Raw genomic sequence first — 112,342 nt, 5'->3', positions numbered from 1 at the left:
ACCAGCATCCGGTACTTTTCCGCGGGAGAATTCCAGAATAGGATAGTTGTTTCGTGTTGCAGATGTCAGGATATATCCGGAATAAAGGCCATCCACAGAGACATCAAACAAGTAGGCAGTCTTGTGATCATTCAGGTCATAATACACCGTTGACGGCTGTAATGTTCCGGTTACCCATTCTTTGTAATCCCCGGACATTGTTGCTACCGATTGCATATGCATTTCTGCGATGTGTTGGGCAGTGGCCTGGTCGACATCATTTTCATTTTCCACCGCGCTCACGCACGGTACTACCGCCATCCCCGCCAGCAGCAATGCCAGCAGGACGACGCCAATTTTAGATAGATTCATTTTTTCTTCAACTCCTTTACATTTTTACAGAGTCTCCGCTCGCCGGCACGGGAAAATCTTCATAAGGAGTGAAGACAATCTTCTCATGCCTACGGGCGGGACCGGGTTCAACACAGGTTTGTGGCTTGGCGAACCCGTCCTTCACTTTTCGTGGAACAAACCCCGGCCGTCCACACTGAGCGATTTATAATTTTGATATATATGATTTCTCTCACAATCAGCTACACGTTCGAAAATACGAAAGGTGCCCGGGAAGAAAAGGAAAATGAAATGAGCAGGGATTGGCCGGAAGAGATCTCTCCCGGCGTAAGTAAAAACCCGCGCGGGGAAATTCGTCTCTTTTTACCTTACCGTTCTGTTTTTCATTCTTTGCAGGGTTTCCGGCCGCCCCCTTTTCCCACACCCCGGCAACGGCCCCCGGGCAGCACCCCCGCGCCGGCACCGGGCAGCACAAAGCCGTTTGCCCGGGTGTGCCAATGCCCAGCCCTCGCTGCTGATGTGGGGCAGACTCCCTGTTCGGACATGAGATGCCGGCAGAATCTAAAAAAGTATTCGATCACACCGAGGAAGTCGGGAGCAGGGCAATCCCGTTCCGGAGTGTCCCTGCAATCGGCGATGCCGTATCGGCAAGCTCTTCGGTTGTCAGGGTCACGATGTCGAGCGGCACCCGGAATTTTTTAATCGTGTTTAATTCTGCGTCCCGGGTCAGGAGCGCCCTGTCGAAAATATCCCGGCCCGCGAAATCATCGGATATGATTGCAAGGTCGATGTCGCTGCCCGGTCGTGTCAGGCCTGTACTCGAAGAGCCAAACAGAATAATACTATCGATATGGATCCCGCTCTCACGGATTATTTTACTGAAATAGTTCACCGCTTCGAGGACCTTTGCATCAACCATGTAAGAATCTCCCGCGTATCCGCAAGCAGTTTTCGGGTCTTTTCTGTTGTATATTGTTCAAGAACCTTTTCAAGGTTATGGGGATAGCGTCCCGTGACCCCGGTCCTGTTTATGACAAACAACGAGTCCAGGTATGGCTGCGGCAGTTCGAGTCCAAGGAGTTCAACAAGATAGACAAGATTATGTGTTTTGTCCGGTTCACTGTCGAATTTCTCTGCACAAAGAGCCTTGAGGGCTTTTTCCAGTGCCAGGTGGCAGAAAAAAACCGCCGGGGGATACCTGCCGGAAGAAACGAGCGATTCTGCAGTGCCGAGATCATACTGTGCCTGCCGGAACCATTCCCCGGGATCAACCGTCATGGGGCAATCCACTTCTCCTTGTTTATCGTTTCCCATGGACCCTGATGAATATTGTTGTCGCGGGCGGACGGGATCTATTTTCCTGGAAACCGATGATATTTCTGAAAAATATCTGGTTCGGAATTCTTCGCTCTCATTCCCCTCTCCCCCGCCCTGGACAACACCTTCTTCCCATCACACCCGGGCAGCACCCCCGCCGGCACCGGCCAGCACAAAGCCATTCGGCCGGGTAGGACGATGCCCAGCCCACTCCCTCAACTCGTTACCCTCAGGCAACGCCCCCCATGCAGGATGAGCGGACAGTAGAATCTCGCGTACCTCACTTGAATTTTACCGACTCGGATAGTAACCGGAAAAAAAGGTTTCCAAACCCGGTAAGTCCTCACACGAGATGTGTCTGCTGTTTCCGGGAAAAAATCAGAATAACTCCGAATATCGCGACAAAGCACATGACTATCGTTAATCCGGAAGCGGATTTTGTTGTCGGTTCTAAGATGAAATCAGCGGTATTAACGTTTTGCGTAAAAGTCATCTCTTTTGTAATATTTGTATACCCGTTTTTTTCCACACTGATTTTCTGGCGGAATCCATGTGCGTTGTTGATACGATACGTACCATCGGCATCTGACTGTACGGTAACCGTTTTTGTATCATAAGGCCGGGGAAATTCCGTTCGGACTGTTGCCCCCGCTACGGGACGACCGTCCGGTGTAGTAATTTTTCCGGATATGGTAATTCTGGGTGGTAGATCAGGCACTCCGTATTCTATTGAGAAATTTCTTGTCGTAGATACCCGTCTCCCGACAGAATCCATGGCCGTGATAGTGATCTGGTTCAGACCTTTTGTAACCGGAATCGTACAGGATATAAACGATGTGTTGCCACAATCTGTCGACCCTTCATTGGAACTGACGATGACCGATTGCAATGATTCCATGTTTCTCACATAACCAATCACTGTAACACGAGGTGGTTCTGGCAAATTCAGAAAGACCTTTTTCTCCTGAGGAGCTTTAATATCGAGAATAATGACTGAATCGCCGGAGGGAATCGTTGAAGTATTCATATCCGGTTCAGCGTGGATTGCGGGAATGATCATCAATATCCCGATAAGGACAGGTAGTGCAAATTTCATGATACGAAAAATAAATAGAAAATTATGGGGAACTGTCAAATGGATCAAGTGTTCCGTCATTGTCATGGTCTCCCCAACCAATGAACCGTTTCGTTGACAGGCTTATCACGGTTTGGCCCAGATCCCGCATTACACTGGTTGTTGATACTGAACAGTTGAAATTGTTGGTATTTGTATAGAACTGTTGCATTGGATCGACTGCAAGACTACTTGCCTGCCCGCAGTAACTTTGGCCCTCATATTCATCCAGTGCCCCGTAAAGGTGCAGTGCCTCATGTTCATAGTGGTATTGTGTTGCGAAGTGCACTGCGCTGTCTGATCCCATCCACCAGTATCCTATCGCTGCTTTATCTGCATATCCCTGATCGGGACCTACCGCATAGGAACGGGTTATATCATGCGTGGCGAACATCAGCATTACCGAATCTGCACCCTGATAACTCTTGAGCGCCCGGGCCATATCATCGGTATACCTGCCGTCGCTGTTACTGTCCGTGTAGCCAAGGTTTTGCGCAGCCCGTTCCATCCATCCTGAAGAACCCCATGCATTACTGTTGTCCCCGGTATTTTGTCCGCTCACTGTGACAGAATACGTTCCTACGGAATTATCTACGCCGGCTCTTGAATCTGCCTGGCTTTCAATCTGATTTGTTCCCATCCAGGCATCGTACCAGGCATCCTCTTTGTGCGAGTCTCTCCATGCTCCCTCTTCACTGGGGATCTGGAAGTCGGTAAAGATAAGTACTGTATACAGGTATCCTGTTGCAGAAGGTGCTGACTGGGTGCTTGGACTTGCAGTAAGAACCATGGATGATTTCTGCAATGAGGAGAGTGCAGATTGGGATGGGGCCTGATAATTCTGGTAATCCAGGCGCGTTTGCTCTTTTTGGGCTTTAACAAAGATAGCCGCCTGTTCGCTCGTTATTCCAAGACCCCTTTGCAGATCCCGACTGAATTCTTCAGGATTGTTTATCTCGTAATATTTTTCCGAATCGTCCCAATATTTTTTCAGATCTCCGGCTTCCATTTTTTTGACACCGGTTTCTATCTGCTGCTGGGATAATCCCCATTCCAGTTTGTTATTCCAGAAGGTCAGAAATGTGACGGGATCTGTAAGAATAAATGCTTCCTCAGAGTGTTCTGTATGTCGTGCTTTCAGTTCGCTGAAATCAACAGATTCAGGGGCGGGAACCGTGACACCGACCATATTTGCCTTATCACTCGTGTCCGCCGCATTCACCATTGGTACTATCGCCATCCCGGCCAACAACAGTGCCAGCAGGACAAAAACTGTTTTGTGTATGTTCATTTTTCTTCAACTCCCCGCATGTTTCCATGCGCTTCGCTCGCCGGCAGGGGAAAACCTTCATAGGATCAGAAGATAATGTTCTCATGCCTACGGGCGGGACCGGGTTCAGCCGCAATTCTACCTGGGGCGAACCCGTCCTCTTCTTCTTGTGAAACAACTACCGGTTGTCCACACTGAGCGATTTATAATTTTGATATATATGATTTCTGTCCCAATCAGCTACACGTTCGAAAATACGAAAGGTGCCCGGGAAGAAAAGGAAAATGAAATGAGCAGGGATTGGCCGGAAGAGATCTCTCCCGGCGTAAGTAAAAACCTGCGCGGGGAAATTCGTCTCTTTTTACCTTACCGTTCTGTTTTTCATTCTTTGCAGGGTTTCCGGCCGCCCCCTTTTCCCACACCCCGACCGGCACCGGGCAGCACAAAGCCGTTTGCCCGGATAGGGCGATTCCTCCCCACCCCCTGTTGCACGAAAAGCGATCATAATCCTCAGGGAAATACACCGTATAATCAGGAACCTGTACGTCAGCTGCGGAACAGTATATCATGGACGAGAGCGGCAACAAGGTCGCGGTGATGCTCCCCATCCGTGAATACGAGCATCTCCGGGAAGACCTCCACGACCTCGCGATGGTTGCCGAGTGGCGGGACGAGGGCACGATCAGTCTTGCCGGGCTGAAGAAACGCGTGATGTAATCCGGAGAATCCTGGCATCCTGTTGAAAGACTATTTTGCCGGGCTTCTCTCTCTTCGTGTTTCTTCTTTCAGAATTTTTGCAATAGCTCTTTTAAGATCGGGCAGATTGTTTGTTGCATTATCCCAGAGAATCGAATATTTTATTCCGAAATAGACATGGGTAAGAACATCGCGGAATCCGGCAATCTTTTTCCAGTCCGTTCCCGGATATCGCTCTTTGAGATCCATCGGGAGATTCTTGATGGCCTCACCTATGACCTGGAAATTCCGGATAACCGCATCCCGTCTCCTCCGATCTTTTGAAAAATCCTCGAAGGTGATACCGCTTGTATCCTCCTCAATATTGGCAATTGATTCAAGGATATCGTCAAGGAACTGGAGCGTAGTTCTATGCATACACGACCTCGCCAAGTATGTAGGGTTTCAGCCGCTTTTTTATTGCACCTTTCATGACGAGATCGACTTTACGCCCGAACAGATCTTCGAGATAGAACTTGCAGTCCATATAATTGTCGAACGTTTCTTCTCCCCTTCGGAACGTGACAAGGACATCCACATCGCTCTCCGGCCGCTCTTCTCCCCGTACATATGAGCCGAATATGCCAATCGTTGCAACACCAAACCGTTTTTTTAATTCCAGTTCGTGCTGCCGGAGGAGGACGAGTGGTTCCATTGATCTCTCTGGAAGTTGTATGTCTGTCATTATTATTAATGCATTGACGGTGTGGTTACATCCGGTGCCGGCCGCCTTTTCCCTATACACTTTTTGCAACAGCCCCTCACCACATCCCGGCCAGCACCCCCGCCGGCACCGGGCAGCACAAAGCCATTCCGGCCGGAGAGGGCGAGGGCTCCCTCTCCTTGTTGATACAGGGAGTTGCCCGGCCTACTTCACAATCAGGGTAAGATTGAACCGGAGACCCCCCGGGTCCTCAGGCCTGAAGACCAGTTTTCCATTCAGAACTGAAGTCCCGGGGCTGATTGCCCGGTACCGTGCGCGGTAGTATCCGGTGTTGTTCCAGAAATCGCCGCCACTATAATAGGTGCCGTCATTCACCAGCTCTATACCACACCCGGAGACCGGGACGATCCAGCGCATGGCAAGTCCCGGGGCAAACCCGAGTGTGACCTCGACAATATCTCCCTTTTCGAGTACAATCGTCCTGTCTGAATCGCTCCGGTTTAAGGAATACCGGATCCCGGGCATCGGGTCCCGGACGGGCACGGATGTATCGACCGGGGCAATGATTTGGAGATTAGAATTACATACGGGTCCGGGATCCTGTGTTGAATCGGGTAACGGATCGGCCGGAGAACTTCTTTTTGGCTGCGGCCAGATATGATCTACTGTACCATTTGTGACATTGACATACACATGGTAAAGATCATTAGGTGTATCGATCTCAACAGCGGTTACATGAAAGATGGAATTATCAGATTCAAAATCTGTTGGGCCCGCGTAGAGAATCTTATAAGACCCATCATATGCAAGATAGGTTCTGATCCTGGTATCATTGAGTGCGATTGCTATCGCAGTGGAATTGGTATCCGCAATAACTGCCTGTGTTTCATGATCCGGTTTATCAAAGACGCATCCAGATAAAAGGCATCCTTCAATAAGAATCAGGAAAAAAAGGGTTGAAATGATTGCAGATTTCACACATTCCATGAGTAAAACTTCCATGTGCCGCTATTCATATAGTGATCCTTCAGAACATATCCATAGGGATCGCTGCTCAGGGATGTCCCCGTAGTGGGATAATCGCCCCACTGTACGGAACCTGATGTTGTATAGAGGTTCTCGTTCTGGAATGCCGGATTAATATCATCGTAATCAAACCAGTTTGTCCCCAGAGACCAGATTTCATTTGCATTATTTATTCCGGTCTGCCGGGCTTTAAGGTGACCGCTCCGAACCCAATTATTATCAATCCAAATGTTATAAATATATCCGGATGAATCTGATGAGCTCGTAACATAAATTGCATAATTTTTATACCATTCAACTTCGGCCGCTCCATGAAACTGCCATGCTCCTTCATCATTATCATAGGTGAAATAACGGGCGTAGGCATCGTTCATGGAATTCAAGACACCGGCTTCTGTCCAGTCATCCTGACCGGAGGGTGTTTTTTTACCAACATGGGTTGTAACAACATGCTGGAATGTGCCTGCTGAACTTACGAACATTGATCCCGGATTCATATATCCATTAAATCCAACAAATGTATTTTCATTGTTTACACTTTGCGTAGCTCCTCCGGCTCTTCCATCCCTCGCTATTGCAGATGACGATCTGGTCTGTGAGAATGCACCATAGGGAGAATAATCCTGCCCACGGATTTTGTTAATGATCTTTTGTTCTTCAGGTGTGGGTGCGGTTCCTTTCCAGCTTGCACCGGTTTTTGGATCCCAGCCATATCCATTCATATTTAAGAATTGTGTAATCTGATCTTCGGTGTAGCCTCCATTTTTCATGGTTTTGACCAGGTTATTAGCAGGGCTGATATAATTGTTCAGGTATGCTTCCGTTTTTGCATCAAAACGGGATGCTGTAATATTGCCGTTCTTATCAGATTTAGCTGCAATAGAATCAGGTAATGATTCCATGGCGGTTGCATTTTCAAGTATCGCCTTAATTACCGGATCATTCATAGGATCTGGTAATCCCCGATTTATTCCAACAGAGTTTACTGTTCCTGTATCTTCCGCCGCATTCACCATTGGTACTATCGCCATCCCCGCCAGCAACAGTGCCAGCAGGACAAAAACTGTTTTGTGTATGTTCATTTTTCTTCAACTCCCCGCATGTTTCCATGCGCTTCGCTCGCCGGCAGGGGAAAACCTTCATAGGATCAGAAGATAATGTTCTCATGCCTACGGGCGGGACCGGGTTCAGCCGCAATTCTACCTGGGGCGAACCCGTCCTCTTCTTCTTGTGAAACAACTACCGGTTGTCCACACTGAGCGATTTATAATTTTGATATATATGATTTCTGTCCCAATCAGCTACACGTTCGAAAATACGAATGGTGCCCGGGAAGAAAAGGAAAATGAAATGAGCAGGGATTGGCCGGAAGAGATCTCTCCCGGCGTAAGTAAAAACCTGCGCGGGGAAATTCGTCTCTTTTTACCTTACCGTTCTGTTTTTCATTCTTTGCAGGGTTTCCGGCCGCCCCTCTCCCCTCCGCGGGCAACGGCCCCCACACTCCACAACCGGCCAGCACCCCCGCCGGCACCGGGCAACACAAAACCAATCGGCCGGATATGGCGGTGCCCAGCCTGCCCCCTTCGTTCGAGACTTCACGATACCGGCCCAGCATTCCTGTCCCCCCATATCCTTATAGTACCCGGATGTCCAATTCCATATAGGAAGGAACGGCATGCCCGGACTCATCGCAAGGCCACGGAGGAAAAGCCCGGTTATAAAAAAACTGGAAGCAGCAGCTCCGGCCATCCGCAGTACGTTTGGGGTGACGCGGATCGGGATCTTCGGCTCGTTTGCCCGCGGTGAAGAGACAAAGAAGAGCGATGTTGACGTTGTCGTGGACTTTGCCGAAGGACACGCTACCCTGAAAAATTTTGTTGCCCTTGCGGAGCGACTGGAAGCCCTGTTCATGAGGAATGTGGATCTCATCACGGTCGAAGGGATTGACAAGTACATCCGGCCCCGAATTGAGGCCGAGGTGATCTGGATTGAAGGATGACAGCGTCTATCTCCGGCATATCCTTGACGAGATCGCGTTCCTGGAACGGATAGCAAAAGATCGGACCCTCAATGATCTCATCAATGACGATTATTTCAGCCACGCAGTCCGGAGTGCGATTGAAGTAATCGGCGAAGCGGCAAATAATGTCCCTGAGTCGGTAAAAGGGGAATACCCGGATCTTCCCTGGAAAGAGATGGCCGCCCTTCGCAACAGGATCATCCATGGGTATTTCCGGATCGATTATTCAATTGTCTGGGATGTCATCGTCAACGATCTTCCTGAAGTGAAACCAGCGATTTTTACAATTCTCCGGGATATGGATCAACACTCCTGAAAACCGGCAGAAATTACCGATTCAGGGTGATACTATTGTCAGGCTGGGGATCGTCTCGCAAAAAATTCCGGCCACGATTCGTTTGATCCTGCTCACCAACCCAAACGCGAACATCCTTGCGAACAAAGTTTTCCATACGATCCGTGAAAAAAATTCCGGGTTGACTCTGTAAATAATTTCAAACAACGTCCGGCAAAATTTTTCCGGCAAATCCCTGTGCTCAAAATGTTCCGACTCATCATCTCTCCTTAACGCCACGACTTCGCACCCCACAGAATCCGGTTGTTCAATCATCCAACCAACAACATATTATCAAATTATATCTTTCATTAGACAATGAAATTCACCGCACTCCCTCCCGGCTCGTTCAAGCCCAGGAGAGCGGCCCCGGTCGTTCCGGCCGCCCTTTCACTTGCAACAAAACTATCCCTTCAACGATACTTCACCGGCAGGGAGCGGGCGCATGCAGAGTTTCTTCTGGTGGGCATCCCGCATCACGCCATCGATTTTCCGGGAAGTATCGGCTGTGTAATATGCCTCACCACACTGCTCGCAGACATAAGCAGGGACATCCTTGATCACGATGACTTCACCGGCAGCATGGGTAAGAAATTCCGTTGTTCCCTTGCGGAGTTTTCCTTTACAGAAGCTGCAACGATCCGGAATCATGGTTTACCGCATCTCTCATCCGGTGATGATGAAACAATTTTCCCCGAGCGTCCGGCAATCGTCTTCTCCTGTGATTTGACCCTTCGCTCCAGTTTTACGAGATCTTCTTCCGGTGGCAGGGCTTCAGGACAGATTCCCCGTTTCAGGAGAAGGTCCCGGACGTCCTGGTTGTTCTGAACATGTTCGGTCGTGATTGGATCTTCCCCATGCATATCCTCCTTGGAGACATTGAAATTCGTGATCTCGGTTGCGAGGTTCTTGGCGGTGATAGTAACGGTCGGGAGAAAATCCGCAAGAGGCCTGCTTTGAGGAACTTCGAGGCGCTCCTTCATCGCGTGGGTGGAGTGACCGCCAAACAGGGCTTCGTCCCCTTTACTGCGGATACGGGCAAAACCCGATTCATCCACGCCCCGTTCGTAGATATTCCGGGATAATTCTTTTTCGGAATCCTTCAGGTGTTTCCTTGCTTTCAGTCGCTCGGAAAGCCGGATGTGGTCTTCGATGATCTCCTGCTTTCGGGTCTGCACTGCGAAATAACTCTGGGCAAACGCGATCTCTTCCTTACGCGGGTCCCCGTTCTGGGCGATGAGGTAACAGGCATAGCGGGTGAGCAGGAGATCTTCGATCTTCCTTTGCGATCCCGATCCGAGGAGAACCATTTTGTTGGCGTCAACGAAATGGTCTGCTACGGTATTACCTGAAGATGTACAGGACTCTTTTGCTTTTTCGATAACGTTTAAAAAATTCCTCCATTCATCGTACCCGAGAAGGCCCTGCAAATCACGGGCAAACCAGAACTCTACACCATCCTGCACGTGGACGAAATCCTTAAAATGTTTGTGAAGACGTCTGATGATGGCTGGTTTCATAGTCCCGGTCCCTGAATGAAATATTATTCTCTATCGATATATTCCAGAATACTGGCACATATATTCTGCCTGCGCAGGGTGAAACTAATCCCGCCCCCCTCAGAGATCCGCCGCAGGAGGGCCCCCATCCATCTCCTCGTGACAATGGCCCCCGTACCCCTCACCCGGCCAACACCCCCGCCGGCACCGGGCAGCACAAAGGCGTTTGCCCGGGTGTGACGGTGGCTCCCTCTCCTTGCTGATATAGGTAGGCACCCGGCCTACTTCACGATCATAGTGAGGTTGAACGTAAGCATTCCGTTTTCTTCGGGTGTGAGGACAAGTTTTCCGTTCAGGACCGATGTCCCCGGGCTGACTGCACGGTACCTGGCCCGGTAATTGCCGGTGTTGTTCCAGAAATCGCCACCAGAGGAGTACGCGCCGGCATTCAGGAGTTTAATCCCGCATCCGGACCCCTGGACGATCCAATGAAAAGGCTGGCCTGATGCATAACCGAGATTAATCTCAGCAACATCTCCCTTCTCAAGTACGATAGTCCTGCCGGATTCGCTTCTGTTAAAGGAATACCGGATCTCGGGCATCGGGTCACGGATTGGGATGGATGTATCGACCGGTACGGGAATTATTGGAGCAACATCCGGGGGACTGCACGTGGGTACAGTATCCTGCACGGAACCAGGTACCAGCAAAGTCGGTGTGGCTGGCGGAATCAGTGTTGTTATTGCGGGGGCTTCTGCTTCCGGAATGATTGGACTGCTCGTTGTCGGGAACGGGGTTTGTTCAGTCACGCAACCTCCGATAAGTGCCATGCCGATGAGGATAATCGTTAATGAGAATCTTCCCGTCATTTCGCATTCCTTACTTTGTTCACCAGATCCATGTGTAACTCATCGTCCATTGTGTTCTCTCAGGAATGGACCTTCCCGTCATCAGATATTGACCCGGTCCGACCGGTAAAGAGGTACCAGGGATTCCCCTCCAGCGCAATGATCTGCCTGAGATCGGCTGAACCCGCTGAAAGGTTGTTCTCCCCGACCAGGCCAAAGTATTCGATGAAACAATCGTCCCTGCCCGGCATGACCGCTTTTTTTATGACAAAGAAATACCCTGCCGTATCATTGCCCTCGAACGTTGTACCCTCCAATGTTGTTGGCGAGGCTTGTCTGCCCGAATATTCCCAGGACTGAATCTCGGTCGTAAGATTGAGCGCGACAGGTGTAACCTGTCCACCGGCTTTCAGGTACCTGGACAACTGCTCTTCCGATCTGTTACAATCCTCCGGATTTTCGAAATACCAGATTGCAAAAACGCGGGGCTGGTTCGTTCCCGGTTTCCGGAACACGGCATAACTCGCAGTCGCATAACCTGCAGTCTGAGTCAGGGACGGAAATTGCGGGTAGTTTCCTGAGTTCCGCTGGCTGATACAGAGATCAGGTCCCGGGGGATTCGCACGATCCGGCGAGTCGCAACGATGTCCCACGTTCCAGATAACCCCGGTGGAAAAATCCTGGTGCTGCGGCAGTCCGGGACCGATTGGGTGGATGAGGATCGCGAGAAAAAAAATGAAGAGCAGGATAAAGGGTATCGTGCCCCATATGATCCATCTTTTCAGATTTTCTGTTTCTTTCAAGGTTTTTCTCTCCTGTTCTAAGTTTGCTGTTCCGGGCCCAATCCAGAAATCGTTGTCATGGGAATATCTGTTGTCAGGAAATTGTGGTGCTCAACACCCCGGAACGCCGGGTATTATTTCCCCTTATTCACAACCCGGTGGAGAATGGAGCACACGCCCAGTGCCGTTATAACAACAACTTCCGGAAACGGGGTGGAGGTTACCGGCAGACCTGCAGGAGATGCCGTGTCCCTGACAGATTCCTGGTATGGTTTTCCTGTCGTCATGGTAAAAAAAGACATTTTTTGTCCGGTACTGATGACGAACGATCCGGTTCCGGGAACTGCTGAAATAAACCGGACCCCGCTGCCGGCCTGAACGGTTCCAAGATTCTCTCCGGTTGCAATCCTGTACAGCGTAATATTCCAATTCCCTCCCCGTGCAAGGACATCGCCGGTATCGGATACTGCAATTCTCTGGCCGGGTTCTCCGGGCAAAGAGACAATCTCCTGCATCTTCCCATCCAGAGCATAGACCCGCCCTTCGGAAGTTTCCACAACAAGCCGGGTACCGTCATCTGAAATATCCAGTGCTGTTCCGGCACCGGGAAACGATCTCTCCCCGGTCATTGTCCCCGTACGGTTGAACATCATGAGATTGCCGAAACGTCCCCCGATCACCGCAATCACGGACCCGTTTCTGCTGACAGCAACCGTGTTCTGACCCCGCGTCTGGTATTTCCCGAGGACCGAACCCGTCCCGTCAAGGAAAAACAGGTCGTACGGGCTGAGCCGCTCACCGTAATGTATCCATGAATCGTAGTTGCTGTCTCCCGCCGCAACAAGGGTACTTCCATCCGCTGATGCAGCAAAGGAAAGCACAGGGGCGTCAACAACGGTTGTCCAGCGTACCGATCCGTTCCTGTCAAGACCGATGATTCTCCCGTCTTCTGTCCCGACAACGATATCACCGGTGTTCGGTAAAACAGCGGAAGCAAGGGGCGGCTGGTATGTCACATAATCCCAGACAATCCTGCCGGACCTGTCATAGAATGTCACCTTGTTTGAGGTGGTATTGGATACGGACCCGTGACAACAGCCCGGGACCAGTTGAGTGATCACAATGCCAGTTCCATCGGGAACAGGAGTGATAGATGAAACCCAGGGGATTTTTTCAGCAGTGAGTGTTTTGTTGAAGAGAAGCGATCCGTTCCCGTCATAAACGAAAAAATCCGGACTATACGGGTAATTCAGGGAAATGAGCCGACCTTCTTCCGCGACATGCAGTACCGGGGAGAGATTGGCCGGATTATCTGAAGGAACGAGTGGGACTTCCCATGCAGGATGTAACGGGTATTCAAGCCCCATGACCGGAAATGGGGTGATCAGGAAAGCAAGGATGAAAAAAAAGAAGAATGGTGTTATTTTTCCAGGCATCATCGTTCGTCCTGTGACCGTTTAGTTTCTGATGAAAATAACTCCTTGCACCGGATTTGATCCTGACAGGAAGGTATTCCAGTTTTCCCAGTACAGGGATCCCACATTGACCGGGCCTGGATCGTAGATATACAGATACTGTGATGATGAAGACGAATACGAATACCCGGCAACAGCACGTGCGTGAAGGGACAATGATTCATAGCGGCTTGCATGCTGGGGGCGGTTTGCGCTCAGATTGCTAATAAAATCATCATACGAGAACATGCCGGTATACCTGAGTTGGGAATTCGGTTTTCCTAATCCGCCGGATGCCGTAGATAGCTGATAATAATTCGAGAGGGTTTCCTGGAGTGTGGCACCGTTACTGGGGTTTGATATTCCCATGGTACTGGCGATTCCGGATTGTGTTCGCGAATATCCATAGTATCCGGATATCATCTGGGCTGTCGCAAAAGGACACCACCCATTTGCCTGCTGAGCATAAAGGGGGAATCCGCTCAGAGTCTTGGTCGCCCCTGCTTTAACTGATAATACGGTCTGCCGGTTCATGAGGGAATCCTGTTCGGATTCGGCATTTGCAATACGGGTGCTGATATCCGACGAATGGATCCCGTTATAATAGGAGACCTGTTTTGACTCCGGAATAACTGAGAAATCATACGCGTCCAGTATCAGGGTTTTTTCCTTCGATCCCGGCGCAGAGAACCTGAATAATATCGCCATGTCGGGATAATCATAACATACCAGAGTCATTGAGTTGATTACCGTTCCCTTGTATTCTTTTTCGATGATCTCTCTGGCGTGCGTTTTGGCGGAATCCAGATCGACAGGTCCGGCGCCGGGGCCGATCGTGACAATGGCACCCCCGACAACCTTGCTCGCTGCGGCCTTGATCTCACCGATTCTTTTCCCTTTGCTCTCAACAGAGAAGAGATAGAATAGTGGTTTCCCGTTGAGGTCATAGATAATGTCTGATTTGGGATCTACGGTTGCCCCGTCCCAGTTATTGTCAAGTGCACCTCTGCTGACAAAATCTTCGACCGCAGCACGTGCAGACTGGAGAGCAGTATCCTCTGAAATAGCATTTTTATCAACAAGCGTTACTATATCCGATGCAGATGAGGCCTTATCGGCATTCACCATCGGTACCATTACCATCCCTGCCAGCAGCAACGCCTGCAGGATGACAAACGTTTTACGTATGCTCATTTGTTCTCACCTTTTTTGATAGCCTTCGCTCGCCGGCAGGGGAAAACCTTCATAGGATCAGAAGATAATGTTCTCATGCCTACGGGCGGGACCGGGTTCAGCCGCAATTCTACCTGGGGCGAACCCGTCCTCTTCTTCTTGTGAAACAACTACCGGTTGTCCACACTGAGCGATTTATAATTTTGATATATATGATTTCTCTCCCAATCAGCTACACGTTCGAAAATACGAACGGTGCCCGGGAAGAAAAGGAAAATGAAATGAGCAGGGATTGGCCGGAAGAGATCTCTCCCGGCGTAAGTAAAAACCTGCGCGGGGAAATTCGTCTCTTTTTACCTTACCGTTCTGTTTTTCCATTCTTTGCAGGGTTTCCGGCCGCCCCCTTTTCCCACACCCCGACCGGCACCGGGCAGCACAAAGCCATTCCGGCCGGGTGTGGCAATGCCCAGCCCGGACCCATGAGTGAGAGGTGAAAATCCGGCCCCGTACAGGGCTTCGTTTCCCCCCGGTAAGCACATCAGGAGGACAAAATCGCCAAAACGGAAGACTAATTCACCATTTTTTGTGAATTTCACGTCGGAGAAATGAGGACGCAAATAGCGCTTGTACAACAGCCGATTTTCCCGTCCACAGACTCCCGGAGGGCAGGATCGAACCGGCTGCATCTATTGCCCGAATACGGGCATATGCCAGATTTCACGTCGGTAAAAGAGTTTGATGGGAATGTTTTCGGGCCTACCCGGTCGAGCAGTAAAGTTTGCACCGGTCACGCCACATCAGCCTTCAGCGAAATCGCAATCAGAAGCCCTATCGCAGTTCATGCTCGTACATTCTCGATACATGCATGGAACTGCTTAGTATCGATCACATTAGCCGGTGCCTGCACCGTCTTCTGCTGAGGAAGGTCTACGGCGTAATAATGCATTCCGGCAACAATACTGCCGGCAACGGCCAGAACTGCCATGAACAGTACGAGCCGGGAAAAGAGAAGAACCTGTAATGGTTCTTCGAGTGGCCGTATTGGAGTCTGTCAGAAAACCGTGTCCCGGCAGATACCCTTATCTTTCTCCGGCCGATGATTGTTCTATGGAATCCCCTGCCCCGTCCGGGAACTCCGGCTCACCGTCCGTTCAGGCCGGTGCCCGCGTCACCGTACTGACGTTTGTTGTCCTTACCTTTGCCTTCTCATCGGTATTCTGGTACCTGACCGCGATCACCCCGCCGGTTCCGGAAAACCGGAATCTCCTGCTTGTGTGCACCATCGGCGTCATGTGGTGTCCGGCACTTGCCGCTGTCATAACCCGGCTCTGGTTCCAGCGGAACCTGAAGGGCTTTGGTATCCGGCCCGGCAAACCGGTCTGGATTCTTACGGGGGTACTCCTTCCCGTTGCTGCTGGCCTTATCATGTTCGGCCTTGCATGGATCTCGAATATTGCACCGTTCAATTCCGAAAATGCCGCCATCGTCTTCTCGCTCGCGTTTATTCCCGCGTCCCTGTACGCCATCGCGTTCAACCTGTTTGCTGCAGCCGGTGAAGAGTTCGGCTGGCGGGGCTTCCTTGTTCCCGAACTGGGCCGGTTCTCCGGATTCACCACCCTCGCGCTGATCTCCGCAGCCATCTGGACCGCGTGGCACATCCCGCTGATCCTCTTTGGTTCCTACCATGGCACCGGGCCGGCCTGGTACTCGCTGGCGGTGTTCATTCCTTCGGTCATGGGCGCCGGGATCATCCTCGCATGGCTCCGCCTGGCATCCGGGAGTGTCTGGGTTGCGATCCTCTTCCACGGGTTCTGGAATTATTTCATCCAGGTCTTCTATCCATCTCTCACGGTAACGACACCGGCCGGGTCCATGATGCTGGGCGAATTCGGGTGGTTCGTTGCGATCTTCTACGTACTGCTTGCCCTCATCTTCTGGCATTTCCGGGACCGGCTCCCGAAACTGCCCGCGGAAGGGCTCTGAACCGTACTTTTTTTCCTTTCCCCGCAAGACCGGCAGACCGGGAGGAACATATCCCGATACCAGGTTTTTTATTCTCCTGCAGGCTGTACGTATTCTCATACGGAAGTGGAAACCATGGAGAACGAAACAACCGAACCGTCTTCAAAATGCTGGTGTGACGTTGGGCACACGATGAAACATCATGCCTGCCACGGGTCCGGAGGCGCCCTGTATGCCCTGGGCTTCCTGGGCGCCCTGTACTATTACCTCACAACGGCCACGAGCTTCCTTGCAGGAGTGATCGGCGTGATAAAAGCGCTGCTCTGGCCGGCGTTCCTGGTGTACGGCGTGCTGAAATATCTCGGGATGTGAAACGGAGAACTGGCAGACCCTTGTCAGTCACGGCAGGGGGATCCGGTCTGAATGGAACGGGAGGATACTCCATGAGGACTCCTGCGGAAGAACAAGGGCTCGTCCTGCCCATCTGATTTTTTTGTCCCCCTCACTTCTCCAGGGAGATATATGGTATCAGGTTGAGGAAATCGCTTCGCAGTCCATCCAGCGTGATGCGTTCCATGAACCGCGAGGTCCGTTCCTTCTGTTTTGCATGCGTCCGGAAATATTCCAGTAACCGGTCCATCAGGTCAAGCACTTCTTCTGTTGTCAGACCCGTTGCCAGCACATCGCCGAACCGGGGCCTTGTGCCGCCGTTCCCGCCAAACAGTACCGTCCAGCCGTCCTTTGATCCCATAATCCCGATATCCCGGGTATGGCTGTCGGCGCAGCACCGGGGGCAGCCCGAGATGCCCAGTTTCAGTTTCGCCGGGAAGGGCAGTTCCCGGTATTTTGCTTCGAGAGAAAGGGCAAGGGCAAGGGAGTCCTGCGTCCCGTTTTTGCAGTGCCGTATGCCGGGGCAGGACCGGACGTACCGGACGCAGGGCCCGGTCCTTCGCACGGCATCAGGGCCCAGGTCTGCAAAAACAGCATCAAGGTCTTCCCTCTTAACCCCGATGAGGTCGAGCCGCTGGCCGGAGGTGATCTTCACAGTGCCGATGTGGTATTTCCGGGCTATCGCTGCCACACGTTCGAGAAGTTCCGGCGTGACAAGGCCGGCGGGTGATCGCACCATCACCGCATACGTGGACCCGTCCCGCTGGAGAATCGCTCCTTCCACCTGTTCTGCCATGCATAGCAATGGCGCCCCGATCTCAAAAACCCGCGTGTGCGTGCCGGATTTGACCGCTCACCCTCTCTCCCCTCAGGCACGCAACAATCCGTCAGCAGGAAAAGCGATCACCAACAAATAACGGGCATCTCCCTTCATGTACCGGGCAGTCCCAACCCCCCATTTTGAAAAATCCGTTTTATCCCCTCCCGGCGCAAACATACGTACCAATGCTCGCCCGAAAAGTCACCCCGGAACTGGTCAGCACGTGGAAGGAAACGGCAAAGACGTACCGGTCCCTGCTTCAGCCCAACAAAAAAACCGGTCCCGAGATCCTCGCGTATCTCACCGGCAAATATCCCGTGCGGGAACTGACCTCGGACGCCCTGCGCGATGTTGTCAAAGACAATATTCTCTCAAACGAGTGCCACGCACGAAAGATGCCGGCAGGGACAACTCCTGAGGTGCAGGGTTTTGTCATGGAAAATACCGGGACGGGAAAACACCTGTATGAAACCCAGGATGAGATGTTCCGGGGAAGGGCCATTATCGGTGCAGTCGAACTCTACTCCGCGTACTTCATGGTCGAGGGGAGCAGCCTCCTGTGGGACGAACTCTTCGCGTTCCGCGGGCTGGATAAAGAGGACCTGGGGAATTATTACCTGGTGGCTGAATACGTTGCATGCCGGTCACATAATGCCCTGAGGTGAAAGGCTCCTGCACGCGAGAGCAGGTCGCCTGTTTTTTCTGATCCTGTTGACCGGTTGCTGCACGGGCACTTTGCATACATCCCCCGCCCCGGATCTTCCACCCGCATTATGTGGACCGGGCGCTCTGCCCGCACCCCTTCCGCCCGCACCGGCCCTGAGGGATTCCGGGGCTGCCTCAATGAAAAGCTATCCATAAAAAAGAGGATTTCGCCAACAGGGGATACCACCTTACCCAGGTAAGTTGTCCGGAGATAAAATCACCGGACCGATCAGGAAAGAATTACAACCAGACAACAGATTGTAAAGAAAAGCCGGGGGAGAAATGATACGTTGCCCGGGCAAAAAAAGGAAATAATTTTTTAAAAAAAGATTACAGCAGGTTTCATTTCCAGAAGTCCCTGTGGGGGGCAACCAGTTCGTCTTCCAGTTCCGGAAAGGGGCCCGCCACCCGGATAGGCTTCTGCCCCGCCGCAAAGACCGTGCGGGACGGCAGGTTCATCGTGGGATTGCTCTTGCTTGCGCCGGTCAGGTTCTTCAACGTGGTTTCCGGAGCGCCATAGGCCATATTTCCGATATTGGCCCAGTAGATGTTCCCGGAGCACATAGCGCACGGTTCAAACGTCGTCACCAGGGTGCAATTCCACAGGTAATCAGGATCGTATTGCAGAGACGCCCGCCGCGAGAGCTCTGTTTCGGCATGCGAGAGACCCCCCATGTTTCCCTGTTTCATCAGCACCGTCTCGCCATCCGGCGCCACAAGCACTGCGCCAAAGGGGTGATGGCCGGCTGCCTTCGCTTCCTTGGCAACCTCATTGGCCGTCCTCAGGTGTTTCAGGATCTGCTCACGAGTAAGGGGAAAATCTTTCCCGTCTGAAAAATAATTCACGTCTTCGGATCCCGGCCCTGAGATCCCGGAAACTGTGGTTTCCACGTCGGGAACGTTCAGTGTGCCCGGATTGGCGCTCACGACCTGACCCGAAGGTCCGCTCATGCCGCTGTTGTCGTTGTCGGTTGTTTTGGTTATGCAGCCGCCAACGATGATAAACAGAACAAGGAACAGGAACACGGGCAACACGTTCATTGAGATATTCTTCATTTTGAATCTCCCATTCCGGTGTAATTTTTTAATGACGACAGATGCCGGAGTGATTGCAGCTTTGTATAGCTGAAGTCATAGGCATCCGCATATAAAATTGTTACTATGTTGATGAGAGCGATATTCCATTACCCGCCGCGTACTCATCTCCAGGGTCCGGGGCAGGGCCCCCACCCACCAGGAAATCTGCTGCACTGCAACAGCCGCTTAACCACTGCCAGAGCGGGACCGGTAAAAGGGATTGTTATTCCTTTGGCGCATGCGGCGGCAGGTTCTGCTGCGCGAGCGGGACTCCGCCCGTGCCGATCGCGTCGAGCGGATACTCCCGGACATAGACGAAAAATGCAGGCGGCGGAAGTTTTGTGATCTCCGACGCGGTCCTGGTCAGTTTCTCGATCAGTTCTGCTTTCACTTCAGGGGTTACTTTCCATAGATCAATCGTGATTACTGGCATGGTACTACCTCAGTTTTTTCATTTCCCGAAAAATTCACTAACCTCGTGCAGGTATTCCCGGATGGGAAAATGCTGCGGGCATTTCTCCTCGCACTCCCCGCACTCAACACAGCAGGATGCATACCCCGGCACGCCCCCGGCGAACGAACCATTGAGGGCCCAGAAGTACACGCCTTGTGCTTTCTCCTTTGCCTCGTAAGTGTATGCCTGGTTGTAATACATGAAGCACGAGGGAATGTCCACGCCGTTCTCGCACGGCATGCAGTACCGGCAGCCGGTGCAGGGGATCTTCACGCGGGAGGCAAACGTGTCCCGCAGTGTTTCGATAACGGCAAGATCTCCGGGCGAGAGCGAATTCGCCACGCCCTGTTCTGCAGTGGCAAGGTTCTCCCGGACCTGCTCCATCGCATTCATGCCGGAGAGCACGACCGTGACCTCCGGGTGGTTCCAGACCCAGCGGAGCCCCCATTCCGACGGCGTGCGCCGGACCGGGGCATTGATGAGATGCTGGTGGATGGCGGGGACGTCGCCGGAGAGGAGGCCGCCCCGGAGCGGTTCCATGACAACGATCCCAAGGCCCCGTTCTGCAGCGTACTTCACGCCCTGCGTGCGCCGGCCTGGAACTGCTCGTCCATGTAGTTGTACTGGACCTGGGCAAAGGTCCACTCATAGGAATCGACAATCTCTTTGAACACGGAGAACGGGTCGTGGAAGGAGAACGCCGGGTGACGGATCCGGCCGTCAGCCCGGGCACTGTCAAGGAATTCAAGGACGCCAAGCCGGGAAAGGTTCTCCCATGTCTCGGCGCCGAGCCCGTGGTGGAGATAGAAATCGATATGGTCGGTTCCGAGCCGGGCGAGCTGCTCGTCAAGGAACTTGTCCATGTCCTCCCGGCCAGTGACAAGCCAGCTCGGGAGCTTGGTGGCAATGAAGACCCGGTCGCGGTACCCACCTTCCAGCGCCTTTCCGACAACAACCTCGCTCTCCCCGTTGTGGTACGGGTAGGCCGTATCAATGTAATTGACTCCGGCGTCGATGGCCGTGCGGATCATCTGGGTCGCCTGCGGCACATCGATCTTTCCTCCGGCCTGCTGGCCTGCCTCGACCGGCAGCCGCATGCGCCCGAAACCGAGGATCGAGACATCCTCACCGGCCCGCGGGAACTTCCTGTACAGCATTCTCTCACCAATCTCCAGATTAACGAAGACTTCGCTGGACGATAAAGGGAACAGGGACAAAAATGTCAGGAAGGGGGCCGTTCATCGACCTGGATTATCGGAGGGTACCGCCTCCGGCCCTGCATCGTGATCACATTCTTTTCGCTGGCAGATAGATCTGCCCCGCGATGATGATACCCCCGGTCATTCTCACTGCAGCAGGCATAAAAACTACCGGGAAGATAGTACGGAGATCATGATGAGAAAAACCCTTGTTCTTATCCTGGCCGGCACCCTCTGTGTGATGCTGGCCGCGTCCGGCTGCACGGGCTCTGCCCCGGCCACAACGCCCTCACCTGCTGCCACGGCTGCACCCGTTGAATCCCCGGCTATCGCAACCACAACTGCCCCTCCCTCACCGGAGACCCTGCCATGGGCCGGGACATGGAATTCGACCTGGCTTGAAAAAGACGGCAACAGCACGGTTTCGATTCTGCACCTTGCTCAGGCGGGAACGGACGTGACCGGGAACTACCGTTACACCTATCCCGGCGTGGGCAATTTTACCGGGTCCCTCAACGCCACAGTACAGGGAAATACCCTGGTCGGGACCTATGCGGAAAGCGATGACGATACCGGGTTCTTCGTCTTTGAACTGTCAGAGAACAAGAGATCATTCACCGGCCGGTGGGTACACGCGGTAAACAAGAGTGAACTTGCCGGTTCAGCGCTCACGTGGAATGGGGTCCGGGAATAATTTTTGGAATTACCGGCTCCTTTTTTTTTGATTTTTTAAAAATCCAAAAAAGAGAATTCCAGACCCTGATGCGGCGATGGGCTCGTTCCGGTCACTCGTGCTCGTTGATCTGGTCTGCCAGTTCCTCATCCGCCCAGTCTTTCAGGGATGAGAGGATCGGGATGACGCTCTGCCCGCGTTCCGTCAGGGCATACTCGACCCGGGGGGGCATGCCGGGATACTCCGTGCGGGAGACCAGGCTGTCTGCTTCAAGGGCCCGGAGCTGGCGGGTGAGCATCTTCTGGGAGATCGCCGGCAGTTTCTCCTGGATAGCCCCAAACCGGAGCGGGGCGTCCTTGATCTTCCAGAGGATGTGCGGTTTCCATTTCCCGCCAATCACGTCCATTGCGGCCTCGATCGGGCAGACGTACATCCGTTTTTTTGGCATATACCGGTATTCCGGGCGCTGGCAGATTAACGGTTGCGTTTTGGTTTCACCGGTCTGGATTTTTAGAAAGGCACTGGCCATACCGGGGAAATCCTGCTCATACGGTGTTCCTCTTTTCATCTGAATGCCGGGAAAAAGGTATCTGGCTTCAGCCGAATGTTGCAATCAGGGTACGATCCTCAACGATGTTTGTTACGGTGTAGGATACCGTGGTTCCTATCGATGATCCGGTGTATACCTTTGTTCCATCCAGCGTGATGGTCCGGACCGAAACGTTTGCATTTGGAACATAATAGATGGTCTTGCTGCTTCCCCGGGGAACTATGACTTCCGCGGAATTCGCCAGTTTTGTCGGAGGAGACAGGGATCCATATCCCGATGCGGAGGGAGACCAGATCACGGTTATTGTCCGGGTACTTATCGCGGTCGGCGTGGGAGTTGTTGTAGTTGTCAGCGTGGCTGTGGTATTGGTTGTCGGGACGGAAGTAGACGTTGCCGTTGGCGAGGCTGTAGTGTTTGTTGTCTCTACTGGTGACTGGGTTGCTGTTGGGGAAGCGGTAACGCTGGAAGTGGGAACCTCGGATACCGTAGCCGTTGGCGTTGGAGTACTTGTTGATGAAGGAATCGTGGTGGTAGTGCTATTGGACACAAGAGAATAAGCTACTGTCTGGCTGGTGGTTACGTTCGACAGGGGTACCGGTATCTGGAGCGTTTTGCTGTAAATCAGCATGGTGTTTGAGGAGTCAACGATGGATACGATGGTCTGACCCCCGGGAAATTCCAGGGGTGAGGCAGGAATCCTGTTCACATCATTGGTTACCGTATATCCGGCCGAAGTTCTTGCAATATACAGGGTCATGCCGGGTTTCCAGACAAGGCCCGAAGGATCCGGCTGAGCGGTCTGGCTGCCACTGCTGGAAACAACCTGAATTGAGGCAGGACCCAGACCGGACAGCGGGAGAGCTTCTCCACCCTGGTGGGAAAGCGTGATCAGGGGACTGCCGTTCTTCTGGGAATACTGTGCATCAGCTATAAGGTACACTGTCTTCTGGACAGGCATCATAAAACCCAGAAAAAAGCCTGATAAAATTCCGGTCAGGCTGACAACAAGAGCGATCATCAGGATGACTCCCAGAAGCGCACTCACTCCGTCATCGTTTTGGCAGGAGGTGTGACCAGTATTATGGAAACGGTTTTTGTTCACGGGCATAGGGGACATCTATCCATAGTCACTTGTCTTTTCCCGCTTCCGTTCCCCCTGCGGGTGCCGTACAGGTTTCCTTCAGGGCGCATTCCCGGCAAAACGTGTACAGGGAACTGCGGTACCGGCATGTGCAGAGGATATCGGTGGACTTTTTCCGTACATTCTGGAGCCAGAGAATGCAACCGGCAAGCAGGATCCCGGACACAATGATTGCCGCGGTGACAGCAAGCACCAGTGAAGGACTGGCGGGGAAGATAAGAACAAGGAGCAGGATTAAAACAGCGGCGGCTACAGCACCAAGCGAGATGCCGATATAGAGTCCCCCGTCCATGCCAAGACGATACGAGATATGCTTCAACATGGGATACCCTTGCATCTACAAGTCTGATACCATAAATTTATGGATTAGATGAGATTTTACGTCCCTTGTTGAATAACAGGAATCCTCCGGATCTCCAGGTATTTGCCCATTAGTCGCTGTTCGCACTATCGTACCGGTTTATTGTGGTAAACGAGGGAGCGCCTCTTAATCGCAGCAACAATTGGAACTGTTATAACATACTCCGCAGGTCCGGGGACACCGGGGCTGGCGTAAGCCCTTCCCGGTTCCCGCGATGCAAAAAACCCGGCCTCCCGCAGCTATCCCGCTATATCTTTATGAAGTCGCATGCATACTGTCAATCAATGGATTACTCGTACCAGCCGCAAGAACGCCAGAGAAAACTGGCGGTCCTGATCGATGCCGACAATGCACAGGCAAGCATCATCAAGAACCTCCTGGATGAAGTTGCGAAATACGGCATCGCTTCCGTGAAACGGATCTATGGCAACTGGACAACGCCCCAGCTCCAGCCCTGGAAGGATGTCCTCCTGTCGCATTCCATCGTCCCGATCCAGCAGTTCAATTATTCTTCGGGAAAGAATGCCACGGACAGCGCGATGATCATCGATGCGATGGACCTGCTCCACGCGGGCAATGTTGACGGGTTCTGTATCGTCTCAAGCGACAGCGACTTCACCCGCCTTGCGTCCCGGATCCGCGAATCGGGCCTGATTGTGTACGGCTTTGGGGAGAAGCGGACGCCCAAACCCTTTGTCGATGCCTGCGACAAATTCATCTATACGGAAATCCTGCGGGCTGCCGATACGCCCACGACGTCGGGAGAGGCCCGGCCGGAGATCACCGGCATCAGCACCGTGAAAAACGATCCCCGGTTCCTGCGGCTGCTTCGGAGCAGTATCGAAGACTCCTCGGATGACAAAGGCTGGGCGGAGCTGGGGCTTGTCGGCAGCAACCTCCAGAAAAAGAGCCCCGAGTTCGATGCACGCAACTACGGGTTCCGGAAGTTCTTCGACCTGATCCAGTCGCTTGGGCTGTTCGAAGTCGACGAACGGCAGTCAAAGGACCAGAGCGGGAAGATCATCTATATCCGGGAAAAAGTGAAAAAAGGGCGGAAATAAGCCCCCATAATACGCTCCTCTTTTTACATTGAACGAGCCGGAATACCGGCAGGTTACGGGGAGTTTTGTCCTGATGCTCATGCAGTTGCCGGTGATTTGCACAACCATCCGCTCTTCGGTAAATCCGGACGTAACGGCATGTGCGGGTTCGTACCGGGATTGCTGAACCGGCCCTGAAGTGGATGCGAAAAAATCACTACGTTTATGAGGTCTCAAAATAAAATCCGCGTGTTCCATCATGCAGGTAAGCCGTCACTATGTTCTCATTGTGCTTGTATGCGCTGCCGTTCTCGCAGCCGGGTGCACGCAACAGGCGTCTGTCCAGCCGCAGGCTCCGACAACAGCCGGCACACCTGCAAAAACGTCCGCAACAGCAGATACCGCAACGCTCGTCCCGCAGTTCGATGCTTATGCAGAGAAGACCTTCAGCCAGAGCGGTGTCGTGGGAATGGCGGTTGCCATTGTCAGGGATGACAAGGTCATCTACCTCCGGACCTTCGGTGTAAAGAACGTCACCACGAACGAGCCGGTCGGGCCGGACACCCGGTTCCAGCTCGCGTCCATCTCCAAGTCCGTGACCGGGACCATGATCGCAGAGATGGTCGGGAACGGCGAACTTTCGTGGGACGATACGATCGTGTCAGTGAATCCTGCGTTCAGGCTCTCCGACCCGTACGTCACGCAGCACGTCACGTTCCGGGATCTCCTCTCGCACCGCTCGGGCCTGCCGGAGTACGGTGCCGACGATCTCCAGAATGACCTGAAATACTCCCGGCAGGAGATCATGGACAGGCTTCCGTACCTCGGACTCGGGGGTTTCCGCTCATCATATGCCTATTCCAATATCGGGATCACGATCGCGGGAGTGACCGCTGCGATGAAAGCGGGTAAACCCTATGAGGATCTTGTTGCCGAACGGATCTTCATCCCGGCCGGCATGTATAACACGAGCGCACGGTTCAGTGACTTTACCGCATCGCCGGACCGCGTGGAGCTGTACCCGATGCACGAGGGGACTCCGGTTGCCGGGCCGCCCGTGGACGATGACATAAACTCCCCAGCTGGTGGCGTGAGTTCCACCATCAATGACATGGTACGGTACGCCCGCTTTCAGGCAAACGGCGGGTCCCTTGACGGGAAACAGGTTGTCAATGCCAGCGCCCTTAAGGAGTCCCACACGCCACAGTTTATCAGGAGTTATTCAGGGACCGGGATGATGGGTTCCGGCATGGGCTGGAACACCTTCCTTGACGGCGGCCGCAGCCGTATCGAGAAGGATGGGATGTTCTCGCAGGGCACTGCCACGATCATCACGGTCTGGCCCGAAGAGAAGATGGCGCTCGTTGTCTTAACCAACAAATTCCCGGAAGGCAATGTCGTGGCAGGGAGCCTCAGCAATGCCTGGAACGACCTGTACTACAATGGCAGAATAGGGAAGGACTGGTATGCCGTGGCACAGCAGGAACTGCAGGCATGGTTTGACACCCATTTCCCAGAACCGGTGCAGAAACCGGTGAACCCGCAGCCTCCCCGCGACCTGAAGTATTACACCGGCTCGTACACGCAGGATTATTACGGCACGGCCAGGGTCGTGGAAGAGTCCGGTAAACTCCAGGTATACCCGCCGGGCCACAGCACGACGCCGTTTGCCCTTCTGCCGTATGACGGGGACACCTTCAGCGAAGAGATCTCGGGGATCCTCGTGAAGTTCAGCGCAGGAACCAGTGCACATGCAACCGGTGTATGGTTCACGCGCTACGAGGCGCCCGGGCGGAGCGGGGCATTTACCCGGGCCTCTGCGTAATTTTTTCGCAGCATCCGCTGGCACGAATCATGGGAACCAGAACGATCCACACGATCCTTTTTATCAAGGCATTTTTTTTAAAAATATGCTCTGGAGAAAAACTGCAAGGAATAGTATTGGATTGCGATGGAACTATGGGCGCCCGGGGTCTCCCGACTATCGCCCCGTGGAACATGATGTGCAGAGAAATCTATGGGAAACATCTTGTTCGACAGGCGGGGTCATACTCACGAATCCGGAGAGGGCCGAATTCGAATGATTTCTCCAGAGCAGGGAAAAGGGGCGAACCCCGACACAGGAAACCGGTTATCCGGCATTTTAGGAATGTTTTGGTTTGAATTCAAATCTTATGGATGATCTGAGATGACGTCGCACACCTGAAAACGGGAGGCAAAAGAAGTTACTTTTTGTGTGTCGGCTTCTCATCGTGGTGGATGAACCGGCACTTGTTGACGCACTCCCAGTGTGCCGGGTGGAATTTTCCTTCTGCATCAGCTTTCATGGTAGTGTGATACTTTTCCCCGCAGACAAGGCATTCCATCAGGCCCTCTTTCTCGTCAACAACCCGTGTTGTGTGTTTTTTGTTCCTCGTGATCGTTTATCAGTATCCGGATTAAAAATACGTATGGATTGGACATGGTCCCGTCACAGTACTGCGAGCGTGGGATATCGTTAAATGAGAACAACGATAACATCAACCATTCACACAGGGTGAACCTGATATGCCGACAAGCAAGAAACAACTGGTTAAGCTGAACAAGGCAAAGAAAGAGAAAGCAGAGGAGCTCGCAAAGCAGGCAGCTGCAGGGAGCAAGGAAGCGCAGAAGAAACTCAAGAAACTTGAGAAGAAGATCAAGTAAACCTTCTGATTTTTCGTTCTCCCTTTTTTCTCACCGGCCGGCAGTGAACCGGAAGGCCTGCTGTCCGATTGCCCCTTGTTCACAGTAAAAAAACCAGATGGCTGAGAGAAGAGTGAATGCCCGGATCCCTTACCGCCCCGTACCCTTCTTCCTCATTGCATATCTTGTCACGTGGGCCATGTGGGCCGGTGCCGCGGGGGAATGGAAGGACCGGAGGGGCTGCTGGTATTCCTCGGGCTCTGCGGGCCATTCGTTGCAACGCTCGTCATGTTCTTAAGATCAAAAAGCCCGGAACTCTGGAAGGATTACCGGGAACGGCTATTCGGCACCCAACGGATTCACTTGTGGAGAACTGCCGTTCATTCTCTTCCTGGTCCCTGCGGTGATCTGTGCTGCAATCGGGATCTCTCTTCTCTTCGGGAGATCCCCGGACCAGTTCGCGTTCCTGCTCGGGTCGCCATTTGCGACGCTGCCCGGCAGAAGCGGATCGCCGGCCGATAAATACACACCCGGTCAACCTCCGTCCGTATGAAAATAGTAGCAACCGCACTTCTCCTCATTATCGCCGTGATCGCCTGCAGGTGTGCAACCCCGGCTCCGGCAGCAGCACCGTCAGCACAACCCGCGGATGGGGCGTCCCAGGCCCCGCCGGACTTCAGGGGCACCTGGAGGGGGTCCTACCATAGGATATGAACCGGATGCAGGATTCACGAACCATGGCAACACGACGATGTCGATGATCGTTGCAGAACAGCAGGGCCGGATCTTTGCGGGGACATTTGTCTTTGGCAATGGCAACAATACCGAATCCATCTCCTTCTCCGGTGTGATCGGTCGCGATGGGAAGACTCTCACGCTCCTCCAGAAGACCGGGGGGTACAGCTTCGGCGAGATCACTTCTCCCGGTGAGATCGAACTGATCTCCGTGGATGACGGCACGCATTACACCTCATCCATCGACATGCTTAAAAAAGCCTGAGACCAGGCATCCGCTCTTTTCTTTGCGATTATGTATCCCTGACCAGGGGAATCTTACGGCAGCGCAGTGGATTCCGGCACTGAACCGGGCTCCCGTGCGCCGGAGCGATCAGGGATCCCGCGTTCATTTCCCTTCCAACGGTTCCCGGCTCCAGTCATCGTACCCGAGTCTCAGGTGCTCAATGGCAACCTCCCTGGAACCTGCATCGGGGTCCGGGAATGCCCGGTACTCGTCCACCCAGCAGTTGGAGAGATAATAGGAATACTCAACGTCTCCGTTTTCATCGCATGCCTCGATGGTGAATGGCCGCTTGTATTCCGGAAGCAGGGAGCCTTTGCCGGTTGCCGGGCCGAAACTCCGCACCATGGCGATCCACTGCGCGAACCCGAGGTCAACGGCAATGCTCCGGTCAAGGTTGATGAAATACGGCGTGCACTGACCCTCAGGCCCTATTGCGGGGGGCGGGCCGCCGCTCTGTCTCTGGCCTGCCCGCCTCATGTCCACGGGGAGTGGGGAGGCCTCCGGGAAGCCGGCAACGTACCGGCCGTTCCATTTCACCCGGAACCGGAACTTCCTGCAGAGATCGTCTTCTAACGACATGATTATCCCACGGTCGTTCCTTATCGCAGGACATAGTTATTCTTTGGATCGGGACAGGACCGCAGTGTTACGCTACCGGAGCAAGGAGGGGAATGTGGAGCAGGGTTACGAGAACCCTGCCGTCTTCTCCTGCCTGTATGTTCTGACCGCATGGGTGTAACCCGGGGTCAGGGGTATTCTTCAGCACACCCGGATTATCCTGTGGGACAGGAAACACAAGACCTGTGCTGCACCTCTTTTGTTGCTCCAGTACGCAACAGGTCGGGCCATGAGGGTTTTTTCAACCACCTGGCGTGCAACTGCGCCGGTACAGATGCAACACTCTTCCCGCTGATCAGCAGGCTTCCGAGAATGAGATGACGTGGGTCAGGCGCTCGACATTCATCGGGGTCAGGATCTTCTCACGCTGCGTGATGTATTCAATCAGCCGGTTGAGCGTGATCACATCGATATCCTTGTCGAGCTTCAGGTCGGGATGGGCACCTTTCGTGGAGACGATAACGCACCGTATCTTCGGGTTTCGCTCGTAGAACCGGTATTCGTCTTTCATGTACACCCAGAGGGCATGGGTGGCGACCTTCACCTGCCGCTTGATGTCGCCGGTCTTCAGCTCGATGTCTGCTCCAGACCAGTTCTTGGTGCCGATAAGAAAGAGCCCGGTGGGCCCGATGACAACCGGGTCAATCTGCTGGAACCGGATCTCGTCCGGTCTCTTCCACCAGTACGCGGTATCGAACCGGCGCAGGTTGACCCCGCTCATGATGTGGTATTCATCCGGCAGCGTGGAGAGGAGGGCAATCACCTGCTGTTCTGCCGTTGCCCCGATCAGGTAGGAGCGGTTCTTCTGCAGGAACGCTGCGGTTGCGGCGATGTCCCCGCTTGCGGCACTCACGGTCACGGCTTTGCCGGCAACCGCACGCTCCCGCTCCTTTTTCAGGTTCCGGATTTTCCATGTTATTCCCATGGTGGGAAGGTGTATCCTCCAGGAACTGACTAGGTTTGCCCCCCAGAACCGGATTAAGAGCCCCAGGATCACGAAGAACGATTCACTGGCTTCGATCCGCTCATTGATCTCAAGGATGCGGGTATAGACTTCCCGCGTGCGTTTTTCGACCTCTTCGTTTAGTTGTGTGTCGAGTTCCTTTTCCCGTTCGGCCAGTGCCCGGATGATCTCCTCCTGGCGTTTCTCCTCAACGATGGCGGCATCCGCAAGCAGGGCCTGGTACTCTTCAAGGAACCGGTTGATATCGTCAAGAGTAGCCAGTTTTTTTCCGTGAACCGGCCGTGTCCCGTTCAGAAGAAACCGGGTACTGCCGGAGATGCCGTGAATGCGTGCCATGATCGTCCTTGTGTATGGATGGTTTCTGGATCGGAGCCTGTAGTGCACGGCTCATATCCTGACGGCACCGGATTATATTCCGCTATCCGGTCCGTCAGACAGTTAACCAGTCCCCCTAAATGTTTGGAGATCTTCCGAATAGGTATGTGGAGATCGGTTTGTACAAAAAGGTATCGGCGATATTCGGGGGCCCTTCCAGAACACGCTGGCATTCCGGCACGGAATCCTTCCAACACAGATTATCCTATAAAGTGAAAAATACCAATAATACACCCATGAAAAAATCCCTGCTCTATCTCCATCTCGTGCTCATACTCATCACGCTGGTGCTTGTTGCCGGCTGCGCAGAGAGCCGGTCCCAACCGGTTCCGACAATACACACTGCTGCTCCGGCCAGCCCGATAATGCCGTATGTCTCAAATGAGACCCTTGTCTCGTTTGTCGACAGCGCGGTCATGTATGCAACGGTGCAGGGCACTGAGCGGGCCCTGTCTGAATTCAATGATCGTAACGGCTCGTTTGTGCAGGGGGAACTCTATATCTTCGCATACGGGTATAATGGCACGACCCTTGCCCACCCGATCAACCCGGAAGCGATCGGTAAACAACGTGACGGAGCCAACGCGGTTTTTGTGAAAGAGATGGCCGAAGTTGTCCGGAACGGGAGCGGTTTCTATCGTTACGTGTACATCAACCCCTGGGACAACGACATCATGGAGTCCAAGCTGGGATACGGCAGGCAGGTGGCTGACGACTGGTGGCTTGGTTCCGGGGCATATACCGGACCAGTCAACGCCCCTGCAACGGTACCGGAATAATCCTCCGACATAACTCCAGTTGTCTCAACGACTCCCGCATAACCAGCGCCTCGGGCCGCATTCGTACGGCTGGAATGCCCACGGGATTCTTCCCCCGCGGTGTCCGGCCTGAAATGGCAGGCGCCTTTTTAATTCTCACCCATCTATACTGGGTATGTGGCACATGTCGGCTTGCAGCCCGTACGTGCACGGATGCATCCCTATGTTCGTGATTGCGATCCTCACAATCCTCCTTGCGCTCGCGTTCACCTTTACCAACGGGTTCCAGGATGCTAGCTCAATCGCTGCTACCTTCATTGCCTCGCGTTCTGCATCGCCACGCGCCGGAATCATCCTTGTTGCAGGAATGTCTCTTCTCGGGGCGGTTTTCGGGGGGAGTGCAGTTGCCTTCACCATGGTCGGGCTCATCAGCATCCAGCCCGGGGCCGGAGAACTGATCGTCCTCTTCGTTGCACTTGTTACAGCAACGACCTGGAACATCATTACGTGGAAGTTCGGGCTTCCCTCATCCTCCACCCACTCGCTGATCGGGGGTCTTATCGGAGGGAGCATCGTTGCCGCAGGCATATCGAGCATTGCCTGGGGATTTGCCGAACTTGCCGGTCCGGAACCGGAACTTGTCGGTTTCATGAAGATCCTTGTTTTCTTTGTCCTGTCTGCCATCATAGGATTTGCAGGAAGTTTTGTATTGCACAAAACAACGGATTTCCTTATGCGCAATATGGAGCGCCGCCAGAACAGGAAGATCGTCACTCTCAACTGGTGTACAGCTGCCCTGATGGCGTTCTTCAACGGGGCAAATGATCCCCAGAAGCAGATGGGTATGATAGCGATGGTCCTTGTTGCCGCGGGTTTTGCGGCAACCCCGGAGGTACCGCTCTGGACACGGTACGCGTGTGCTGCCCTGATGGCGCTGGGGACGATCAGCGGCGGATGGCGGATCATGAATACCCTTGGGCGACGGATCTTCCGGATCGAACCGGTCCATTCGTTTGATTCGCAGTTTTTCTCTGCGGCCTCCATCGCTTTGTCAACCGTTGCCGGTGCTCCCGTCTCTTCGACACATGTGATCACCATGTCTGTCCTCGGTGTAGGAGCTGCCGATAATCCGCGGAGGGTTCAGTGGCGGGTGGGCAGGGAGATCATTATCGCTATGGCGATCACAATTCCGGTCACCATGCTCATTGCCGGCATGTTGTTCCTTTTCATCTCTCCCCTTGTTGGATCGTGATATTTGTGAAGAAACCAGAACCTGAAAGAAAAAGCACAAAGAACGGAGGCCTCTTTGCCGCACTCTTCCCGCGCGAACATGACTTTTACGCAATGCTTGATGAACAGGCGGACTGGACAGTTGTCGGTGTACGGGAGTTTGTTATCTGGCTGAACGCCCTGCCGTTGAAAAGCCCGTCGGGGCTTGAAGAGATCGAGAACGAGGTCGACCTGATGCGGCACGATATGGAGGACAAACTCATCCGGTCGTTTTCAACGCCTTTTGACCGGCAGGACATTTACAGTATCTCCCGGCAGATGGATTATATTCTCAACTTCTCCAAGGAGACTGCAAAAGAGATGGTCGCATTCTCGGTGGCGCCGGATGGACACATCCGCCGCATGGCGCTGCAGCTGCTTGAGGGAACGGAATGCATCCGGCGGGGGATCAAGGCCCTCGATTCCAATAAAGATACTGTTGAGAGTGAGATCCGCCAGGCCCGGAGGGCATACAATTCGCTGGAAGAGCAGTATATCACTGGTATGGCAGAACTCCTCCAGACTAATGATGCCATGCAGGCGATACGGACCCGGGAGGTTTACCATCATCTCCGTGACGCGGGCAGGGCCATGCGGGATACGCTTGACATCCTGCACAACGCGGTCATCGATCTTGCATAACGAAAAAACAGGGGGATTGATTATTTTTTGGCTTTCCGGATGATCGTCAGGTCGCCGAGCGTCGGCGCCATGGAACCCGGGCCTTTCTTCTCCACATCAGTGTCCGGTACATCGATGAGCCGGATCCCAAGCACCTTCTCGAGTTTCTTCCTCACCTGCTCCTCGGGGATCAGGTCGCGGTTCTCGATCTTCTGGATGAGGTGCTCCTTCTCCTTCATCTGCATGGCAAGGTCCTTCTGGGAGAGCCCCTTCTCCATGCGGGCGTTCCGGATGCGGACATTATAGTCGTCCACGATTTCGCCTTCGATAAAATCGAACATGTCCCGCTTTCGGTACGAGGAAGAGGTCACTGCCGGGGACTTCACGTTGCCCGCGGGCTTTGCGCCGGCCGGCCGGACGAGGTCCGTGCGCCTCACCTGCTGGACCTCGGTGCCGAACTTCCCGCATTTGGCACAGACCTGCAGCTCGGCACCCTCGACCCGGACAAGTTTGGGGGGACCGCGAATGGTTTCACCGCACATTTCGCACTGCATATTCTCACAAGAAAGGTTGTTTTCAGACTTTAAATGCCCTCTGAATGGATCCGGTAGAGTGACCTGACGTTTGCCTCCTCACAAACCCTTTATATGCAGTTTCCCAATATAACTAACTGAGGAACGAGATGTCCGACACCATCCACCAGTCCCCGGAGCCCCAGACTCCTGAGGAACTGTACCGGTTGTACCGCACGCTGTCCGAACAACTCCGCGAGCAGCTCGCCCAGATCGAGGGCGACAAGCATGATCTCGAGGTCCAGATGATGGAACGTGTCGGCAATCTCGAATCCCGCAACCTTGAGCTGCGCGAACAACTGAGGCAGATCGAGGCGGACAAGCGGTACATCGAGACCCAGAAGATCCGGTACGAGCGGGAAGTGCGGAAACTCAAGAGCGAGAGCGAGCAGCTGAGGAGCCCGCCCCTGATCATCGGCACGGTCACTGACATTGTAGATGCAAACCGGGTGATCGTCCGGAGCAGCGCAGGCCCGCGGTTTTTAGTGCGGAGCTCACCCTCCATCAGTGCAGACGACCTCAAGCCGGGGGTACGCTGCACGCTGAACCAGCAGTCGCTTGCGATCGTTGAACTGCTCCCGAGCTCCTTTGATGCACAGGTCTACGGTATGGAACTGGTGGACTCGCCGCAGGAGAATTACATGGACATCGGCGGGCTTGAGCAGCAGATCAACGAAATCAAGGAGGCTGTGGAACTGCCGCTGAAGCGCCCCGAACTCTTCGAGCGGATCGGCGTCGAACCACCAAAGGGGGTCCTTCTCCACGGGCCGCCCGGCACTGGTAAGACCCTGCTTGCAAAGGCCGTTGCCCATGAGACCAATGCCCATTTCATGCGGGTCGTGGGATCGGAACTGGTCCAGAAATACATCGGAGAAGGCGCACGGCTCGTCCGCGAACTCTTCGATCTTGCGAAGAAGAAGGCCCCGACTATCATCTTCATCGACGAGATCGATGCCGTGGGAGCAAGCCGGACCGAGGCAAACACCTCCGGTGATCGCGAGGTCCAGCGCACGCTGATGCAGCTCCTTGCGGGAATGGACGGCTTCGAGAACCGGGGCGATGTGAAGATCATCGGTGCGACAAACCGGATCGACATCCTCGACAAGGCGCTCCTCCGGCCCGGCCGGTTCGACCGGATCATCGAGATCCCCCTGCCTGACGAGAAGGGCCGGCTCTCCATCCTGAAAGTTCACTGCCGTTCGCTGACCGTTGATGAGGGTGTCAACCTTGCTGAAGTGGCACGGCTCACGGAGGGCAAGAACGGTGCCGACCTCCGGGCCATCTGCATGGAGGCCGGGATGTTTGCGATACGCAAGGAGCGTTCTGCCATCACGCAGGAAGACTTCCTCTCGGCCATTGAGAAGGTCGGCCTTGATTTCCACCGCGGCCTGCCCGGAACCGAAGGCGTCATGTTCGCGTAATGTGCGGGCAAACCAGGTATCCCTCTCTTTTTATGATTCCCTGAACCCGGAAGTTAGCTGAACACCCCGCGCGGTAGGGTGAATCACCCTCACCTATTTGAGGAATATATATCGCGAACGGGCGATGGTTGTGTACGGCAGTGCGGGACTCCCGGCAGGATTCTGTGCGGGAGAAGCCCGGGCTGGCAATGATACAGGAGATACCGGCATATGACCATAACAAAGACCATGAACCATTACCCGGTGATGTTCCGGGCCATTGAAGGCATCGCGCTGCTCGCCCTGATGGGCGCCTGCTTTGTACTCTGCTGGCTCCTCCGGCGTGAACCGATCGTTTAAGGGCGGGCCTCTAAAAGAGCTCGTCCTTTTCCTGTCCCTTTTTTCATCTCTTCATACGGGAACTATTCTGCCCGAAGCCGTGGTTGAATGGCAGGGATCAGGTAAGGTCATCCGGCCCGCCCACGAGTTCACCTTCTTCCACATCGTCTTCCGTACACCAGATCTCAAGCGTGTGGTCAATACCGGCATATTCCTGATGGTACTCCTCGACCGTTGAGCCTGGTGCCATCGGGACCGAACTGATGAGTTTTCCGTTTTTGAACCCGTAGAGTTTCCGGTATTTCCAGCCGGGCCCAAGGACAACGGTCCGTTCATAATAGACGTCCTGTGCCAGCTGGTGGGTGAAATAAATCCCCGGTTCCCATTCAAAGAGGGGCTCGCGCACGTAGCGGCGGATATACCACCGCAACTCTGCAACAAGCGCAAGGGCACTGCTCAATGCCGCACAGGAGATGTACACGCCGCAGGATTTCTTTTTCGGGTGGTAGAACCGCAGCGCCATGCGGCTGGTCTCCGAAGAAAAGAGAGTATGGTGGAGATCGGTGCCTTCGCGCTGGATCAGGAGGATGTTCATCCTTCTCTCCAAACTTTTTCGCCCATCGTAACGCGGGCTCAGGTGTACATCCGGTTATCGGCAACTGCCTCGTTCTTCACCTTGCGGGCAGCATCGGTGAAATCGACCATCTCGACTTTTTCTGCTTCGCGGCGGACGGCCATCATGCCGGCTTCACGGCAGATCGCTTCGAGTTCTGCGCCGGTGGCGTTCTCGGTCATACTGACAATCGTATCCATGTCCACGTTGCCAAGCTGCATCCTCCGCGAGTGGATCTTCAGGATCTGGAGCCGTGCATCCTTGTCCGGCACCGGGATCTCGATCAGGCGATCAAACCTGCCCGGGCGGAGGAGTGCCGGGTCCAGCATGTCTGCCCGGTTGGTTGCCGCCATGATGCGGACATCGCCACGGTTGTCGAAGCCGTCCATCTCGGCCAGCAACTGCATAAGCGTGCGCTGAACCTCGGCGCTGCCGCTTGTGCCGTCGTTTGTCCGCATGCTCCCGACTGCATCGATCTCATCGATGAAGACGATGGCCGGTGCGCGTTCGCGTGCCAGCTGGAAGAGTTCCCGGACGAGGCCTGCCCCCTCTCCGATGAACTTGTGGACCAGTTCGCTGCCGGACATCCTGATGAACGTTGCCTTTGCCTCATGGGCAACTGCCTTCGCAATCAGGGTCTTACCAGTGCCGGGGGCACCGAAGAGGAGGATCCCTTTGGGGGGTTCAACGCCAATCCGCTGGAAGATCTCCGGCCGGGTCAGCGGATACTCGACAGCTTCCCGGACTTCCTTGATCTCGTCAGCAAGGCCGCCGATCTGGGCATAGGATATTTCGGGAGATTCCTCGAGTTCCATCACCCGGACGCGGGAGTCGTAGATATTGCCGATAACCTTGACGATCGAGAGCGCGTTGTTGACCGCGACCTTTGCCCCGGGTTTTAAGAGCGGGCGGAGTTCTTCACCGGCCGTAGTAAGGTATTCCTGGTTGTTGCCCTGCTGGCGGAGATAGATATCCCCGTTCTCCAGGATATCGACAACCACGGCAACAAAGAGCGGCATGCGCTTGAGCTGGTTGTTTTCGCGACGGAGCTGGCCGTTCTCCTTCTGGAGATCTTCGATCTTTACCTTCAGGTCGAGCAGTGCGGCTTCGAGCTCGTTGAGCTGGATCTGGTACTTGAGCTCGCTGGAAGGGGCAGAGCTGTTAACGGCGGTCTCTTCCATATCACTCTTATATCTTCATCTTCAACCATTTATGTGGTGTGATTTTGCATATCAGCGGAAGAGGTATATCCCGTGGAAAGGCCAAAGGAAAACTGCTTGTGAGCCCGGCTCCGATCTCGTTTTTGTCCGGCGTTGACCCGAAGACCGGTGTCATCGTGGAGAAGGGCCATCCGCTCCAGGGAACGAGTATCACGGGCACGGTGCTTGCCTTCCCGTATGGCAAAGGATCGACAGTAGGCTCCTATGTCCTGTATGCCCTGAGCCGGAACGGTCATGCCCCTGCTGCCATTGTCAATACCGAGGCGGAGGCGATCATTGCAACCGGTGCTATCATCGGCGGGATCCCGATGATTGACCGGACCAGCGTCCCCCTGATTAAGCTGAAGGAGGGTGTCTCTGTCACCGTGGACGGGGACACGGGCACTATGGAGTATGACGGGGAACTCAGCGAGGCGTGACCTCGTTTTTGATCCAGCACAACTATCTTATAACTCCGGATCGCATGTTCTGGTATGCAAGGCAGATACACAGTGTTTTTCGTCCTTCTTCTCTGCACAGCGGTTCTTATTGCCGGGTGCACGGGAACAACCGGGCCCGCACAAACCTCGGGATCGCCTTCAGCCGGGGGCGCCTCAACGGGATCCAACCTCGTTCCTTCGCCAACCGATGTTGTCCCGGAGAACAACGCGGTCTCGGTCACCGTCAAGGAAAAAGAGTACAATGGGAAGATCGCGGTGGTCTTCGATGGCGGCAAAGGACAAAATCTTGTCAGTTCCATTGATGTGACGCTGTACCGGTCAGACGGAACGACCGAGACTGCAAAGATCGGGAAGAACAAAGGCGATCAGGTGGAATTTGTCGGGACCAAGGATCCGAACAATCCTGACCGCGTTGTCGTCTATGTCTCCGAGATGAACGGCCAGACCTACAAGGTCACTGATGTGATCAGCGAGTACCGCCAGCACTGACCGTGATCCAAAACCCTCTTTTTTTCTCCCGTGCCATACTCTGGTAGCCATGCAGGTCAACTGGAGGAATATCCATGCAGCAAGAAACTCCTTTGCGGTTCTCTATGCGGCCTGCGAACGGGAAGGGATTCATCTCAACCCGGTTGATGCCCCGACCGGGGACATCACGTGCTACAGCCTGACATCGATCAGTGCCGCACGCTACCAAAAGGAGATTGCTAGCGCTGATTGTATCACGATTGTCGGCGGACCGCACGTCTCGGCAGTACCCCGCGGGGTGGCCGGTTATGCCGACTATGTCGTGGTGGGCGAAGGGGAGTATACGCTCCCCCGGCTCCTCATCAGCCTTGCCCGCGGCGGCGATGGAAAGATTCCCGGTGTCATGACCGGGGACTGGTACCAGCCGGCGGATACCGCGGTCCGGCTGGATGCATTCCCTCCCTTCTCCGAGTACAAAGGGTATATCGAGATCTCGCGTGGCTGCCCGTTCTCCTGCGGCTACTGCCAGACACCCCAGATCTTCGGCCACTGCATGAGGCACCGGTCTGTTGACGAGATTGCACGGTATACAGAACGGCACTCCCAGTCAAGGTTCATCACCCCCAATGCCCTCGCGTACGGCTCGGACGGCGTTCATCCGCGGTTCGACAAGGTTGAACGGCTCCTTCGAGGCTGTCATAACCAGATATTTTTTGGAACCTTCCCGAGTGAAGTGCGCCCGGAGTTTGTCTGCACGGCATCGCTGGAACTGATCAACCGGTACTGCACGAATACCAAACTGCACTTTGGTGCCCAGTCCGGGAGCGACACGGTCCTTTCCCGGATGAAGCGGGGGCATACGGTGGCTGACGTGATCACTGCAGTCGATCTCTGCCGGGAGCACGGATTGACACCGGTCGTCGATTTCATCGTGGGCCTGCCGTTTGAGACCGATGCTGACCAGCGCGCAACGCTCGACCTGATCCGCGAGGTGGCACGGGCCGGTACCGTCCACGTCCACCGCTTTATCCCGCTGCCCGGGACATCCCTTGCCGGTTCTCCTGCGCGTCCGCTCCTGCCAGAGACCGAAAAAGTCTGCGGCGACCTCGCCTTACGGGGACACCTGACCGGTTCGTGGAATGCGGTGGAGATAAGGTTTTTACGACGCCATTCAAATGATATACCATGAAAGATGTGCTGCTAATAGCAGATCTCCATGGTCAATTCGGTAAAATTGATTCATTTCTGGAGCTTTCTCCGGAAGCGGTATTTATTGCAGGCGATATCACCAATATGGGTCCCGTTGACGCGGTCGATGACGTGCTCTCACGCATCGATGTGCCCTGTTTTGCCGTGCCCGGCAACTGCGACCCCCGTGAGATCCTCGATACACTCGAACACTCCGACACCGTGTGCATGCACGGTTCCTCGATGAACCTTGGCAAGATGACCATTGTTGGTGTCGGCGGATCGAACCCAACCCCGTTCGGTACCCCGTTCGAGATGACCGACAAGCAGATCGATGACGTCCTGAACGGCGCCATAAAGAAGATGGAAAAATCCGTCCACAATGTCCTTCTCTGCCATGCACCGCCCTACGAGACTCTTGATAAACCGGCAGGGGAGCACGTGGGAAGCCAGAGCATCCGCCGGCACATGAAGTCCTTTGACCTTGTCTGCTGTGCCCACATCCACGAGGCACGCGGGGTCATGGAGATCGATGGTGTCAAGGTCGTCAACCCCGGCCCCGCAATGGATGGGCATTGCGCCATGCTCCACTTCGGCACGGATGCCCGCGACATCAAGATCGAGCTGCTGACGGTATAGACAGCAGGTGGCGGTATTCATCCGCCAGAAAATCATCCTCTTTTCTTAAAGTTCGTCCTGTCGCTTACTTCAGCAAACAGGTTCTTCCAGGAGAATAGCATCTTCTTTATTCTGTAAACCTGTCGTAACCTAAAATACCCGATGTCTGGATGAAATATGAACGTGCTCCTGCTGCTGGTAAGATAACGCAGGGATAATAACGCAGGGAAAAACCGTTTCGTGTGCCGGATAACGTCCGTTGTTTTCGGGTCTCGTCTCTGGTGAGAACAACAACCCGTTGCAACAGGATTGGTCATGCAGGAGGACTGTTGGTCGGACCGGGAATTAGGGTCTGTTCCCTTGGGAGAAAAGCAGGACGATTGTTCCCGGTTATAGCCCGTTCTCTCGTTTTGCAAGCACCAGTTCCAGGTATGACTCCAGGATGGGCGTGCCATCGGCTCCAATCTCTCTTGCGATCTTTTCAATCAGAGCGGCCGGATTTTCGCTCTCATCCTCAGCGATGATCTCGATCTCGGCAAATGTCCCAAGTTCTTCAACCTGGTCAAGGGCGATTGAGGCACGGCCCAGCCGGTAATTCTCACGCCACTTGTTCACTTCAAGGGTCCTCTTGAAGCCGAGCCGGTCGAGCATTCTCTCGAAGGTCTCTCCGGACTCTACGGAAAAGTTCAGCTCCTCGCGGGCTTTGAGGCCGAATGATTTGATCTTGGGCCCCTTGTAGGTGACAACGGCGTGGTTGTTGGTATAGCGTACCCGTACCGCCTCATCGGTTTTACCGAAGTCACGGTGCGGGGCGTTGTAATAGATGTCATGCTCGTGCGCCTTCCCGCAGGACTCTGCACTGAGTGCGAGGATTCGCTTGCGTACTGGATCCAGGTCAGGAATTCTGACTTTCAGTTCAACTTCGAGCATGGTAGTGCCATAGTTTATCTGTCTTGATTACGACTTAATATAGTCAGGTACGCTTACCCGCTACCACCTGATAAGGTTCCTTTGGGATCTTATCCGGCTAATCAGTATACCCATCTTGAAACATTCAGGTGAACCATGGCAATAAAAGAAGGAGATTTTATCCGGCTCAGCTACACCGGCAGTGTCGGCGACAGGGTTTTTGACACGACACGCGAGGACGAAGCAAAGACCGCAGGGATTCACAGCGCAAACGCCATCTACGGGCCGGTCACGGTCTGTGTCGGACAGAAGCATGTCATTCTCGGCCTTGACGAGGAACTCGTTGGCAAGAAGACCGGTGCAGAGGGTACCGTGACCGTGCCGCCAGAAAAGGCGTTCGGCGAACGCGACATGAAGAAGATCCAGTCGTTCCCGAAGAACAAGTTCTCCGAGAAGCCCGTCCGTGGTATGCCGGTAAGGCTCGAAGAGCAGGGCGAGGGAACGGTTGTTGATGTTATCGGCAACCGGGTCATCGTGGACTTCAACGCACCTCTTGCCGGGCAGACCCTGACATACTCCTACAAGATCGAGGAGCTTGTCAAGGAACCGCTCGACCAGCTCAGGGGCCTCATCAGGCTCTATTCCGGCAGGGAAATGGAGATCGTGATGGATGGCAGCAAGGCAGTCGTCACCCTCCCGCCGGGCATCAACTATGACCGCCGGTGGCTCCTCTGGCGTGGCCGGATCATACACGAGGGGTTCGAGTTCATCAGGGGCATCTCGGAGATCGTGCTTGTCGAGAGCTACAAGAAACCCGAGAAGAAAGAAGCAAAGGCAGAAGAATAATCTTTTTTTGGGCGCTTCGCGTGCGCCACCAATGTTCATTCCTAGCCTGCAACGATTGTCCTGTATCTGTTTTTATAGGCCGGTGACCTACAGTTCTTTATGAGAACATCAGCATGGGTCATTGTCGCAGTTATCGCCATTCTTGTTGCCGGTGTCTTTTGTGCCGGCTGTTCGGATGAAGGAGCAAAGCCCGGGGATGTCACGGCCACAGCAACGGTCACCAGTGCCGGGACTACATCGGGCGCATTATATGCCGAAGGTGATATCGTCAGGAATCCCACGTCATCGCTCTCAACCGGCCTTCTCATCATCGGGTACGATGCCGCGACGGATATGTACGAACGGGCAACGATCTTTCCCTTCAGTGACGGGAGATGGGGATACCGGATAGATTCGAAGACGTCGAAGATAAGCCGTGCAAGCATCGAGAAGGTATATACAGAAAAAGTCGGAACGGCGACAGTCTCTTCAGTTCAGATAGGTGCACCTACAATAACAACAGTGCCTCCCACAACCACAAAGGCAACCACGGCGCCCACCGCAACTGAAACGACAGCGAGCACAACAGCTCCCAAGATTGACGATATTGATCCATTTATCGGGACAGCCGGAACAACGGTAAAAGTCACCGACCTGAAAGGAAGAAACTTTGTTTCAGGAGCTACCGTTCAGCTGACAAAGACCGGCGAAACATCCATTGATGCAACGGATGTCAGTGTCTCTTCCGCAACCAAGATAACCTGTAAGTTCGTCCTCCCGCTCTCGACAGAACCCGGCCAGTGGAACGTAGTTGTCACCAACCCGGACAAACAGTCGTTCACCTCGGCAAATCTGTTCACGATCTATAAGGGCACCGGTGCAACTGCTACTGCGACAGCAACGAGTACCAGCACTACTACGGCGGCAGCCACCATCACGATCTCTATGCTGACCCCATCCGACCAGTTTATCGGAGGAATTGCCACGGATCAAAAAATTGATATTACCGGAACTAACCTGAGCGCAGGCAAGAAAGCCACATTGACCCAGGGAAGTACAATAATTAACAGTAAATCTTATGATATGGTTAGTTACGATGCACGTGTCATTATGCCGATTCCTGCCGGCGCACCGACGGGATATTACAAAATCACTATCTTGGATTCAAGTAATAATGTCTTGGGATCCAAAGAGAATGCATTCCAGATATTATAGAGATCTCTCTGAACTCTTTTTTTTGGAAAATGACTTCAAACCATCTTATACCGTAACAGCGCCGCAATCCCCCCGAGCGCAATAAGCCGCTCCCCGGGCTCGAACGCAGAGGAAAGAACGACCACCGATGCCCGCATTGCCTCTGCTTTTTCAATGAGTGCCGTAACTTCTGGATCGCGGAGGAGGGTGTCGGCAATCAGGATTTGCTCGGCAGCCCCATAGCCGATCGCCTCTGCCACCTCGGCCCGGCCATAGGAAACAGCGCCATCCTGCGAGATCCGCATCAGGAGTTCGTCCATCAGTTTCACCTCACGAGAGAGCTGGAGGTCATCGATCATCTTCTCCAGTGTCCCGTTCCCGATCACGTCCTGGACTGCCCCGCGCCCGATCCGTCGGGTTTCAACAACAACGGCACGATCGGCAGCAGGATTGTTCTTACTCTTCGCGTACCGGATGAAATCGTCCTTGATAAACCCCGGTCCGGCCACGATGAGGGGTCCGGTAATCTCCGCCACTTTCACAAGAACCTGGTCGAAGAAATCCCGCCGCGATTCCGTCTCCGCCCCTTTCCCTCTCCCGGAGGTGATGGTGATGACGCTCTCGGGGCCATACTGGCGGAGCCGGAACAGTTCGGCCTCCCCCTCTTCGATGGTCAGGACGTGGATGACACCATACACCGATGCTTTCACAGCGCGTTCTATCCGTTCACGATCGAGTGATCTCCACTGCTTGATCACCGATATCTCGTAACCGGTCTCGACATTGATGGTATGAAACGCACCGGTATCCATGCCGTGCTCGATAATGCCGGTGAGCCTGAGCCGTATCCCGTGGGCGGAAAACTCGATCCGGTCAACGCGTATGCCGAGCCTGACCGGCCGTTTCTCGACTTTCTCCGGCCGGATCTTGTCGCTTGTTGTATCCACGCTCCTGAATGTCGTGGCAAAGACCAGATCGCCCGGGGCGATGATGTGCTGGAGGTGCCAGAGATCGTCAATGCTTTCGGGAAGAAGCCGGATCTCGCCATAATTATTGCGCATCTCCCCGTACTCAGCCTTCATGATGCCCCACGATATCCGATCCCCCGGGCGGGGTGAATGCCGCCACCTTCTCGGTGTTCAGGATGCCCTTGAGCGCCTTTACATCGTCCTCCGGAATCTTGCTCTTCAGGATGCGCAGTACCTTCTTTGCTACATCATTTGGTTCGAACTGGCCGGGCCGGAGTTCGACAAATGCCTTTACTTTCTGCCTGACAGCAGATGGGGGTCCACCAATGACTGCAGCATGCGGATCGAGCATCAGCCCGATACCGGTGGAGAGCGGGATGTTCCGGTAATAGGTCCGCTCCCCCCGCACAATGAAGGAGCCCCGCGAGACGAACTCGCCGGCCTCGGGCGTCTTGCTCACCTGCGAGGGAAGGGCGCTGTACACATCTGCACTGAAATGGCCGCTCCGCCATGCACCGGAATACGATGCTGCAAACCGCGCCACTTCGTCCATCCGCTCTGTCTTTCCCTTGACAAGAACAACACTGGCACCGTGGACATCGGCATGAACAAAGGTGTCACCCCCGGCCATGTACTTCTTGACCAGTTCCTCATTCTGGGTTGCGTCACGCCCTCCGAGAACAACGGCCCCGTCACTGGTGATGAACCAGCGGAAGCGGTGGTACCATTGCTTTTTTAAGGGTACGAACTCCCGCCGTTTCGTCTGCTTCTTTGTGGCAACGGTCTCCATTGCCGTGACAGCGCCGGCCTTCTTCTTCTTGAACTTCTTGATCACGTCATAGTAATGGCCGGCGTTCTGCTCCACGCTCTCGTTCACGAAGACCTTGATTCTCTTGCCGAGGTCAATCTCGACAGCCGCTTCGCCCGGGAAGAATGCCGTGATCTTCTTTGTCTCTTCAGATGGTGCCGCCCGGATCCGCTTCTCGATTTCCTGCCATGAGTGGGTTTTGCTGGCTGCGGCAAGGGTGCCGATGACCTGCGCGATGAAGGGGTAGTTCTCGTAGATGGCATTGACGACTTCTTCAGCCTGTGCAATACTCCTGTCAAACTTCTTGATCGCAGCCTGCTGGTGGCTGCGTATCCGGTCCTCTTTTGCGATCTTCGGTCGTGACGTGGCCTTCTTCTCGGCCTTGGTCATGGGGTAAAATGCTTCGAGAGCAAGAGAAAATGTCGGGTAAGCTGTTGTCTCCTCTCCCGTACGGAGATTGATGGGTTCGCAGTGCTTTGCCGCGATTATCGGAGTACGGGCTTCTTCAACTTGGCGGAAGAGTGCCTGCAGGGAGGAGAAGATCCTGGCAGGATCTGCAGTGGCGGCAGGAATGCTCTTTTCAAGACCCGCTTCTTTACAGATATATTCCGCGTACATGCCGCCGAGCATGCACCCGATGGCAAGTGCCCGGACCAGGTCCCTTTCATCCGTCTTAAGAAACGCTGCAAGGCTCTCCTCCGATGCTGTGGGATCCGGGCTGCCAAACGTGTAGGGGACGCCGGGAACAACCTCCCGGTCCTTGAACCTGTGGTGCCAGAGCGGTTTGATGATTGTCATCGTATCATCAGCGAGGATGACATTGCCGTTATCGAAGAGCTCGATGATGAGGTTGAATACCGTTGTTCCTTTGCCGATCGCAAAGATAAGGACACGCTCAAGGCCGTGCTGACGGATGGAGAGGACCTTTCCCCCCGAGAGGTGTTTTCGCAGGAGCATGGCGAAGTGGGGCGGGTTCTTTGGCGGTTCGGGAAGGTCCGCAACCAGATGGGCTCTCCGGCCGGATTCGATGAACAACAGGTATTTCGCCTTGTTTTCCCCATTGAGACGGATGCCCAGAGTCTTTGTATCGAACTGGTAAACCTTATCGATCCAGAGCGGAAGCTTCTCCTGCAACTCGCAGGTCATCGCCCTGACATCGATCCCACTCATGCCCTGTTCTGATGCCATACGCTTCTGTCGGTTACTTATTAGCTGCCGGAAGCTGATAAACGTATAATCATCCGGGAGACGGGCAAAACCAAATTACATATGGCTTGGCAAACATAGGTATACGACAACTGGTGTTGCGGGATGAGCGAAGATATTCCTGAAGAGAAGCCGGTCCAGACAAAAAAGGCGAAGACCAAGGCAGACAAGCAGGCTGAACATATCGAACGGATCAAGAGAACCCTGATTGCCTCCCTGCTGGGTATGCTTGCCGGAGTACTTGCTTATTATTTCGGGGGGACACCGAATACCTCCGGGATCCAGGCTGACGGTTTCCTCGGTTTCATGCTCATGCTTGTCTTCATCGTCCTGCAGAAACACATCTTCATGCTGATGCGGATGGATACGTCAAAACTCGGCGGAAAGGACTGGTTCTACCAGGGGTTCATGACCTTCGCCTTCTGGTTCATGACATGGACGATCCTGCTGACCTCGATTCCCCGCTAATCCCGTTTTTGTGAATAGCCATGAGAATCGCCATTGTCCACAAAGACCGCTGCCATTCCCGGAAATGCGGGACCGAGTGCATCATCTACTGCCCCCGCGTCCGGACAGGAGACGAGACAGTCATTCTTGGTGAAGACGGCAAGGCACAGGTCTCCGAGGAGCTCTGCGTTGGATGCGGTATCTGCATCAAGAAATGCCCGTTCGATGCCATCGACATTGTCAGTCTTCCTGAGGAACTCGAGCACCCGACCCACCGGTACGGGAAGAATGGGTTTGCCCTGTATGGTCTTCCGGTGCCGGTGGAAGGGAAGGTCACCGGCATCCTTGGCGCAAATGGTATCGGGAAAAGTACCGCAATCAAGATCCTCTCCGGCCAGCTCCGTCCAAACCTTGGCAATTTTGACAGCGAGGTTGCCTGGGAAGAGATCCTGAAGCGTTATACCGGAACGGAACTCTTCGACTATCTCCAGACCGTCTCAAAAAAGAGCATAAAGATCGCAACCAAGCCCCAGTACATTGATTTTATCCCGAAAGTCTTCTCTGGCACAGTGGCGGCGCTCCTGAAGACCACTGACGAGCGCGGGAGGCTTGGAGGGATCATCCCGCTCCTCAAACTGGACGCTATTCTTGACCATGACATTGCCACGCTCAGCGGCGGGGAACTCCAGCGGGTCGCCATTGCTGCCTGCCTTGCCCGGGACGCCGACCTCTACTTCCTTGATGAAATAACGCCTTTCCTCGACATCTATCAGAGGATAGCAGCAGCAAAACTGATTCGCGATCTTGCTGCAGAGCGCCCGGTCGTCATCGTGGAGCACGACCTTGCCATCCTTGATATGCTGGCCGATACTGTCCATGTCGGGTACGGTAAGCCGGCTGTCTTTGGTATCATTACCCGCCCCAAGGGTGTCCGGGTCGGGATCAACCAGTATCTCGAAGGCTTCCTTGCTGAAGAGAACGTCCGTTTCCGCGACACGCAGGTAGTCTTCGAAAAGAGGGCGCACGAGAAGGGATCAAACCGCGAGGATCTTTTCCTCATCCCGGCGATGACAAAGAAGTACGATATGTTCCAGCTGACGGCCGGTGGCGGGACGGTCCGTGCTGGTGAAGTTCTGGGCGTTGTCGGGGCAAACGGGATGGGCAAGAGTACGTTTGCCAAACTTCTTGCCGGAGTTGAGACGCCGACAACCGGCTCGGTTGAGACGACCCTTAAGATATCCTACAAGCCCCAGTATATCAAAGCCGATACTTCTGACACTGTAGAGATGTACCTGCGCCAGTGCACGAACAAGTTTGACTCGTCAATGTACCAGCACGAGATCATCGAGGCGCTGACCCTGAACCCGATCCTCCAGTCACCGGTCGATTCCCTGAGCGGCGGGGAACTCCAGCGTGTTGCTATTGCGGGCTGCCTTTCCCGCGATGCGGATCTTTACATTCTCGACGAGCCCAGTGCCCACCTTGACGTTGAGCAGCGGGTCCGGATCACCCGGATGATCAAGCGGCATGCCGAAGGGAAAGAGGTAGGGATCATGGTCATCGACCACGATATCTATGTCATCGACATGATCAGCGAGCGGATCCTGGTCTTCGATGGCGAACCCGGTGTCCAGGGCACGGCCTCCGGCCCGTTCCCGATGCGGGAGGGCATGAACCGCTTCCTGCATGAACTTGATGTCACGTTCCGGCGGGACCAGAGCGGAAGGCCGCGGATCAATAAACCCGACTCCTTCCTCGACCGCGAGCAGAAGTCACTGGGAGAATACTATTACTATTCCCAGGACGAAGATTAAATTCACCCCGGAAAATACTCCTATATTTTAATATTTTAACATGCTATTCTTGCTATATGCGGGGAGAACAGCTTTCGGATGCCATTGTCTACGATAAGCTGCACGTGCTCAAAAAAGATTTCAGCGGATATATTGAGCGCAATTCTGTAAAAGTCGACGCGAATCTCCCTGTTTTCTTCGGCTATGTTGTCTCTGCGCTTGAGAGTTCATTTCCCCATCTCGGTGATGATGACTATGATGAATTCATCGACAGCATAACGTTCAAGGTCCTGGATGCAAGCAGGAACGTCGCCGATTTCGACTATATCCGGCGCGTGAAGACAAATGCTCTCCGGTTCAAGAAGATGATGAATGCCGAACAGGGCATCAACATCGTCATCGGCTTAAAAATGGTAAAGGCCGGGGATCCTGTGCATGGGCTCGAATTTTTGAAGAACTATGCAGTCCTTGATGTAAAACTTGGCATGGCCGTTGCCCACTGCTACTACACGCTCTCGCTCCGCGAGTTCCGGAAGGATGACGAATCGCCTGCAAAGAACCTGCGGCCCGGGGAGATGGAACTCTTTGCACGGGAGATGCTTTTAAAACTCGCGAAGACCAAACCCCCCGTGAACACTCTCCGCCAGCTTGAAGTTGACGACCCCTCATTCCTGGAAAAGATCTTCTGGCAGATGATCTTCATCGGCCTGGAATGGTTCCCCGACGAGATCTGGTTTATCGAGACCGGGCTGAAAAATGCCGTTGATACCAATGATGCGGCAATGCGTAAGCGGATCCTTGAGATCGGGACCGAGCGGTTTTATACGAATATCAATATCCTCCGTCAGATGTATTACTACCATCTCGAGAACCGCGACCCTGCATCCGCAGCCGGTGTCGTGAACCAGCTGATCAAGCAGTATCCTCACGAGCTTGAACCGATCTACCTCGGGCTCAAACTCTCACTCCTCACCCAGAAAAAGATGACCTACCATGGATTCCGCAAACTGGCAGTCACGAACAACATGCCGGCACAGATCGTCAATCTCTTCGATTTCACCTTCGATCTCCTGAATCATGATCCCAAGGAGGCAATGGCCCGTATCGCGGAGTTCGAGAACGAGTTTCCCCAATTCCAGTATTATGCCCTCCCCCTGAAGTATATCGCAACGGACATTCTCTCAACGGACGAGGTGAGGAACAAAAAGGCACGCAAAGTGCTCCTTGACTCCCTTGAGAACTTCGCTCTCCTTGAATTGCAGAATAAGAAACCTGCATTACATGCAAAGTAGAATCTCATTATCTCTGAAGAATTGTGCAGGAAATCTTACCTGATCCCGCTCAAAAATGCAAGGGATTGCTGTCTTTTTTTCTAGTTGTGCCTTTTTTGTTTTCCCCGAGAAAGACCATGGAATCAGAACCGTGGCTTTAGGCCAATGCCACTGAAGAATTCCCGGAGTGACTTGATGATACTGTCAAGGAAATTACCGGGAGATGCTTTCGTCATGGACGGAGATCCACCCTCCTCCCGGAGGGTTGGGACGGCACGCTGGCAGGTGGTCTCTGCAGGGATGACTGAAGCTGCAGTGCTCGTTGTGGCAGTTATCGCGATCTGGACTTCAATGGGTGTACCTGCGTTAGACTGGTCGAGGTAGTAGCCAATATTCACCGGTGTTGAAAACCATACTCTGTTCATCTTGTCAATGTTGATAGAATGGACAATGGAATTTGTTCCGATACCCTCGAACCGGCTGAGATGGCGGAATACCCTGCCGTCTTCCCAGATGTAGATCCCGTTATCCGTTGCAAGGTAGAGTTTGCCGTCTGGCCCTGACACAAGATCATTGATGGGCGGGTTCGTAATCGCAAGATCGCTACTGGTGAGAACGGGAACGAACCCCTCATCGGAGGAATAGTGGGCTACGACAGAGTCGTTGAAGAAATAGACACCACCGGAGTAGTCCTTTTTCAGTTCATCGAGCAGTCCGTATGTGGAGTCCCTGCTGGCAATGCATTCGAATATGACCGGGTCATCCTGCGACCTGATGATCCATATCCCTTCCCGGGCGGTAGCGATGAGGGTGGCATTTGCATCGTGGTCCCAGATCATGGCATTTGCTTCGTAAAATCCGGGTCCTCCAGGAGAAAATGGCTGGAACCATGTCCAGTTCCCGTCGCGGTACCGGTGCAGGCCTGCGTTCCCGGCAGCGATCCACATCTCGTTGTGCCAGCGCTGGATATCATTAATCCTGAGACTTTTGAAGAACTCCTGGTCTCTTAAGGTGGTGTAATAGGCACCGTTGTAGATCTGGATTCCTTCAGAGTACCCGATCCAGAGGTTTCCCTTGTTGTCATACTCAATGGAAGTAATAAAATCGTCCAGCAGGCCTTCGGAAAGATTGGTAAACGTCATCCGTTTTGTTGACCAGGTGCCATCGTACCGGGATAACCCGTAAGAGGTTGCCATGAGGATATTGCCGCTGGAATTGTATTCATTGATGAGATCCATGATCTGTGTGGTGGGGATGCTGTCCGGGGCAGGTATGAACAAGGTGATGGCGTAGGGAACATCCGTACCGGTTGCCGCTGCTGCGGGGAAACCTGCAATGGCAGAAACCAGCACGAAAAAAACAACGAGCCGGAAACACCCGGTAAGGTTACAATACACCGGTAGTGCCATCAGCTCTCCGGACGTTAACCTTTCCGCCGCTTGCCGGGTGGAATGTGACGGATCGGCCGACCTTGCCGCCAACATCTTCCTTGATGAGCGGAATATTGTGTTCTTTTAAGAGAGCCCTGACTTTTTCTGCATTCCGTTCACCGATATTCAGGTTGGTGCCGAAATACTCGAACATGCATGCCCCGCCGGCCATCTTTGCGACAAGGGACCGGCTTTTGCACCCATGGGCCCCAAGTTCCTTTAACAGCAGCGGGATTGCGGTGTCTGCATACTTTCCCGGGCGGTCCTCGCGGCCGGCACTTTCGGGCAACATGATATGAACCATAGCCCCGACTTTCAGGGAATCATCGTACAACGTCAGGCCGATACAGGAACCAAGACCGATGGTCATCATCGGGAACGAACCGACACGGTATTCGCCAATACCGATCATCGCCGTTTGTCCGTTTGGGGGTACAGGGTCGGCCATGGCACACAACGCAGCTGTCAGACACCTTTCATCATATTTTCCATCATCTCAACGATCTTTTCCAGGGTCTTCGACTCCGGAAGCATGATGATGTCGCTGTCGATCTTGTGCTCCTCGCAGATCAGTTCCGTGGAGAAGAGCAGGACTTCGTTGACATCGTCGCCCATCTGGGCGATAAGCGAGGACATGGCGGCGTGTGCCATATCGAGGCTGAGTGCCGGGGGTGACGGGAGCATGATAAAACCGAGCAGCTCGGCAGTTGCATCCAGGAATGCCGAGACCATGATATTGCCAACTTCAATGAGGGCGCTCTCGTCCATCTCGTTCATGGACCGGTTCATGTCCGTGAGGCCGAGCATGGTGTTGGTGAGGCGGATCGAGGACTCCTTGGTGATGTAAAAGATGATGTAGCCCCCATGCTGGATCTCGCCCTGGAGTTCGAAAGCGACCATTGCGGCCGATTCCTCTCCCATGTACGTCCCCAGCTCTGATATGTCGATCGCCTTGATGGCCGGTACGCTCATTTCAACAGAACTTCCCAGCATCGTGGATAATGTAGTGGCTGCATGGGCAGCGCCGATATTTGCGAGTTCCTGAATTGCATCGGTTTGTACGGTAGATAATTTCATGACCTTCTCCTACACCATCGTGTTCACATCAAGCACCGGTACGACATCCCCGTCTCCAAGGATCGTGACACCGCTCACACCCCGTGTTGTACCGATAAACCGGTTTAACGGTTTGACAACGACCTCCTGTTTTCCCTCGACAACATCGACCGGGACGCAACACTTCCTCTTCTGGTACTGTACAACGATCAGGATCTCGCAGACCTTGGAAGATCCTACCATATCGTCCAGCCAGAAGATCTGGAGCACTTCGTCCCGGAGGAGAATAGCCTCGCCCTTGCCGATCCGGTGCGTGGTGTTCCGCCTGAAATTGGCTACCTCCACGATGCTGCTGATGGGGATCGCAAGCCGCTTGCCATTGATCCGTACAATCATGACATCGACAATGGCCATGGTCGGCGGCAGGAGGAGTTCAAAACGACTGCCTTTTCCAAAGGTCGACTCGACACGGATGGTCCCTTTGAGGGCTTCGATCGACTTCCTGACCACGTCGAGCCCTACGCCCCTCCCGCTGATATCAGTGATCTTATCTGCAGTTGAGAAGCCGGGCTGGAAGAGGAGCTCAATTGCCTGGTCATCGGTCAGCAGATCCGCCCCTTCCTGGGTGACAAATCCTTTCTCAACCGCCTTTTTCTTGATCTTTTCTACATTGATCCCGGCACCGTCATCGATGATCTCGATAATGACATTATCCCGGTCACGGTGTGCTGCCAGTTTGACAAACCCTTTCCGGGATTTGCCTGCTGCTTCCCTTGCCTCTGGCGATTCGATACCGTGGTTCACCGAGTTCCTGATAAGATGGAGGAGAGGATCGTTGAGCCCGTCCATGACACTGCGGTCCAGTTCGGTTTCCCCGCCTTCCATGACAAACTCGACTTCCTTGCCGTCATACTGTGCTACATCACGGACTACCCGTGGCAGGCGGTTGAAGATGTGATTTAACGGGATCATCCGGATGTTCATCATCAGGTTCTGGAGTTCCGAGACCGACCGGTCAACCATGCCGATAGCTTCGTCCATCTCCTTGATCCGGTGCTGCTCCGCGATCTGTTTGAGCCGGCCACGGTTGATCACCAGGTCCTCGACCAGGTTCATGATATGGTCAAGTTGCTGGATATCGACCCTGAGGTTCTTGATCTCGCGGCTCTTTTCGGCAGAGGAGGCCTGTTTTTTCTCCGGTTCTGCCGGCTTCTTATCCTGTTTTACGGTCTGGACCTGTGTAATCTCGACCGTTGCAATCTCCGAGCCCTGTGCAGCTGTGCGGAGTGCCTCCTCTCCGGCTTCGCTGCTGATCCGGAGGTTGACGGTCCCATCGAATTTACCCTCATCGATATCGTCTTTTGAGGGGGTTATCATGGTGATTGTCCCGAGGGCCTCCAGGTTACCGATGGCGATCATTGCCCGGACATCCTTCATCATGCAGTCGGGGGACACGATAATCCGGATATCGAATTCGGGCACGCCGTCGGGTGCAGGAGCAGATGACGATGCTGCATCTGTGTCGGCAGCGGGCGCATGGTCAGCCTGTACCGGCTTTTTCGTATCCTTGCTCTTTCCTCCACCAAGTTTCTCAAGCCACTCCTTGAGGGACTGGACCTGGTCGTCCGGGTTGAGTGAGGAGGAATCGCCACCCCCTTCAACATCGTCGATCATCTGCTCCAGCATGTCTGAGCAGGCAAGAAGGAGATTCCCGAGGTCCTGGGACATCTCCGCAGATCCACTCCGTATAAGCTGGAAGATATCCTCCATTGCATGGCAGAGGCGTTCCATGTCGGCAAAGCCCATGGAAGCAGATGCCCCTTTCAGTGTATGGATAGACCGGAAAATCTCGTCAATTGCGTCCTGGTTTGACCCCTTCTCGAGAATAAGAAGGTTCTTTACCATGTTCTCGTGGTTTTCTCTGGACTCAGCAACAAAGAGCCCGCGATACGCCTCAAATTCAGACATTGGCAGCCTCCATCTGATGTACCAGCCGTTCTATCTCGGGAGCGAGTTTTGCGAGCGGCAGTACCTTATCGACAGCATTTTTCTGGATTGCAGATCGTGCCATACCATACACCAGACAGTCTTTCTCATCACAAAGGAGGCTGGTTCCCCCGGCCTCCTTGATGGCCTGTGCGCCGGCGCCGGCATCGTTCCCCATCCCGCTCAGGATTACCGACACGATATTCTTTCCATAAACCTTCGCCGCGGATTCGAAGGTCTTGTCAACAGCAGGCCTCACGCCATGGAGGGGGGCCGTGTTCGAATGGATGATCTTTCCCAGCCGGGTCTTGTTCGCGTCCATATCGTTACTAATAATGGTGTGCACCCCGGCCTTTGAAAGCAGGATCTTGCCATTCTCAACAATATCCCCGTTCTCTGTCTCCTTCACCGGCAGGGAAGCGATCCGGTTGAACCGTTCTGCAAGCGCTGCAGTAAACCCGATAGGCATGTGCTGGGTGACAACGATGCCAGCAGGAATGTCCTGAGGGATGGCAGCGAGCAGGGTGTCGAGCATCGGGGGTCCTCCTGCAGATGATCCAATCAGGACAACATGTGATGCAGGTCCGGTAGTGGGGGAGGCCCTGTGCACCGCAGGTAACGCTGGAAGGGTAACGAGATGTTTCAGTTTCGTGACCAGTTCGTCGCCAATCACCCGGACATGAGGAATGTCCTTGGGTTTGAGCATGAAATCGTCTGCCCCGAGGCGGATAGCACGGGTTGTCATTTCAGCTCCCTCTGACGTGAGTGTGCTGAGCATCAGGATTTTCGGACGCTTGCGTTGCCTTTTAAGTTCCTCGAGTACCTGGATGCCGTTCATTTTGGGCATCTCAATATCAAGCGTCACAAGATCCGGCTCAAGATTCTGGATCTTCTCCAGGGCGTCGACACCGTTCGAGGCTGTTCCCACTACCTCAATGGTCGGATCCTTTGTCACCATATCCCGGATGACCGTGCGCATAAACACGGAATCATCAACGATCAGCAGCTTTACCATATCGTCAGGATGCCAGGACGTTCTTGACTTCTTCCAGTACTTTTGGGGCCTGGAACGGTTTTACAATATATCCTTTTGCACCGCTCTTGATGGCAAGCTTCACCATCTGTTCTTGTCCCACGGCGGTACACATGACAACGCGGGCATTGGGATCAATTGCCTTGATCCCTTTGAGCGCTTCAATACCGTTCATTTTGGGCATCACGACGTCCATGGTTACGAGATCCGGTTTCAGTTCCTTGTATTTTGCAACGGCCTCTTCCCCATCCCCTGCTTCGCCGGCGATAGTATGCCCGCCGGAGAACAGGATGTTTTTAAGAAGGGTTCTCATAAAGAGGGTATCATCCACGATCAGAATCTTTCCCATTGACGATCAAATATCTGATTAAGAGATCATTACATAAAACAGTATGGGAGCAGCGAAAAGAGAAAAAAATCAGTTTGTCTGGGATTTTGTTGCATCGGAGATATATCGGACGCCTTTTGTAGTCAGCTGGACTTCCCGCCGGATTGTTACAACTTCGGCAAGGCCCAGTTTTAAGATCTTGTCATAGATGGCATCCAGTTGTTTGTGGGGGATGTTGAGCATATTCTCGATTGCATGCGAGTCCATCCCGGAGTAGATGAGCATGGCCACCTGCTGATCGACACCGTCAAGCTCGGTGCCTTTCATGTCCATGCTCTTTGTAGTCTCTTTTAAGAAATTATACAGGACCTGAAGCGTGGAGAGCGGGCAGAGAACAAGGCTGGAGACAACTTCACCGGATTCAAGGTGATCGATCCTGACGACATCCGTGGGTTTACCCTGGACTTCCCGCTTGGTCAGTTCGATTGCAGCAACTTCGGTGACCGGGACACAGACCTGTTTTGCAGCACCGACGAACCAGATCCCGGAGTGGACGACGACGACGCTCCCTTTCTCCCACTGGGCGTCCTTTATCATCACGCCGCCCCGGATAGCCGGTGACATGAAATACGCCATCAGCCGGTAGGCGTTGCAGGAGCCTAAAATCAGTTTCTTCAGGATAGCAAGGACCTTATCAACAGAGAGGATCTTTGCAACAATCTCGGTGTCCGTTTTAGCAGTAACGATAAGGATGTTCTTCCTCTCCGCAACATCGACGACTGTCTTGTAGAGGATCTCCTTGTTGACCGGTGCCGGGATGACAATCCGGTCTTCAGCAACGCCGAGCTTGACGACAACCCAGGTATTATTATGTTCAACTTTTGCCGGGACTTCTTTCATGGGGACCTCATGGACTTGAGTGCTGATATAAAATTGCCTTATACGTTTACTGCTGTTCCGGCGTTTATTTTATTCCATCCGGTCCAGTTTTGTCCTTGTCTTTCTTTGCAGGTGCTGTACTGATCTGGTCAAACATGCCCTTGAGTTCGTCCTCGATCTGGCTTGCCGGTGCTTTGAAGTCCTTGAGTTCCCTGAGGAGACTAAGGTCCTTCTCTTTCTTGACCGTCTTGACATCGGAAGCTATGGAACTGAGAAGATCCTCATCGGTTCCACCGGCACCACTGGCAAACGAAGCCATATCGGACTGGACCCCGATCTGGTCTTCACTGAGCATATCTGCACCTGCCGGGGCATCGGATGCTATCCAGGCGGTCTTGACCGGTTCGGCACCCGCGGCTGGTGCTGCAGAAGGGGCAGGTCCGGCACTGGCTCCGGAAGGAGGAGCCTCTTCTGAGGCTGCAGCTGAAGGGAATGTTTCTCCCCCCATATCGTCATCAACATCGATATCATCGAGACTGAGGTTGTCGAGATCGCCAAATTCAGCATCAAGTCCCCCGCTCCCTTCAAGTCCGGCGAATTCATCAAGTGAACCTCCGCCAGCATCAGAAGAAGGACTGTCTTCAGCCATTGATGGAAGAGAGAGTTCAGGTGCCGGGAGGTCTGCTGCGGATCCGCTGGTGGGCCCTTCCGGTATGATCTCCTCGGGCATTTGCGGGGGGGAGTCATCGTCCAGACCGTCGAGAAGCCCGGCATCGAATTCATCGCTTGAAAGGGAGAGCAGGGTGTCATCACCCGCATCCGCAGGCAGGCCTCCCACACCCCCGGGTGACGGAAGGGATGCACTTCCCGGAGCAGCCTGCTGCATTGCAGGGACGGGTGTAGTGGTGGGCGCAGGGACTTTCTCGCTTACTGTCTTATCGAGCATCTTGTTGATATCTTCTACTTTCCGACCCCGTTTGCTCCTCTCTTTAAGTACGGTGCCAAGAGACCCGAATGAAGAGAACGCTGATTTTATCCGGGATCCAAAACCACCGGTCTTTTCCGGGATCTTTTTTGATTCTGCCTTCGCAGGTTGCGCTGGAGCAGCTGCTTTGACCGGTGGTTTCTGGCCTTTTGCCGGAGCGGATTTTTCAAAAAACTTCATCTCGTCCAAGCGTTTCAGGAACCCGGACTTTCCGGCAAGTTTAGTCCGGATCTCATCAACTGTCACGACACCGATCAGGAATGGCAGGACTATGACAAGGACGATCATCATGAACAGGAGCTGGATAAGGGTCACATCAAAGAAGATGAGGACAAGCCCGAAGGTAAGGATGGTGCAAAGCATTACTATCCTGCGGACACTTTCTTTCATGTCAGATCCCTGTCGTCCCTGAAGCTGCTCCTGCAGAAGCCATTGCCGCAAGCCCCTCGGGACTGAAGAACATTCCGACAAATATGGGGCCGACCAGCAGTACAAGGCCGGTTATAGTACAGAATATGGCGCCATAGAAATAAAACATATACCGATCCCCGCCCCCAACAAACCGTGCTGCAAAGATGTTGGACAGCGTGATGATGGTCAGGGAGATAACGACAAATGCGCCCATCTCAGCTTCGGGGAAATTGGTGAACATGCTTAAACCACCCATTGAGGAACTGAGTGAGGAACTGGCAGTTCCCCCGGCTGCTGCCTGCTCCTGGGCGAATTTTTCCATCATGCTACCTACCGATCCCGTAAGGACGACCATGATGCGGTAGAGAGCGACAAATATCCCGGCCATGGCGGCATGCATCGCTATCAGCAGGATCAGGAAACTGCGGGCGTGCATATCCTTCTTCTCCCGAAGAAGTGTTTGCTCCAGCATGGAAGCACCGACAATGGACCCGATACTGTCCGGGGGGCCGCCGAGTGTTATCGTATCGAGGTAGATATTGAGATACTTGTAGATGAGGTTGCTGCCGGACTCGCCGATGAACTTATCCCAGATCTGTTTATCGTCAAGGCCCAGGTTCATCTTGGAATAGACCGAATTCACCAGGGGTTCAAGAGCTGTGAGGGATTTCTTGTCAATGGTGTTGAGGGCATGGACTGCGGTCGTTCCCTGCCCTCCCATAACAGCACCCAGGCTTCGGACGAACGTGGAGAAATCATTGTCCCGCATGGTGATGTTGCTGTCATCGATATACCCGATAATGCCTAACGGTGCAAGCAGGATCCCGATGAGGATATAGATCATGGCGGCGCTCGCCCCGACGAGCGAGAGGAGAATGACCGCGACAATGGCAATCGGGATGATGATCCGCTCCATGGCATGGATGGTCTGCTGCTCCTTTGACTGGTGTACGGTCAGGCCATGGGCCTTGGGATCATCAGGAACAGAGGTATACATCAGAAAATTTCCCCCAACGCCAATTGCAAGGATGATGCCATACCCGGTGTATAACGTTGTCTCGAGGCCCGTGGGATTATAGATAGCGATCGAGATCATGAGTGTGACACAGATGACCGTCCCTGAAAGGAGCATGGCAATGTAGGCATCTCCCCATTTCTGGACCATCTCAAGGCCCGCCTCAACTTGGCTGCGGTAAACGCTCCGCACGGTTGATAATTCGTTCTTTAAGAAATCGTCATCAGGTACACCGGATTCGATGGCGTTGGCGTACCGGTTGAGCATACTCTGGAGCATGGGATTTTTGATTCTTTCCGCCTGGATACTGAGTGCCTCAGCGTAACTGTAACTCCATTTTTTCACGAACATGTCCACTTTTGCAATGTATTTTGCCGAGATGTACTCTTTCCGGTTAGCCGCAAAGGTGAAGATCTCGGGCCGCGATGCGTCGGCAAGGGCAAGAGAGGCCATGTACGTATTCATGAAGAGCAGGTCGGCACTCATCTTCTTGTCTTCAGTGATCTGGGATACCCGCTCCTTGATTCCCTCAATCGCATTGGCAAACGGGACCTGCTTCCCGCCCTTGACGTCATCCGGGTTCAGGCCGGCATCGGGCTCAGCCATTTCAGACACCGATTGTCAGGAGTCCCTGTTTCTTGATCTTCGTCATCATGTGGAACAGGTCCCAGAACTTGGTGTACCCTGCCTTATGAAGGCGTTCCAGGATCTTTGCCCGTTTCTCAACTTCCTGGTAGATCTCGGCTTTCCTGCTGTCCGGGATACCGAGCATGGTGGCAATTTTGTTCTCCAGTAAAAAGGAACTGCCTTTGCCGGACCAGACGAACGTATCCGATACCGGCTCCCAGGTGAACATCTGGACGAACGTGAAACCCTGTGTCTCGGGATTGTATCCTACAAGCTCGTTGATACTGATCATGCGGCGCACAAGGTTACCGTCGGGGCGTTTGACCGCGCTCTGGATGACGACAAGGTTGAGGTTGTCGACATAGGTCTTCGGGATATTGATGGGGTCCCCGCAGAGACGCTGGATCAGCTTCTCGACGGATGCAGCGTGGAACGTGCTCATCACCGGGTGGCCTGTCTGCATGGCACCGAATGCAACTGCCCCTTCGACACCACGGATCTCACCGACAAGGATCTGGTTGGGACGCTGACGGAGAGCTGCCTTCAGCAGGTCGAACATGGAGACTTCACCGCTTGCCCCACCTCCTTCGCCTTTCCCTTTTGCCAGTGCCACTTCGCGGATCCAGTTCCGGTGGGGCACGTTCAGTTCGGGCGTATCTTCGATAGTGACAATTTTGTTCTCCGGGGGAATGAAAGTGGTGATAGCATTCAGGAGCGTTGTCTTCCCGCTGGCAGTCTCACCCGATACAAAAAGAGACATCCCGTACTCAACACAGATCCAGAGGTATGCTGCAGCGATATAGTCTATACCCCCGCTCTCGACAATGTTGAGGATCGAAAGTGGTATCTCATTCACTTTACGGATGGTGAAGTTGCTCCCGTGTCGGGAGATGGCAGTACCGTACACGATGTTGATACGGGAACCATCCAGCAGGGTTGCATCGACAACCGGGTTACGATAGGTGATCGGGCGCTTGATCCGTTCTGCCATCTTTACAACGAACTCGTCCAGTTCGCTGGAGATCTTGAACTCAATAACGGATTTTAAGCCTTTGAAGATCTTGTGCTCAATGAAGATCGGGCCTACACCATCACAAGAGATATCTTCAATATAGGAGTCGGAAAGGAAGGGTTTTAAGACCCCCATATCGATCTTGTCCCGGACCAGAAGGTACTCGATGGCACGGTATTCCTGATCGGTGAGGATAACTTTCCCGTCCGGTGTCGTGGGGACCTGGAACTTCTTTTTTACCTTGCTCATTTTATCCTTTGCGGAGAAGTCCGTGTTAAGGAAGGTGGTGATCTTTGATTTGAGATCCTGCTGCCCGGGGCCTGAACCAACAAGTTGTGTGATATCTACATTCTTGGGTTTAATCACGGCAACGTTGGCCAGCATCTTCTTGATGACTTCGGCCCGTTCTTTATCGCTGATCGGATCTTCCTCAAGCCCGTCGATGAGGTCGATGAGTTTTGTCTCAATGGCCGGCATCATCTGGCTGACGCTGTGCAGGAACGATGGCTCGATCGGGATATAGTAATTCCTGACATCATCCGGATCGGGAAGAATATGAACGAATGTAGTCTCGTTGACCGGGTAGATGATGTTCGGGCTCTTCATCGAGCGGAGATCCTTTTTCAACTCCGAGAGGAAGAGCGGGATCCCGTAGGTGTTCACCGGGAAGGTATGCAGATATTCCAGAAGGTGGGGACTTGCCTTCACGTACTCCTTGGCATTTGCCGGAAGCATCTTGTAGAGTGCGCTGGACTCAATGTCCCGGTAAAAATCGATGGTCGTGTCAACCGGTTCCGGTTTGAACGGGAGGTTGACTGCAACGGAGAGCGTTCCCATATCAGACCTTCGCAAAACTCATCGGGATAACTTTCATCCCATACCCCGGGTGGACCTCGAAACTTACAAGGTTTCCGGTGGTCTTACGTGCGCCACGGACCTTGATGACCTCCATCACCATGACATACTTGTCGCCCACCAGGGCCTTCTTCATGTTCAGGTGGGCGTCGCAGATGGAGCGGATCCGCACGAGCGTGTCTTCCTCGAATGCATAGGTATGGAGGGTGACAAGGATGGTTTTTCCATGATCGACAAGTGACTTGCAGTTGGTAAAAAAGGTCAGGATGGTGTCGGTCTCTGCATATTCGGTGAACAGGGTAAGGGAATCGACAATGATGACCTGGGATTTGCTCTGCTGGATATGGGTGACGAGATGTGAAAGGATGCCCTCCATCTCCTCCTTTTTCCACTCAAATCCGACTACGTGGAGCGGGAAGACCTTGAGATAGCCCCAGGCAAAATATTCGGAGATGTCAAGACTCATGGACTCCATCTGCTTGATGAAACTCTTACTGGTGTTTTCCGTGGTAAACAGGTCAACCGAGAGTCCCTGTTTCATGGCACCCCAGATGATCTGCTGGGTAAGGACGCTCTTCCCGGTATCGTTCTCCCCCTCGATGAGAGTCAGGGATTCAAGGGGAAGACCATCAGCGATCTTCTTGTCGAGTTCGCTGTTACCGGTGGAGATAATCTGCCGGTCCTCGCCTCCCATCAGATCGGAAATGGATGCCATGGATATGTCTCCTCATGGAACATTAACATTCTTGTACGCAGAGATGCCATTACTGGTAATAACCTGTATCGATACTGGTTTTGTATCTGTAGGTAACTTTACCTCTACTTTCATGGTAACGCCCGGATCCAACTGCCGATAATGGATGTAATCATTGGTGTATGTCGTATCTGTCCATTCGTATTCGAAAAGGTCTTTCGGATCCAGGCTTTCAAGGGGATAGGAATCGTTTTTGGCATAATAATAATACCTATATCCATTGGTCTGGTCGAAGAGGATAACGTCCATATGTTGCATATCATTTATGCTCGTTGTTCCATTGTTTGATACCGTGAAGTTCATTAAACCGCCAACGGGTCCTGATATATCAGAAATATCAATCTTTGTTCCCAACCGGGCTTCCTGAAGAAGGGTAATATCCTTTTGCGCTGCCACAACGGTTTCAGCAGTTGAAAGTGTACCGCCAACAAGCAAGTATGCAACAACAACAAGGAGGAGAACTCCGACTGCCGATCCAATAATCTCTGCAACAGCCATGTTGAATCAGTCCACGGGATTGAATTCAACGGTACGGTAGACGCCGCTGGGAAGGATGAATTGGAAGTATACTGCATTATTCGGTGGAATCGTAGTATATGCAGTTACCTGAATTGTTTCACCGGGATCCCAGTAGTTATTGTTATTTGAATCATAATTCACATTTGTCCATTGACCTGAAGTGGGATTAGATGATACCCATGTCAGTCTTTGAAATTTACCGACCTCGCCACAGAAGACATCAGACCGGTTTGTGAAATCACTCATCGATATTCTTGAGCTGCCAATATTCTTCAGCCAAATATTTGCGTTAGTCCCGGATTTCTGAGCCGTATATGTCACAATCTTGAAATCAGTCCTGAGTCGCTCATCCGATTCATGAGTGGCAGAGGAAAATGTTCCGGCCATATTGTACACAACCGGGAAAACCGCATTGACGAGCACACCCGCGGCTATGACAGCAGTTATCAGGAACATAGCGGTTGTGAACGTCTCAGCCGACATTGATTATATCCTGTCCGGAAGGTTCATCCACTCTTCGTCTTTTTCCCGGTCTTTTGAGGAGGACTTTTTTTCCGGGACCGGTATACTGGACAGGTCAATCCTGTCTTCGCTTTTCATTCTTTTTCCCGTGGGAGCATCATGGCGCTGCTCCATCATGACTTCTATCATATCCCGGTCAAGGGATGTATCATTGGGGGTGAGGATCCGGTTGAGGGCATAGAGTTCGGAAACGAACTCATCCGGCCCGACTTCATGTTCCTCGCCAAGGTTAGCCGGCATCAGGCGGGAGATCTCCCGGATCTCATCGGCGGACTCCCGGGATATATATCCCATGACCCGGTAGGACTCAAGCATGATCTCAAGCCGGTCATGCCCGAATTTCTTGACCGAGTTGTGTGTCCACTTGAAGAGCTTGTACACTTTCTGAAGCCGGAGTTTCTCATTGGCGGCGGCCTGTGCTGACGTGGCAGTAACGGGTTTATGGGGTACTCCCACCTGGGAACGTAAAAGGGCAAGCATCTGCTCATCAAGCGCTTTCTTCTCATCAGTGCCTGCATGATTAGTATCCGTTTTTGCGGCTGCTTCTTTTTTCTTTTTCTCGGCTTCTTCCTTTGATTTCTCTGCCTCTATTTTTGACTGGGTTGCATCCATCTCAGACTCGCGGGCATCCAGCGCTGCCTCGCGGGCTTCAAGGGCGGATTTTTTAGCTTCTTCAGCATCTGAACCGCCTTCAGCGGTCGCGCCTGCGCTGGCTGTTCCTCCTGAACTGGCAACAATAGTAAAGGGATTCTCCATCTCGTTCATCCGCTCGCGGATGTCCATTAAGAGACGCTTGATGGATGTCTTGATCAGGTCGACCTCCCTCTCAAGGTTCTGGAGCTTGACTTCCGGATCGTCCTCGGAGGCTGCAGTGATGATGTGGTCTACCTGAGACTGGTTAACCGCCATAAACTATCCAATCGTTATATTAGATTGGTAATTAATAAAGATTCTTACAGGGAAAACAGCGATAATTGCGGTACTCGGTTCATAATAACAAAGATAGAAGGCGCTTTTCTGCAGCTTGTAATAATATATTGAGAAAATCAACAGAAATCGCAGGATTTCATAAAAAAAGAGAGATTAATAAATTGCCTGAACGTAGTTGAGTCCACCAGGAATAGTCCTTGTTATTGGAAGAACTGCACCAACTGCGGGCTGCATGTTGACAGTAATCTTTTGATTTATTTGTGCTGTCGGAGGCATACCAATACTGAGTACCCAAATTTCATTGGGCTCCAGCAGGTTATTGTTTGTGCCAAGATCATTGATCTTCTGGGAGACGCACCACCGATTATCAGCAGCATCGTGATTCGCACTCAAGATGGTGTCAGCTTCACATTCTGCGATTCCAGCAGTAGCATTGGGAATGCTTGCAATTCGCCCTCCCTTGGAATCGGAATAAGAGATAACCATTTGAGTAAGATCCATTGCTGTCCCACCAGCTGTGAGGGCAACGCTGGTATTGATAAATGTTAGACGGTTGGATGCTGGGTCAACAGCGATGCCCATAACATTACCAACAATCTCAAGACTTGAGCTGGCTTGGGCAACACCGGTGTGGACGGTGGCCTGTGCAGTCTGAGTGGTAAAGAATCCGGCACCCAGTACGACGTACGAGAACACCGCGGCCACCACAACGAATGCAATCAGAACGATTGCGGCTTCAAGGCCGGTGAATGCATCTTCAGAATACAGATTTTTCATTGTTTTCACCATCCTCAATAAACCTCATACCAGTTCGGAGTATTCAATGCTGCCGGCAGGGTCCTGGTGATTGGGAGTGAAGAACCGATCGGAGGTTTGACCTCGACAGTTACCTTGTCATTCACTTTCATTGAGGTGCTATCAAATCCCATTCCTTCAGTGCCTAAGTCGATAAGGACCATTTCCCGGGGTTCAAGAAGGTTACCAGTCTGGATTATCTTCAACCACGTAATATTTACTACGTTTGAGTCTGTTCCCTGTACAGTTTTCATCATTGCAGGTGTGCTAACCGTATATCCAATCTTGGTAATATCAACTGCATTTCCACCTGCAGCAAGCTGGAGATAGAACGTGATGTTCTTGACCGAATTGCTATCAGTATTTGCCTGAACCATAACCGGTCCCGACAGTTCAACAGCGGATGTGGCCTGGGCAACACCCGTGTGCACGGTCTCCTGCGCCTTCTGGGTTGTGAAGAACCCGGCGCCAAGTACTACATAAGAGAATACCGCCGCGACAACAACGAATGCGATCAGCACAATCGCTGCTTCAAGGCCGGTGAATCCCTCGTCATTTTGTTCAAAGGATCTCATGTTTCACCTTCGTTTCATTCGGACACTGGGATATTCCAGAGTCCATGTTTGATAAAACGTTTCAATAGTATAAATAGTTTTGCCGTTGCGCGGATCACCTTTTTCTTAATTTGTGATTTTTTTTGAAGCAATCGGGTGCAAATCCTTAGTCTTCATATGCCCTTTCCCGATAATCGGATTTTTCGTCATTAGTGATCATAAGACAACAATATCAACACAGCATGAAACGTTTTCTTCTGTTCATGAAATCAGTATTGTAAAAAAGCAGACAATTTTTTTTCCAGAATGGAGCGTACCATAAATTATGTAATGATTAACAGGAAATAAAACCGGTAAAAGCAAATTCACTCTGGCGGGTATCTGTGGATAAAAAGGACGTCTTGTATCTTGTTGCCGCGCTGGCACTTGTGTTGGTCATAGCACTGGTAATCAAGCCCGTTGTTACCGGTCAACCCCTTGAAACAGGCATTCCTTTACCTGTCACCACCCTTGAAATCACCACCATGCCCGAACATATGCCCTCTCTGATGACACCCATCATAGTAAGTTCTGTTACTACTCCGCCAACATCTGTACCCACATCATTGCCAACTTGGAACCCGGGAGCTGTACAGACGGTTGTATTTGTTGATCCCTCAACATATGGTCTCACTACAGATGAATCAGAATTGAAGGCAACACGGATCAATGTATCGTCACTTGATACGAATATGACAACCTTTGCTACGCTGGGTTCTTCGCAGGGCGCCAGCGGAACCACAAAAACCATGTATATACCGTTCCCATACTGGGAACTGGAGTATACCGTCGAGCCGGCAACGAAGCTTACCCAGAGTAAATTTGAAATTACTCCAACGGCTGGTTCCGGAATCGCACACAGCGGGATCGAAGGCTCATACTCGACGGTAAAACCCGAATTTATGATCCAAGTCATGGATGGCGATGATCCCAATCGTATTGTCAGGACAATCACCCCGCCGGGGGGAATTGACCTCGATTTATGGCTGGGAAATGAACCCGAAGGTGGTGAATATCCAACTCGCACCAGCAAATATGCGTCACAAGTCACTCCCGATGTAACACCGGTTGATCCCCGCCCGTGGACAGAGAAATTCTATGAGGGGCAGCGTAACTATTATTTCATATTCACCGCGAAAGGATTGAACTCCTATTCCATGAAGATTAAAGTGCCGAGCCGATATATCGGCCAATATTAATTCATCATCAGGAAAACTTCAACATAAATAACCAGTATCTGATAGCGTAATATTCAACAATAATGGGATGAATTTAATTTTTGAGACCGTCTTTAAAAAGAGTTAATCAAACTTTTTCTTGCCCATTGATTCGATATACATGTACTCTTTTCCCACTTCGATGGTTCCCATCTTGTCTTCCGGAATCGTGATCTCGAAGTTGGAGAAATCTTTCATGTCCATGAGCTGGGCCATGTTCCCTGCGATGGAGAGGACCTGCCCGCTCTTCCTTTCGACAACAGGCACATAGGTTTTTGCTGATACCGGTGATACAATCGAACGCTTGACACTGTCAAAGATTCCCACGGCATCGATACGTGCCTTTGCTGCACCGTGTTTTCCGGGCTTTGATGTTGCGATCCCGACGACCTTGCAGGGCTCCTCATCGATAACGATATATCTGCCTTCCTTAATCTTTCCGATTTCTGTCTGTTCCTTCATTGTTCACTCCTGATTTCCGGTTTATTAGTAAACGCGTTATTATTTTATCTCTGTTGCATTACATAAATACAGCGCAGGATTCAGGAGTATTGGGAATCGTCCTTATATGAACAGTGATTTTTTCTCTGCATGCAACCAGATGGCAGGACTGGTTGAATCAAGTATCAGCAGCCTTGTCTGTACCCATGAGGGAGGCCGGACTGTTCGTATGGGGGCTGACGGGACACCAACAAAACTGATTGATCAGGTTGCTGAAGACAGCATCATGGAGTACCTCAGAGAGAATCCTCTCTGTTCATTGCTTATCAGCGAGGAGGCGGGTAAAGTAGCCTTCGATGGCCCGGAGGGGACCCTGTTCCTGGACCCGGTTGACGGGACCTTCAATGCCGTGGCAGGCATCCCGTTTTACGCACTTTCCCTAGCCTATGCAACGGAGGGGATTGTCCGGAAAGCGTATGTCCGCAACCTTTCAAGTGGCGAAACATTTACCGCTGAGAAAGGAAAGTTCGCGCAGTGCAACGGAAAGGACATACGGGTCTCGACCGTGGCCAATCTCGATGAATGTGCCCTGAGCGTCTATGGCAGGAAGTTTGATCCCACCCGTGTGTTCCATCTCGGCCAGAAGATCCGTCGGTGGCGCCTGCTCGGGGCATCAGCGCTTGAGCTCTGTTATGTAGGGTGCGGGAGAATAGATGGGTTCATAGACCTGCGCGGGACACTTCGGGTGACCGATGCAGCTGCGGGCATGCTGGTGTGCAGTGAGGCCGGGGGAAAAGTGTCTGACATGGATGGCAGGAACCTCTCATTTCCGGAGGAAGTTACGGTGGGGCGGTGCATTGTTGCGACGAACGGTGTCCTGCACCATAAAGTGATAGAGTACCTGAGGTGAAAACAATGAAAGCCGTGATCGTTTCCCGTATTGACAATGCCGAGGCACTTGCATTTGCACGCAGCATACGGGCAACACTATCAGAAGCAAGTTGTCCGGCAGAGTTCGATCACGATACTGCAATTGCAGTAGGGGAATCAGGCCCCCGCCTTGCCGAAACTGATGCGGATATTGTCATTGTCATCGGAGGGGATGGCACGATCCTCCGGACCATCCAGCAGCTCGGCAGCCCGGTTCCCGTTCTTGGCATCAACTGGGGCGAGGTGGGATTCCTTGCTGATCTCGAAACGGCCGATGCCCTGCCGTTCCTTCGTAATCTCGTTCATGGCTTTACCGTTGAGGAACGAATGCGGATCTCGCTTGCAAAGGATGGGGTACCTCTCGGAACCGCCTTAAACGAAGCCCTGATTGTAACGACACGTCCCGCTAAGATGCTGCGGTTCTCAATCATTATTGATGGCGTTGTGGCTGAGCAGTTCAGGGCAGACGGACTTTTGGTCAGCACACCCACCGGCTCTACCGCGTATGCTATGAGTGCCGGTGGCCCGATCGTTGATCCACGGATCCAGGGATTCCTGCTCGTTCCGCTGGCACCCTATATGCTCTCGTCAAGACCCCACCTCATCAGCGAGGGAAGGCGGCTTGAGATCCGGCTCGAGAGTGCCAAGCCGGCCAAGCTGGTCCTTGACGGCCAGCAGACGATCGATCTTGGCACGTCCAGCCAGATTCACATCCAGAGATCCCCGGTTCCGGCACAATTTGTCGATGTGAAAAGGAACTTTTTCGAGAAAGTGGATAAAAAACTCCGCAATCTCTGAAAGGATCCGCGGCAATTAAAATAAAGGCTTATCATTTGCGGCGATCTACTACTGGGAAGGTGGAATAGTTGCAGGTCTCCATGAAACTCGAGATGAAGGATTCGCCAGGCCAACTGGTGGCAGCGTTAAAGCCGATCTCCGACGTTGGCGGCAATATCATCGCCGTCATCCACCAGCGTGAGCCGGATCAGGACAAAAAAACCCTGAATGTCCAGATAGTACTCGAGTTGCCGGAAGGGAGGCTGGAGAACCTCACTGCCATCCTGAAAGGACAGGGCGTCCACATCCAGCGCATTGACCGGGAACGCCTTCTGTACAAGCGTACTGTCATCATCATCGGCCACCTGATGCATACTGATCTCTCGGACACGGTCGGCCGGATTGACTCCACCGGCTATGCGGAAGTGAGCGAGCTCTCGATGAGCATGCCCGCAGTCAATGAACGATCGTCATCGCGCATCACCATCAAGGCCCTTAGTAAGAACGATATGGAGTCTGCACTGGCAATCCTCCGGAAGGTGTCGGAGCAGAAGAACCTGCTGATGATCGAGCCGCTGGAGGAGATAGCATGAAAGTCGCGCTTATTGGTCTCGGGTCTGTCGGCCGCGGCGCGGCCGAGATGATTGCAAAGAAAGACCTCGGGCTCACCATCACCGGGATCGCAGACTCAAAGAGCGGTCTCATCAATAATGCGGGTATCGATATTGTTTCCGTCCTTGCCACCAAGAAAAAGACCGGATCCTGCGGAACCCCGGGAGTCACTGCAGCGGATGTTGTGGCAAAGGCGGAGTATGATGCCCTGATAGAGGTGACCCCGACCAACGCGCTCTCGGGAGAACCTGCAACAGGATATATCCGGGCTGCACTGAACCGGAAGAAGCACGTGGTCACATCAAATAAGGGCCCGGTTGCGTTGTACTACAAGGAACTCAAAGAGCTCGCGAGAAAGAATGGTGTGGAGTTCCGGTACGAGGCAACGGTTGCCGGCGCAATCCCGATCATGCACGTGCTTGAGCACGGCCTTGCCGGAAATGAGATCCTTGCCATCTATGGAGTTCTCAACGGCACCTGCAACTTCATCCTCACCCGGATGGCTCACGAGGGGCTCACCTACGAACAGGCCCTTCTTGAGGCTCGCGAACTGGGATATGCGGAAGCCGATCCGACCTATGATGTCCAGGGAATTGATGCAGCCATCAAGCTCGTGATCCTGGCAAACACGATCTGGGGGAACGGGGTAAAACTCGATGCAGTCGACCGGACCGGGATCGATCTCCTCACTGCTGACGCGCTACAGCTTGCCGATGAACAGGGATGCACCATCCGTCTTATCGCAGAAGCGATCCCCCGTAAGAATTTACTCCGAGTCTCTCCCCGCATACTGGAAAAGAACCACCCGCTTGTTACGCAGGGGACGCTCAATGCCCTCACGCTTGAAACCGACATGGCAAAGGAGATCACCCTGATCGGACGGGGGGCGGGGTCGGTCGAGACAGCAAGCGCGATTATCGGCGACCTTCTCTTTATCCGGGATTGTCATGTCCAGCGTCCTTGAGCACCGCAGGGACTACCTGCGCCTGATGCGCCAGTTCACGCTCGACAAAGGCTTTTTTACGGTCACCGATATCCAGAAGGCTGCCGGTATCCCGAGGAGCACAGCGCAGGATTGGGTGACCCGGCTCCTCCGCGAGGGATGTGTCCTCCTCCGAGGCGAGAAACGCGGGAGGAGCCCGGCGCGGTATGCTGCCATCAGTGCAGTTCCACAAAGCACCTGCCGGCGCATCTTCACGACGGTTGATGATACTTGTGTCGAGATCTATCATGACTGCATGAGCGGAGCCTGTGCTGCGTTCTGCGGGCACCACCATGCACTTGCCGGAGGGGTGCTCACCAGTGTTGAGCGGGATGGCACCCTCCTCCGCGAATCCGGCAGTCTTGGTTCATCAGAACTATCCATCGGTCTTTTCCCGAAGTCCGCTGTCGGCGTATGCGGGATTGAACGCAAAAATGACCTTATCGTTCAGCACATACGATGCATCGGTGGCCCTGCGTACTCCCTGTCTGATATGATGGGCCGGGCGGAAGGGGTGGTGCATGTCGAATCGCAGCATAACGGGCACCTTGTTGAGGGCCGGGTCTGCACGCAGGCCCTGATGAAAGTGACAATCGGTATTGACGATACCGACAGTCATGAGGGTGGTGCAACATTCGCCCTCGCCCTGGCTCTTCTCAATCATGTTAGCAGGATCAAGGGAGTCCTCCCGATCAGCCATCATGTAGCAATGCTCAACCCTGCCGTGTTCCGGAAGACCGCCGGTAACTCAGCAAGTTTTATCGAGGTTGCGGTGCAGCCCGGACGGTACGCAGCGCTGGTTGAGAAGACGCAGAAATTCCTTGCGGATGAATCGGTGTCCGCGGAATGGGGGCTTGCCGTGCGGAAGGGACTGGTTGTTCCTGAAGGTCTCCGCGAATATGGCCGGATGGTCCGGACCCGGGTAATCCCAAGAACCATTACAGAAGCAACCGCCGAGAGTTTCGGGATCCAGCTCATCGGGGGTGAGGGCGTAATCGGTGCACTCGGGGCTGTTGCACTTACTGGTCTATCTCACGATATCCTGCTGGATCCGACCCGGAACGATTTCTGACCGGGTATTTCCTGAACGTTCCGGGAAGTTTTCTATATCATTATTATGCAGCGGCCCTTCCATGAAAACGGGGATATGCATATGTTTGCCGGGATGCGTCATGTGGGTTCCGGGGCAGGAAATATTCAACCGGAATCTGCAGTTCCCCCATGATAGTCTCGAAATCCCCGTAATTCAGGGGGTTAAGTTTGAAACATTCCGGTCTTTGGACCCGTATCGGATATACCCCATTAATGGCCAAAAAGAGGTCAGGTTTTTTATTTCTGATTTCCCGATAACCCTCGGGCCGACTAACTCCTCCTGAGTCAGGACTGTATGCGAACACGGCAGTATCGCATTCCGAACTGTTCCTGAACTTGGCGATCTGTCCGGAATGTTATCAGAAAATCGATGAATTCCTGAAAATTTACTGCCAGTTTGGAAATCCGTTTAGTATTCTAATTGCTTTGCAAATGGTTATCTATAAATACAAACATGAAAAATAAGAAGATTATACAGTGTCATGCCTTGCATAAGGCATGTTCAAAAGGTGTTTGAACGTATGGCATTTACCAAGAATGATGAAGCAGTATCACCGGTCATCGGCGTTATCCTGATGGTCGCCATCACGGTGATCCTTGCGGCAGTTATCGCCGCGTTTGTGTTCGGCATGGCCGGGAATGTGCAGAAGACCAAGGTTATTTCGACCACAGTACAGCGCACTGCAAGTGGCGTTACTGTTAAGTACATGGGCGGAGCAGATGCGAACTCGTTCACCCATGGAATTGTTACCATTGATGGTGCAACAGACTATGGCAATTCATCGGGTACGATTAATGCAAATAGCAATATCCTCGGGAACACCCTTGGATCCTTTGTCAACGCGACCACTACATCAAAACCAGCCCGGGTTATGGTTATTGGAAAGTTCAGCGACGGGTCAGACCAGATCCTCCAAGATACCAACGTATAACTCCCTATCTTTTTTTTCGCCCTTTTGGGTTGTTAAGAATATTTGTTCTCACCTATGAGTTATACTCAAATGATATATTGTGGATATTGTACGAATTTTTTCGGTAATTTTGTTAATAGCACCGTACGAACTTCCAATTTATCAGGTAAAAACACCAACAATTCTCTATGTAATCCTTCAATTCAGGCCGTTTCAGCAAGCGATGAACACATCTCTCAATATGTAATACATATCATTTCTATACTTGTCAGAAAGGACAATTATCATGGATAAGCAGCCGCGACTCAGTTTCCCATTGATTGTCCAGTGCAGCCTCTTTCTTCTCCCGGTTAATATCTATATCATCGGGGAGTGGCTTGGTGCCGGTATCCAATGGATCCTTTTCCGTTACCAGCAGACCTATCTCGGAAACAACCTTATTGTGTTTTCCAAAGACATCCTGTATGTCCAGAACGGAATCCTTACCGGAAAGAGTGCGATTTCTGCGGCGATTGCATTTGCAGCAACCTGTATCATTATCATGGCAACCGTGCTGCTTTTCATCGCACATATGGAAAACAGGGCAAAGCGGGTAAAAACTTCCGCTCTTCTTACCATATTCAGCGGGTGCCTTTTTCTGCTTTCTGACATTCTCCAGTACGGTATCTTCCTTAATGGTCCGGCAGGTTTTGTCGTTCCCATCGGCGTTCCTGTCATATTCCTTGTCGGGGCATTGGTCTATCGCACGGACATTACGGACACTCATAAGAACGAACCTGTCTCTGATAAACCCAAAGAATATGTGATATGAGGTTAAAAACCGCTCAAGCCACATTCTGTGCTAAAACGGGAAATCTGTTCAGGATTGATCGGACAGCAATCCATTTATAAAACAATGCGGAGCAATGGGTATTCCAAAAAAATGCGGGGGGACCGACCCGGAGAAGCTTAAAGCAACGCTGCAGCGGAATATCGATATCGGATTCCATCCCAAGGGGTGTAACACGATCAAATCCCTGGTAGATCATGAGTTCGGACATGCCCTCGACGATCTCTATGGGTTTAGTGACATGGATGAAGTAATAGACCGATACAAAACACTATGCAAACAGGGTCAGGATAAAGCAAAGGAGGCACTATCGGTCTATGCAATGAAAAACAAAAAGGAGTTCATTGCTGAAGCCTGGTCAGAGTATCTCAATAACCCGAATCCGCGCCCGATCGCCAAAGATATTGGTCGCATGATGGAACAAAAAATCAAGGAGTTTAAGAAAAAATGACGACAATGGACGCCCCACAATGTATCAAGTGCAAGCACTTCACAACAATTATTGATCCCCCTCGGTGCGAGGCATTCCCAGATGGAATTCCTGATGAAATCTGGGAGGGGGAATTTGATCACCGGAACCCATATCCTGGTGACCAAGGGATCACGTTCGAAGCGTCTTGATACTGCAATCCTTGCCGGGTGAAAGGCCAAGACACGACCTTATTCGCCCTCTCGGATATTTCGACTTTTCTTTATCACCTTTTTTTTGAACCTCCTGCTCATGTCAGACCTCATAGAAAAAGTTCTGGACCTGAACCACCTTCAGGCCTATGTCCTGTCGGGTGACGCTCCAAAAAAATGCGAGGAGCCGGATTCGAACCGGCGAACCCCTGCGGGAATGGACCCTAAATCCATCGCCTTTGACCTGGCTCGGCGATCCTCGCGTGTTTAATTTTCTGTATTTTACGGGTTTTGCGTGAAGTTTCTCATCTGACCCTAAATCCCGCTCCTTTGACCAGACTCGGATATCCACGCCCACGTACACTGGGAAGGGAAACCATATTATTGTGTGCCGAATGCCAAAGAGAAATCAGGCAGGAATCGATCGACAGTCATCTTCGACAGTCATCTAATACCATGTAAGGGCAGATGAAAAAAATGCCATAGTACCTCAATCGGACTATCGTTTTTACATCTCCACGCGTGTCACGACACCATGGATCCGGTCTGAAGGGAGCTTGTAGAACTGGACCATGGACGGGGAGAGTTTCTTGAGGATCGCAAATATCCGCCAGACAACGTGGACGGTGACAATGTCTTCCATGCCGTAGAAGATCGTCTTCTCGTCGATCTCCGCCTCTTTTAAGATATGGCCGATATCTGCAATCTCCATGTACCCGAGATAGATCTCGAAGATGGAGAGCCCCGGTGTCAGTTCCCGGGTGAATCCCCAGGTGACGCCGAAGGGCTGTTCTGTACGAATGATGGAGATGATAATATTGTCATCATATACGATGTTGTTCGTGAACATGATCCGGGGGATGTACTGGGGGAGCTTGCGGAAGTCCCTCGCAAAGAAGAGTGCTGACCCGGAGATCCGGTTGACTGTTTTATAAGTCTGGGTAAATTTTGGCAGGAACTCATCCAGCGGCACCGGTGAGAGGGCATCCGCGAGCCGCTTCTGGCCGTTGACATAGATCATGATGACGCAGAACGGGATGACGGCAATCAGGAGGGAGATGTACCCGCCATAGGGAATCTTGTGGAAGGTGGCGACAAGGAAGGCGAAATTGATCATCAGGATACCTGCTGCAAGGAGCGTCCTGATAATCTCTCCCCGGTGGAACATAATCATCGTGATGAGGATACCGGTGATCGCCATGTCCCCGGCAACGGCAAGACCATAAGCGAGCGTCAGGTTGTTGGAACTCCGGAAGATGAGGATAACGAAAAGGACCGCAAAGAGGAGCATCCAGTTCATGACATCAATATAGATCTGCGACCTGAGCTGGGGTGAGGTGTATTCGATCCGGAGCAGCGGCATGATGCGGGTGGTGATGCCCTGGTACACGATAGAGAAGATTCCGGAGATCATGGCCTGGGATGCGATGACCGTTGCTGCGATACTGAGGATCAGAAACGGGATGTACACGATCTGCAGGTTCGCAAACACCATCTCGAAGAGGATATTCTTTGCTTCCGGATGGGTCATGGCAAACGCACCCTGCCCCAGGTAGTTCAGGGCAAGGGCGATGAAGACGAAGTACCATGCCCTGATGATCGGTTCCCGGCCAAGGTGGCCCATATCGGCAAACAAGGCCTCGCTTCCGGTTGCACAGAGAATGACCGAGGAGAGAATGAGGAATCCTTCAAGACCGTGGTTCAAAACGTAACTGATTCCCAGGAGCGGATTTAATGCGAGAAGGACAGACGGGGAAGAGATGAGTGCCATGAGGCCAAAGCCGGCAAGGGCGATGAACCAGAGAAGCATCACCGGGCCGAATGTCCAGGCAACCCTCTCGGTGCCCCGGGACTGGAACGAGAAGAGACAGATGGCGATGACACCGGCAATGATCATCAGCCAGGTCTGGGGTGTTGCCTCAAAGCCCGGGATCAACAGGATGCCCTCGACCGCGGAGAGAATGCTGATGGCCGGCGTGATGACGCCGTCCCCGATAAAAAGCGAGATCCCGATGATGGCAAGAAGGGTCACAAATGCCACCTGGTTGCCGGACTTCAGGAGCGGGAGGAGCGTCTCCTTCAGCACGATCGTGCCGCCCTCGCCTTTCTTCCCGAGGTGCATGGCAAGGTAGGTGTATTCGACCGTGACAAGGATGGTGAGTGTCCAGATGATCAGGGAGAGGATCCCCATCACGTTCTCCGGGGTCGGGGGAATTAAGAGGAAGATCGCGGTCAGGGCATAGATCGGGCTTGTGCCGATATCACCGAATACCAGCCCCATCGATTTGACGATATCGGGCATGGCAAAAGAGTCCCCGGACATGCTTCAATACGTCTCATCAGGTTCAGGGATAATCCTTTCTCTTTTAAGGGAACTATGGGGATCCTGGTCCAGGTTCCCGTATTTCAGGAAAGCCTTCAATCGCATGGATGCCGTTCTTCACGATTCCCCGGGCACATCCTTTGCGCCCTGCTCTTTCTTGTCCTGCACGTACATCCGGTAGCTCGTAATGAGGAGGACGACAATGACCGGGCCAAGAACGAAACCGGCCAGACCCATGGTCAGGAGCCCCCCCACGATCCCGATGAACATGATGACCGGGCGGATCCTGACCCGGCGGCCGACAAGTACCGGCCGGATCAAAATCTCGGGCATGCAGGAGACAACGATGTAGCCGAGGAAGAAGAGGATCAGGACGCCCCGGATATCCCCGATGACCAGCGCGTACGTGCCGATGAGGAGGAACGCGATCGATGACCCGAGAATCGGGATGAGCTCGCAGAATGCGGCAAAGAACGCGTAGAAGATGACATCCCCGTACCCGAGCAGCCAGAAGACCGGAAGTGCGATGAAAAAGGTGAGCACCGCGATGGCAACCTGGACAACATAGATTGCGTACAGGGTATCGACCGTCACGTCGGAGAGCCGGGTCACGTACGAATTCAGGGAATCAGGCATATGCTCCATGATCCGCCGTTTCAGTTCCTCGCCATGGAGGAGGAGGACAAAGAGCGTGAAGAAGAAGATGAACGCCTTGAACAGGATGTAACTCAGGTTTGCGATCAACGTTTCCTCGTAGCCCGTGAACATGATCCTGCCAGTGTTCAGCAGGCTGATGATCCCAGCCTTGTTGAGCGGGATGCCAAAGGCCGCAAAACTGGTTGCCGGGTTATTGATCCAGTCAGCTATCGCGAAGAACATGCCGGTCAGGGTTCCGGCATAGGACGAGAAGACATACAGGGTGAACCCGATCACCGCAGCAAACCCACAGAATGTCGCGATTGTTATGAGGGCCGCCGAGAGTACCGGGCGGATGTGGTGTAAGAGCCTTTGGAAGACCGGCATGAGGACAATGGCCAGCGATGCCCCGAGCAGTACCATGTCCATGACCGGCCAGAAAAGGATGATAGCGGCAACGGTCAGGATGACCATGAGGATGAACGGGAACTGCTCATTTTTGATGAGGGACATGGACGGTTAGTTATTGTTCGGGGCCGGGCATTAAAAGCATGATTGTGCTCAGGCAGCCCGCGTGGCGGTCACCGGAACGATACCCATAACAATATTACCGTGCCAATCAGCTGGGAGAGCAGATGAAGCGGACCCGGCACCTTGCCATGATCGCGCACGATATGGGACTCATCTTCGAGTTCCTAGGCATCGTATCCCTCCTGCCGTTTCTCATCCTTGTGATCTTTGGCGAATGGGATCTCCTGCTCCCCATGGCAACAGCCCCGTTCGTGTTCCTTGCCACCGGATTTTTGATATCCCATATCCCCCACGAGGACATAGAACCCTCGCTCTCCGCAACGCTCTCGGCGGTTGCCCTCTCCTGGCTTGCCATCGCCTTTGTAGGGGCACTCCCGTTCGTCTTCGGCCTTGGCATGTCCTACACGGATGCTGTTTTCGAGGCCATGGCCGGCTGGACCGGTACAGCCTTCTCGATGATCCCGTCCCTTGACCAGACACCGGACACGCTCCTCTTCTGGCGTTCGTTCATGCAGTGGGTGGGCGGCATCGGTGTCATCGTGTTTGGGATCTCCCTGCGCACGAAGACGCGTGTCTCCCTGTTCCGGATGTACCGGGCAGAGGGCCGGGAAGACGCACTGGTCTCTGCCACAACTTCTTCAAGCAGAAGGCTCTGGATGATCTACCTCGTCCTCACCTTCGGCTTCACGGGTCTTGTGATGCTGACAGGAATCCCGCTCTGGGACTCCTTAAACCTCGTTATGACAACCATCGCGACCGGCGGGTTCACCCTCCACGATACAGGTCTTGCGTACTACAACAACGCGGCCCTCGAAGCAGTCCTGATACCCGTGATGTTTGCCGGTTCCATCCCGTTCAAGGTCTTCCTCTTCCTGTACCATGGCAAGGTCATGGGAATCTTCCGCGACCAGACCGTCCGGATCCTCCTGCTGATTGCGGTTATCGGGGCAGCACTCATATCACTCGATCTCTCTATCTTCAGCAACCTCTCGCCCCTCTCGGCAGTCCGTCAGGGGACCTTCACCGCAGTCTCAGGCCTGACCACCTGCGGTCTCCAGAACACCAGCCTGCACCACTGGGCAACCGTCCCGCTTGCGATCCTTGCCATGATGGTCTTCATTGGTGGCGCCATGGGCAGCACTGCCGGTGGCATTAAGGTCAACCGGCTCGCGCTTGTCTTCGAGGGTGTGAAATGGTGGTTCCGGCGGTTCTTTGTCAGCAGCCGCGTTCTCGTCCCCCTCCGGGTTGGCGGGAGAACCCTGTCCGTTGAGCGTTCGAACCTCGCAGTCTCAAAGAACCTGCTCGTTATCGTTATCTACGTGCTGACCATCTTCCTTGCCACGGTCATCGCCCTCCATCTCTACATCACATCGTTCCGGCTGGACGAGGTCGTCTTCGAGATCGTTTCAGCGCTCAGTAACTCCGGCCTCTCAGTCGGGTTCATCGGCCCGGAGAGCCCGCTCTCCATGAAGTGGCTCTTCATCACCCTCATGTGGCTGGGGAGGATCGAGATTGCGCCGGTCCTCATCATCGCAATGGGAATATTCCGGGAGATCCGGGACGATCTTGCAAAAGACGTATCAGAAACCCGGTACCAGTAACCGCCTGCTGGATCCTGTTCTCAGGGATTATTCCGCCGCCGGTACAGGAGCATGATGGAGAGGACAATAATGCAGATGATCGCAAGGGCGGTCAGGTAGCTGCTGCGGTGCACTGCCTCTCCTGAAATCCATTCAGCCATGCTGAATACAATCGAGAGGGCATTCTGAGGTGGCTGGGAAGAAGGTGTCACGATTGGCGCAAGCCGGGCGGGTTCCGGTTGCGGGGTTTGAGTGGTCTGCCGGACCGCCGACTGCCCAATGGTCTTTTCAAAGAGCGCGACACAGCAGAAATGCGACAGCACGGCGGTGAATGTCCCGTCTTTTGCATTGAAACTACCCGGGACCTCAGACCATGTGCCGGTTGCCTTGTCGTACATCATGAGCGAATACTCTTTTCCCCACTGCGCCTGCGGGATGGTGAACGTAACGGTAATCCCCGGGGAGAATGTCGCCCCATCCGGCCCGAGTTCATAGGCCCTCCCGTCAATCATGACTGCCTGGCCGTATGGTGGCGCTGCGGGAAGTGCATCCGGGGCGATTGAGGCGATGCTGATTGAGGAGAGCGGGCTTCCGGCGCTGTCCTTTGCGATGGTGCCCTCGCCAAGCACAACGGATGCCAGCGTGTCGGTGGACGTGAGCGTAGTCTCCTGCGTTATGACTCCGCCCGGGTTTGCGTAGAGTGGCGCTGTCTTACCTGAGTCGATGAAAGCAACGGGAGCTTTTTGTTCGGGCGCTTTTTGCGGGGCCTGTGCCGACAGGCCTTTACCGCTGCCGGATGGTGCTCCTGAGTTACCATATGAATCGGAGCCACCAGATGGTGGTGGTGCGTTCACCTGGCTTGCGATTGTGAGAGTGATGAGCTGGAAGGGATTGCCGGAACCGGTGAGCTGGACAAGACCGAATGTTGACGAGCCCCGGGAGGATTCGGCTTCGAAATAATCAAGATTTGTTGCAGGATCGTGATAGAGGAACCGTGGCCGTAAGACTTCTCCGGTTGACCGGTCATCGGAGATCCGCTCGATATATGTGTGCGATCGCCCCATGTGGTCGTCAACCCAGGTGGCGTTGACGCTCATGCGAATCTTCGCCGTCCCGCCAGAAGGAATGCCGGTTTTTACAATTTTCAATGTGTAGGCAACGCCAAGGATATCGGAAAAACCGGAACTTCTCCCGATTTTAGAGAACAGAAAGAGGTCATCATCAGTGTATCCTTCCCATACCTGAGAATTTACTGTTGCATCTTCCGGGTACGTGTCAAGGGTAATCGTATGATTCATGGAGCTTTGGGTGCCAGTTGTTTCGGAAAAACCAGCGGGATGTATTTCCGTTATCTGGAAGGACACAGAGGACAGGTTTCCTGAAATGGTTGCGCCGTGATCCATGAATCCGATACCATCGTTTGAGGTGAATGTGATATTGGTCCAGCCATCATCTGCAAGATCCGCTCCATGGCATACCAGTGAGTCCCCTGCAATCGTGCAATCGGGTACAGTTCCTTTCGTGAAGGTAACAAACTGCGAACCAAAGGGCTCCGTGAAGGCGAAGCCGTCAATGCTCGTGTTCGCGGTCACGTTGGCGCCGGTAAGAGCTTTGATGGTCTTGTGAGCTGATGCGGTCCCCCAGGTGTTGTTGACGTACAGATACGCCGTGTAGGTCCCGGCAGCCGTGTAGGTTTTTTCCGGATTTTTTTCCGAAACATCGGTTGTGTTGGACCATGTCCCGTCCCCAAAGGACCAGTTCCAGGTCTCTGCATTGATGGATGAATCGGTAAACCGGACTTTCAGGTCTACAAAACCATCTGAAACATCTGTCGTGAATGCCGCGATGGGCGATGCACCGACGCTGACCTTGTATTTGTTATCAACAGGTGTCTCACTACGGCAATAGGGATTGTTGACCGTGAGTCGGACATCATAGGTTCCCGGGACATTGTAAATAAAGGATTGGTTTGCTTTTGTTGTGTCCACTGAAACGTTTCCATCCCCGAACTCATAATTCCAGTGCGTGATGTTCTTTGCATCTGTTGATGTATCATTGAACTGGATGGTATGGGGGATTGCACCACTCTGGGAAGACATCGTGAAATCTGCAACCGGGCAGGGCTCGTCGTGGTCGATGGTGTAGAGGTAGACGTCTTCGAACCCACTGTCCCGATTGTCTGTCCAGACGATCCTGTTGTTAAAAATTTTCGGGGACCCATACAAGAGGTCGACTGCATCATCATCAGTTGTTATCCTCTCATCAGGAGATCCTGGAAGATCATTGAAATAAATATCATCGAGGAATTGACGATCATCAATCCAAATAATCTTGTCACCAGAGACAGAGGGGTATTTTTGCGTGGTTGAATCAAGGGACACTTCACTTTGACTCATGGGAAGTTGCCGAGTATCATTCTTTACAATTTTATTGAGAGGATCTCGCCATACAACAATCCCATTATCAAAAGCAATTTCGGGAAATCCTGTGGAAAAGTCGAATGTCACACCATCAGGTGAGATGAGATAAGATGATCCGGATGATATATCCGTCATATAAATGCTGTTACTGTTGCGCTCATCCTGCCAGACAACTTTTTCACCTGAAATAATCGGAAATTTTTGATTTGTTGTTGCAGCGTCTGGTGTCAGCAGGCTTTCAAGACCCGGAGAAGTACCGTTCATGTAAATATCAGAATCACCTGACCGGTCATCCTGCCAGACAATCCTGTGTCCGCTGATGGAGGGGAACTCCTGACTGGCGCTGTCTTCTGTTATTCGCCATTCAGAACCGGATTCCAAATCTGCAAGATAGATGTCAGTATTCCCGTCTTGCCGATTGTCAAAAGCAACAAGTTTGCCGGATATCGAGGGATGATTAGCATATGAACCCGGATTGGTTATCCTCTTTTCTACACCCGTATTAATATTGTAAGCGTAAATGTCTTGATAGGATGTAAAATCGGTATTGTCCCTGTTATCAGTCCATACTATCCAATTGTCATATATTGTTGGATTCCACTGGTTCGACTCACTGGTATTTGTGGTAATGAGGGTCACGGTACCGGCTGATGTGATAACGGTTACTACAGTACAGAGGAGAACGAGGAAAAAAAGTATACTAATCCATATATGAGTGAAACCGTCATTGGAATTTTTGTTTATCATCGTGTGATGCATTTTTCCCACGAATTTGGTTTGATCCAGTCTATTTTCGTTCTTAAACGAGCTGGCAATCCTATATTAGAACGTAATCGAACTCCTGGAAATAGTTAACAAAGTCATCAAGACGGATGGCGAATTTACCCTTGTTTGGCATTACCACAGTCCCGTTTGTAGTATTCACTGAAATCCACGGGGCGATTGAATAGGGCGTTTGATTGTACACAATTGATGGGAAAGTAAGGCGGTAATCAATAGCTTTTTCACCACTCTGTCCAACCGGTTGTCTCCCTACATCTCCATATAGGTGATACTTCAGAGTTCCATCCTCATTGTATTGCTTCCCATATTCAAATCCATGGTTCTCGCCAAAGGGATTCCTTAAGATTATGTATCTCTGGTTGTTGCTGTCCATCATGATTCCAAGAAGGGAATAAGAATGAGAAGCAACTATCAGATCATTATCATAGATTACCCCCTTGGCTGTTGCAGCATAAAGGGATGGGTTAGGATCCCCCGTGATATCAGGTCCTGAGCAACCAAAGGTTCGTGCCACTGCCGGATACTGTGTCCGTCGTGCTTGGTTGGCCGGGTTTGCAGGGGCTTTTTCAGCAACAACACTATTTAGTCTTAACCAGACTGCCTCGGGATCGTTGGAGTTATGATTGGGGAGTCTACTATTCATGATATATCGGTTGAGTTTTCCATTTGGTCTCCGAAGCAGTGCCCGCAACGTTTCTCCCGGATCGCCCCCTTGGATCCGGCAAATGTCTGGTTTGTCTGGATCCCCCGGTGTCAGAATACCGGTGGTTTCAAGATATCGTAAGAATGCTTTCTCATAATAGGGGAGCCAGCTCGCGTTGCCGGTCCTTGTTTGAACCCCCTGAAAAGCGTCACTTTGGTTTTTTGGAAGTAGATAATTAGTGTTAACTGCAGTAGCTTTGGAGACAGGTGGGATTTTTTTCCCAGAAACTGAGTATAGTTTTAAACTGATATCGGCAAAAGTTATCGGAGTTCTTTCATTCTTTGCCAGAATTGCCGGTGCTCTTTGGGGGTAATTAAAAACAAACCACGCAATGGTGGATAGTGCTGCAAGGAAATAACAGTCCGGCACCGGCCCCTGGATCGAATCATCAAATGAGGGATGAACTGTATCCGGGTAATTGATTACAGTTTTTTTGTCATCATCCAAAGTATCTGGATCGAGCCAATCAGCACAGAGTGCCGACGGATCATCAGGATCAGCAGGGTTATCCGGATCCCAGCGACGGAAATCTTCAACGCAACCGGAAAATCTCGGGGCTCCGTCCAGCTGTTCGATTATCGGATTGTTTCCGGACGAATTCTTTTCACGATCTGAATCATCCAGGGCTGCGATCCCAGAAGATCTCTCCCTTTTCAGGAAAATTTTCTCATGCTGAAATCCCTTTACTTCTTCAATGGTTTTTTTTGTGAAAAGACAGGATCCGTAATAGGGGTCAAACAATTTTTCGTAGGGAAGCCCAGATCCTCCCGATCCGAGATTGTTGAGAAGTTCTCTTGCTTTTTTTGGAGGAATCGCGAGAACAGATGATGATTTACTCTCGCTATCATTTTTTTCTGAATTTTTGGTAAACGGATCATCTCCATGAATTGCCCGATACACAGAATAGGGATTCCTTGCTCCCGTTGTTCCATACGATTTTACTGGCCAGAGAAGATGTATGATAAACAGAATTAACTCATAAAACCAATCCCATATCCTTCGAAAAGAAACCACAATACACACCCCATTACCCGGAAAATAACAATCTTCTTGACTGTTCTCTTCCACTGCCGGAATACTTCCGCTCACATACCATAAACCTTATTAAATTGCCATAAATTTTATATCGTAAATATAAGCATAATCACTTGAATCGGGACAAATAAACAGAAATCCGTGCCAAATTAAAAACGACAATGTCACGAATATAAAAAAGAATTTTTATTTGCGGTATTTCATAAGTAATTCTTAAGAAACGCTCTGTTAAACAATTGTACCCTATATTATGTACTTAATTTAGTAAAGATTTTCGATTTTTGAGTTCCATTCACAAAGATTCTTTTAAGCAAACCCCCCCACCTTATCCCCTCCTTTAATCACCCTTCACCACAAACATTACAGCCACAAACGGTGATCAATGGCAGAAATAAAAATCATCGGCACGGCCCACGTCTCGCAGGAGAGCGTCAACGAGGTCCGGACCGCAATAGAAGATTATCATCCCGATGTCGTTGCCATCGAGCTGGACCCGGCACGGTACTCTGCGCTGAAAAAGCAGGCACGTGACCCGAGCGTGAACGATGTCCTGGAAGTAAAAAATTTCAACTCTCTCCTCGTCCAGTGGCTCCTCGCCTACCTCCAGCGCAAGATCGGGTTCGACGTTGGCGTTGAACCGGGCGCCGAGATGAAGGCCGCAATCGCGGAAGCCGAGCAGCGCAATATCCCCATCGCGCTCGTTGACCGCGACATCCGCGTCACGCTGATGCGGTTCTGGAACACCCTCGGGTTCATCGAGAAACTCAAGATGATCTGGGCCCTGATCATCTCGATCGCCGAGATCGATAACGGCCAGGAGATCGATATCGAGTCCTTAAAGGAACAGAACGTGATCGATGTCGTGATGGAAGAGTTCCGGAAATTCTCGCCCAACGGAGCCCGGGCACTCATTGATGAGCGCGACGCGTTCATCGCCCACCAGCTCGTCATCCTGAAAGCCCAGCGGCCCGAAGGAAAGATCCTGGCGGTCATCGGCGCCGGTCACCGTAAAGGAATTTCCGCCTACCTCGACGACCCAAAGACCCTCCCGCCGTTCGACTCACTGACCAAAGAACCAAAACCGTTCCCGTGGGCGAAGGTCTTCGGCTTCGGTGTCACGTTCCTCTTTGCCTTCCTGCTTGCAGCCATCGCGTTCTCGGGAGTGGGCTTAAACGTCCTCCTGTACGCGTTCCTCTTCTGGGTGATCATCCACGGCGTGCTATCAGCCATCTTCGTCCTGCTCGCCGGCGGCCACCCGTACTCGGCCCTGACCTGCTTCTGCGTTGCGTGGATGACCTCGCTCAACCCGATGCTCCATGCCGGCTGGATCGGCGCCTATGTCGAGGCCCGCGTACGGAAACCCCCGGTCACCGACTTCCGGAAGATCTACGAGACCGAGTCGCTTAAGGAAATGGCGAAGATCCCGCTCTTTAAAGTCGTGCTCGTTGCAGCGCTCGGGAACCTCGGGAGCCTGCTCGGCACGGTTCTGTACTTCATCTTCGTCTTCCCGGTCCTCGGCATCGATCCAACTGTTGTTATCTCCACCGGCATCGGGAACCTGTGGGCGTGGGTTACCGGGTTGTTCTGAGCCGGTGTGAAAACCATAAGAAAATTATACCCTTTTAATCCTCAATCGCAAAGATGGGGGCTGATGGCCCCCATACCCCAAAGGGATGCTTGCCGCCTCCCCGAAGGGCGCCCCGCGGCGGCCTCAATTTCTTTTTATGAAAATCTCTCTTTGACACGAGAAGAACCTGAAAGGTTCTTCGAGTCAGGGCTGGCGTGATGGGGGTTGATTGCAATGGAAAAAATGTATTCAATAATGCGGGGTTATTTTTTACCGGGCCGGAATCCGGCAATCTCCTTGTCGATCCAATCCGCGATAATGGACTTTATCTCTGCATGATCCATGCCATTGCGGTACCGGAACCGGATTTCCCCTTCGAGCATGTCGAGCACGGGCGTCACGATGGTCAGGTAGGATGCCGTACAGGTGAACCCCCCGGCCTTCTCCACGTGCAGCAGGACCAGCTCGTTCAGGTGCTCCATCTCGCCGGTCATGGTTACGAGACCTTCAAGGGTCACGCCCCGGGGGACGTTCCCGGCGGGACATTCGGGTACATCCGCCAGTGCAGGATCACACCCATCAGCCTGTTCCGGTTTTTCCTCATCAGGATGCTTCATAAAAATTCCGGTACTGGATAAGGAAGATCAACGTTCCACACAATTGAAAATTTCCGTGCCGGCCGGCCACAACAGTTATTCCATTGCGTGACCTCTCCTTGTTATCAGCCTAAAAAAGACCCCGCGTGATACCATGTCAAGCACAGCACTCCTCGTCATCGAAGGCCTCTGGTGGACGCCCGAAGAAAAACCCAAGCGCCCCTCGGTCCTCCTCTTCCTCCAGGGCCTCGAGAGCGTCCAGGGCGACTTCAACATCTATTACTCGAACTTCTACGAGAAGGTCGGATTCCGGCGGGCTCTAGAAGATGACCTGACGAATACCAAAGAGGACCGGCTCTTCCTGTACATTGCAGCCCACGGCACCGGCAAACGGATCGGCGGGCTCAAGGCCAAGACCGGCATGAAACTCCCGGCCATGTTCAAGGCCGTGAAGAACGCGGCCCGGTACTCCAATATCGAGGGGGTCCTGATCGGCTCGTGCAGCGTGGGCAACAACATCGATGATTTCATCGCGACAACGAAGAACTCCCACATTGCCTGGATCTTCGGGTACACCTGCGAGATCAGCTGGGTTGCAAGCACGCTCATCGACGTCTCCATCTTCGAGCACCTGATGAAACTCTCAAAGAGCGATCTCAAAGACCGTAAGAAGATCTTAAACGCGTTTGTGAAGGCGCTGCGCAGGTTCAACGGCGATTATATTCTCTGCAAGCAGAAAGGCGGCAATGTTGCGCTGAAAAATGCAATTACCCTTGTCGTCCAGTCGCGGACTCCCGGGGAGAAGCCGCAGGACGAGACAAAATATATTCTCGAAAAACTCGGCTGGGACAAAAAATAATGTTTACCGGTTTTACACCGGTTTGACCTTCACTTCCGGTTTGGGCAGATAGGGGATGAGGCTTGCTGCGATCTTCTCCAGGTTCATGGACTGGAGAATGACCTTACCCGGACCCGTGAGCGTGGTGACAAAGAGGCCTTCGCCCCCGAAGAGCGCGGTGGTGATCCCGCCCGCGAGCGCGATGTCGTAGCTGACCGTGTGGTCAAAGCCGACAACAAGGCCGGTCTGGACCTTGACAACCTCGCCCGGTTTTAAGTCGAGTTCGATAATGTCCCCGCAGCAGTGGAGGAACACCGTGCCCTGCCCGGTCATCCGCTGGAGCACGAATCCCTCGCCGCCGAAAAGACCGGCCTGGATCTTGCGCGTGAACGCGATGTCGAGCTCGACTCCTTCATGGCAGCAGAGGAACGAATCCTTGCGGGAGATGAACTCCCGGTCCGGGCTGACCGAGACCGGAAAGATCTTGCCTGGCATGGTACCGGCAAACGAGACAAAGCCGGCACCTGCCCCGGGCGAAAATCGCGTCAAAAAAACGCTCTCGCCCACGACCGCACGCTTGATGCCGGAGAGGATGCCGCCTTTGAGCTGGCTCTCCATCGTGAACGAACCGGTCATGTTCACCATCGCGCCGGCTTCGGCAAAGATTCCTTCGCCCGGCAGAAGATCGATCTTCACCATCTGCAAATTGCTGCCAATGATCTCGTGCTTCATACGATTCCTGATGAGAATTTCGGCCCGGTAGAAGAAATGTGTTGCGGGAAATAGTTCCGGATAAAAAAACGCAAGCGATCGAAAGCGCAGTGTGAAGCGAAAAGAATAGTTCAAATAATTCCGTACGGCAAGTCTAGTCTGTGTCACGATCTTCATTCATCGGGATCCTCCTGCTTGCCTGTATCTTTGCAGCAGCCGCCGGCTGTACCGGCCAGCAGGGCACGACACCGGCTGTCACGTCCCCGGTGCCCGTTGCAACTCCCGCACCATCTGCTTCGGACGCGGCGTTCAATGCATTGCCGAAAGCGGAGCTCAACGCTACCGAGACCGCAGACATCCTGCTCCTCCAGGAAGAAGCAAAGTTCGCGTACGATCTCAATTCGGCATTGTACGGCATGCATACGACCCTCCCGCTCCTCCTGAACATCTCGAACGCTGCAAAAACCTCCATGAAAGTCGATGATGTGATCCTTGTCCGGTACAACATTCCCGACCCGGAGAGCCAGAAGGCCGGCGTCTTCACGAACCAGGGCCTCCAGCAGATGTACACCAATGATCTCAACACCGGCCTCTCGTCCGCATCCGATGCGTTGAAGATGAGCGCACAGTTCACGGACATGAACATCGCAGACCTCTCCGCAGCAATCGGCCGGACCGACAACCAAGACCTGATCTACATTTACAACCAGCAGCTGGCCCTGGCACGCAATGACATGCGCTCGCTCTCGCAGAGCCTTGCCGGGTTCGGTGTCGTGTACACGCCGCAGTACATCACGCCGGCATCGTACGCCCAGATCATTGCGTCGCCGATGGAAACGATTCCGGTGAAGTAACCCGGTTTCCGGGTATCCGGAAAACCTCTTTTTTCAAGACTCTCTGAAAAGACCTGATCGTGGGATTCTCGGTCGAAGAATACCCATACGGGAATTCTTCTCCTGCGCCCCCTCTGATGAGGAGTCGCACGTCGTAGAATTACGTGAGCAAAAACCCCTGCGGCCGTAAGTACCCCAAAATGAGGGACTAAGTCGCGAAAAAGCGGGACTAAGTCGGGGTTTTTCTTTAGTTTTACGTCGGAGAAAACTGGACGCAAATAGCGCTAATACAGAGGCATAACTCAGTGCCGGACGGGCTGGGGGATGCCGGAATGAAAAGAAGGGGGGTTTTGGGGGTGGCTTTTTAGGGGGTGCCAAAGTTACGGGTCATCTGACCCGTGACGGGTAAGTGACCTGTGACAGGTATCTGACCTGTCACGGGTATTTTTGAAGAGTCCGGATCTGCACTAATATATAGGCGGGATTTGGGGTGATAGTACCCCCTGTCAGGGGTGTCAGACGGCGGATTCACGGGAACGTGAACTTTTCCTGCTTTGCCATTCGGAAAATTTTTGTCGCAATCAATTTTTGTTTGCATGACATCAGTACCGGGATACCAGCATGACGTACCTGAACTGGGGCTGCGATCCCTTGGCCGGGGAATGTGAATCCTGTCTTGATGCGTACTGCAATGTCTGCAATGAAGATTTTAAGAGAAAGCACCGGAAGAATGAGTTCTCTGATGATGTTGGTGAATCCGGGCCGGACATTGATGAACCGGATTGCGATCATTGTGATTTGGAGAGTAAGCCGGATTGTGCGCATTGCGAGATTGTGTTTGCGATCTGCCGAAACTGTGCGGAGTTTGCGAGCTGTGAGTTTCGGATTTGTGGGAATGAGTGAAGCGGGGCCGGGAAATTTTTGAAATTTTTTGAAAAGTTTTTAGAAATTTTTTTGGAAATTATTTTGGAATTTTTTTACCGGACATTACGTGAAATTTTTTTCAACGCGATCATCATTGCGATCAAAAATTATTTCCGGATCAACCGGATCTTGATTGAAAATTTTTTGCCGGACATTGGATGTGAAATGGAAAGCTCATATGGATGAAAGGAGGCAGACGCGGAAAAGGTCTGCCGACTTTTTCGCTACTCACTTACCTGTACGAGAATTTGCGTTCGGGCCGTGCCCAGCGAGGGGGCGACGAGCCCCCCGAGCGACCGCCATCAGGCGGGGGGAGGAATCTTAAGTTCGGTTTTATGGTTTGACCAATTTGTTATTTTGTGATGGATGAGTCAGGAATAGGCTTCAGTGTTTTTCCACTACATTTTTTACAATACGAACTTGTTATAAGATTTCAAATAGTGGCTTCGCAAGAATCTATCAATCAAGAATGAATGAATATTTTTGATTTTTCGAAATAATTCACAATTCATAATTCAAAAAGATTAAGGTAAAGTATTTTTGAATATTAAATTGTTGATAGTGACGAATCCCCCAAATTCATGTATTTATTGTGGTAATGAAAATCCAACAATTAATAGCATTACACGCCGTGCTATCAGTTATAAATTGAATTTGGTTGTTTTTTCATCATCTTATGAAATGGATACATCTCAAAATCAACCACCCAGAATAATTTGTGATGTGTGTGGGCGTGATTATTATTTAATTGCAAATTCTGAAAAACATGACTATTTTGAAAATCTTATACGATCGATGCGGTTTTCCGATACAGTGGCAGAATATATGATTATTAACAATCTTGATAAAGGAAATCTTTTGGAGGGGTATATTGGGATTTCAAAACCCTATTCTTTACTCGCACCGATTAAGAAAAAAATATACGCTGATAATTTTCATATTGTCTTCAGAGCAAATAATCACACATATTTTATGGTCTTTAAAAGTGATGATGAGGGTAAAATCGCATTCAATGCGGGGAAAGTATCATGAAAAAGCGAACCACTGCATTGGCTGATAAAACAAAGATCTATGACTATGATCAGTTCTGCAAATTAATAGATGAAGCAAAAGACTCTCATCAGAAAAAAATGCTAATCAGTGATATCATATTGATCTTGTTCTATTCCCAAAAAGATAAACCCATTTTTGGAAGAACAATGTTGATAAAACAGTTATTTTTAGTTTTTACTGAAATAATGGAGAAAAATAAAATCGAAACGCAGAATCCGAAATTCGTTGCACACAATTTTGGACCTTATAGTTTCACTGTAATGCAGATAGTTGATGATTTGTGGTTTTCACATCATCTAATGATTGAAGGGAGAAAAAAATCCAGAAAAGAAGCATTCTCCCTTACGGAAAATGGCGAGAAGAGAGCACATGAACTATTCACAGGATTGGATCCCGGCTTACAAAAGTCACTTAAACAGAAAAGAATTGGTTGGGATCAGCTTGGGACAGATGGAATTTTAAATTACGTATATGAAAAATACCCGAAAATGACAGAGAATTCGAAAATTAAAACAAGGTACAAAGGAATTACCTGGGGCAAATAATTGACGATGAAAGTTCGATTAAAACATGTTGATTCGGACGACTCAAAACTATTTTATAATGCACGCTCACTTGAGATAACTCCTGGAAGTAAAGCAATTAAAACTCCAATAAGGGCATTAAGTAATGGGGATTTACGAGCAAAAGCACAAGTCCCTTCTGATATTACATTATCTAGTCCGATTGCTGGGTTTCATCGACAACTATCAAGCCCTGAAGTTACAAAATTTTTAACAGAAAATGCATTTCCTTCTAGTTTCATTGATGAATTGGAAAATGCTTCCCAAAAAATGCAGCATTCCGACATTATTTTACCATGTCTACAACCTGCACATACTGCAATAAATGATGTCCTTACTTCATACGATAAAAAAATTGAATTTTTGAGGAAAATTTATAGAATTCAACAAGAAGCAAAGATGAAAATTTTTTGTATACCTTGGTTAGATTTCACTCCAGATCAATACAAAAAAGTCGTTGACAATTTGTCGAAAGATAACGAAGACGAAATGGTGTTTTACATCAACAGTGCTGTTGATCCAGATCCACTTAGACGGACGATAAATTGTCTGACACCATTAATAGAAACTGAAAAAATTCATTTTTTAGGTATATTGTATAATCCCGTACGGGATGCACTAAACAGCTATGATGCTTTGTGGGAAATATTAAGTGAACAAAAAGTTGCCATCCTATTAGCAGACATTGAACGTGCAAACATGCAATTGAAGAATTTATCAGCGTCACATGTGAATGAATTTATTTTAGGGGATATTTTTTTACCTAAAGTATATGCTCGGGCTAAACCAAATCGAGGGAAAGTAGATCTTTTTACAAAATTTAAAGTGTTTAATAAAAATAATCTAACCGTTGATTGTATTGGTAATTATAACGGAGAATCTTGGAAAGATATGATGTCAGAAGATATTGTTGATCCTGCAATACAATACAAGATTGATCATTATTTGGAAGCAAAAGATGATCCAGATCGATTGAGCATTTTAAAATACATCTCAAAAGTGCATGAATTTACAGTTAGTTCAAAAGAATTCAACAAATCAAGAGATTTCATTACTCGTGAAGAATCTGATGTTTACCTTGAAGAGAAACCGGTGTTAAAAAGTGTTTTACGAAGTGAAAAAGGCATTCAAAAAAAACTTATTAAGTAACTAAACGATCATCTAGTTATAATTATTAAATTGATTTTTGCTGAAATATTCTATTGTCTCTACTTCAGTTATCTGTTATAATCCGTTTCCGTATTATATTGCGGGAGTCCAACTGGTCAAAGACCCTCAATCATTTCTATCTTATGATGCATCGAGCCCCCTCATTTCCCAACCCTTAATACCCTCTCCCAACAAAACTCATCCAGATGCCCGCAAAACGACTCCCCGGCGGTCCGACCCAGGACGAGATCATGGCGATCTCGCTTCTGAAACTCGATATTCACAAAACGGATTCCCTTCTTGAGATCGGCTGCGGTACCGGGAGGGTCACGCTTGCCCTGGCAACCCTGGGAAAATGCGTGGATGCGATCGATGTCCGGCCCGAAGCGGTTGATCTTGCACGCCAGACAGCGAAGGATCGCGGCGTGAAGAACATCACGTTCACCTGTGCCGAGGCAACTGAATTCCTGGAGAGCAACAAGGTCTACACCAGTGCCTTTGTAGGCGGGACGAAAAACCTCAGGGAGATCCTCCCGGTGCTGGCGAAACGCGTACGGTGGAAGATCGTGATCAACGCAGTGCTTCTCTCCACGGTCTGCGAAGCGGTCTCGACCCTCCAGGAACTCGGGCTCTTTGTCGAGGTCGTGCAGGTGCAGGTCTCGCGGTCGAAGCCCCTTGCGGGAAGCCTCATGTTCAAACCCATTGACCCGGTCTACATCATCGTCGGGAGGGGCTCGGCATGCTCGTAGGCCTTGGCCTTGGCCCGGGGAATCCCGAGCTCTTAACGCTCCGTGCGGTTCGTCTTCTCAAAGAGGCCGACACGGTTTTTGTGCCCGGACGGATTGCAAAAGATCTCGTTGCCCCGTACCGCGATTCTGTCGTGCTCGACTTCCCGATGACGGACGATGAGGGGAAGATCCGCGAGTGCATGAAGGAGAACGCGAGGAAGATTGCACCGGTTGCGCAAGATGGGCTTGCGGTCTTCGGGATTCTCGGCGACCCGAACTTCTTCTCCACGTTCTCACGGCTCTGTGCGGTGATCGCGGAGACGCACCCGGATATCGAGTTCCGGACCGAGCCGGGGATCAGTTCCATCACGGCGTTTGCGTCAGCCGCTGGAGTTCCGGTGAACGAGGGGTTCACGGTTTCGGATGGGACAATGTCGGACACGAAGATCCTGCTCAAGGTCCGGAAGCCTAAAGCGAAGGCAGCCTCGCTTGCAGCCGAGGGCTACCGCGAGTTCGTGCTCGTTGAGCGGATGTTCTTCGATGACATGAAGGTGTACCGGAATGCAGAGCTTCCCGAGAAGAGCGATTACATGAGCGTGATGTATGCCCGGAAGTGACGAGAAGAACACGATCTGGTTCGTTGGTGCTGGTGCCGGCGACCCGGAACTTATCACGGTGAAAGGGAGGAAACTCCTTGACCGGGCCGAGGTCCTCATCTATGCCGGATCGCTGGTCAGCCCGGCGCTTGTCGAAACCTGCCCGGCACCGGAGAAGATCGACAGCTGGGAACGGAAGCTCGACGACATTGTCGCCATCATGATCGACCGGGCAAAGAAGGGGAAGCGGGTTGTCCGGCTCCACTCGGGCGATTCCGCGATCTTCGGGTCGATTGTCGAGCAGATCGCAGAGCTGGAGAAGGCCGGTCTCACCGTGAAGATCGTCCCCGGCGTCTCATCCGTTTTTGCCGCAGCAGCTGCGCTCACCACGGAGTACACGCCCAAGGGAGTTGCGGATACGCTCATCATCACCCGTCCTGCGGGAAAGACGCTGGAGAAGGACTACATCCCCGAAATTTCGAAAGTCCCGGCAACGATGGCGTTTTTCCTGGGCAGCGAACACTTCTCCGAGATCACGGAAAAGCTCTCGTGCCCGAAAGACACGCCCGCGGTCGTGATCTACCATGCCTCGTGGCCCGACCAGAAGATCATCCGGGGCACGGTTGCCGACATTGCACAGAAGGCACAGGACGCCAGCATCACGCGGTCGGCCCTGCTCATCGTGGGCCGCTCCGTCTTAGGCACCGCATCCGGCTACAAGCGCTCGCACCTCTACTCATGACCGGGACTGTTGTGATCACATTCCCGTACTCGAAGGATGAAGCGGAGCGGATCGCAGAGTTCCTCGGTGCGGACGTGCTGGAATATTCCGCAGAAATTTTCGATCAGGTCTTCTCCCGGAAAAAGCGAATCGTTGCGCTGATGTCGATGGGGATCGTTGTCCGGAAGATCGCCCCGCTGCTGGACGACAAGTGGACGGACCCGGCTGTTGTTGTCGTGAGCCCGGACCTGAGGTTCGCGGTCCCCGTGCTCGGCGGGCATCACGGGGCCAACGAGCTCGCAAAGGAACTTGCCGGAATTGGCCTTGTCCCGGTCATCACCACGGCAACGGAGTCCCGGGGCCGCGATTCGGTGGAGACGATCGCGGACCGGACCGGGACAGATGTCCTGAACCGGGACTCGACCCGGGAAGTGAACGCCGCCATTCTCACAAGCGACATCCCCGTCCACGCGGTCCAGGGCCCGGCCATTGTCCTTGCCGGCCCGGATGTCTCGGTGCTTGTCGCGAAGGGGACGTACTCGGTCGGCGTCGGCTGCCGGAAAGGGATCCGGGCGGACGAAGTTGCCCTGGCTGTCGAAGAAGCTCTTGCCGAGAACGGGATTGAGATGGGCGAGGTCTTTGTGTACGCGACAACCACGAAAAAACTTGGCGAGACCGGCCTTGTCGAAGGCGTAGGAGCACTTTCCGGGAATTTAATATTCCTTGACGATGATACCATAAACGCACAGGCAGGCACCGGCCCGTCACGGGCAACCCGGCTCGGGCTCCTTGGCGTTGCCGAACCCTGCGCCCTTGCAACGTCAAGGACAAAGACTCTTGTCATGGGAAAGAAAGTATTCGGGAGAGTGACGGTTGCCATCGCACGCTGAAACAATGAAAGGATCGCTTGCCATTGTCGGTCTCGGGCCGGGCCTGCTCGACTACATGACGCCCTGTGCGATGAAAGCGATCGCAAAGGCGGAGTACGTGCTCGGCCACTCTACCTATCTCAAGCCGCTCATCCCGCTGCTGGAAGGCAAGCAGGTCATCAGCAGCACGATGGGAAAAGAGGTGGACCGGGCCCGGCAGGCCATCGACCTTGCCCGGACGCATCATGTTGCCATCGTATCGGGAGGCGACGCAGGCGTGTACGGCATGGCGAGCATCGTGCTCGAAGTGCTCGAGCATGACGGGGCCGATATCCCGGTTGAGATCGTCCCGGGCATCACGGCGGCAAACGCAGCAGCGTCCCGGCTTGGCTCGCCGCTCTCCGGGGACTTTGCGGTCATCAGCCTCTCGGACCTCTTAACGCCGCTTGAGGTGATCGAGGCCCGGCTCGATGCGGTCTTCACGCTCGGAATTCCGGTCGTGCTCTACAACCCGAAGAGCCGGGGCAGGCCGCACAACCTGGCGCTTGCAGTGAGCCTTGCACGAAAACACCTGAAGCCCGAGACGCCGGTCGGGATCGTGAGGAACGCACTTCGCGAGGACGAGGCGACCCGGGTGACAACGCTCGGCGAGATCGAGACAATCATGGATAAAATCGACATGCACACGGCGGTCATCATCGGCGGTGCGGAAAGCAGGATCTGGAGGAGGGGAGACGATGTCAAAGGAATCATCACGCCACGCGGGTACCACAAAAAATACGTATATTGATGTCGGGGCCGACACGCAGGAAGGCTACGCGATCTCGACGAAATCGCGGGCACTGGCACGCGAAGCCATCGGCAACGAGACGCCCGAGGACCGCGTGAAGCAGCGGTGCTCGATCGCGGTCGGGGACTTTGCCATGGCGGATCTGATGCGGTTCTGCCACAACCCCATCCCCGCCGTCATCGCGGCGCTGAAGAAAGGAGCCCCGATCATCACTGACATCCGCATGGTGCAGATCGGGATCCAGAAGAAGGGACACAAGAGCGAGGTGCTCTGCGCACTCGATTTCGGTGCCGATATCGTAAAGGAGCGGGGGATCACGAGGAGCTCGGCCGGGTTCATCGCGCTGAAGGACCGGCTGCCGGACTCCATTGTCGTGATCGGAAACGCACCCTCGGCACTTCTCTCGCTCTGCGCAATGGTGAAGAAAGGCGTCCGGCCCGCGGCCATCATCGGAGCCCCGGTTGGGTTTGTCAATGCCGCAGAGAGCAAAGCGCTGCTCCGGACGATTGACATCCCGTCCATCTCTTCCGAAGGCACGCGGGGCGGCACGCCGGTCGCGGTTGCCGCAGCAAACGAATGCATCACGATGTTCATCGAGGAAACGGATGCGTGATCCGGTTACCGGTTTTGTTTATCCTGAAGCCTGGGTGGAGAAGTGCCAGCGGCCCGGCCAGCTCCCGCTCGTTGAACGCGGCCTTGCAGTCCTGACATCATCGGGCACGGTCCTTACCCGGGGATTTACCACCGGAACAACGGCGGCAGCGGCATGCAAGGCAGCGGTCCTCTCGCGGGCCGGCAGACCGTTCACTTCCGTCCCCATCGCCCTCCCGTGCTGCCTGACCGTCAACGTTCCGGCCGAAGGATCCGGCGGGCAGGGTTCTGCCCGGAAAGTGCCCGGGGATTACCCGGGCGATGTAACGGCCGGGCTCCTCTTTGTTGCCGAGGCAGTGCCGAAGAACAAGGGGATAATAATCTCCTTCGGTGAAGGTGTCGGCCGGTTCGCCCGGGATACTCCCCGGTACAAGGCCGGCACGCCTGCAGTCAGCCCCCCGGCCCTTGCCTGTATTCATATCGCGGTCGAGGAAGCAATGAAGGAGGCCGGGTTTTTCGGTATCGAGATCCGGCTCACGATCCCGCAAGGCAGGGAGATCGGGAAGATCACCCTCAATCCCCGCATCGGCGTCATGGACGGGATCTCTATTCTTGGTACAACGGGCCTGGTCGAGCCGTGGGACGACCACCTGACCGAGTCCACGCTCGAGCGGATCGCCGCAGCGGACGAGCCGGTCCTCACCACCGGCCGGGTCGGACTCCGGTTCGCCCGGCTGATGTTCCCGGCACATGAGGTGATCCTGATTGGCGGGAAGATCGACCGGTCGGTTGCCGCAGTGAGAAATAAGGCGATCCTTTTTGGCCTCCCCGCACTCATCCTCCGGTACATCAACCCGCAGGTACTGGAAGGCACCGGGTCGGCAACGGTCGAGGAACTCTCGGTCACCCCGGCATTCCCCGCGATCGTTCAGAAGAACCTTGCCGCATTCAAAAAACGGTTTCCGCAGATCCGCGTGGTGCTCGTGAACCGCGAAGGTGAGATTATCGGAGAGAGTGCATGAAGATCATCGGCGTTGGCTGCGGCCCGGGGCTGCTTACGGAACTGGCAATCAAGGAACTCCGTGCTGCACGGAACGTGTACGGCTCGGACCGGGCCATCGAGCTTGCCCGGCCGTTCCTCTCTGCCTCGTGCCGCGTCAAGTCCATCGATGATTTCAAGGCCCTCTCCCGCCTTCCGCAGGACTCGGTGATCCTCTCAACCGGTGACCCGATGCTCGCCGGTCTCGGGTACCTGCAGGGAGAAGTAATTCCCGGGATCTCCTCGCTCCAGATCGCCACCGCCCGCTTGCACATTCCTCAATCCCGTGTCGCGGTAGTCGTTGCCCACGGGCGCGGGCACGAGAAGGGCATGGCCGATACGCTCGAAGAGGTGAAACGAGGAAAGATAGTGTTTCTCCTTGCCGACCCGAAGTTCGATGATGAGGAACTCTATGCCCGGCTCCAGCGGCTCGGGCTGCCCCTGCAGGTCGCAGTCTGCGAAAACCTCGGGTACCCGGACGAGAAGATCACAGTCGGGCCGATCGCAGAACCGCCCGTGACAACCGCGGACCTGTACTCGCTCGTGATCGGGAATTTCTAAACGGCAAACCTTTTTTTGTGGCCCGATCCACGTACTTCAGGGAAGAATAACCATGGACAAGGCAACAAGGACCCAGATCAGTATCGCATTCTTCGTAACCGGTTTTGTGCTGATCGCGATCCAGGACTTAAAGCGGCTCGACACGATCGACCTCGGCTTCACATGGCCGTACGCGATCATGTTCTACTGCGGCCTGATCTTCATGGCCGTCGGCTATTACCTGAAATAATCCGGCTCACTTTTTTGCCGCTCTGCCGGTAGCGGCCGGCTCGCTTTTTCCCACCTTGATCTCGCACTGCCGGTCTCCGGTGCACATGGTCCGGACGAACCGTGCCGAGAAGCCGTTGTTGAGCCGGGGGACCGCTGTCAGGGTGAAGGCCATGCACTTGCGGAACGCATGCCCCCCGGTGCTGTCGGCATCGATTTTCCCGGAGAGGAACGGACACCGCCGGATAACAATGACAGCGCCGTCTTTTGAGACTTCCAGCGTCTCGCTTTTGAACTCCGGGCCAAAGAGAATGACCATGACGGTGCGCATGGTCTCTGCGACATCCTTTGCTGTTCCCACCGGGAGGGACAGGATCTTTGCGATCTCGAACGCAGATGCGGCCGCTTCCATCCAGACCTCCTGCTCGATCTCGTCGTACCGGTCGCCCAGTTCTGCACGGAAGGCACGGTCGTACAGGAAGGGCAGCTTTGCCGAGAATTCCGCGGCAAGCCGCCATTTCACATCATCGGGAATGGGATTTGGGTCGGGCATGGCAGATTCCTCGTATCGTACCGGTGTATGGGAACCTGCGCATTATCAACTATTTGCTGGTGACAATCACCCGGTTTACGAAAGGTCTCCAGTAAAACCGTCACGCAGTCTTGTCCGCAATGGAAAAAGATCTTCCGTATCTTTTGATGAAACCCTCAGCTTCAAGTGCCCCGAGGATCCGCCCCACCCGGTCCGGGTCCCCGCCAACCTGGCTGACAAGCGCCTTTTCTGTCAGTTTCTTTCCCGACAGGAGCTGCCTTACGATCTCCCCGCGGATCTTCCGGTCGGAGCCTTCGAAGGCAGGCTGGCGGGAGTAGTGAACGCTCCGCCGGTTAGGATTCGGGACAGCCTTTTTGAGTTCCGTACCATAGTCCATGAGTGCATTGTACCATTCGCGGGGATTCTCGCGGTACAGGGCAGCTTCCACCAGTGGCCGGATTGTGCTGTCGTCAATAATGTCATTGTCCGGGAAGAAACAGTGGATGAAGATGCGCCGGATGTTCGTTTCGATAAAAACGACGGGCCGGTTGAAGGCAAAGGCGCAGATGGAGGATGCGGTGGCTTTGCCGATACCCGGAAACGTTGCCAGGATTTCCGGGTCATTTGGCAACACCCCATGGAATTCTTCCATAACCCTGCGGGCACATTTCTGGAGCGCGATGGCCCTGCGGTTATATCCCATTCCCTGCCACTGAGAAAGGAGATCAGCGAGCGGGGCTGTCGCAAGAGCGGAAAAGTCCGGGAACGCTGCCATGAACTGCGGGAATTTCTCGGCAACCCTGCCAACCTGCGTCTGCTGGAGCATGATCTCGGAGACGAAGATTGCGTAGGGGTCGGTTGTCTCGCGCCAGGGGAATTTCCGGCCGGAGGAACGGTACCGCGAGAGGACGAGATCCTGGAACGCGGGAATATCCTCCTGTGTGAAAAGAGGGCCGGGGCCGGTGAGGCGCTGCTGGGTCGAGGGCATGGCTGAAACGGTCTCTCTGTTTTGTGGATCGAATGTGCTGATAATCGTTGAGGTGCGGGCAAATTCAGAGTAATCATTTTTGAAATCAATTGCGAGTGATTGCCCCCCAGTCCCCCCTTCCCATTTTTATGCCGCCACAGGCAGGCAGAAAAATGGGCGGGGGGTTCCGTTGATGATATCCGGATCGTGGATGCAATCTGAAAAGAAAACCTTCGCAGATTTAATCCGGAAATGTGGCACAAGAGGGAGGGGCGATCTGAAAAAGAAATTTTCAGGTTGAAAATTTTTACAAAATATTCAGCTCTGCTAATTAACATGAAGCAACTTATCCCTCACCTTCATGATCGCTTAAACATCCCGTCCAGCTGCTCCCGCGTGAACCGGATAATCGTGGGCCGGCCATGCGGGCAGGTGAATGGGTTCTTCGTGAACCGGAGCTGGTCAGCGACACGCTGGCATTGTTCGGGAGTGCAGACGGTGCCGGCCTTGATGGCCCCGCGGCATGCGACAATGCGGGTAATCCTTTCGCGGTTGTCGACCCGCTCTCCGCGATCGGTGCTGACAAGATCGCTGATGATATCTTCAAGCAGGGACGTGTCCTCCAGTTTTCCGAGGACGATGGGGACGGTGCGGACAAGGAAGGTGTCTTTGCCGAACTCCTCGATCTGGAATCCTTCGTTCCGGAGTGCAGGCAGGAGTTCAGCGAGTACGGCACTCTCGCGCGGGGTGCGGTGGAGGATGACCGGCGCGATCAGTTCCTGCACGCGTTTTCCACTGCCGTCCTGTTGTCCTGCCAGCTCGTACAGGATCCGTTCATGCGCTGCGTGCTGGTCGATGATCAGGAGTTCCCCCGATGCGTTTGTTGCAAGGATATAGATGCCGCCGAACTCCCCGATGACCCGGAGGGGCGGGAGGGTTGCTGCGGGTGCAGGCCCAGCAGGTGCGAGCTCGGTGTGGCGGAGCCGTCGGTCGGAGTCAGTGACCCCGGAATGAGTCGGTTCGCTGACAACCGGAGGTTTTGTCTCGGGAAACTGGTAGGGGAACGAACGGGACAGTGCAGCCATTGCAGCAGGAGCATCAGCAACAATGGGTTGTGGCGCTGTAGTAGGCCGGATATCCGGAATAAGGTCATGGCCCGCAAGGGTCTTTTTTATTGCATCGCGGACAGCGCCTGCAATCTCCGGTTCCCGCGAGATGCGGACGAGTTTCTTGGTCGGGTGGACATTGACATCCACCAGGGCCGTGTCGATATCAAGCGAGAGGAACGCGACCGGGAACCGGTCTTTGGGAAGGAGAGTTCCATACCCTTCCTTGATGGCATTGGTGATGGCAGGGGAGGAGACATACCTGCCGTTGATGGAGAGGATAATCCGGTCCCGGTCTTTCCTTGAAAGAGAGGGACGGGAGATGTGTCCTGCAATGGCAACAAGCGGTGCTGTCGTGGAGACTGGCACAAGATCGCGGGCTGTGGCTGCCCCATAGATCCGGGCGATGGTGTCGAGACGGGTTGCGTTCCGGCCGGTGACGACCTGCTCCGTTCCATTGTAGGTGAGCCGGAACGCGATGGTCGGGTGGGCGAGGATGATCCCTTCGAGCATCCCGATGATGTGCGCAAGCTCGGTTGCCCTGCTCTTCTGGAATTTTTTCCGGGCCGGCGTATTGTAGAAGAGATCCTCGACCAGGACTGTCGTACCGCCCGGTGCGCCAATGGCACTGTTCTCCAGGATTTCACCGCCGGCAATGACGATCCGTGTCCCGGCAGCGAGTTCATCGTCACGCGGCCTCGTGATGAGCGTTACCCGGGCAACCGCCGCGATGCTTGCGAGTGCCTCCCCGCGGAAACCGAGCGTGCGGATCGTGTCAAGGTCGCGGATTTCCGTGATCTTGCTTGTTGCATGGGGTGTGAACGCGAGCAGGGCGTCCTCAGGGACCATGCCGCAACCATCATCGGTTATCCTGATGGATGTGATCTCGTTCTTTGATGCAATGATCTCGATCCTGACTGAATCTGCACCGGCATCAATGGAGTTCTCGACCAGTTCCTTGACAAGCGAGGCCGGGCGCTCCACGACTTCGCCCGCGGCAATCTTGTTGACCGTTGCCTGGTCGAGCACGCGGATAATCGTGGGGCTGCTGCCTTGCTTCATGGGTTCCCGCCATCCCTTTTTAGTTTCCGCTTCAGTTCCGCAATCGTTGCGAGTGCCTGGAGGGGGGTCATCTCATCCGGGTTGATGGCCTCAAGTTCATCCAGCACCGGGTTCTTTGCAGGGGCCGGGGTTTCTGCTTTGTCATCGACAAGGAGGATCTGGGTGTACCGCTGCGGGCGTGACCCGTTTTTCACCGGTGCGTTCAGGTCCTCGTCAAGGAGTGCCTCGGCACGCTCGGTGACTTTTTTCGGGATACCGGCCAGCCGTGCAACATGGATACCGTAGCTTTTGTCGGTTGCGCCGGGGATGATCTTCCGGAGGAAGACCACCTCGTCTTTTGTCTCCCTGACGGCGAAGTGATAGTTCTTTACACGTTTGAGCTTCTCTTCCATGCCGATGAGCTCGTGGAAGTGCGTGGCAAAGAGGGTCTTTGGCCCTGCACTGCCTTTCCCGTGCAGGAACTCGAGTACGGCCCGGGCAATCGAGGAGCCGTCCGCCGTGCTCGTGCCCCTGCCGATCTCGTCCAGGATCACGAGGCTCTTTGGGGTGACGTTATTGAGGATGTTTGCCAGCTCCAGCATCTCGACAAAGAAGGTGCTCTGGCCGCTTGCAAGGTCATCGAATGCACCCACTCTCGTGAAGATCCGGTCGAGGATGCCGATCCGGGCGTGCCGGGCCGGGACAAAACTGCCGGCCTGCGCCATGATGCAGATGAGCGCGGCAGCCCGCATGTAGGTAGACTTACCGGCCATGTTGGCGCCGGTGATGATCATGATCTGCGTCCCGCTGCCGGAGAGTTCGGTATCGTTCGGGACAAAGCCGCCGGATACTCCCTGCTCCACCACCGGGTGCCTGCCGTCGCGGATGACGACATCGTCGCTCTCGTCCAGCTGCGGGCGCACGTAGTTCCGTACCTGCGCTGATTCGGCAAGGGCGGCGGCAACATCGAGGACTGCGATGGCGTTCGCGGTTTCCTGGATGGCCGGGATATCCTTTTTGAGGATCCCGAGGAGCTGCACGTAGAGTTCGCGTTCCAGGGAGAGTACGCGCTCGTCGGCGTTGGTGATGAGGGTCTCTTTCTCGCGCAGCTCGGGGATTGTATACCGCTCGCCCGTGGCTGTGGTCTGCTTGCGCTCGTACCGGGGCGGGACAAGCGAAAGGTTGGGTTTTGTCACGTCAATGTAATACCCGAAGATCCGGTTGTACCCCACTTTGAGGGATCTGATGCCGGTGGCCTCGCGCTCCTTCTCCTGGAGTTTAACGATCCAGTCCTTCCCGGAGTGCAGCACGCCGCGGATGCTGTCGAGCTCCCCGCTGTATCCGGGCCGGATGATCCCGCCATTCCGGGCAACTGCGGGCGGATCGTCGGCAATGGCGTTCCGGATGAGCGCGATTATCTCAGGGAGGTTGTGAATGGCGTTGATCGCTTCTGCTGCGAGAGCCGGTACATTTTCTTTGGGGGTGGAAAAGCACTGTTTCAGCGCCGGCAGGGTTTCAAGAGTGTCTGCCAGCGCAACCAGATCGCGGGGCCCGGCGTTCCCGTACGCGATCCGGGCTGCAATGCGCTCGATATCGGCACAGGCCTTCAGGCTGTCGCGGAACGCGATCCGTGCTGCAGTCCTGCCGGCCAGGAACTCCACTGCGTCCAGGCGCCGGTTGATCTCGGCAATGTCCGTAAGCGGGCGGGAGAGGTACCGGTCCAGGAGCCGGCTTCCCATCGGAGTCTTTGTCAAATCGAGCGAGGAGAGGAGCGTTGCGCCTTTTCCTCCCCGGATACTCTCCCGCACCTCGAGGTTCCGGAGCGTGACGGCGTCCAGCACCAGCGATTCGGAGGAGTTCCGGAGCGAGAGGGCACGGATGTGGGTCAGCGGGGCATGCTGTGTCTCCAGCGCATAGGCAAGGGCAGCACCGGCCGCGCCGGTGGCACAGGACCGGCTCTCGAACCCGAATCCTCCAAGGGATGCGGTACCGAAGTGCCCGCAGAGAAGTTTTTCCGCCCGGTCGCAGGTGAAGAGCTCGTCCCGGCAGGCATTCACGATGACGCCCGCATCGCGGATACGATCGCGGAACGTGTCTGGAAGGTTTGCCGGGACGATGCACTCCGCGGGCCGGTACCGGGCGATCTCCGATCCCAGGGATTCAAGGATGGGATCATGGGGGACAATGGCAGCGAAGAACTCTCCTGTCGAAATGTCGAGGAGCGAGATGCCCCACTCTTTTTGTTTTGCATCCGGGAGGGCGGCCATCAGGTACGTGGCAGCGGTTGACGGGACAAGGGCCGGGTCTATCACGGTGCCCGGTGTGATGACGCGGGCGATCTCGCGTTTCACGACCCCCTTTGTGGTTTTCGGATCACCGACCTGTTCGCAGACTGCTACGCGGTACCCTTTGGCGATCAGTTTTGCAATATATCCTTCCGCTGCATGGTACGGGACACCCGCGAGCGGGATCGGGTTATCCCCGCTCTTTGACCGGGAGGTCAGGACAATATCCAGTTCGCGCGAAACCAGTTTTGCATCATCGTTGAAGGTCTCGTAGAAATCCCCGATCCGGAAAAACAGGATGGTATCGGGATGCTGCTCCTTCATCTCGTGGTACTGCTGCATGACCGGGGTCAGCCGCGCACCATTGCCATTCTCGGCCTTGTTCTCGGGTCCGGGCTCGCGCACCATGAGTGCAGATAGGTACCCCTCCGGATCAATTAATACCGATCTGATCGATCTTCAGCGGACCAGCGGCCGGCTGATATATACGTACCAGAGGAACAGGGGAAGCGAGAGCACAAGCGCGATGAGCCCGAAGGCAAGCCCGAGCGTAAAGCCCATGCCGGCGACGCTCGTCACCTTCCAGAGGATGTCGACTGCCCATGGGATCCCGGAGTGGATGATGACGATGCCCAGTACCGCAACCAGCGCGATCCCGAAAGCTGCGTTCCGGAGATCCTGCGAACTCGGGGCCATGGAGAGGACAAGACTCGTTGTCAGGTACAGGTAGAGCAGGAACCACGGGTGGAACGCGGAGACGAGGTTGGCGTCAAAGACACTGATCACGGAGACCGCGAGGGCATGCAGCGTGCCGGCGGAATCGATGGCTGACGGAAATGACGGGAAGACGCAGCCAAGGTATTCAGAAAAGAGCATGGTGAGCCCGGACAGCACCAGCGGGATGCCGAAGAGTGGCGCAGAGCTGATGATGACATCGCCAAGCACCGGGATCTTCGGGCGCGTGTACGTGACGGAGCCACCATCCCGCGAAAGAAGGACAACTTTTGTGATTTTTGCACCGGTCAGGATGCAGCCGAGCACGTGGCAGCATTCATGGACAATAACGCCCGGTGCCCGCATGGCAAGGTAGAGGAACCGGAGCGGCAGGACCTGGGCCCAGAGGTTGTCGAGCATGACCGAGATGCACATGATCGCAATGCCGGAAGCAATGACAATGAGGAACGGGAGGGGATCCATGGTGACCGGAACCTTATGAATAGTTCTCGTGAAAGGAGTGATAAGCATACCGGCACGAAGCGTTTGTCTCTTCTGAAAGGCTGATATCCCGGAATGTCCCAGTCAGCGTATGCAGAACCAGGAACCGGGCGGGGCGGGCGAAAAGGGCAACCGCCTCTCGCGCGAGAAGAGCCCGTACCTCCTCCAGCATGCGGAGAACCCCGTGGACTGGTTTCCGTGGGGAGAGGAGGCGTTCCTCCGTGCGGCACGCGAGGACAAGCCGGTCTTTCTCTCGATCGGGTATGCTACCTGTCACTGGTGCCACGTGATGGCGCACGAGTCGTTTGAGGATTTGGAGGTCGCAGAGCTGCTCAACCGCGACTTTATTGCCGTCAAGGTGGACCGCGAGGAGCGCCCCGACATCGACAGCACCTACATGCAGGTCTGCCAGATGCTCTCCGGGCAGGGGGGATGGCCGCTGACGATCGTCATGACACCGGAAAAAAAGCCGTTCTTTGCCGCCACCTATCTCCCGAAGGAGCGGCGGTTTGCCGTTCCGGGGCTTCTTGACCTGCTCCCGCGCATTGCAAAGGCATGGCGGGAACAGCGGGGAGAACTCCTCCAGTCTGCAGAATCCATCACCCAGGCCCTTGAGACGCGGGATGCGGCACCCGCCGGGCCGGAACCGGATGCAGCGCTGCTGGACGAGGGGTACGAGGATCTCCTGCTCCGGTTCGATCCCGGATACGGGGGATTTTCCGGTGCCCCGAAGTTCCCGACCCCGCATACCCTGCTCTTCCTGCTCCGGTACTGGAAGAGGACGGGGAAGAAACGCGCCCTCGACATGGTGGTAAAAACACTGGACGCATTCCGGGACGGCGGGATCCACGATCACATCGGCGGCGGTTTCCACCGGTACTCGACCGATGCACAATGGCGGGTCCCGCACTTTGAGAAGATGCTGTACGACCAGGCGCTTCTCGTGATAGCATACACTGAAGCGTTCCAGGCAACAAGGAACTATCGCTACCGCGAGACAGCGATGTCAACGGTACGGTATGTCCTGCGCGATCTTACCGATCCGGAAGGGGCGTTTTTCTCTGCTGAGGACGCGGACAGTCGTGGGGGTGAGGGGGCCTTCTACCTCTGGACAATGGGGGAGCTGGAGGCTGTCCTGGAGAAGGACGATGCCGCTATTGCAGGCCGGGTGTTCAATGTTCGGGATGAGGGTAATTTTCTCTCGCCTGAAAGTACCGGGGCGGAAAATATCCTTTTCCGCACCCGTACTGATGAAGCCCTTGTGTCAGTTACGGGCATTCATCAGGAGGAACTTGACGAGCGCATCGCATCCATCCGGGAACGGCTCTTTGCAGCGCGGGAGAAACGCGAGCGTCCCCGGCGTGATGACAAGGTGCTTCTCGACTGGAACGGGCTGATGATCGCCGCGCTGGCAAAGGCTGCCCGGGCCTTCGGCAATGGGGAATGCCGAACGGCAGCGGAACGCGCGATGGAGTGTATCCTGTCGCGGATGCGCACGGGTGACGGCAGGCTGTATCACCGGTACCGTGACGGCGAGCGTGCAATCCCGGGGTTTGCTGACGATTATGCGTTTCTGGGCCTTGCGCTGATCGAACTGTACGAATGCACGTTCGATCCCCGCTACCTTGCCGAAGCGCTTGCAATCATGAAAACATTCCGGGATCATTTCCTTGACCGGGAGAACGGGGGATTCTTTTTCACAGCCGGTGACGCAGAGGCGCTTCTTGTCCGGGACAAGGTAATCTATGACGGGGCTGTGCCATCGGCAAACTCTGTTGCCTGCGAAGTCCTCCTCCGGCTCTCGCGGCTTACCGGAACCACGGAACACGAGGATCTTGCCGCAGCGCTTGCCCGGTCCTTTGCCGGGCGCGTGCGTGAATCGCCGTCTGCATTCTGCTGGTTCCTCTGCGCCATCGAACGGGCTGTCGGGCCATCGCAGGATATCGTGATTGCCGGTGACAGCGGATCTCCGGCTGTCCAGGAATTTCTCGCTGCCGTCCGTTCCCGGTATCTCCCCCACTGCACGGTGATCCACAAGCCGGCCTCTGACCCGGACACCATTGCGGCTCTTGAAGCCTTAACTCCCTTCACCCGGAATATCCTCGCTGACCGGAACACGCCGGCGGCATATCTCTGTTCGGGGTCAACATGCTCCCTTCCCATTACGGATCCCGGCCTGCTGGCAGCGGAACTGGAGCGCGGGGCAAAAAACAGGTAATCAGAGATTCTTCAGCGAGACGATATCTTTAACGCCGGCGAGTTTCCAGACAAGAGAACGCTCTTCCTCGGCAATCGCAACCGGGGCATCCATCGGGGAATGGCCGAGGGCGGCAAGGATATTGCACGAGAGGTTGCGGTCCACGATCAGGTCAACGAACTTCTCCCGGATCAGTTTCTTCTCGATAGAGTCATCCACCTCTTCCAGGTATCCCTGGAGCGTGACGAACGTGTACATGGAGAGGTCTTTTGTGTATTTCTCGATCTCGACCGAGACATATGGGCTTTTGCGGAAATAATCGAGTTTTTTGCCGTATTTAGTCGAGAGGAAGTAGAGGAACGATCCATCGAAGACATAGAGGAACGGTGCAATGTACGGGTATTTCTCTCCCAAGAATGCGATGCGGCAGACATACCCCTTCTCGATCAACCGGTCATATTCTGCCTTGTCCATCCGGGGGATTTTTATGATTTCCATAGGTTCCCAAACCTCATTCCTAACAGGAGACGATAAACCTTTTCAAATGGCGTCAGGGAAAAGAAACGGGATCAGGGGACGGTCTCAAACCCTGCCCGGGTCCATGCAGCCATGCCACCCAGCAGGTTGGTGACATTGTTATACCCGTTACGGGAGAGGAGGCTGGCTGCAAGGCTCCCTTTGAATCCCGCATCGCAATACGTGATGACCGGCCTGTCCTTTGGGATCTCGTCAAGGTGCTGCAAAATCTCGCCGACATAGATATGATGCGCCCCCGGAATATGCATGGAGGAACGCCACGTATCCCCGTGACGGACATCCAGCAGGAATGCCGGCTCGCGGTTCAGTCGTTCCGCAAGGTGCGGGGCGGTGCATGACGGGAGCATGGCGATCTCTTTTCCGGCAGATGCCCAGGAACCAAAACCCCCGGAGAGGGTCCCCGCGATGGTGTCATATCCCATGCGGATGAACTGGCGTGAAACTTCTTCAAGGCCGGTATTAAAATCATCGACAAGGGCAATTGGATTCTCGTATTCGAGGACAAAACCGGCAAAACCCGATATTCCGCGCCGCCAGAGCGAGATGCTTCCTCTGATATGGCCGCCGGCAAATGAGGTCGGGGACCGTATGTCGACAACCTGGCAGCCATCCCGTAGTGCGGTTTCGAGGGCACCGACAGAGAGCGGGCGCGGGTAATAATCGGCAGGGGCGCGGGGCGGCCCGTTGCGGTTCCAGGCCTCCATGCGCCGGAAGTATCGGGGGGTGTACGGCGATTCGGTAACACGATGTGCAATGAACGCATCGCGGCCCATCTTCAGCCGTGGATTGGACAACCGTTCATACCCTGCGGTCGTTAACGGGTGTTCAGCAATAGCGCCTCCGCAGATGGAGCCGGGGCCATGGGCCGGGCAGATGATGACACCATCGCCGAGTGTCAGGATCTTTGTGGTAATGGAATCAAAGATCTTTTGTGCCATCTCCGCATTTCGTGACAGGCCATAGAAATCGGTACGGCCTATCTCGCCGGCAAAGAGCGTGTCGCCGCAAAAGACCATGAACGGGTCGGGCGAGACCGCAAGGTCCCGGACAACAAGCGAGATGCTCTCTTCCGTGTGGCCGGGCGTCTCCAGCACCAGGATCTCAAGGGTCCCGAGCGTGAACCGGTCCCCTTCCTGCACGGGGTTGCCGAAGGCAAAATCCATCTGCCTGCCATGCCATATCTCCGCACCGCAGGCTTCTTTGAGGGCGGTTGACCCGGTCACATAATCTTCGTTCCGGTGCGTCTCGAAAATGTGGCGGATGGAGAGGCCGTTGTTGCGTGCTATCTCAAGATAGATGTCGCAGTCGCGGCGTGGATCGATCACGGCAGCCCCGGTGCCGGATGCGATAAGATACGAATAGTGGGCAAGACCTTCGGAAACAACCTGGCGGAACAGCATACCGGCTTCCCCTGTATGGTGACTCCGTGCCGATATGCAAAAAGGATTGCGGACCGGGCATTCCCGGTTCAGGAGACGTAAGGATAATTCACGAGTACGGGATCGTTCATGCCGGTCTTTGCGCGATCACGGATTGTCTCGCAGATATCAGAGAGACTTGCCGGGACATACCCGATCACTTCGGCACTGACATTAATCCGTTTGTGCTCAACGTCGATGAACGGATAGTTCCGGAGATCGTTGTTGTGGTGGTGGCCATGGATGACCCATCCTTCGAAGTCCTCCGGGGCATCCGCCGGATCATGGACAAGGCAGAACTGCATCCCCTCGTGTTCTATGAAGATGAACGGGGCCAGACCCGGGTCCGGTCTGTCATGGTTCCCGGAAATGAAGACAGCGTCCCCGCGAAGCAGGGTGTAGTACTCCTGCGGCGGGCGGGCATGGGGACCATAGCAGAGATCACCGATATGGAAGATTTTCGTGTGTTCCGTGCACCGGGCGTTCCAGTTGCCGATGAGGACACGGTCCATGGTTACGGTATCACCAGCGCGGAAGGGGCGGGAGCAGTAGGGGATGATGTTTGCGTGGCCGAGGTGGAGATCGGCAATCAGGAGGATGTCACCGGGATCGGCCGGGCAGGGGGTTGTGAGTTCAAAACCGGCATTTCTCCGGTAGCGCTCAAGCGTCTGCTCCCAGCGGGAACTGTTGTGCCGGAGGTCACCGGTGATCCAGCACTTTTCCAGAAGATCATATTCTGCAAGGATCCGGTCTCCGTTCATGACCGTGATCCGGAGGCCGGTCTCATCAAGGAGTACTGGTTTGTGGGGGGGACGGAACCGTGCATGGATATAATATTCCAGCAGCGACCGGATCCACAAGAACAATCCCCACTGCCTGTTGTGTGGCGGAGCTGCGGCCTCTGATTCGAGCAGCGCAGAGAAGATCTTTTCAGCGGTCTGTTCCCGCAGGTGGTTTGCCACAGTGACGTGATACCATTTCTGTTCCGGGTGGCCGTCCCAGGCATTGTGGCTTCTTGTCAGGGGTGTAAGGGCCCGGGCAATCTGTGCGGTGAGTTGTTTCAGGGAATCCGATGGCCGGACAGATAATGCGATGACACTGCCGTGCATGCCAACCCGTTTCTCGAACCGGTCAAGGGTGAACGGGATGGGATCGAAGCCCGCTGCAATGGACCCGATGCAGTCGAGGATCTGATCGCGGGAAACGCCCGGAAGCAGTTCCATGGGCCCGAACAGCGTGAGGTGGGGATGGCGTTCAAGAGACCGTGTGATCCTGGCAGTTCCGGCAATTGCTGATGCTGTTTTTCGGATCCGTTGTTTTGTTTTCCCAAGCCGGATCTCCACAAGATAGATGTCATCCATAGGCAGGCGGTTCTGCTGAAATAGTACTGTATGGGCGGTCTTTGGGATTAAAGGTGCATCCCGGCAACCAGTGCAAAAAGGAGATCAGGGCCGGGTCTTCTGGTGTGCCAGGCCAAAGAGCATGGCAATTCCGACAAGAACGGTTGCCACGCCCCCAACACCGAGCACGATCGCGATTCCCGGTGCCAGGGTGGAGGCAAACACGGTGCCGGATGCTATCAGGACACCTCCGATCAGGATGGTCACAACAGGTTTCATCACCGGTTCTGCGATATGCGCTCCCTCCTCAAGGTATCTCATAAGTAATCCCCGGTGGTATTTACAGATTACTCCCATAATCTCCTGGCGCAATACGGGTACGGGGGACCATCAATAGCATCTTTACGTAATCCGGTCAATAAGCTGGAAACAATGAGCATGCCCGGTATGGTCTCGAAACTCCTGTTTGACATGGACAATACGCTCTTTGACCTCGTGGAGGCACAGGTCGCTTCCTGCCACGCCGTGGTACGGTTCCTCGGGCATGATGACGGGGACGAGCTCTTCTCGTACTTCCTCCAGCCGGTGCATGGCTTTGAATCGCATGGCAATATCCGGCAGTACATGGAGGACCGCCGGATCCCGCTGGACGGGACGTTTGATGCGGCCTGCCGGGTGTACGAATCAGTGAAACTGAAGGCCATCCACCCGTATCCCGGTGTTGTGGAAACCCTGGAGAACCTCTCGGATGAGGGATACCCGATGTGTATCGTGACGGATGCGCATTCCCGCGATGCGACCCTGCGGCTGGAGAAGGCCGGCATGCTCCGCTACTTCACGAGCCTTGTCTCGTTCGATCTTGTACAGGAGAAAAAACCGGGTCCCGGCCCGTTCCTTACTGCGCTTGAGATGATGCAGGCTTCCCCGTCGGATGTGCTCCTCATTGGCGACAGCATCCGCCGCGATATCGAGCCCTGCACCCGGCTGGGGATCCGGACGGTCTATGCACGGTACGGTGACCGGTTCTCCGCGGACCGGCAGGAGCATGGCGCGGATTATGTGATCGATTCCATGAGCGAACTCCCGGAAATTCTCAAGAGGATTAACCAGGCCTGATTTTTTGAAAAATATTTCTCAAGTCTGCAGTTTTTCATGCGAGAAAAACCATTTCTGGAGATCCATTCTTTGAATTTCCGCCTTTTTCCCTGTCACCACCAATAACTTAAAAAAACGGATGACCCCAATAAAAGCTATGTATGTTCCGAAAGAGATCTTTTTCACCAAAGGCGTAGGTGTCCATAAAGATCGTCTTGCCTCGTTCGAGCTTGCACTGCGGAAGGCCGGCATTGAAAAATGCAATCTTGTCTATGTGTCGAGCATCTTCCCCCCGAAGTGCAGGCAGGTCTCGCGCTCGGCCGGGCTCAAAAAACTCGAGCCTGGCGCAATGACCTTCTGCGTCATGGCCCGGAACGACACCAATGAGCCCAACCGGCTCGTCTCCTCCGCCATCGGGCTCGCCCTCCCGAGCGATACTGCCGAATACGGGTACCTGTCGGAACATCATGCCTATGGCGAGACCGAGAAGAAGACCGGGGAATATGCCGAGGACCTTGCGGCAACCATGCTCGCTACAACGCTCGGCATCGAGTTCGACGTCAATGCCGCGTGGTCGGAACGCGAGCAGACCTACAAGGCCAGTGGCAAGATC

General features: G+C 53.6%; 117 protein-coding genes, 1 tRNA gene and 1 pseudogene (2 of these 119 only partly in view). 53 read left to right on the top strand and 66 right to left on the bottom strand.

What is annotated here, in order from left to right; all coding sequences use genetic code 11:
• From METFOR_RS07785 to METFOR_RS07765, 5 genes are all read right to left on the bottom strand, one after another.
• On the bottom strand, positions 1-351 hold the 5' portion of the coding sequence (locus tag METFOR_RS07785; RefSeq protein ID WP_015285574.1) for a C39 family peptidase. The gene continues 855 nt to the left of window position 1, outside the view; 351 of the gene's 1,206 nt are visible here — the first part of the coding sequence; it begins with the start codon at positions 349-351; its stop codon lies off the left edge, out of view.
• 556 nt (positions 352-907) lie between these two features.
• Complete coding sequence (locus METFOR_RS07780; protein WP_015285573.1) at positions 908-1,249, bottom strand: nucleotidyltransferase domain-containing protein; 342 nt, start codon at positions 1,247-1,249, stop codon at positions 908-910.
• The gene (locus METFOR_RS14850) at positions 1,219-1,608 is read right to left on the bottom strand and encodes a HEPN domain-containing protein (protein ID WP_015285572.1); all 390 of its coding nucleotides are present in this window, start codon (positions 1,606-1,608) and stop codon (positions 1,219-1,221) included. The genes METFOR_RS07780 and METFOR_RS14850 overlap by 31 nt, the downstream gene beginning before the upstream one ends.
• Positions 1,609-1,990: 382 nt before the next feature.
• On the bottom strand, positions 1,991-2,809 hold the full coding sequence (locus tag METFOR_RS07770; protein WP_083883414.1) for a carboxypeptidase-like regulatory domain-containing protein: 819 nt from the start codon (positions 2,807-2,809) through the stop codon (positions 1,991-1,993).
• A complete protein-coding gene (locus METFOR_RS07765; RefSeq protein WP_015285570.1) occupies positions 2,766-4,052 on the bottom strand; it encodes a hypothetical protein in 1,287 nt (428 codons plus the stop codon). The genes METFOR_RS07770 and METFOR_RS07765 overlap by 44 nt, the downstream gene beginning before the upstream one ends.
• A 543-nt stretch (positions 4,053-4,595) precedes the next feature.
• Between METFOR_RS07765 and METFOR_RS15130 the strand changes: the two genes are divergently transcribed.
• Complete coding sequence (locus tag METFOR_RS15130) at positions 4,596-4,748, top strand: type II toxin-antitoxin system Phd/YefM family antitoxin (protein WP_449405391.1); 153 nt, start codon at positions 4,596-4,598, stop codon at positions 4,746-4,748.
• A gap of 30 nt (positions 4,749-4,778) precedes the next feature.
• Here the strand turns inward: METFOR_RS15130 and METFOR_RS07760 are convergent, their stop codons facing one another.
• From METFOR_RS07760 to METFOR_RS07745, 4 genes are all read right to left on the bottom strand, one after another.
• Entirely contained in the window at positions 4,779-5,159 is a 381-nt protein-coding gene (locus tag METFOR_RS07760; protein ID WP_233504368.1) for a HepT-like ribonuclease domain-containing protein, read from the bottom strand.
• Positions 5,137-5,421 (bottom strand): nucleotidyltransferase family protein, encoded by a 285-nt coding sequence (locus METFOR_RS07755; protein WP_015285567.1) that lies wholly within the window; start codon positions 5,419-5,421, stop codon positions 5,137-5,139. Before METFOR_RS07755 ends, METFOR_RS07760 begins: the two co-directional genes overlap by 23 nt.
• A 213-nt stretch (positions 5,422-5,634) precedes the next feature.
• Positions 5,635-5,973: a hypothetical protein gene (locus METFOR_RS15340; RefSeq protein ID WP_148277634.1), complete on the bottom strand. Its 339-nt coding sequence runs from the start codon at positions 5,971-5,973 to the stop codon at positions 5,635-5,637.
• 431 nt (positions 5,974-6,404) lie between these two features.
• Positions 6,405-7,538, bottom strand: coding sequence for a hypothetical protein (locus METFOR_RS07745; RefSeq protein WP_015285565.1), 1,134 nt, complete (start codon positions 7,536-7,538; stop codon positions 6,405-6,407).
• Between the two features lie 593 nt (positions 7,539-8,131).
• Between METFOR_RS07745 and METFOR_RS07740 the strand changes: the two genes are divergently transcribed.
• Together METFOR_RS07740 and METFOR_RS07735 are read left to right on the top strand one after the other, a co-directional pair.
• Positions 8,132-8,455, top strand: a complete 324-nt coding sequence (locus METFOR_RS07740) for a nucleotidyltransferase family protein (protein ID WP_015285564.1) — start codon at positions 8,132-8,134, stop codon at positions 8,453-8,455.
• Positions 8,445-8,792, top strand: coding sequence for a HepT-like ribonuclease domain-containing protein (locus tag METFOR_RS07735; RefSeq protein ID WP_015285563.1), 348 nt, complete (start codon positions 8,445-8,447; stop codon positions 8,790-8,792). The genes METFOR_RS07740 and METFOR_RS07735 overlap by 11 nt, the downstream gene beginning before the upstream one ends.
• A gap of 423 nt (positions 8,793-9,215) precedes the next feature.
• On the opposite strand, the gene METFOR_RS07725 is transcribed toward METFOR_RS07735, so the two are convergent.
• From METFOR_RS07725 to METFOR_RS15560, 7 genes are all read right to left on the bottom strand, one after another.
• Entirely contained in the window at positions 9,216-9,461 is a 246-nt protein-coding gene (locus tag METFOR_RS07725) for a type II toxin-antitoxin system MqsA family antitoxin (RefSeq protein ID WP_015285562.1), read from the bottom strand.
• Positions 9,458-10,330, bottom strand: coding sequence for a DNA damage-inducible protein D (dinD, locus tag METFOR_RS07720; protein WP_015285561.1), 873 nt, complete (start codon positions 10,328-10,330; stop codon positions 9,458-9,460). Before dinD ends, METFOR_RS07725 begins: the two co-directional genes overlap by 4 nt.
• A gap of 260 nt (positions 10,331-10,590) precedes the next feature.
• A complete protein-coding gene (locus METFOR_RS15335; protein ID WP_015285560.1) occupies positions 10,591-11,178 on the bottom strand; it encodes a hypothetical protein in 588 nt (195 codons plus the stop codon).
• Between the two features lie 59 nt (positions 11,179-11,237).
• Complete coding sequence (locus METFOR_RS15330) at positions 11,238-11,582, bottom strand: hypothetical protein (protein ID WP_148277633.1); 345 nt, start codon at positions 11,580-11,582, stop codon at positions 11,238-11,240.
• 491 nt (positions 11,583-12,073) lie between these two features.
• On the bottom strand, positions 12,074-13,378 hold the full coding sequence (locus tag METFOR_RS07705; protein WP_015285558.1) for an outer membrane protein assembly factor BamB family protein: 1,305 nt from the start codon (positions 13,376-13,378) through the stop codon (positions 12,074-12,076).
• A gap of 18 nt (positions 13,379-13,396) precedes the next feature.
• Entirely contained in the window at positions 13,397-14,587 is a 1,191-nt protein-coding gene (locus tag METFOR_RS07700) for a C39 family peptidase (protein WP_015285557.1), read from the bottom strand.
• An 817-nt stretch (positions 14,588-15,404) separates the two neighbouring features.
• Positions 15,405-15,551, bottom strand: a complete 147-nt coding sequence (locus METFOR_RS15560; protein WP_158491362.1) for a hypothetical protein — start codon at positions 15,549-15,551, stop codon at positions 15,405-15,407.
• A 122-nt stretch (positions 15,552-15,673) separates the two neighbouring features.
• Here METFOR_RS15560 and METFOR_RS07690 point away from each other — a divergent pair, with 122 nt between their 5' ends.
• The gene (locus METFOR_RS07690; RefSeq protein ID WP_015285554.1) at positions 15,674-16,549 is read left to right on the top strand and encodes a CPBP family intramembrane glutamic endopeptidase; all 876 of its coding nucleotides are present in this window, start codon (positions 15,674-15,676) and stop codon (positions 16,547-16,549) included.
• A 114-nt stretch (positions 16,550-16,663) separates the two neighbouring features.
• Positions 16,664-16,900 (top strand): hypothetical protein, encoded by a 237-nt coding sequence (locus METFOR_RS07685; RefSeq protein WP_015285553.1) that lies wholly within the window; start codon positions 16,664-16,666, stop codon positions 16,898-16,900.
• Between the two features lie 130 nt (positions 16,901-17,030).
• Here METFOR_RS07685 and METFOR_RS07680 read toward each other — a convergent pair whose 3' ends face one another.
• Complete coding sequence (locus tag METFOR_RS07680) at positions 17,031-17,714, bottom strand: nitrite/sulfite reductase domain-containing protein (RefSeq protein ID WP_015285552.1); 684 nt, start codon at positions 17,712-17,714, stop codon at positions 17,031-17,033.
• A gap of 209 nt (positions 17,715-17,923) precedes the next feature.
• Here METFOR_RS07680 and METFOR_RS07675 point away from each other — a divergent pair, with 209 nt between their 5' ends.
• Entirely contained in the window at positions 17,924-18,403 is a 480-nt protein-coding gene (locus METFOR_RS07675) for a hypothetical protein (protein ID WP_015285551.1), read from the top strand.
• A 382-nt stretch (positions 18,404-18,785) separates the two neighbouring features.
• Here the strand turns inward: METFOR_RS07675 and METFOR_RS07670 are convergent, their stop codons facing one another.
• The 4 genes from METFOR_RS07670 to METFOR_RS15935 all read right to left on the bottom strand — a co-directional run bounded on the left by METFOR_RS07670 (position 18,786) and on the right by METFOR_RS15935 (position 21,131).
• Positions 18,786-19,499: a nucleoside deaminase gene (locus METFOR_RS07670; protein ID WP_015285550.1), complete on the bottom strand. Its 714-nt coding sequence runs from the start codon at positions 19,497-19,499 to the stop codon at positions 18,786-18,788.
• A gap of 244 nt (positions 19,500-19,743) precedes the next feature.
• Positions 19,744-19,953: a tautomerase family protein gene (locus METFOR_RS07665; RefSeq protein WP_015285549.1), complete on the bottom strand. Its 210-nt coding sequence runs from the start codon at positions 19,951-19,953 to the stop codon at positions 19,744-19,746.
• Between the two features lie 18 nt (positions 19,954-19,971).
• Positions 19,972-20,553, bottom strand: a complete 582-nt coding sequence (locus tag METFOR_RS15940) for a 4Fe-4S dicluster domain-containing protein (protein WP_233504366.1) — start codon at positions 20,551-20,553, stop codon at positions 19,972-19,974.
• The gene (locus METFOR_RS15935; RefSeq protein WP_233504365.1) at positions 20,550-21,131 is read right to left on the bottom strand and encodes an aldo/keto reductase; all 582 of its coding nucleotides are present in this window, start codon (positions 21,129-21,131) and stop codon (positions 20,550-20,552) included. The genes METFOR_RS15940 and METFOR_RS15935 overlap by 4 nt, the downstream gene beginning before the upstream one ends.
• A 235-nt stretch (positions 21,132-21,366) precedes the next feature.
• Here METFOR_RS15935 and METFOR_RS07655 point away from each other — a divergent pair, with 235 nt between their 5' ends.
• The gene (locus METFOR_RS07655; protein ID WP_048110876.1) at positions 21,367-21,867 is read left to right on the top strand and encodes a hypothetical protein; all 501 of its coding nucleotides are present in this window, start codon (positions 21,367-21,369) and stop codon (positions 21,865-21,867) included.
• Between the two features lie 91 nt (positions 21,868-21,958).
• On the opposite strand, the gene METFOR_RS07650 is transcribed toward METFOR_RS07655, so the two are convergent.
• The 3 genes from METFOR_RS07650 to METFOR_RS07640 form a co-directional block, all read right to left on the bottom strand.
• Positions 21,959-22,294: a winged helix-turn-helix transcriptional regulator gene (locus METFOR_RS07650; RefSeq protein ID WP_048111250.1), complete on the bottom strand. Its 336-nt coding sequence runs from the start codon at positions 22,292-22,294 to the stop codon at positions 21,959-21,961.
• 148 nt (positions 22,295-22,442) lie between these two features.
• Positions 22,443-23,441: a type IV pilin gene (locus tag METFOR_RS14845; RefSeq protein ID WP_158491361.1), complete on the bottom strand. Its 999-nt coding sequence runs from the start codon at positions 23,439-23,441 to the stop codon at positions 22,443-22,445.
• 82 nt (positions 23,442-23,523) lie between these two features.
• Positions 23,524-23,859, bottom strand: coding sequence for a hypothetical protein (locus METFOR_RS07640; RefSeq protein WP_015285545.1), 336 nt, complete (start codon positions 23,857-23,859; stop codon positions 23,524-23,526).
• A gap of 323 nt (positions 23,860-24,182) precedes the next feature.
• Between METFOR_RS07640 and METFOR_RS07635 the strand changes: the two genes are divergently transcribed.
• From METFOR_RS07635 to METFOR_RS15325, 4 genes are all read left to right on the top strand, one after another.
• Positions 24,183-24,959 (top strand): NYN domain-containing protein, encoded by a 777-nt coding sequence (locus METFOR_RS07635; RefSeq protein WP_015285544.1) that lies wholly within the window; start codon positions 24,183-24,185, stop codon positions 24,957-24,959.
• Between the two features lie 238 nt (positions 24,960-25,197).
• Positions 25,198-26,763, top strand: coding sequence for a serine hydrolase (locus METFOR_RS07630; protein WP_015285543.1), 1,566 nt, complete (start codon positions 25,198-25,200; stop codon positions 26,761-26,763).
• A 722-nt stretch (positions 26,764-27,485) separates the two neighbouring features.
• Positions 27,486-27,623: a hypothetical protein gene (locus METFOR_RS15810; RefSeq protein ID WP_015285541.1), complete on the top strand. Its 138-nt coding sequence runs from the start codon at positions 27,486-27,488 to the stop codon at positions 27,621-27,623.
• 583 nt (positions 27,624-28,206) lie between these two features.
• Complete coding sequence (locus METFOR_RS15325) at positions 28,207-28,602, top strand: hypothetical protein (protein ID WP_148277632.1); 396 nt, start codon at positions 28,207-28,209, stop codon at positions 28,600-28,602.
• Between the two features lie 123 nt (positions 28,603-28,725).
• Here METFOR_RS15325 and METFOR_RS07620 read toward each other — a convergent pair whose 3' ends face one another.
• Positions 28,726-29,202: a phage tail protein gene (locus METFOR_RS07620; protein ID WP_015285540.1), complete on the bottom strand. Its 477-nt coding sequence runs from the start codon at positions 29,200-29,202 to the stop codon at positions 28,726-28,728.
• A gap of 334 nt (positions 29,203-29,536) precedes the next feature.
• The gene (locus METFOR_RS07615) at positions 29,537-30,541 is read right to left on the bottom strand and encodes a nuclease-related domain-containing protein (protein ID WP_015285539.1); all 1,005 of its coding nucleotides are present in this window, start codon (positions 30,539-30,541) and stop codon (positions 29,537-29,539) included.
• Between the two features lie 275 nt (positions 30,542-30,816).
• Between METFOR_RS07615 and METFOR_RS07610 the strand changes: the two genes are divergently transcribed.
• From METFOR_RS07610 to METFOR_RS07600, 3 genes are all read left to right on the top strand, one after another.
• The gene (locus METFOR_RS07610; protein ID WP_015285538.1) at positions 30,817-31,359 is read left to right on the top strand and encodes a cache domain-containing protein; all 543 of its coding nucleotides are present in this window, start codon (positions 30,817-30,819) and stop codon (positions 31,357-31,359) included.
• A gap of 163 nt (positions 31,360-31,522) precedes the next feature.
• On the top strand, positions 31,523-32,590 hold the full coding sequence (locus METFOR_RS07605; RefSeq protein ID WP_233504364.1) for an inorganic phosphate transporter: 1,068 nt from the start codon (positions 31,523-31,525) through the stop codon (positions 32,588-32,590).
• A 5-nt stretch (positions 32,591-32,595) separates the two neighbouring features.
• Positions 32,596-33,249 (top strand): DUF47 domain-containing protein, encoded by a 654-nt coding sequence (locus tag METFOR_RS07600; RefSeq protein ID WP_233504363.1) that lies wholly within the window; start codon positions 32,596-32,598, stop codon positions 33,247-33,249.
• Positions 33,250-33,269: 20 nt separating this feature from the next.
• Here METFOR_RS07600 and METFOR_RS07595 read toward each other — a convergent pair whose 3' ends face one another.
• On the bottom strand, positions 33,270-33,782 hold the full coding sequence (locus tag METFOR_RS07595; RefSeq protein WP_015285535.1) for a multiprotein bridging factor aMBF1: 513 nt from the start codon (positions 33,780-33,782) through the stop codon (positions 33,270-33,272).
• 128 nt (positions 33,783-33,910) lie between these two features.
• Here METFOR_RS07595 and METFOR_RS07590 point away from each other — a divergent pair, with 128 nt between their 5' ends.
• On the top strand, positions 33,911-35,221 hold the full coding sequence (locus METFOR_RS07590; protein ID WP_015285534.1) for a proteasome-activating nucleotidase: 1,311 nt from the start codon (positions 33,911-33,913) through the stop codon (positions 35,219-35,221).
• A gap of 210 nt (positions 35,222-35,431) precedes the next feature.
• Positions 35,432-35,560 carry a hypothetical protein gene (locus METFOR_RS16060; protein WP_015285533.1) on the top strand — a complete coding sequence of 43 codons (129 nt, stop codon included), beginning with the start codon at positions 35,432-35,434 and terminating at the stop codon, positions 35,558-35,560.
• A gap of 97 nt (positions 35,561-35,657) precedes the next feature.
• Here the strand turns inward: METFOR_RS16060 and METFOR_RS07585 are convergent, their stop codons facing one another.
• Positions 35,658-36,134 (bottom strand): DUF5804 family protein, encoded by a 477-nt coding sequence (locus tag METFOR_RS07585; protein ID WP_015285532.1) that lies wholly within the window; start codon positions 36,132-36,134, stop codon positions 35,658-35,660.
• Between the two features lie 38 nt (positions 36,135-36,172).
• Entirely contained in the window at positions 36,173-37,333 is a 1,161-nt protein-coding gene (locus METFOR_RS07580) for a proteasome-activating nucleotidase (RefSeq protein ID WP_015285531.1), read from the bottom strand.
• A 44-nt stretch (positions 37,334-37,377) separates the two neighbouring features.
• Between METFOR_RS07580 and METFOR_RS07575 the strand changes: the two genes are divergently transcribed.
• Genes METFOR_RS07575 through METFOR_RS07560 form a run of 4 tightly spaced genes read left to right on the top strand, consistent with a single transcriptional unit; the run spans position 37,378 to position 40,107 of the window.
• Positions 37,378-37,791, top strand: coding sequence for a DUF126 domain-containing protein (locus METFOR_RS07575; protein ID WP_015285530.1), 414 nt, complete (start codon positions 37,378-37,380; stop codon positions 37,789-37,791).
• 54 nt (positions 37,792-37,845) lie between these two features.
• Positions 37,846-38,301, top strand: a complete 456-nt coding sequence (locus tag METFOR_RS07570) for a hypothetical protein (RefSeq protein WP_015285529.1) — start codon at positions 37,846-37,848, stop codon at positions 38,299-38,301.
• Between the two features lie 49 nt (positions 38,302-38,350).
• Positions 38,351-39,469 (top strand): TIGR04013 family B12-binding domain/radical SAM domain-containing protein, encoded by a 1,119-nt coding sequence (locus tag METFOR_RS07565; RefSeq protein ID WP_015285528.1) that lies wholly within the window; start codon positions 38,351-38,353, stop codon positions 39,467-39,469.
• Complete coding sequence (locus METFOR_RS07560; protein ID WP_015285527.1) at positions 39,466-40,107, top strand: metallophosphoesterase family protein; 642 nt, start codon at positions 39,466-39,468, stop codon at positions 40,105-40,107. Before METFOR_RS07565 ends, METFOR_RS07560 begins: the two co-directional genes overlap by 4 nt.
• Positions 40,108-40,476: 369 nt before the next feature.
• Here the strand turns inward: METFOR_RS07560 and cyaB are convergent, their stop codons facing one another.
• Entirely contained in the window at positions 40,477-41,016 is a 540-nt protein-coding gene (cyaB, locus tag METFOR_RS07555; RefSeq protein WP_015285526.1) for a class IV adenylate cyclase, read from the bottom strand.
• 135 nt (positions 41,017-41,151) lie between these two features.
• Between cyaB and METFOR_RS07550 the strand changes: the two genes are divergently transcribed.
• A complete protein-coding gene (locus tag METFOR_RS07550) occupies positions 41,152-41,841 on the top strand; it encodes an FKBP-type peptidyl-prolyl cis-trans isomerase (RefSeq protein WP_015285525.1) in 690 nt (229 codons plus the stop codon).
• 99 nt (positions 41,842-41,940) lie between these two features.
• Positions 41,941-43,035 carry a hypothetical protein gene (locus METFOR_RS07545; protein WP_015285524.1) on the top strand — a complete coding sequence of 365 codons (1,095 nt, stop codon included), beginning with the start codon at positions 41,941-41,943 and terminating at the stop codon, positions 43,033-43,035.
• A 35-nt stretch (positions 43,036-43,070) separates the two neighbouring features.
• Here METFOR_RS07545 and METFOR_RS07540 read toward each other — a convergent pair whose 3' ends face one another.
• Both METFOR_RS07540 and rqcH read right to left on the bottom strand, forming a co-directional pair.
• The gene (locus METFOR_RS07540) at positions 43,071-44,096 is read right to left on the bottom strand and encodes an mRNA surveillance protein pelota (protein WP_015285523.1); all 1,026 of its coding nucleotides are present in this window, start codon (positions 44,094-44,096) and stop codon (positions 43,071-43,073) included.
• Complete coding sequence (gene rqcH / locus METFOR_RS07535) at positions 44,086-45,978, bottom strand: ribosome rescue protein RqcH (protein ID WP_015285522.1); 1,893 nt, start codon at positions 45,976-45,978, stop codon at positions 44,086-44,088. Before rqcH ends, METFOR_RS07540 begins: the two co-directional genes overlap by 11 nt.
• Before the next feature lie 123 nt (positions 45,979-46,101).
• On the opposite strand from rqcH, the gene METFOR_RS07530 reads away from it, so the two are divergent.
• The 3 genes from METFOR_RS07530 to METFOR_RS07520 are packed head-to-tail and all read left to right on the top strand — an operon-like array spanning position 46,102 to position 49,528.
• Positions 46,102-46,464 (top strand): EMC6-like membrane protein, encoded by a 363-nt coding sequence (locus METFOR_RS07530; protein ID WP_015285521.1) that lies wholly within the window; start codon positions 46,102-46,104, stop codon positions 46,462-46,464.
• A gap of 20 nt (positions 46,465-46,484) precedes the next feature.
• Positions 46,485-48,257, top strand: coding sequence for a ribosome biogenesis/translation initiation ATPase RLI (locus METFOR_RS07525; protein WP_015285520.1), 1,773 nt, complete (start codon positions 46,485-46,487; stop codon positions 48,255-48,257).
• A gap of 56 nt (positions 48,258-48,313) precedes the next feature.
• Positions 48,314-49,528 (top strand): hypothetical protein, encoded by a 1,215-nt coding sequence (locus METFOR_RS07520; protein ID WP_015285519.1) that lies wholly within the window; start codon positions 48,314-48,316, stop codon positions 49,526-49,528.
• A gap of 122 nt (positions 49,529-49,650) precedes the next feature.
• Here METFOR_RS07520 and METFOR_RS07515 read toward each other — a convergent pair whose 3' ends face one another.
• The 16 genes from METFOR_RS07515 to METFOR_RS07440 all read right to left on the bottom strand — a co-directional run bounded on the left by METFOR_RS07515 (position 49,651) and on the right by METFOR_RS07440 (position 65,219).
• Positions 49,651-50,916 (bottom strand): two-component regulator propeller domain-containing protein, encoded by a 1,266-nt coding sequence (locus tag METFOR_RS07515; RefSeq protein WP_015285518.1) that lies wholly within the window; start codon positions 50,914-50,916, stop codon positions 49,651-49,653.
• Complete coding sequence (locus METFOR_RS07510; RefSeq protein WP_015285517.1) at positions 50,894-51,385, bottom strand: chemotaxis protein CheD; 492 nt, start codon at positions 51,383-51,385, stop codon at positions 50,894-50,896. The genes METFOR_RS07515 and METFOR_RS07510 overlap by 23 nt, the downstream gene beginning before the upstream one ends.
• A gap of 17 nt (positions 51,386-51,402) precedes the next feature.
• On the bottom strand, positions 51,403-52,014 hold the full coding sequence (locus METFOR_RS07505) for a chemotaxis protein CheC (protein ID WP_015285516.1): 612 nt from the start codon (positions 52,012-52,014) through the stop codon (positions 51,403-51,405).
• A gap of 9 nt (positions 52,015-52,023) precedes the next feature.
• On the bottom strand, positions 52,024-53,961 hold the full coding sequence (locus METFOR_RS07500; RefSeq protein ID WP_015285515.1) for a chemotaxis protein CheA: 1,938 nt from the start codon (positions 53,959-53,961) through the stop codon (positions 52,024-52,026).
• Positions 53,954-54,994, bottom strand: coding sequence for a chemotaxis-specific protein-glutamate methyltransferase CheB (gene cheB, locus METFOR_RS07495; RefSeq protein ID WP_015285514.1), 1,041 nt, complete (start codon positions 54,992-54,994; stop codon positions 53,954-53,956). Before cheB ends, METFOR_RS07500 begins: the two co-directional genes overlap by 8 nt.
• A 4-nt stretch (positions 54,995-54,998) precedes the next feature.
• Positions 54,999-55,361: a response regulator gene (locus METFOR_RS07490; protein ID WP_015285513.1), complete on the bottom strand. Its 363-nt coding sequence runs from the start codon at positions 55,359-55,361 to the stop codon at positions 54,999-55,001.
• Positions 55,362-55,430: 69 nt separating this feature from the next.
• Positions 55,431-56,240: a CheF family chemotaxis protein gene (locus tag METFOR_RS07485; protein ID WP_015285512.1), complete on the bottom strand. Its 810-nt coding sequence runs from the start codon at positions 56,238-56,240 to the stop codon at positions 55,431-55,433.
• Between the two features lie 64 nt (positions 56,241-56,304).
• On the bottom strand, positions 56,305-57,594 hold the full coding sequence (locus METFOR_RS07480; protein ID WP_148277630.1) for a hypothetical protein: 1,290 nt from the start codon (positions 57,592-57,594) through the stop codon (positions 56,305-56,307).
• Between the two features lies 1 nt (position 57,595).
• Positions 57,596-59,236, bottom strand: coding sequence for an archaellar assembly protein FlaJ (flaJ, locus tag METFOR_RS07475; RefSeq protein ID WP_015285510.1), 1,641 nt, complete (start codon positions 59,234-59,236; stop codon positions 57,596-57,598).
• Position 59,237: 1 nt separating this feature from the next.
• On the bottom strand, positions 59,238-61,106 hold the full coding sequence (locus tag METFOR_RS07470; protein WP_015285509.1) for a type II/IV secretion system ATPase subunit: 1,869 nt from the start codon (positions 61,104-61,106) through the stop codon (positions 59,238-59,240).
• A 1-nt stretch (position 61,107) separates the two neighbouring features.
• Complete coding sequence (locus METFOR_RS07465; protein WP_015285508.1) at positions 61,108-61,839, bottom strand: ATPase domain-containing protein; 732 nt, start codon at positions 61,837-61,839, stop codon at positions 61,108-61,110.
• 12 nt (positions 61,840-61,851) lie between these two features.
• Positions 61,852-62,376 carry a hypothetical protein gene (locus METFOR_RS07460; RefSeq protein WP_015285507.1) on the bottom strand — a complete coding sequence of 175 codons (525 nt, stop codon included), beginning with the start codon at positions 62,374-62,376 and terminating at the stop codon, positions 61,852-61,854.
• A 6-nt stretch (positions 62,377-62,382) separates the two neighbouring features.
• Positions 62,383-62,880, bottom strand: coding sequence for a hypothetical protein (locus METFOR_RS07455; RefSeq protein ID WP_015285506.1), 498 nt, complete (start codon positions 62,878-62,880; stop codon positions 62,383-62,385).
• 3 nt (positions 62,881-62,883) lie between these two features.
• Positions 62,884-63,828 (bottom strand): hypothetical protein, encoded by a 945-nt coding sequence (locus METFOR_RS07450; protein ID WP_015285505.1) that lies wholly within the window; start codon positions 63,826-63,828, stop codon positions 62,884-62,886.
• Between the two features lie 174 nt (positions 63,829-64,002).
• A complete protein-coding gene (locus METFOR_RS07445; protein ID WP_015285504.1) occupies positions 64,003-64,638 on the bottom strand; it encodes an archaellin/type IV pilin N-terminal domain-containing protein in 636 nt (211 codons plus the stop codon).
• A 2-nt stretch (positions 64,639-64,640) separates the two neighbouring features.
• Positions 64,641-65,219 carry an archaellin/type IV pilin N-terminal domain-containing protein gene (locus METFOR_RS07440; protein WP_015285503.1) on the bottom strand — a complete coding sequence of 193 codons (579 nt, stop codon included), beginning with the start codon at positions 65,217-65,219 and terminating at the stop codon, positions 64,641-64,643.
• 362 nt (positions 65,220-65,581) lie between these two features.
• Here METFOR_RS07440 and METFOR_RS07435 point away from each other — a divergent pair, with 362 nt between their 5' ends.
• Positions 65,582-66,436 (top strand): hypothetical protein, encoded by an 855-nt coding sequence (locus tag METFOR_RS07435; RefSeq protein ID WP_015285502.1) that lies wholly within the window; start codon positions 65,582-65,584, stop codon positions 66,434-66,436.
• 102 nt (positions 66,437-66,538) lie between these two features.
• Here METFOR_RS07435 and METFOR_RS07430 read toward each other — a convergent pair whose 3' ends face one another.
• A complete protein-coding gene (locus METFOR_RS07430) occupies positions 66,539-66,916 on the bottom strand; it encodes a translation initiation factor IF-5A (protein WP_015285501.1) in 378 nt (125 codons plus the stop codon).
• A 106-nt stretch (positions 66,917-67,022) separates the two neighbouring features.
• On the opposite strand from METFOR_RS07430, the gene METFOR_RS07425 reads away from it, so the two are divergent.
• The 8 genes from METFOR_RS07425 (at position 67,023) to METFOR_RS07385 (ending at position 73,479) form a co-directional block, all read left to right on the top strand.
• A complete protein-coding gene (locus tag METFOR_RS07425) occupies positions 67,023-67,805 on the top strand; it encodes a bifunctional fructose-bisphosphatase/inositol-phosphate phosphatase (protein ID WP_015285500.1) in 783 nt (260 codons plus the stop codon).
• Between the two features lie 5 nt (positions 67,806-67,810).
• Positions 67,811-68,623: an NAD(+)/NADH kinase gene (locus tag METFOR_RS07420; protein ID WP_015285499.1), complete on the top strand. Its 813-nt coding sequence runs from the start codon at positions 67,811-67,813 to the stop codon at positions 68,621-68,623.
• A gap of 80 nt (positions 68,624-68,703) precedes the next feature.
• Positions 68,704-69,195, top strand: a complete 492-nt coding sequence (locus tag METFOR_RS07415; protein WP_015285498.1) for an allosteric regulator of homoserine dehydrogenase — start codon at positions 68,704-68,706, stop codon at positions 69,193-69,195.
• Positions 69,192-70,178, top strand: a complete 987-nt coding sequence (locus METFOR_RS07410) for a homoserine dehydrogenase (protein WP_015285497.1) — start codon at positions 69,192-69,194, stop codon at positions 70,176-70,178. The genes METFOR_RS07415 and METFOR_RS07410 overlap by 4 nt, the downstream gene beginning before the upstream one ends.
• Entirely contained in the window at positions 70,162-71,268 is a 1,107-nt protein-coding gene (locus METFOR_RS07405; protein ID WP_015285496.1) for a helix-turn-helix domain-containing protein, read from the top strand. Before METFOR_RS07410 ends, METFOR_RS07405 begins: the two co-directional genes overlap by 17 nt.
• Before the next feature lie 541 nt (positions 71,269-71,809).
• Complete coding sequence (locus METFOR_RS07395; RefSeq protein WP_048110871.1) at positions 71,810-72,220, top strand: type IV pilin; 411 nt, start codon at positions 71,810-71,812, stop codon at positions 72,218-72,220.
• Positions 72,221-72,485: 265 nt separating this feature from the next.
• The gene (locus METFOR_RS07390; RefSeq protein WP_015285493.1) at positions 72,486-73,010 is read left to right on the top strand and encodes a hypothetical protein; all 525 of its coding nucleotides are present in this window, start codon (positions 72,486-72,488) and stop codon (positions 73,008-73,010) included.
• A 94-nt stretch (positions 73,011-73,104) separates the two neighbouring features.
• Positions 73,105-73,479, top strand: a complete 375-nt coding sequence (locus METFOR_RS07385; RefSeq protein ID WP_015285492.1) for a hypothetical protein — start codon at positions 73,105-73,107, stop codon at positions 73,477-73,479.
• Positions 73,480-73,827: 348 nt separating this feature from the next.
• On the opposite strand, the gene METFOR_RS07380 is transcribed toward METFOR_RS07385, so the two are convergent.
• The 3 genes from METFOR_RS07380 to METFOR_RS07370 form a co-directional block, all read right to left on the bottom strand.
• Positions 73,828-73,912, bottom strand: a tRNA-Leu gene (locus METFOR_RS07380).
• Between the two features lie 245 nt (positions 73,913-74,157).
• A complete protein-coding gene (locus METFOR_RS07375) occupies positions 74,158-75,972 on the bottom strand; it encodes a KUP/HAK/KT family potassium transporter (protein WP_015285490.1) in 1,815 nt (604 codons plus the stop codon).
• 117 nt (positions 75,973-76,089) lie between these two features.
• On the bottom strand, positions 76,090-77,121 hold the full coding sequence (locus METFOR_RS07370) for an AI-2E family transporter (RefSeq protein ID WP_015285489.1): 1,032 nt from the start codon (positions 77,119-77,121) through the stop codon (positions 76,090-76,092).
• A 122-nt stretch (positions 77,122-77,243) separates the two neighbouring features.
• Here METFOR_RS07370 and METFOR_RS07365 point away from each other — a divergent pair, with 122 nt between their 5' ends.
• A complete protein-coding gene (locus METFOR_RS07365) occupies positions 77,244-78,740 on the top strand; it encodes a TrkH family potassium uptake protein (RefSeq protein WP_015285488.1) in 1,497 nt (498 codons plus the stop codon).
• Positions 78,741-78,760: 20 nt separating this feature from the next.
• On the opposite strand, the gene METFOR_RS07360 is transcribed toward METFOR_RS07365, so the two are convergent.
• From METFOR_RS07360 to METFOR_RS15320, 3 genes and pseudogenes are all read right to left on the bottom strand, one after another.
• The gene (locus tag METFOR_RS07360; RefSeq protein WP_233504360.1) at positions 78,761-81,115 is read right to left on the bottom strand and encodes a PKD domain-containing protein; all 2,355 of its coding nucleotides are present in this window, start codon (positions 81,113-81,115) and stop codon (positions 78,761-78,763) included.
• Between the two features lie 153 nt (positions 81,116-81,268).
• A pseudogene (locus METFOR_RS16200) lies at positions 81,269-81,886 on the bottom strand (hypothetical protein); the annotation flags it as partial.
• Between the two features lie 70 nt (positions 81,887-81,956).
• Positions 81,957-83,714: a calpain family cysteine peptidase gene (locus METFOR_RS15320; RefSeq protein WP_015285486.1), complete on the bottom strand. Its 1,758-nt coding sequence runs from the start codon at positions 83,712-83,714 to the stop codon at positions 81,957-81,959.
• A gap of 328 nt (positions 83,715-84,042) precedes the next feature.
• Between METFOR_RS15320 and METFOR_RS07340 the strand changes: the two genes are divergently transcribed.
• Positions 84,043-85,248: a TraB/GumN family protein gene (locus METFOR_RS07340; RefSeq protein ID WP_015285485.1), complete on the top strand. Its 1,206-nt coding sequence runs from the start codon at positions 84,043-84,045 to the stop codon at positions 85,246-85,248.
• A gap of 242 nt (positions 85,249-85,490) precedes the next feature.
• On the opposite strand, the gene METFOR_RS07335 is transcribed toward METFOR_RS07340, so the two are convergent.
• Positions 85,491-85,844: a hypothetical protein gene (locus tag METFOR_RS07335; RefSeq protein ID WP_015285484.1), complete on the bottom strand. Its 354-nt coding sequence runs from the start codon at positions 85,842-85,844 to the stop codon at positions 85,491-85,493.
• A gap of 133 nt (positions 85,845-85,977) precedes the next feature.
• Between METFOR_RS07335 and METFOR_RS07330 the strand changes: the two genes are divergently transcribed.
• A complete protein-coding gene (locus METFOR_RS07330; protein WP_015285483.1) occupies positions 85,978-86,682 on the top strand; it encodes a hypothetical protein in 705 nt (234 codons plus the stop codon).
• 12 nt (positions 86,683-86,694) lie between these two features.
• On the opposite strand, the gene METFOR_RS07325 is transcribed toward METFOR_RS07330, so the two are convergent.
• Entirely contained in the window at positions 86,695-87,393 is a 699-nt protein-coding gene (locus METFOR_RS07325) for a TIGR00266 family protein (protein ID WP_015285482.1), read from the bottom strand.
• A gap of 140 nt (positions 87,394-87,533) precedes the next feature.
• Here METFOR_RS07325 and METFOR_RS07320 point away from each other — a divergent pair, with 140 nt between their 5' ends.
• From METFOR_RS07320 to METFOR_RS15805, 13 genes are all read left to right on the top strand, one after another.
• Positions 87,534-88,226, top strand: coding sequence for a DUF2202 domain-containing protein (locus METFOR_RS07320; RefSeq protein WP_015285481.1), 693 nt, complete (start codon positions 87,534-87,536; stop codon positions 88,224-88,226).
• Between the two features lie 1,464 nt (positions 88,227-89,690).
• The gene (locus tag METFOR_RS15315; protein ID WP_148277627.1) at positions 89,691-90,161 is read left to right on the top strand and encodes a hypothetical protein; all 471 of its coding nucleotides are present in this window, start codon (positions 89,691-89,693) and stop codon (positions 90,159-90,161) included.
• Positions 90,158-90,727, top strand: coding sequence for a hypothetical protein (locus METFOR_RS07300; protein WP_015285478.1), 570 nt, complete (start codon positions 90,158-90,160; stop codon positions 90,725-90,727). Before METFOR_RS15315 ends, METFOR_RS07300 begins: the two co-directional genes overlap by 4 nt.
• A 6-nt stretch (positions 90,728-90,733) precedes the next feature.
• Positions 90,734-91,894 (top strand): hypothetical protein, encoded by a 1,161-nt coding sequence (locus tag METFOR_RS07295; protein ID WP_015285477.1) that lies wholly within the window; start codon positions 90,734-90,736, stop codon positions 91,892-91,894.
• Positions 91,895-92,100: 206 nt separating this feature from the next.
• The gene (locus METFOR_RS07290; RefSeq protein WP_015285476.1) at positions 92,101-92,643 is read left to right on the top strand and encodes a bifunctional cobalt-precorrin-7 (C(5))-methyltransferase/cobalt-precorrin-6B (C(15))-methyltransferase; all 543 of its coding nucleotides are present in this window, start codon (positions 92,101-92,103) and stop codon (positions 92,641-92,643) included.
• Positions 92,634-93,239, top strand: a complete 606-nt coding sequence (locus tag METFOR_RS07285; protein ID WP_015285475.1) for a cobalt-factor II C(20)-methyltransferase — start codon at positions 92,634-92,636, stop codon at positions 93,237-93,239. The genes METFOR_RS07290 and METFOR_RS07285 overlap by 10 nt, the downstream gene beginning before the upstream one ends.
• A complete protein-coding gene (locus tag METFOR_RS07280; protein WP_015285474.1) occupies positions 93,226-93,960 on the top strand; it encodes a cobalt-precorrin-4/precorrin-4 C(11)-methyltransferase in 735 nt (244 codons plus the stop codon). The genes METFOR_RS07285 and METFOR_RS07280 overlap by 14 nt, the downstream gene beginning before the upstream one ends.
• Positions 93,957-94,829: a cobalt-precorrin 5A hydrolase gene (cbiG, locus tag METFOR_RS07275; RefSeq protein ID WP_015285473.1), complete on the top strand. Its 873-nt coding sequence runs from the start codon at positions 93,957-93,959 to the stop codon at positions 94,827-94,829. Before METFOR_RS07280 ends, cbiG begins: the two co-directional genes overlap by 4 nt.
• 4 nt (positions 94,830-94,833) lie before the next feature.
• Positions 94,834-95,598: a precorrin-3B C(17)-methyltransferase gene (gene cobJ / locus METFOR_RS07270; RefSeq protein ID WP_015285472.1), complete on the top strand. Its 765-nt coding sequence runs from the start codon at positions 94,834-94,836 to the stop codon at positions 95,596-95,598.
• Entirely contained in the window at positions 95,546-96,211 is a 666-nt protein-coding gene (locus tag METFOR_RS07265) for a precorrin-8X methylmutase (protein ID WP_015285471.1), read from the top strand. The genes cobJ and METFOR_RS07265 overlap by 53 nt, the downstream gene beginning before the upstream one ends.
• On the top strand, positions 96,204-97,211 hold the full coding sequence (locus tag METFOR_RS07260; protein ID WP_015285470.1) for a cobalt-precorrin-5B (C(1))-methyltransferase: 1,008 nt from the start codon (positions 96,204-96,206) through the stop codon (positions 97,209-97,211). The genes METFOR_RS07265 and METFOR_RS07260 overlap by 8 nt, the downstream gene beginning before the upstream one ends.
• Positions 97,208-97,789 (top strand): cobalt-precorrin-7 (C(5))-methyltransferase, encoded by a 582-nt coding sequence (locus METFOR_RS07255; protein WP_015285469.1) that lies wholly within the window; start codon positions 97,208-97,210, stop codon positions 97,787-97,789. Before METFOR_RS07260 ends, METFOR_RS07255 begins: the two co-directional genes overlap by 4 nt.
• A gap of 52 nt (positions 97,790-97,841) precedes the next feature.
• The gene (locus tag METFOR_RS15805; protein WP_015285468.1) at positions 97,842-98,018 is read left to right on the top strand and encodes a hypothetical protein; all 177 of its coding nucleotides are present in this window, start codon (positions 97,842-97,844) and stop codon (positions 98,016-98,018) included.
• Between the two features lie 6 nt (positions 98,019-98,024).
• On the opposite strand, the gene METFOR_RS07250 is transcribed toward METFOR_RS15805, so the two are convergent.
• The 5 genes from METFOR_RS07250 to METFOR_RS07230 all read right to left on the bottom strand — a co-directional run bounded on the left by METFOR_RS07250 (position 98,025) and on the right by METFOR_RS07230 (position 105,124).
• Positions 98,025-98,549, bottom strand: a complete 525-nt coding sequence (locus METFOR_RS07250) for a hypothetical protein (protein ID WP_015285467.1) — start codon at positions 98,547-98,549, stop codon at positions 98,025-98,027.
• Positions 98,550-98,649: 100 nt separating this feature from the next.
• Positions 98,650-99,516 (bottom strand): HhH-GPD family protein, encoded by an 867-nt coding sequence (locus METFOR_RS07245; RefSeq protein WP_015285466.1) that lies wholly within the window; start codon positions 99,514-99,516, stop codon positions 98,650-98,652.
• A 338-nt stretch (positions 99,517-99,854) separates the two neighbouring features.
• Positions 99,855-101,663, bottom strand: coding sequence for a DNA mismatch repair endonuclease MutL (mutL, locus tag METFOR_RS07240; RefSeq protein WP_015285465.1), 1,809 nt, complete (start codon positions 101,661-101,663; stop codon positions 99,855-99,857).
• Positions 101,660-104,335, bottom strand: coding sequence for a DNA mismatch repair protein MutS (mutS, locus tag METFOR_RS07235; RefSeq protein WP_015285464.1), 2,676 nt, complete (start codon positions 104,333-104,335; stop codon positions 101,660-101,662). The genes mutL and mutS overlap by 4 nt, the downstream gene beginning before the upstream one ends.
• A 51-nt stretch (positions 104,336-104,386) precedes the next feature.
• Positions 104,387-105,124: a metalloprotease family protein gene (locus tag METFOR_RS07230; RefSeq protein ID WP_048110863.1), complete on the bottom strand. Its 738-nt coding sequence runs from the start codon at positions 105,122-105,124 to the stop codon at positions 104,387-104,389.
• A gap of 109 nt (positions 105,125-105,233) precedes the next feature.
• On the opposite strand from METFOR_RS07230, the gene METFOR_RS07225 reads away from it, so the two are divergent.
• Positions 105,234-107,360 (top strand): thioredoxin domain-containing protein, encoded by a 2,127-nt coding sequence (locus METFOR_RS07225; protein WP_015285462.1) that lies wholly within the window; start codon positions 105,234-105,236, stop codon positions 107,358-107,360.
• On the opposite strand, the gene METFOR_RS07220 is transcribed toward METFOR_RS07225, so the two are convergent.
• From METFOR_RS07220 to METFOR_RS07205, 4 genes are all read right to left on the bottom strand, one after another.
• Entirely contained in the window at positions 107,361-107,837 is a 477-nt protein-coding gene (locus METFOR_RS07220) for a pyridoxamine 5'-phosphate oxidase family protein (protein WP_015285461.1), read from the bottom strand. It abuts the gene before it with no gap.
• Between the two features lie 71 nt (positions 107,838-107,908).
• Positions 107,909-109,276 (bottom strand): MBL fold metallo-hydrolase, encoded by a 1,368-nt coding sequence (locus METFOR_RS07215; protein WP_015285460.1) that lies wholly within the window; start codon positions 109,274-109,276, stop codon positions 107,909-107,911.
• Between the two features lie 68 nt (positions 109,277-109,344).
• Entirely contained in the window at positions 109,345-110,655 is a 1,311-nt protein-coding gene (locus METFOR_RS14540; protein ID WP_015285459.1) for a 2'-5' RNA ligase family protein, read from the bottom strand.
• A gap of 84 nt (positions 110,656-110,739) precedes the next feature.
• Positions 110,740-110,955: a hypothetical protein gene (locus METFOR_RS07205; protein ID WP_015285458.1), complete on the bottom strand. Its 216-nt coding sequence runs from the start codon at positions 110,953-110,955 to the stop codon at positions 110,740-110,742.
• 111 nt (positions 110,956-111,066) lie between these two features.
• Between METFOR_RS07205 and METFOR_RS07200 the strand changes: the two genes are divergently transcribed.
• Together METFOR_RS07200 and METFOR_RS07195 are read left to right on the top strand one after the other, a co-directional pair.
• A complete protein-coding gene (locus METFOR_RS07200; RefSeq protein ID WP_148277626.1) occupies positions 111,067-111,750 on the top strand; it encodes an HAD family hydrolase in 684 nt (227 codons plus the stop codon).
• Between the two features lie 136 nt (positions 111,751-111,886).
• A protein-coding gene (locus tag METFOR_RS07195; protein WP_015285456.1) for a pyruvoyl-dependent arginine decarboxylase crosses the window boundary here: on the top strand, positions 111,887-112,342 show its 5' portion. 87 nt of this gene lie beyond the right edge of the window; the window shows 456 of its 543 coding nt (coding positions 1-456); its start codon is at positions 111,887-111,889; the stop codon falls past the right edge of the window.

Origin of the sequence: Methanoregula formicica SMSP, assembly GCF_000327485.1 — an archaeon.
Lineage (GTDB): Archaea > Halobacteriota > Methanomicrobia > Methanomicrobiales > Methanospirillaceae > Methanoregula > Methanoregula formicica.
This window is presented reverse-complemented; position numbering and strand designations above follow the sequence as displayed.

What these genes read in the sequence shown, in the direction of transcription:
- METFOR_RS07390 (WP_015285493.1), top strand. Translation starts at nt 72,486, where the DNA reads ATGGATAAGCAGCCGCGACTCAGTTTCCCATTGATTGTCCAGTGCAGC.
- METFOR_RS07290 (WP_015285476.1), top strand. Translation starts at nt 92,101, where the DNA reads ATGCCCGCAAAACGACTCCCCGGCGGTCCGACCCAGGACGAGATCATG.
- METFOR_RS07295 (WP_015285477.1), top strand. Translation starts at nt 90,734, where the DNA reads ATGAAAGTTCGATTAAAACATGTTGATTCGGACGACTCAAAACTATTT.
- mutL (WP_015285465.1), bottom strand. Translation starts at nt 101,663, where the DNA reads ATGAAGCAAGGCAGCAGCCCCACGATTATCCGCGTGCTCGACCAGGCA.
- METFOR_RS07285 (WP_015285475.1), top strand. Translation starts at nt 92,634, where the DNA reads ATGCTCGTAGGCCTTGGCCTTGGCCCGGGGAATCCCGAGCTCTTAACG.
- METFOR_RS07705 (WP_015285558.1), bottom strand. Translation starts at nt 13,378, where the DNA reads ATGATGCCTGGAAAAATAACACCATTCTTCTTTTTTTTCATCCTTGCT.
- METFOR_RS07430 (WP_015285501.1), bottom strand. Translation starts at nt 66,916, where the DNA reads ATGAAGGAACAGACAGAAATCGGAAAGATTAAGGAAGGCAGATATATC.
- METFOR_RS07745 (WP_015285565.1), bottom strand. Translation starts at nt 7,538, where the DNA reads ATGAACATACACAAAACAGTTTTTGTCCTGCTGGCACTGTTGCTGGCG.
- METFOR_RS07375 (WP_015285490.1), bottom strand. Translation starts at nt 75,972, where the DNA reads ATGTCCGGGGACTCTTTTGCCATGCCCGATATCGTCAAATCGATGGGG.
- METFOR_RS07410 (WP_015285497.1), top strand. Translation starts at nt 69,192, where the DNA reads ATGAAAGTCGCGCTTATTGGTCTCGGGTCTGTCGGCCGCGGCGCGGCC.
- METFOR_RS07205 (WP_015285458.1), bottom strand. Translation starts at nt 110,955, where the DNA reads ATGAGATACCTTGAGGAGGGAGCGCATATCGCAGAACCGGTGATGAAA.
- METFOR_RS07550 (WP_015285525.1), top strand. Translation starts at nt 41,152, where the DNA reads ATGGCAATAAAAGAAGGAGATTTTATCCGGCTCAGCTACACCGGCAGT.
- METFOR_RS07485 (WP_015285512.1), bottom strand. Translation starts at nt 56,240, where the DNA reads ATGAAAGAAGTCCCGGCAAAAGTTGAACATAATAATACCTGGGTTGTC.
- METFOR_RS07265 (WP_015285471.1), top strand. Translation starts at nt 95,546, where the DNA reads ATGTCAAAGGAATCATCACGCCACGCGGGTACCACAAAAAATACGTAT.
- METFOR_RS07595 (WP_015285535.1), bottom strand. Translation starts at nt 33,782, where the DNA reads ATGCAGTGCGAAATGTGCGGTGAAACCATTCGCGGTCCCCCCAAACTT.
- METFOR_RS07630 (WP_015285543.1), top strand. Translation starts at nt 25,198, where the DNA reads ATGCAGGTAAGCCGTCACTATGTTCTCATTGTGCTTGTATGCGCTGCC.
- METFOR_RS07570 (WP_015285529.1), top strand. Translation starts at nt 37,846, where the DNA reads ATGCAAGGCAGATACACAGTGTTTTTCGTCCTTCTTCTCTGCACAGCG.
- METFOR_RS07620 (WP_015285540.1), bottom strand. Translation starts at nt 29,202, where the DNA reads ATGTCGTTAGAAGACGATCTCTGCAGGAAGTTCCGGTTCCGGGTGAAA.
- METFOR_RS07365 (WP_015285488.1), top strand. Translation starts at nt 77,244, where the DNA reads ATGAAGCGGACCCGGCACCTTGCCATGATCGCGCACGATATGGGACTC.
- METFOR_RS07460 (WP_015285507.1), bottom strand. Translation starts at nt 62,376, where the DNA reads ATGGCTGTTGCAGAGATTATTGGATCGGCAGTCGGAGTTCTCCTCCTT.
- METFOR_RS07725 (WP_015285562.1), bottom strand. Translation starts at nt 9,461, where the DNA reads ATGATTCCGGATCGTTGCAGCTTCTGTAAAGGAAAACTCCGCAAGGGA.
- METFOR_RS07250 (WP_015285467.1), bottom strand. Translation starts at nt 98,549, where the DNA reads ATGCCCGACCCAAATCCCATTCCCGATGATGTGAAATGGCGGCTTGCC.
- METFOR_RS07470 (WP_015285509.1), bottom strand. Translation starts at nt 61,106, where the DNA reads ATGGGAACGCTCTCCGTTGCAGTCAACCTCCCGTTCAAACCGGAACCG.
- METFOR_RS15805 (WP_015285468.1), top strand. Translation starts at nt 97,842, where the DNA reads ATGGACAAGGCAACAAGGACCCAGATCAGTATCGCATTCTTCGTAACC.
- METFOR_RS07220 (WP_015285461.1), bottom strand. Translation starts at nt 107,837, where the DNA reads ATGGAAATCATAAAAATCCCCCGGATGGACAAGGCAGAATATGACCGG.
- METFOR_RS07580 (WP_015285531.1), bottom strand. Translation starts at nt 37,333, where the DNA reads ATGGAAGAGACCGCCGTTAACAGCTCTGCCCCTTCCAGCGAGCTCAAG.
- METFOR_RS07445 (WP_015285504.1), bottom strand. Translation starts at nt 64,638, where the DNA reads ATGGTGAAAACAATGAAAAATCTGTATTCTGAAGATGCATTCACCGGC.
- METFOR_RS07335 (WP_015285484.1), bottom strand. Translation starts at nt 85,844, where the DNA reads ATGAAGCATCCTGATGAGGAAAAACCGGAACAGGCTGATGGGTGTGAT.
- rqcH (WP_015285522.1), bottom strand. Translation starts at nt 45,978, where the DNA reads ATGGCATCAGAACAGGGCATGAGTGGGATCGATGTCAGGGCGATGACC.
- cobJ (WP_015285472.1), top strand. Translation starts at nt 94,834, where the DNA reads ATGAAAGGATCGCTTGCCATTGTCGGTCTCGGGCCGGGCCTGCTCGAC.
- mutS (WP_015285464.1), bottom strand. Translation starts at nt 104,335, where the DNA reads ATGGTGCGCGAGCCCGGACCCGAGAACAAGGCCGAGAATGGCAATGGT.
- METFOR_RS14540 (WP_015285459.1), bottom strand. Translation starts at nt 110,655, where the DNA reads ATGGATGACATCTATCTTGTGGAGATCCGGCTTGGGAAAACAAAACAA.
- METFOR_RS15810 (WP_015285541.1), top strand. Translation starts at nt 27,486, where the DNA reads ATGCCGACAAGCAAGAAACAACTGGTTAAGCTGAACAAGGCAAAGAAA.
- METFOR_RS07765 (WP_015285570.1), bottom strand. Translation starts at nt 4,052, where the DNA reads ATGAACATACACAAAACAGTTTTTGTCCTGCTGGCACTGTTGTTGGCC.
- METFOR_RS07500 (WP_015285515.1), bottom strand. Translation starts at nt 53,961, where the DNA reads ATGTCTGAATTTGAGGCGTATCGCGGGCTCTTTGTTGCTGAGTCCAGA.
- METFOR_RS07280 (WP_015285474.1), top strand. Translation starts at nt 93,226, where the DNA reads ATGCCCGGAAGTGACGAGAAGAACACGATCTGGTTCGTTGGTGCTGGT.
- METFOR_RS07560 (WP_015285527.1), top strand. Translation starts at nt 39,466, where the DNA reads ATGAAAGATGTGCTGCTAATAGCAGATCTCCATGGTCAATTCGGTAAA.
- METFOR_RS07360 (WP_233504360.1), bottom strand. Translation starts at nt 81,115, where the DNA reads ATGAGTCAAAGTGAAGTGTCCCTTGATTCAACCACGCAAAAATACCCC.
- METFOR_RS07425 (WP_015285500.1), top strand. Translation starts at nt 67,023, where the DNA reads ATGAACAGTGATTTTTTCTCTGCATGCAACCAGATGGCAGGACTGGTT.
- METFOR_RS07510 (WP_015285517.1), bottom strand. Translation starts at nt 51,385, where the DNA reads ATGGCCGACCCTGTACCCCCAAACGGACAAACGGCGATGATCGGTATT.
- METFOR_RS07260 (WP_015285470.1), top strand. Translation starts at nt 96,204, where the DNA reads ATGCGTGATCCGGTTACCGGTTTTGTTTATCCTGAAGCCTGGGTGGAG.
- METFOR_RS07640 (WP_015285545.1), bottom strand. Translation starts at nt 23,859, where the DNA reads ATGTTGAAGCATATCTCGTATCGTCTTGGCATGGACGGGGGACTCTAT.
- METFOR_RS07615 (WP_015285539.1), bottom strand. Translation starts at nt 30,541, where the DNA reads ATGGCACGCATTCACGGCATCTCCGGCAGTACCCGGTTTCTTCTGAAC.
- METFOR_RS07370 (WP_015285489.1), bottom strand. Translation starts at nt 77,121, where the DNA reads ATGTCCCTCATCAAAAATGAGCAGTTCCCGTTCATCCTCATGGTCATC.
- METFOR_RS07405 (WP_015285496.1), top strand. Translation starts at nt 70,162, where the DNA reads ATGTCCAGCGTCCTTGAGCACCGCAGGGACTACCTGCGCCTGATGCGC.
- METFOR_RS07340 (WP_015285485.1), top strand. Translation starts at nt 84,043, where the DNA reads ATGGCAGAAATAAAAATCATCGGCACGGCCCACGTCTCGCAGGAGAGC.
- METFOR_RS07225 (WP_015285462.1), top strand. Translation starts at nt 105,234, where the DNA reads ATGCAGAACCAGGAACCGGGCGGGGCGGGCGAAAAGGGCAACCGCCTC.
- METFOR_RS07685 (WP_015285553.1), top strand. Translation starts at nt 16,664, where the DNA reads ATGGAGAACGAAACAACCGAACCGTCTTCAAAATGCTGGTGTGACGTT.
- METFOR_RS15335 (WP_015285560.1), bottom strand. Translation starts at nt 11,178, where the DNA reads ATGACGGGAAGATTCTCATTAACGATTATCCTCATCGGCATGGCACTT.
- METFOR_RS07530 (WP_015285521.1), top strand. Translation starts at nt 46,102, where the DNA reads ATGAGCGAAGATATTCCTGAAGAGAAGCCGGTCCAGACAAAAAAGGCG.
- METFOR_RS07245 (WP_015285466.1), bottom strand. Translation starts at nt 99,516, where the DNA reads ATGCCCTCGACCCAGCAGCGCCTCACCGGCCCCGGCCCTCTTTTCACA.
- METFOR_RS07230 (WP_048110863.1), bottom strand. Translation starts at nt 105,124, where the DNA reads ATGGATCCCCTCCCGTTCCTCATTGTCATTGCTTCCGGCATTGCGATC.
- METFOR_RS07540 (WP_015285523.1), bottom strand. Translation starts at nt 44,096, where the DNA reads ATGAAGGCTGAGTACGGGGAGATGCGCAATAATTATGGCGAGATCCGG.
- METFOR_RS07490 (WP_015285513.1), bottom strand. Translation starts at nt 55,361, where the DNA reads ATGGGAAAGATTCTGATCGTGGATGATACCCTCTTTATGAGAACCCTT.
- METFOR_RS07455 (WP_015285506.1), bottom strand. Translation starts at nt 62,880, where the DNA reads ATGTCGGCTGAGACGTTCACAACCGCTATGTTCCTGATAACTGCTGTC.
- METFOR_RS07395 (WP_048110871.1), top strand. Translation starts at nt 71,810, where the DNA reads ATGGCATTTACCAAGAATGATGAAGCAGTATCACCGGTCATCGGCGTT.
- METFOR_RS14850 (WP_015285572.1), bottom strand. Translation starts at nt 1,608, where the DNA reads ATGACGGTTGATCCCGGGGAATGGTTCCGGCAGGCACAGTATGATCTC.
- METFOR_RS07255 (WP_015285469.1), top strand. Translation starts at nt 97,208, where the DNA reads ATGAAGATCATCGGCGTTGGCTGCGGCCCGGGGCTGCTTACGGAACTG.
- METFOR_RS07780 (WP_015285573.1), bottom strand. Translation starts at nt 1,249, where the DNA reads ATGGTTGATGCAAAGGTCCTCGAAGCGGTGAACTATTTCAGTAAAATA.
- METFOR_RS07385 (WP_015285492.1), top strand. Translation starts at nt 73,105, where the DNA reads ATGGGTATTCCAAAAAAATGCGGGGGGACCGACCCGGAGAAGCTTAAA.
- METFOR_RS07665 (WP_015285549.1), bottom strand. Translation starts at nt 19,953, where the DNA reads ATGCCAGTAATCACGATTGATCTATGGAAAGTAACCCCTGAAGTGAAA.
- METFOR_RS07215 (WP_015285460.1), bottom strand. Translation starts at nt 109,276, where the DNA reads ATGCTGTTCCGCCAGGTTGTTTCCGAAGGTCTTGCCCACTATTCGTAT.
- METFOR_RS07690 (WP_015285554.1), top strand. Translation starts at nt 15,674, where the DNA reads ATGGAATCCCCTGCCCCGTCCGGGAACTCCGGCTCACCGTCCGTTCAG.
- METFOR_RS16060 (WP_015285533.1), top strand. Translation starts at nt 35,432, where the DNA reads ATGACCATAACAAAGACCATGAACCATTACCCGGTGATGTTCCGGGCC.
- METFOR_RS15935 (WP_233504365.1), bottom strand. Translation starts at nt 21,131, where the DNA reads ATGCTGTACAGGAAGTTCCCGCGGGCCGGTGAGGATGTCTCGATCCTC.
- METFOR_RS07520 (WP_015285519.1), top strand. Translation starts at nt 48,314, where the DNA reads ATGCGGGGAGAACAGCTTTCGGATGCCATTGTCTACGATAAGCTGCAC.
- METFOR_RS07440 (WP_015285503.1), bottom strand. Translation starts at nt 65,219, where the DNA reads ATGAGATCCTTTGAACAAAATGACGAGGGATTCACCGGCCTTGAAGCA.
- METFOR_RS07590 (WP_015285534.1), top strand. Translation starts at nt 33,911, where the DNA reads ATGTCCGACACCATCCACCAGTCCCCGGAGCCCCAGACTCCTGAGGAA.
- METFOR_RS07755 (WP_015285567.1), bottom strand. Translation starts at nt 5,421, where the DNA reads ATGGAACCACTCGTCCTCCTCCGGCAGCACGAACTGGAATTAAAAAAA.
- METFOR_RS07200 (WP_148277626.1), top strand. Translation starts at nt 111,067, where the DNA reads ATGAGCATGCCCGGTATGGTCTCGAAACTCCTGTTTGACATGGACAAT.
- METFOR_RS07525 (WP_015285520.1), top strand. Translation starts at nt 46,485, where the DNA reads ATGAGAATCGCCATTGTCCACAAAGACCGCTGCCATTCCCGGAAATGC.
- METFOR_RS07325 (WP_015285482.1), bottom strand. Translation starts at nt 87,393, where the DNA reads ATGAAGCACGAGATCATTGGCAGCAATTTGCAGATGGTGAAGATCGAT.
- METFOR_RS07420 (WP_015285499.1), top strand. Translation starts at nt 67,811, where the DNA reads ATGAAAGCCGTGATCGTTTCCCGTATTGACAATGCCGAGGCACTTGCA.
- METFOR_RS07450 (WP_015285505.1), bottom strand. Translation starts at nt 63,828, where the DNA reads ATGGCGGTTAACCAGTCTCAGGTAGACCACATCATCACTGCAGCCTCC.
- METFOR_RS07505 (WP_015285516.1), bottom strand. Translation starts at nt 52,014, where the DNA reads ATGAAATTATCTACCGTACAAACCGATGCAATTCAGGAACTCGCAAAT.
- cheB (WP_015285514.1), bottom strand. Translation starts at nt 54,994, where the DNA reads ATGGTAAAGCTGCTGATCGTTGATGATTCCGTGTTTATGCGCACGGTC.
- METFOR_RS07415 (WP_015285498.1), top strand. Translation starts at nt 68,704, where the DNA reads ATGAAACTCGAGATGAAGGATTCGCCAGGCCAACTGGTGGCAGCGTTA.
- METFOR_RS07300 (WP_015285478.1), top strand. Translation starts at nt 90,158, where the DNA reads ATGAAAAAGCGAACCACTGCATTGGCTGATAAAACAAAGATCTATGAC.
- METFOR_RS07545 (WP_015285524.1), top strand. Translation starts at nt 41,941, where the DNA reads ATGAGAACATCAGCATGGGTCATTGTCGCAGTTATCGCCATTCTTGTT.
- METFOR_RS07700 (WP_015285557.1), bottom strand. Translation starts at nt 14,587, where the DNA reads ATGAGCATACGTAAAACGTTTGTCATCCTGCAGGCGTTGCTGCTGGCA.
- METFOR_RS07515 (WP_015285518.1), bottom strand. Translation starts at nt 50,916, where the DNA reads ATGGCACTACCGGTGTATTGTAACCTTACCGGGTGTTTCCGGCTCGTT.
- cbiG (WP_015285473.1), top strand. Translation starts at nt 93,957, where the DNA reads ATGACCGGGACTGTTGTGATCACATTCCCGTACTCGAAGGATGAAGCG.
- METFOR_RS07680 (WP_015285552.1), bottom strand. Translation starts at nt 17,714, where the DNA reads ATGGCAGAACAGGTGGAAGGAGCGATTCTCCAGCGGGACGGGTCCACG.
- METFOR_RS15560 (WP_158491362.1), bottom strand. Translation starts at nt 15,551, where the DNA reads ATGGCAGTTCTGGCCGTTGCCGGCAGTATTGTTGCCGGAATGCATTAT.
- METFOR_RS07770 (WP_083883414.1), bottom strand. Translation starts at nt 2,809, where the DNA reads ATGACAATGACGGAACACTTGATCCATTTGACAGTTCCCCATAATTTT.
- METFOR_RS07655 (WP_048110876.1), top strand. Translation starts at nt 21,367, where the DNA reads ATGATGAGAAAAACCCTTGTTCTTATCCTGGCCGGCACCCTCTGTGTG.
- METFOR_RS07330 (WP_015285483.1), top strand. Translation starts at nt 85,978, where the DNA reads ATGTCAAGCACAGCACTCCTCGTCATCGAAGGCCTCTGGTGGACGCCC.
- METFOR_RS07565 (WP_015285528.1), top strand. Translation starts at nt 38,351, where the DNA reads ATGCAGGTCAACTGGAGGAATATCCATGCAGCAAGAAACTCCTTTGCG.
- METFOR_RS07675 (WP_015285551.1), top strand. Translation starts at nt 17,924, where the DNA reads ATGCTCGCCCGAAAAGTCACCCCGGAACTGGTCAGCACGTGGAAGGAA.
- METFOR_RS07610 (WP_015285538.1), top strand. Translation starts at nt 30,817, where the DNA reads ATGAAAAAATCCCTGCTCTATCTCCATCTCGTGCTCATACTCATCACG.
- METFOR_RS07740 (WP_015285564.1), top strand. Translation starts at nt 8,132, where the DNA reads ATGCCCGGACTCATCGCAAGGCCACGGAGGAAAAGCCCGGTTATAAAA.
- METFOR_RS07585 (WP_015285532.1), bottom strand. Translation starts at nt 36,134, where the DNA reads ATGAACATCCTCCTGATCCAGCGCGAAGGCACCGATCTCCACCATACT.
- METFOR_RS07670 (WP_015285550.1), bottom strand. Translation starts at nt 19,499, where the DNA reads ATGAAGAATATCTCAATGAACGTGTTGCCCGTGTTCCTGTTCCTTGTT.
- METFOR_RS07480 (WP_148277630.1), bottom strand. Translation starts at nt 57,594, where the DNA reads ATGAAAGAAAGTGTCCGCAGGATAGTAATGCTTTGCACCATCCTTACC.
- flaJ (WP_015285510.1), bottom strand. Translation starts at nt 59,236, where the DNA reads ATGGCTGAGCCCGATGCCGGCCTGAACCCGGATGACGTCAAGGGCGGG.
- METFOR_RS07650 (WP_048111250.1), bottom strand. Translation starts at nt 22,294, where the DNA reads ATGCCAAAAAAACGGATGTACGTCTGCCCGATCGAGGCCGCAATGGAC.
- dinD (WP_015285561.1), bottom strand. Translation starts at nt 10,330, where the DNA reads ATGAAACCAGCCATCATCAGACGTCTTCACAAACATTTTAAGGATTTC.
- METFOR_RS07605 (WP_233504364.1), top strand. Translation starts at nt 31,523, where the DNA reads ATGTCGGCTTGCAGCCCGTACGTGCACGGATGCATCCCTATGTTCGTG.
- cyaB (WP_015285526.1), bottom strand. Translation starts at nt 41,016, where the DNA reads ATGCTCGAAGTTGAACTGAAAGTCAGAATTCCTGACCTGGATCCAGTA.
- METFOR_RS07465 (WP_015285508.1), bottom strand. Translation starts at nt 61,839, where the DNA reads ATGGCATCCATTTCCGATCTGATGGGAGGCGAGGACCGGCAGATTATC.
- METFOR_RS07635 (WP_015285544.1), top strand. Translation starts at nt 24,183, where the DNA reads ATGGATTACTCGTACCAGCCGCAAGAACGCCAGAGAAAACTGGCGGTC.